Source organism: Klebsiella sp. 2-CIP_Kleb., assembly GCF_050378715.1.
GTDB lineage: Bacteria > Pseudomonadota > Gammaproteobacteria > Enterobacterales > Enterobacteriaceae > Klebsiella > Klebsiella quasipneumoniae.
Genome location: NZ_JBNRLG010000001.1, coordinates 724,958 through 837,576, shown reverse-complemented (window position 1 = coordinate 837,576; position 112,619 = coordinate 724,958). Strand labels below are relative to the sequence as shown.

The window sequence follows — 112,619 nt, the reverse complement described above, 5'->3', positions numbered from 1 at the left end:
GATGGCGTGACGCTGCGTCTCTATGAAGGCGAGACCCTCGGCGTGGTGGGGGAGTCAGGCTGCGGTAAATCGACTTTCGCCCGCGCCATCATTGGCCTGGTGAAGGCCACCGATGGCAAAGTGGCCTGGTTGGGTAAAGATCTGCTGGGCATGAAGCAGGAAGAGTGGCGCGACGTGCGCAGCGATATCCAGATGATCTTCCAGGATCCGCTGGCCTCGCTGAACCCGCGTATGACCATCGGAGAAATCATCGCTGAACCGCTGCGTACCTATCATCCGAAGATGCCGCGTCAGGAAGTGCGCGATCGCGTGAAGGCGATGATGATGAAAGTCGGGCTGTTGCCTAACCTGATCAACCGCTATCCGCACGAGTTCTCTGGCGGTCAGTGTCAGCGCATCGGCATCGCGCGGGCGCTGATCCTCGAGCCGAAGCTGATTATCTGCGATGAGCCGGTGTCCGCACTTGACGTGTCCATCCAGGCCCAGGTGGTCAACCTGCTGCAGCAGCTGCAGCGTGAAATGGGACTGTCGCTGATATTTATCGCCCACGATCTGGCGGTAGTTAAGCACATCTCCGATCGCGTACTGGTGATGTATCTGGGCCACGCGGTGGAGCTGGGAACCTACGATGAGGTGTACCATAATCCGCTGCATCCCTATACCAAAGCGCTGATGTCGGCGGTGCCGATCCCCGATCCGGACCTCGAAAAAACGAAAACCATCCAACTGCTGGAGGGCGAATTACCCTCGCCGATTAATCCGCCTTCGGGCTGTGTCTTCCGCACCCGCTGTCCGCTCGCCGGACCGGAGTGCGCCAAAACCCGTCCGGTGCTGGAAGGCAGCTTCCGCCATGCGGTTTCCTGCCTTAAGGTAGACCCGTTATAATCTCAGGGGCTGACGCAGGTCAGCCCTTTTTTTATGCGAGGTTAACGAAGTGGGTATGCTTTCTGCCGCTCGTCTGCGGCTTTATCATTTACTTTTCGATCAGAACCGACGTTCCGGCCGCCGCTTTGAAGGTCTGTGCGGACTTTTCGCATTGCTCAGCGTGGTGGTGATATTTGTCGAGTCGGGGCTGGGCACGCAATATCATCTGACATTAGATGAATGGCATATTTTCGTCTGGCTGGAGCTGCTGGTGACCGCGGTCTTTACCCTGGAGTATCTGCTGCGTATTGCGACATGGCCCAATCCGCTCCACTACATTTTCAGCTTCTGGGGATTTATTGACTTAGCGACCATCCTGCCGCTGTACGTGATGTGGCTATGGCCGGAAATTAGCCTCAATTATGTCTTTGCCTGGCGGGCAATGAGGGCGATCCGCGCGTTGCGTATTCTCAAACTGTTGCGCTTTATGCCTTCGCTCAATGTGTTCTGGCGGGCGATTGTCAGCGCGCGCCATCAGCTGATCCTGTTCTATTCGTTTATCGCCATTGTGATGGTGATTTTCGGCTCGTTAATGTACCTGATAGAAGGGCCAGAGTATGGTTTTACCACGCTCAACGCTTCGGTCTATTGGGCCATTGTAACCATCACTACCGTCGGCTACGGGGATATCACGCCGCATACACCGCTGGGCCGCATCCTGGCCTCCATTCTCATCCTGATCGGATACTCCATTATTGCCATTCCGACCGGGCTTATCACCACCCATATGACCAGCGCCCTGAACCGGCGGCGTCAGCAGCGGGTATGCCCGCAGTGCCAGCAGGGCCACCATGACGATAACGCCCGGTTTTGTCACGCCTGTGGCCATGCGTTACCGCAGTAAACCCTCGGCATAAAAAAAGCCTGCCGGGAGGAACGCGGCAGGCTTTTCACTGGCTAGTCAGCGTTATTCACGCCACAGAATATGACACAGCTTATGATCTTTCTCGCGGCACAGCAGTACGCGGGCGAAGATATCATTGATTTCCCCGCCGTCGGTATCCGCCAGGCCAATCACCACTTCGGCGAAGAAATCCGGGTTCAGATCGTAATCCACATGCTCTTCCCAGTCTGCAGACGGGTCGAACAGCTCGGCGCCGCCGCGCTCCTCAAACTGCAGGTTAAACAGAATGATGTCCGCCGGGTCGAGGTTATCGGCCGCCAGTTCGAGGAAGATGTCGTATGCCTGCTCAAGCGTTTCGTCTTCGGTCAGACGGTTGTTTAAATCCATATCCATGATTGCTACTCATTCGGTATCTGATGGGCACGTTTTACAGCAACGGGCTGAAGAAGTAAAACAGTCGCTCGGCGATCCGCTGCCACAGCGGACGTTTTAACCAGCGACGGGCGTCCAGCAGGCGCGAGCGCGAGATATAGTCATCCTGGACCGCCGCCAGATCGCTGCCGAAGCCGGCGTCATCGATGACCAGCGTGATTTCAAAATTGAGCCACAGGCTGCGCATATCCAGATTCACGGTACCCACCAGACTCAGTTCGCCATCGACCAGCACGCTCTTGGTATGCAACAGGCCGCCTTCGAACTGGTAAATCTTCACCCCTGCTGCCAGCAGCTCGGTGAAAAAGGCCCGGCTGGCCCAGCCCACCAGCAGCGAATCGTTCTTGCGCGGTAAAATAATACTCACGTCCACGCCGCGCTGGGCAGCGGTACAGATCGCGTGCAGCAGGTCGTCGCTGGGTACGAAGTAGGGTGTGGTCATGATCAAATGCTCTTTCGCCGCATAGGCGGCGGTGAGGAGAGCCTGATGAATCAGATCTTCCGGAAAGCCCGGTCCGGAGGCGATCGTGTGGATGGTATGTCCACTGGCCTCTTCAAACGGCATGATATTGACGTCCGGCGGCGGTGGCAGAATACGCTTTCCGGTCTCGATCTCCCAGTCACAGGAGTAGACGATGCCCATCGAAGTCGCCACCGGGCCTTCCATGCGCGCCATCAGGTCAATCCACTGTCCGACCCCTGAGTCCTGTTTAAAGTAGCGGGGATCAACCATATTCATGCTGCCGGTGTAGGCGATATAGTTATCGATCATCACCATTTTGCGATGCTGACGCAGGTCCATCCGGCGCAGAAACACACGCATCAGATTGACCTTGAGAGCCTCGACCACTTCAATGCCGGCGTTACGCATCATTGCCGCCCATGGGCTGCGGAAAAAAGCCACACTGCCCGCGGAGTCGAGCATCAACCGGCAGTGAACCCCGCGACGGGCGGCGGCCATCAGCGATTCGGCGACGCTGTCGGCCATGCCGCCTGGCTGCCAGATATAGAAGACCATTTCAATATTATGGCGAGCCAGTTGAATATCGCGGATCAGGGCCTGCATGACGTCGTCAGATTCCGTCAGCAGCTGCAGCTGGTTGCCTTTTACGCCGCCAATGCCCTGGCGCCGTTCGCACAGCTTGAACAGGGACTCGGCCACCGGGCTGTTATCTTCCGCGAAGATATGTTTGCAGGCTTTGAGGTCGTTTAACCATTTGGCCGTGGAAGGCCACATCGCCCTCGCGCGTTCTGCCCGCCGCTTGCCAAGATGCAGCTCGCCAAAGGAGAGATAGGCGATGATCCCCACCAGCGGCAGAATATAAATGATCAATAACCATGCCATCGCGGACGGCACAGCGCGGCGTTTCATTAGAATTCGTAATGTTACACCGGCGATCAACAGCCAGTACCCCAGAATGACCAGCCAGTTCACCACCGTGTAAAAGGTTGTCATAGATGTAAAATCCTTTTGAATGACGTTATGTGATGAGTTTACGCATCAGTATTTTTCTGGCAAATAAAAACGCAGCGAAAGCGGTGGTCAGCCGCAGGCAGAGGTTTATAATGGGGGCTGTTTTCACTCGTAGAGTCGTTGCAATGAAGCGTAGTAGAACGGAAGTAGGGCGCTGGCGCATGCTGAGACAGGTGAATCGCCGTAAAGCGCGCTGGCTGGAAGCCCAATCACGCCGCAATATGCGGATCCTCGCCATCAGGAAGGGGCTGGTGAAACGGCAGCGTCATGCACTGCTGTTTATTTTCCCCGACTGTTAAGCGAGCAGGCTAACGGCACCGTGCGCGGTGCCGTTGTCGTTTTCTCAGCCCTGCGCCGAACTCCCTTTTAACATCGCCAGGTGGCCTAATGAAATATCTATGCGATGTCTGTCAGGGTATGACGGGGAATTACCGACAGAACTCCTTATTCTGCGACAGACATTAACCGCCCTGCAGAAGCCTGAACAGGGCGCGGGGTTGTCGATCGTTTTTCAATTTCATGCTAACTATCGGGGTGACCACTCTGATTAAAATGCACCGCTTTTGTGGGTGTAAATTTATTTGGCATAGGCTTCCGTAGATAACGTGATGGTCACGTTATCACTCACCGCCGGAACATATTTATCAAGCTTGAAGTCTGAACGTTTTATTACCCCAGTGGCATCAAAACCAATGGCCTCCTTTTTCACCATCGGATGCATGTCCTGCTTGTTCAGGGTGGCATGCAATACTACCGGTTTGGTGATGCCTTTAATGGTCAGGTTACCTTCAACATCATATTTATTGCCGCCTTTACTTTCCACCCGGGTGCTCTGAAAGGTTGCCTCAGGATACGTTTTGACATCGAAGTACTCTTTGCCTAAAAACTCATCCGTTAACGCTTTGACATGCGTATCAATGGTTTTGACTGGCAGCGTGACGTGCACAGAGGATTTCTCTGGGTTGTCTTTGTCAAAAGAGAGTTTACCTGAAACATCAGAGATATAGGCGGTAGGGTTAGAGAAACCAAAATGGTTCCAGGCAATAACAACCGAAGTATGCTGTGGATCCAGACTATATTTTGTGGCAGCGGCCTGTGATACAGGAATATATAAGGCAAGCAGAGAAAATAATGCGGTTTTTTTCAGGGTGTTCATACAAAAATCCTCATAAGCGTCAGGTGCATAAATGGTAGCCCAAAAAAATGCAGGGCTTATTGAAAACATTTGTTATTCCCGTTCAAATATTTTAACCAACCAATAATAACCCTACAATCACTCCGCGTGAATTTTACCTAACGAAATTAATAGGCATTAAAAAATCCTCTGCAACGTAAATCTGGTCACGTGATCTTTATACGTTCATCCCTATGGGATGTGCCTGGATCAGCGCATTTTATTTATTTCTGGTTGCTTTCCAGACACCGCGATCCTGAATGCAGCAAGATAGGCGATATTTGGTCCTATGCCAGCTGAACCGGATATACATGCTTATTTACTCCAGGCGTTAATATCTGTTGCTGAGAATCCTTCTCTCTTTATCGAGCTTCTTTCAACTGTATTTAAGATTTACCGGGCGATGTCGGGATGCGCTGGCATGCAAAGCAAGCGATAGATCCATGCAAGATCTCTGTCACAGACTTATTCAATATATTAGCCATTCAATATCATGCCCGGCGTCGACGTTTGGTCGGCATTTTCTGTTGCCGCAAAAGGCGAGGTGATGGTCGATGATGTCCTCGCTGGGGAAGAGATGTGCTCATCTTCCAGGCATCTCAGGCGGATAACAGCCAGCGCTTTCGTGCGGTTAAAAAGGGCGGCATTTTAATGTTGTGTAGCAAAATGCGCCCTTTCATCTGATGGCCTGGTGTGTTTTTGCGGTTAACCAGAAAAATAGCAGGGGATTTTTTTCAAAATACTTTTTTGTACGGCTTAACAGAGACCTGGCGGTAGACGCCAGCTGCAATGTACGGATCGTCATTGGCCCAGGCCTGAGCCGCTTCCAGCGATTCAAACTCAGCGATTACCGTTGAGCCGCTGAATCCAGCTGCGCCCGGTTCGTTGCTGTCAACGGCCGGCATTGGTCCGGCGGTAAGCAACCGACCTTCATCATGTAAAAGTTGTAGACGCGCAAGATGCGCGGGGCGAACCGAGAGCCGCTTTTCCAGAGAGTCGGCGATATCTTCAGCGTAGATAACGTAAAGCACGGCAAAGCTCCTTATCAATAAACAGGCGAATTACGTTAAGTTAAACGACGATGGACTGCAATGCAAAGATGCGCCCCGGCGCCGAATGCCCTGCCGACGCGGCTTTTTTCCGCAAATGCTGGCAAAAATTGACTCAGGTTAAGACGGCTTATTGAATATGATTGCTATTTGCATTTAAAATCGGAGCATCATTTTTCAACAGAAACGACTATGAGCGCAATGACCCTTGATTTACCTCGCCGCTTCCCGTGGCCAACGCTGCTGTCCGTGGCTATCCACGGTGCCGTTGTGGCGGGGCTGCTTTATACCTCGGTACATCAGGTTATTGAACAGCCTTCCCCGACGCAGCCGATAGAGATCACCATGGTGGCGCCGGCCGATCTTGAGCCGCCCCCGGCGGCGCAACCCGTCGTGCAGCCCGTTGTTGAACCCGAACCAGAGCCGGAACCTGAGGTGGTCCCTGAGCCGCCGAAAGAGGCGCCGGTGGTGATCCATAAACCAGAACCTAAGCCGAAGCCCAAACCTAAACCGAAGCCCAAGCCGGAGAAAAAGGTTGAGCAGCCTAAGCGGGACGTCAAGCCGGCAGCGGAGCCGCGTCCGGCTTCACCGTTTGAAAACAACAATACGACGCCAGCGCGCACCGCGCCGAGCACCTCCACCGCAGCGGCCAAACCCACCGTCACTGCCCCGAGCGGCCCGCGGGCCATCAGCCGTGTCCAGCCGACCTATCCGGCGCGCGCTCAGGCGCTGCGCATTGAAGGGACGGTGCGGGTGAAGTTTGACGTTACGCCAGATGGCCGAATTGATAATTTGCAGATCCTCTCCGCCCAGCCGGCGAATATGTTCGAGCGCGAGGTGAAAAGCGCGATGCGCAGATGGCGTTACGAGCAGGCAAGACCGGGAACCGGCGTGACGATGACCATTAAATTCCGCCTCAACGGCGTCGAGATTAACTGATAATGCAGGGCGGCGGACCGGTGAGGTCCGCCGTAAACCTTGTCTAACGCGTTTTTTCCATCAGGACATCGTCCAGCGCCTGCTGGACTGTCACCAGGTGCTGGCCACCGAACAATATCGCCCGGTTCAGCAGGGTATAAAGCTGGTAAATCGGCTGACGCTCGAGAAAACCAGCCGGTAGCGGCGAGACGGACTGATAGCCGTCATAGATCTGCGGGGGTTGTTCCGGGTGCATCGGCAGCATTGCTAAATCACACTCGCGGTCGCCCCAGTAGCAGGCCGGGTCGAAGATGTAGGGGCCATCCGGCCCTAAGGCGCAGTTGCCGGACCACAGGTCCCCGTGCAGCAGCGAAGGTTGCGGCTGATGGTTGGCCAGCCGCTGCTGTACCACATCGACTAAGGTATCGATATCGCCAAAGTGCAACCCTTTCTCCGCCGCCAGCTCCAGCTGCCAGCCGATACGCTGCTCGGCAAAAAACACCGACCAGCGACGCTGCCAGGCGTTGGGCTGCGGCGTGGTGGAAAGATCGTTATCAAAATCCAGACCGAACTGCGGCTGATCGCTCCACCGATGCAGGTGGGCTAACTGCTGGCCAAGCAGGAAAGCGTTATGCGCATCCAGCGGACGGGGAGGGAGGTATTCCATGACCACGAAGCTGTAGTCGCGATCGCTGCCGACGGCAAAGACCTGCGGTACGCGAACGGTTTTGCTTCGCGACAGCAGCTCCAGCTGATCGGCCTCGGCGGTGAAGATAGGCAGGAGTTCCCGTTCGTCGCATTTCACGAAGTAATCTTTGCCGCCGAAGCGCAAATGCCAGGCGGAATGGATCTCTCCGCCGGGCAGCTCGGTTTTCAGTTCGATTTCAGCGTCTTCGGTATGCCAATCGCGTAAAAGAGTACTGATTGCTTGCCACATGCTGTCTCTCCCCATGTTTTCCACCATATCATAAGGTTAGCGCATTACTACCGGGTAAACCTGGAACTGACGCACAACTGACGCTTTCCGTTGCGCTAAACGCATTTATTGAGCTTTTAACCACTCGGCGAATGTGCTGACGGCGATTTCTGCCGGACGGCCAAGGGCCGATTCCGCCAGGCCGGCGCTGAGAGCTTTCACTTCCTCGGCTGTTTGGGCGCTCAGCAGGCCAAAGGTATTGGTGCCCAGCTCATGGGGCGTGCCCTCTTCATCATTGAGCGTTAGTACAAACCCGGCACGGGTAAAATGGTTGCTGACCTCATTGATCTCCGTCAGCACCTGCTCATGGAAGGTTACGCTGACGACCCAGGCGGTAATTTCATTGCTCATCTCGACACCCCGTTGTTATGTATGGCCTTTCCAGCATAGACCATCCTGCAAATCTCGCGGCTCCCCTCCGCCGGCGCGGAGGGGCAGGGGAAATCAACGTCCGCAGAGATAATCGTAGATTTTTTGCGTATTGGCCTGCGAACAGAGGCGGGTACCCTGGTTGATGGTCGCGGCACTACCGGCGGCGACGCCAAAGCGTACCATGTCTTCGAGGCTGGCGTTTTCCGCCAGACGCAAGGTCATGGCGCCCACCATGCTGTCGCCGGCGCCGACGGTGCTCTGGCTTTTCATTGGCGGCGGCACCACCTGAACGCTGCCGCTGGCGTCAACCCCTAACGCCCCCTGCGGACCGAGGGAGACCACCACCCGGCGCACTTTACCGGACTGGATCAACGACTGAGCGGCAAGGCGGACGTCATCAGGCTGGCTCAGATCGCGCTGCACGAGGGCGCTGAGCTCTTTCTGGTTTGGCTTCACTAATTCAATATTGCCGACGTCCAGCGCGGCGGCCAGCGCATCGCCGGAGCTGTCGATAATGCAACGCAGGCCTTGCTGTTGCGCATTTTTAACCAGCTGCATCAGATTTTCGACGCTGATACCTGGCGGCAGGCTGCCGCTGATCACCAGCAGTGAGCCGGGGTCGATGGTCAGGACTTTTTCTTCCAGGCGGCGGAATTCATCGTCTGTCAGCGCGGCGCCGGGCATCACAAAGCGATACTGTTCGCCGCTGGCGGCCACGTGAACGTGCAGGTTCTGTCGCGTCCAGTCGCGGGTTTCGACGGTCTCGATCGGCACCTGCTCATCGGCCAGCAGGGCGGCAAGGTGCTCGCCGGTGGCGCCGCCAATCGGGAAAATGGCGGTGGCTTTGCCGCCGAGAAAGGTCACGGCGCGGGCGACGTTGATCCCGCCGCCGCCGGGTTCAAATACCGGCGCGCTGCAGCGGAGTTTCCCTTCCGGGTAGATCTGCGGGGTCTGGGTGGCGCTATCCAGCGAGGGGGCCAGCGTGAGCGTATAAATTTTGGTCATTCCTTCTCCTCCTTAATACGGCGACTGTGCTTTATTTAAGCATGGCACGATGATTCAGGGAGGGAAAGTGCTGTCCCTGAGGGATTTGCAAAGAAGCCTGTATTTTCATTATGAAATAAAGATTGTTTCCGGAGCTGTCTTATTCAAAAAACGAAAGAGTAAGTGATTGCTATGTTATTCGTGCTTTTTTATAATTTGCTACCTTTCTTAGGACCTGCACTCCGCGATCCTCGCGAAAGTTTCCGGGACCCACAGGTCTCTTTTATGTTGTACGGACGCTAAATTCAATGAGCCGGCATGGTTAGGCCTGTTCATCATTTGTACTGTCCTAAAAAAATGTATTTTAGAGAGTTATAATGAAGCTTTTAAAGACAGTACCCGCAGCGGTCATGCTGGCGGGGGGGCTTTTTGCGTCTGTTGGCGCAATGGCCGATGATTCTGTATTTACCGTCATGGATGACCCTTCCGCTGCCAAAAAACCGTTCGAAGGGGTGGTCAACGCAGGTTACCTGGCGCAGTCCGGCAACACCAAGAACTCCTCAATGACGGCTGATTCCACCCTGACCTGGTATGGCAACACCACCGCCTGGTCCCTGTGGGGCAACGCCAGCAACACCTCGTCCAACGATGAGCGCTCCTCAGAGAAATATGCAGTCGGTGGTCGTAGTCGCTATAACCTGACCGATATGAACTACGTCTTTGGGCAGGGCAGTTGGCTAACCGACCGTTATAACGGCTATCAGCAGCGCGATGTCCTGACGGCGGGCTATGGTCGTCAAATCCTCAACGGACCGGTGCACAGCCTGCGGTTTGAATTTGGTCCTGGCGTCCGCTATGACGAATACACCGACGGGGATACCGACACTCAACCGCTGGGCTACGCCTCCGGAACCTGGGCCTGGCAGATGACCGATAACGCCAAATTTACCCAAGGGGTATCGGTATTTGGCGCCGAGGACACCACGGTCAACTCAGAGAGTGCGTTAAACGTGGCGATTAACGCCCACTTTGCGTTGAAAGTGGCGTACAACGTCACCTGGAACTCGGAGCCGCCGGCGTCTGCGCCGGAGCATACCGATCGCCGGACCTCGCTCTCCCTCGGGTATAAAATGTAATATTTTCAGGCCGGGTTTCCCGGCCTGATCGTTTTAGATTTAGCAATAAGTGACATTATTTTTTCTGGCAATTCGTTTTAGTTTTTATAAAAAGAAACTGGCCTCCATTTTTTCTCCATTATTCTCCATTTGCTGACAAATATTCATTCTATTTGACACGAAAAGCTAAATATTCGACGGACAAATATGTGATCTGGATCTATACTAACAGCCACTGACCGAATGGAGACATTGTTCGGTCCGTCTTCCGTAATAAGAGAATAAACATCATGAAAAAAAGCCAATTTACCATCGCAGCCCTGGCGCTGTGCGTGCTTTCCTTTGGCGCATCGGCCGCCACGCCAGTTCCGCCGTCGGGTAACCAGGACCATACGCAGGTAGGTATCGCCAAAGCTACCGACGTTGAGGCCGGATCGAATATTGCCCCCGGTTCCCGTAGCACCGGACAATCCATGAGCGATGCCTTTAATGTGCATACGCTGGTGGCAGGCGAGTGGTCTTAATATCGCAGGCTACTGCTTCACGGGCAGTCTATTAAGCCGGGTAAAGTGGTACCGGTTTAACGACCCGCGCTAAACATCACGCAGGCAATATCAACGCGTCTCTTTTAGTTTGTCCGCATAATATCGTCCGGCTTCGCTGGTGATTATTATCGCCCCTTCCTGGCGGATATTCTGCTTTTATCCGCGCCGCTCTTGTTTTCTCCGCATTCCGCCATCATTTATGCTATTGCGGCTTTAATCACGTACCAATGATGTGTAAACTACTCCCCGGTGTTATCAGCAGGCGGCAGCAGGCGGGAACGATCGCTCCGGTCGTGCTCCTCTTTTCGCAGAGTGAAGCGGGAACTGCGCCTTAACCTGGTGATAATTATGATTATATTGTTTTGTATGTGCTCTTTCGTGTGGGGCACCACTGCAAATAAGGACATAAAATGCCTGTAATTACGCTTCCTGATGGCAGCCAACGCCATTTTGATCACGCCGTCAGCCCGATGGACGTCGCGCTGGATATCGGCCCAGGCCTGGCGAAAGCCACCATCGCCGGGCGGGTAAACGGTGAACTGGTAGACGCCTGCGACCCGATCGAAACCGATTCCACCCTCTCTATTATCACGGCTAAAGATGAAGAAGGGCTGGAGATCATTCGTCACTCCTGCGCGCACCTGTTAGGCCATGCTATCAAACAGCTGTGGCCCAACACCAAAATGGCTATCGGTCCGGTTGTTGATAATGGCTTCTACTATGACGTAGACCTCGACCACACCCTGACTCAGGAAGATATCGACGCGCTCGAAAAACGTATGCATGAGCTCGCCGAGAAAAACTACGATGTCATCAAGAAGAAAGTGAGCTGGCACGAAGCGCGTGAAACCTTCGTGAAGCGCGGCGAAAGCTATAAAGTTTCTATTCTTGACGAAAACATTGCTCATGATGACAAGCCTGGCCTGTATCATCATGAAGAATATATCGATATGTGCCGCGGTCCGCACGTGCCGAACATGCGCTTCTGCCATCACTTCAAGCTGATGAAAACCGCCGGTGCCTACTGGCGCGGCGACAGCAACAACAAGATGCTGCAGCGTATCTACGGTACCGCGTGGGCCGATAAAAAAGCGCTGAATGCTTATCTGCAGCGTCTGGAAGAAGCCGCGAAGCGCGACCACCGTAAAATCGGTAAGCAGCTCGACCTGTATCACATGCAGGAAGAAGCGCCGGGCATGGTCTTCTGGCACAACGACGGCTGGACTATCTTCCGTGAACTGGAAACCTTTGTCCGTTCGAAACTGAAAGAGTATCAGTACCAGGAAGTCAAAGGGCCGTTCATGATGGACCGCGTGCTGTGGGAAAAAACCGGCCACTGGGACAACTACAAAGATGCGATGTTCACCACCTCTTCTGAGAACCGTGAATACTGCATTAAGCCGATGAACTGTCCGGGCCACGTGCAGATCTTCAACCAGGGGCTGAAATCCTACCGTGACCTGCCGCTGCGTATGGCGGAGTTCGGTAGCTGCCACCGCAACGAGCCGTCAGGTGCCCTGCACGGTCTGATGCGCGTTCGTGGCTTTACCCAGGATGATGCGCATATCTTCTGTACTGAAGATCAGGTTCGCGATGAAGTGAACGCCTGTATTCGTATGGTCTACGATATGTACAGCACCTTTGGCTTCGAGAAGATCGTTGTCAAACTGTCGACTCGCCCGGAAAAACGTATCGGCAGCGACGAGACCTGGGATCGCGCGGAAGCGGATCTGGCGGTGGCGCTGGAAGAAAATAATATCCCATTTGAATATCAACTGGGTGAAGGGGCGTTCTACGGCCCGAAAATTGAATTTACCCTGTATGACTGCCTCGATCGTGCATGGCAGTGCGGTACGGTACAGCTGGACTTCTCTCTGCCGCAGCGTTTAAGCGCCTCCTATGTGGGCGAAAACAACGAGCGTCAGGTGCCGGTCATGATCCACCGTGCGATTCTCGGTTCTCTGGAGCGCTTCATTGGCATCCTGACCGAAGAGTTCGCTGGCTTCTTCCCAACCTGGATTGCGCCAGTGCAGGTGGTGGTCATGAATATCACCGATTCTCAGGCTGAATACGTTAACGAATTGACGCGTAAACTACAAAATGCGGGCATTCGTGTAAAAGCAGACTTGAGAAATGAGAAGATTGGCTTTAAAATCCGCGAGCACACTTTACGTCGTGTCCCGTATATGTTGGTCTGTGGCGACAAAGAAGTCGAAGCCGGCAAAGTGGCCGTGCGCACCCGTCGCGGGAAAGACCTCGGCAGCATGGACGTAAATGAAGTGATCGAGAAGCTGCAACAAGAGATTCGCAGCCGCAGTCTTCAACAACTGGAGGAATAAGGTATTAAAGGCGGAAAACGAGTTCAAACGGCACGTCCGAATCGTATCAATGGCGAGATTCGCGCCCAGGAAGTTCGCTTAACAGGTCTGGAAGGTGAGCAGCTGGGTATTGTGAGTCTGAGAGAAGCTATCGAAAAGGCTGAAGAGGCTGGAGTAGATTTAGTTGAAATCAGCCCTAACGCCGAGCCGCCAGTTTGTCGTATCATGGACTACGGCAAGTTCCTTTATGAAAAGAGTAAGTCTTCTAAGGAACAGAAGAAGAAGCAGAAAGTTATCCAGGTTAAGGAAATTAAATTCCGCCCTGGTACTGATGAAGGTGACTATCAGGTAAAACTCCGCAGCCTGATTCGCTTTCTCGAAGATGGCGATAAGGCCAAGATCACGCTGCGTTTCCGCGGTCGTGAGATGGCCCACCAGCAGATCGGTATGGAAGTGCTTAACCGCGTGAAAGACGATCTGGTTGAACTGGCAGTAGTCGAATCCTTCCCAACGAAGATCGAAGGCCGCCAGATGATCATGGTGCTCGCTCCTAAGAAGAAACAGTAAGGCCATCAAGAAACATTTCCGGTGGGCTTCGGCTCACTGGTTTTGTTCGCCTTTGTTTCGTTTATTAACAATGCGAAGTGGAAGTTATTAAAATGCCAAAAATTAAGACCGTACGCGGTGCTGCTAAGCGCTTCAAAAAAACCGGTAAAGGTGGTTTTAAGCACAAGCACGCTAACCTGCGTCACATTCTGACTAAAAAAGCTACCAAGCGTAAACGTCACCTGCGTCCGAAAGCCATGGTTTCCAAAGGCGATCTGGGCCTGGTTATCGCGTGCCTGCCGTACGCATAAGTCGTTAACGTTTAACTTTTTTAACTTAGAATAGATACAGGAGAGCACACATGGCTCGCGTAAAACGTGGTGTAATTGCACGTGCACGTCACAAGAAAATTTTGAAACAAGCTAAAGGCTACTACGGTGCGCGTTCTCGCGTATACCGCGTTGCCTTCCAGGCTGTTATCAAAGCTGGTCAGTACGCTTACCGTGACCGTCGTCAACGTAAACGTCAGTTCCGTCAACTGTGGATTGCACGTATCAACGCAGCAGCACGTCAGAACGGTATTTCTTACAGCAAATTCATCAATGGCCTGAAAAAAGCCTCTGTTGAAATCGACCGTAAGATCCTGGCTGACATCGCCGTATTCGACAAAGTAGCGTTCACCGCTCTGGTCGAAAAAGCGAAAGCAGCTCTGGCATAAGCCAGTTGAAAGAGGGAGCTTGTCTCCCTCTTTTCGTTTCAACACCATCAATACATTGACTTTTATCGGCGCAGGCTTTTCAATACAGGTCTGACGTTTCTTACCAGACAAGGTAATGCAAGCATGAATGCTGCTATTTTCCGCTTCTTTTTTTACTTTAGCACCTGAACTCAGGAGGCTAGCGCGTGAAAGAAGAAACGGAAAACAGCGCCAGAAAGCCTCCCCTGTGGAGGCTTTTTTCGTATATGGATTCGGAATATTAATTTCACTATAACCGGTGTCTGCACCGACATAATGAGGAAAACCATGTCACATCTCGCAGAGCTGGTTGCCAGTGCCAAGGCAGCCATTAACGAGGCATCAGATGTTGCTGCGCTGGACAACGTCCGCGTGGAATACCTGGGTAAGAAAGGGCATCTGACCCTGCAAATGACCACCCTGCGTGAGTTGCCGCCGGAAGAGCGTCCGGCAGCCGGTGCGGTCATCAACGAAGCGAAAGAGCAGGTACAGCAGGCGCTGAATGCGCGCAAAGCCGAACTGGAAGGGGCGGCGCTGAATGCTCGTCTGGCTGCAGAGACCATCGACGTCTCGCTGCCGGGTCGCCGCATTGAAAATGGCGGCTTGCATCCGGTCACCCGCACCATCGACCGTATTGAAAGTTTCTTCGGTGAGCTCGGCTTTACCGTGGCGACGGGCCCGGAAATCGAAGACGATTACCACAACTTCGATGCGCTGAATATCCCGGGTCACCATCCGGCGCGCGCTGACCACGACACTTTCTGGTTCGATGCCACTCGCCTGCTGCGCACCCAGACCTCCGGCGTGCAGATCCGCACCATGGAAAACCAGCAGCCGCCGATCCGTATTATCGCGCCGGGACGTGTCTATCGTAACGACTACGATCAGACCCACACCCCGATGTTCCACCAGATGGAAGGTCTGATCGTTGATAAAAACATCAGCTTCACCAACCTGAAAGGAACCCTGCACGATTTCCTGAACAACTTCTTTGAAGAAGATCTGCAGGTACGCTTCCGTCCGTCTTACTTCCCCTTCACCGAACCGTCCGCGGAAGTCGACGTGATGGGTAAAAACGGCAAATGGCTGGAAGTGCTGGGCTGCGGGATGGTGCACCCGAACGTGCTGCGCAACGTGGGTATCGATCCGGAAGTGTATTCCGGCTTCGCCTTTGGCATGGGCATGGAGCGTCTGACCATGCTGCGCTATGGCGTCACCGATCTGCGCGCGTTCTTCGAAAACGATCTGCGTTTCCTCAAACAGTTTAAATAAGGGCAGGACAGAACAATGAAATTCAGTGAACTGTGGTTACGCGAGTGGGTTAACCCGGCGATCGACAGCGAAGCGCTTTCCGATCAGATCACCATGGCGGGCCTTGAAGTGGACGGCGTTGAGCCGGTTGCCGGCAGCTTCAACGGCGTCGTTGTTGGTGAAGTCGTGGAGTGCGGTCAGCACCCGAACGCTGACAAACTGCGCGTCACTAAAGTCAACGTCGGCGGCGAACGCCTACTGGACATCGTCTGCGGCGCGCCAAACTGCCGTCAGGGGCTGAAAGTCGCCGTGGCGACCATCGGCGCCGTGCTGCCGGGCGATTTTAAAATCAAGGCTGCGAAGCTGCGCGGCGAACCGTCAGAGGGGATGCTGTGCTCCTTCTCCGAGCTGGGCATTTCCGACGATCATAGCGGAATTATCGAGCTGCCGGCGGATGCGCCGATCGGTACCGATATTCGCGAATACCTTAAGCTAGACGATAACACCATCGAGATCAGCGTCACCCCGAACCGCGCCGACTGCCTGGGCATCATCGGCGTCGCGCGCGACGTGGCCGTGCTGAACAAGGCGCCGCTGAACGCGCCGGAAATCACCCCGGTTGCCGCCACCATTGACGATGTGCTGCCGATTCAGGTTGACGCCCCGCAGGCGTGCCCGCGCTATCTGGGCCGCGTGGTGAAAGGCATCAACGTCAAAGCGCCGACGCCGCTGTGGATGAAAGAGAAACTGCGCCGCTGCGGGATCCGCTCCATCGACGCGGTGGTTGACGTGACCAACTATGTGCTGCTTGAGCTGGGCCAGCCGATGCACGCCTTTGACCGCGACCGTATCGAAGGCGGGATCGTGGTGCGTATGGCGAAAGAGGGCGAAACCCTGGTCCTGCTTGATGGCTCCGAAGCGAAGCTCGACAGCGATACCCTGGTCATTGCTGACCACAACAAAGCGCTGGCAATGGGCGGGATCTTCGGCGGGGAGCACTCCGGCGTTAACGACGAAACCCAGAACGTGCTGCTGGAGTGTGCCTTCTTCAGCCCGCTGTCTATCACCGGCCGCGCGCGCCGTCACGGCCTGCACACCGATGCCTCTCATCGCTATGAGCGCGGCGTCGATCCGGCCCTGCAGTATAAAGCGCTGGAGCGCGCCACGCGTCTGCTGATCGACCTCTGCGGCGGCGAAGCCGGCCCGGTGATCGACGTGACCAACGAAGAGACTCTGCCAAAACGCGCCACCATCACTCTGCGTCGTAGCAAACTGGATCGCCTGATTGGCCACCATATCGACGACGCGCAGGTCACCGACATTCTGCAGCGCCTCGGCTGCGAAGTGACGGTGGGCGAAGGCGAATGGCAGGCGGTGGCCCCGAGCTGGCGTTTCGACATGGAGATCGAAGAGGATCTGGTCGAGGAAGTGGCTCGCGTTTATGGCTACAACAACATTCCTGATGAGCCGGTGCAGGCGGGTCTGATCATGGGTACCCACCGTGAAGCCGATCTGTCGCTGAAGCGCGTGAAAACGCTGCTGAATGACAAAGGCTATCAGGAAGTGATCACCTACAGCTTCGTCGACCCGAAAGTCCAGCAGCTGATCCACGCGGGTGAAGAGGCGCTGATTCTGCCAAGCCCGATCTCCAGCGAAATGTCGGCGATGCGCCTGTCGCTGTGGACTGGCCTGCTGGGGACCGTGGTCTACAACCAGAACCGTCAGCAGAGCCGGGTACGCATCTTTGAGAGTGGTCTGCGCTTTGTGCCGGACACCAATGCGCCGCTGGGCATTCGTCAGGATGTGATGCTGGCCGGGGCCATCTGCGGCAACCGCTACGAAGAGCACTGGACACTGGCGAAAGAGACGGTCGATTTCTATGATCTGAAAGGCGATCTGGAAGCCGTTCTGGATTTAACCGGAAAATTAGCGGATATCGAATTCCGTGCTGAAGCGACCACCGCGCTGCATCCGGGGCAATCCGCAGCGATTTATCTTAAAGGTGAACGCATTGGTTTCATTGGGGTTGTTCATCCTGAGCTGGAACGTAAACTGGATCTGAACGGTCGCACTCTGGTGTTTGAACTGGAGTGGAACAAGCTCGCAGACCGCGTGGTGCCTCAGGCGCGCGATATTTCCCGCTTCCCGGCGAACCGTCGCGACATCGCGGTGCTGGTCGCGGAAAACGTGGCTGCCGCCGATGTTTTAGCCGAATGTAAGAAAGTTGGCGTAAATCAGGTAGTTGGCGTAAACTTATTTGACGTGTACCGTGGTAAAGGTGTGGCGGAAGGGTATAAGAGCCTTGCGATTAGCCTGATCCTGCAGGATACCAGCCGTACACTCGAAGAAGAGGAGATTGCCGCTACCGTTGCCAGATGTGTAGAGGCATTAAAAGAGCGATTCCAGGCATCATTGAGGGATTGAACCTATGGCGCTTACAAAAGCTGAAATGTCAGAATATCTGTTTGATAAGCTTGGGCTTAGCAAGCGGGATGCCAAAGAACTGGTCGAGTTGTTTTTCGAAGAGATCCGTCGTGCTCTGGAAAACGGAGAACAGGTCAAACTCTCCGGGTTCGGCAACTTCGATTTGCGGGATAAAAACCAACGCCCGGGACGTAACCCGAAGACGGGGGAGGATATTCCCATTACAGCCCGGCGCGTGGTGACCTTCAGACCCGGTCAGAAGCTGAAAAGCCGTGTCGAAAACGCGTCGCCTAAAGACAAATAATCTGAACTAATTAAAAAGGCCGCATCGCGGCCTTTTTCTTTTCTGTCGAAACTTACGCTTTAACGGCAGTGAGCATGATCTCCACCAGGATTTCTGGTCGCGCCATCTCCGCCTGCACGGCCGCTCGCGCCGGGCTATGGCCGTCCGGCATCCACTCCACCCACGCCTCATTGAACGCAGCAAAGTCACGTTCGATATTTTTCAGCCAGATCTGCGCGGAGAGAATGTGCCGCTTATCGCTCCCGGACTCCGCCAGCAGGGCGTCGATCTTCTCCAGCACTTCGCGGGTCTGCAAGGTGATCTCCTCCTCGTTGCTTTTCGGCGTCTGTCCGGAGAGGAACAGCAGATTGCCATACTCAACGCTGGCGGAAAGACGAGGTTGTGGATGATTGCGAATAATTGTCATGCGGTTTGTTTCCATGTGAGACCTTCTAAAGAAATGTCTGGCATCTGATTGTCGATTAACGCGCCCAGCACCACCGCGCTGCCGGCGGCGAGGGTAAAGCCGAGGCTTCCCTGGCCGAGGTTCATCCACAGGTTGGGGTAGCCGGCGCGTCCCAGCAGCGGTGGGCCGGCTGGCGTTGAGGGGCGCATGCCGGTCCAGGCTTCGGCCTTGTCCAACCCCTCGAGTTCGGGAAAGCTACGGGCGACGATGCTCTTCAGCGCCTGAATGCGGCTTTCGCGCAGTTCGTCGCCGTCGTAGCCGATGTCCACCATCGCTGCGATGCGCAACTGCTGGCCAAGGCGGGCATAGACAATTTTGTGCCCATAGTCGGTAACGCTGATGTCCGGCGCAATGCCCGTCTGTTGGGGATAGGGAAGGGTCAGGCTATACCCCTTCAGGGCGCAGAGCGGCACGCGAACGCCCAGATGTCCCAGCAGCGGGCCGCTGCCGTTTCCGGCGGCGACGACATACTCATCGCCGGTGATGCTCCCGCGGCTGGTCTCCAGGGCGCTGACGCGTCCGCCGCGCTTAGTGAGCCGCAGCACCTCACAGTGGGTCAGCAGGCTGAAGCGGCTGCTGGCGGTGAGCTTGTCGAGCAGCGCAAGGCAAAACTGATGGCAATCCGCCGTTTCATCCCCCGGCGAATAAATGCCGCCCTGTAGCGAAGGGCTGATATGTTTTAGCGCCGGCTCCAGCCGCAGGCAGGCTTCAGCATTCAGCACCTGCTGATATTGAGGATCTATCCCTTTTGCCGCTTTAGTAAAATCGTATTCCCGGCGATGGATAATTAATTTTCCGCTGCGTCGCCAGTGAAAATCGGCAAGCCTATCCTCTTCCCGCCACGACTGCATAACCTGCCGGCTGAGCAGCGACAGACGCAATATATGGTCGCCGTTTATTTTATTGGTCTGGCTATTACAGGCGCGCAGGAACTGCAGCAGCCAGCGCCACTGCTGAAAAGAGATATTGAGACGCATATTGAGCGGCGAATCGGCTTTACCCATCCATTTCATCCCCTGCAGGGGAACGCCGCTGTCGGCAAGGGGAGCGACGTAGCGGTAACTTAATTGTCCGCCGTTGGCAAAACTGGTGGCGCTGGCCGGTTCGCCATTGCGCTCCAGTAATTGCACCTGATGGCCGCGCTTAATCAGTTCCCAGGCCGTGGCCAGACCGACCACGCCGCCGCCGATAATGACAATGCGTTTGTTCATAACCCGATATATCCACCGCTGATCAATTTATCGGGTTATGTCAAAGCATTTACCCCAGCGGCGCAATTGACTTTTTATGGTCAGGGTATAACCGCAGGTTAATCTCCTTGAGCTGCTGGCGCAGGCGCTGGCAGAGAAAATCGACGAACTTTTGCGCCATCGGGCTCAGGGAAACGTCGGCCCGCCGTAACAGGCAGAGGTTAATCGCGATCGGCGGCGTAATGGGATGGATCATCTCGGGAGAAAGGTTGTGCTGGGCGGAAAAGATATCGGTAATGCTGCAGCCCATGCCGCGCTTCACGAACTCGGTGGCCATATAGTAGGTCTGGACGTTTAGCCGGGTAGTGGAAAAGTCGCGACGGGTGGCGATGGCGGCGGAGAGCGAGTGCGGCCCCGGCGAGATCCACCGCTGCTGGTCGATCTCGCTGATGTCCACCGCACCCTGACGATAATGACGGTCGATATATACCAGCGGCACTTCGGCAATCAGGGTGGTAAGGATCTCTCCCTGCTGCACCGGCTGCAGCGTCAGCGCTAAATCTATCTCGCGTAAATCCAGTTTTCTAACCAGCGTCTCGGTGTGTTCTGTGGTGAGCGTCATTACCAGGTTGCTGTTTTGTTGATAAAAATCGGTCACCAGCTCCGGTACCAGGCTTAACCCCAGGCTCGGCAGGCAGCCTAAGGTGATTTTGGCACGCGGATCGCGGGCCAGGTTATCGGCCAGCAGGCGCAGGTTATCGAGGTCCTGATAAATAGTCTGCGCTTTTTCGAAAAGTGTGATCGCCTCGCTGGTCGGCAGCAGCTTGCCGCGCACCCGCTGAAAGAGGGTAAAGCCCAGCTTCAGCTCGGCGCTTTTTAACGCTTTGCTGGCCGCTGGCTGGGAGATATTGAGCGATTCCGCCGCCCGCGACAGAGAGCCGCAGGTCATGACGGCATAGAAGATTTCCAGATGACGCAGTTTCATGAACAGTTAACTCAGGGTTATAGCCTACCGATAAAAAGTCATTTTCTACTAACACTAAGTTAACATAAATTTAATCACCAATCAGCGCATTGGTTACATATTGTGCTGCTGGCCCCGCCTGATGGCGGAATAAAACGCTCTCAGAATCGTTTCCTTTGTACCCCACCAGACCCTCAGGCCGCGGCCAATAATGAAAAAGAGGGAGGATATTTTCTGAGCAGGCCCCAATACACCACCTGACCTTTACGGTCGGATTGATTGGCATTAAGGAGTGTTATGAGTGACTCAACGCTCGCAGGCAATACGCCTGTCAGACGAAATATCACGCGAAAAAACGTTATTACCGGTCTGTTATTGCTGCTGTTCGTGTTGATTGCGCTGTGGTGCCACGGTCGACCGGGCAGCGAGCTTGGCCTGCTGGGATTTACGCCGCTGGTGGCGTTAGCGATATTATCGCTGATCGGCGTCGATATTGTGCTGGCGGTCATCTCCTCGATTATTATCGCCATGATCATGACCTCAACCGGTCTGCCGGAAATGGGCGTGATGTTGGCGAAATCCACCGGGTCATTTATTGCCACCGTCGGGCTTATCATTATGCTCGGCGCCGGCGTGGGGGAGGTAGCCACCCGCACCGGCGCGGCGGTTGAGCTGGTGAAATTCGTGGTCCACCGTATTGGGCTGTCGAGCCAGACGCGGGTCAAGTTCGGCATTGTGGTGTCATCGATTTTAATTTGCGGTTCGCTGGGCACCATGGCCGGCGGCAACGCGATTATTGTCGCAGTGATTATCCCCGTAGCGGCGGCGGTACGCTTAACGCCGCCGACGGTGGCCGCGCTGTTGATGACCGCCGGTTCCGTTGGACTCTTTACCGGGCCCTTCACCCCCAGCACCGTGACGATCCTCAGCCTTGGCGGACTGAGCTATCCGGATTATCTGCTGTATGTCGGCCTGCCGATGAGCGCCGTCACCCTGTTAGCCGGCTGGATCATGGCGGGACGGATCCAGAAGATGACCGAAGGCAAACTGCGCTATGAGGTCGATCTCTCGGAAAAGCCGCAAGAGGAACTTAACGCCGCGCAGCAGCGCCGGCGTAAATTAAGCGCGCTGGCTTTCGCCGCGACCATCATCGTGATGGCGGTGGTTGGAGTGGTGATTAAAGCTGGCTTTAGCTTTGCAATTATCGTCATGCTGCTGGTGGCGCTGATGACCGGGCTGGTGGGCGGCCTGCGGCCGACGCAGATCCTGCAGGCGCTCTATCACGGCTGCGGTCGTCTGGTGTGGATGTTTATTCTCTACTGGCTGTACAACCCGATCCTTGAGCTGATGGATGGCCTGCACGCCTATCAGGGGCTGCTGGAGTATACCCAGCCGTTGCTGGAGGGGATCTCCCCGGCCTGGCTGTGCTTTAGCATCTTCGCGTTCAATATTATCGGCCATGTGCCTGGCGCGGCGGTGGCCCAGATGACCTTTACTCATAAAATCTTTGGCCCAATGCTGATGGCCGCCGGCGTGCCGCCGCAGGGGACCACCGCGGTGCTGCTGGCCTCGTCTCAGGTGGACTGGTTCGGGCCGTTCCCCTCATCTGACATGTTCGGCCAGATGGGGCTGGCACAGTCTACTCATCTGAAATACATGCTCTATAACGGCTGGGCAATCGTGGTGGCGAACATCATTCTCTTCGCGCTGCTGTTTCAGATCCTGGTGTAAAGCGGGATGGTCGACGCGGGGGAGCCTCCTCCGCGTCGACGTTTGGCTGTGAGGTTTTCCTTTTCTCACCGCTACAGCCACCGTAAAATCAGCCTCTTGTTCCCAGTGCGTAATGGAATCTATGCTGACTCTCGCCCATCTCCAACAGCGCCGCAGCCGGCGTTGGCTCTTTGGTTTAACGCTGTTGCTGCTGGTCACCCTGCTGATCAGTCTGTGCGCGGGGGATCAATGGATCCCGCCCGGCGAGTGGTTCAGCGCCAAGGGGCATCTGTTTATCTGGCAGATCCGCCTGCCGCGGACCCTGGCGGTGCTGCTGGTGGGGGCGGCGCTGGCGCTCTCCGGGGCGATAATGCAGGCGCTGTTTGAAAATCCGCTGGCGGAACCGGGTCTGCTGGGCGTCTCCAACGGCGCGGGCGTCGGGCTGATTGCCGCCGTCCTGTTGGGCAAAGGCCTGTTACCAGGCTGGGCGCTTGGGCTGTGCGCGATCCTCGGCGCGCTGCTGATCACCTTTATTCTGCTGCGTTTCGCCCGCCGCCATCTTTCCACCAGCCGTCTGCTGCTGGCGGGGGTGGCGCTGGGCATCATCTGCAGCGCCCTGATGACCTGGGCGGTGTACTTCTCCACCTCTTTTGACCTGCGGCAGCTGATGTACTGGATGATGGGCGGGTTTGGCGGCGTCGACTGGCAGCAGCTGTGGCTGATGATAGCCCTCCTGCCGGTGCTCTGCTGGGTCTGTCTGCAGTCACAACCCCTGAATTTACTGGCGCTGGGCGAAGTCTCCGCCCGTCAGCTCGGGCTGCCGCTGTGGCTGTGGCGCAAGCTGCTGGTGGTGGCGACCGGCTGGATGGTCGGCGTGAGCGTGGCGCTGGCGGGGGCGATTGGCTTTATCGGCCTGGTGATCCCGCACATTCTGCGGCTGTGCGGCTTGAGCGATCACCGGGTGTTGCTCCCGGCCTGCATGCTGGCGGGGGCAAGCGCTTTGCTGGGGGCGGATATTATCGCCCGGCTGGCGCTTTCCGCCGCTGAGCTGCCGATTGGCGTGGTGACGGCGACGCTGGGCGCGCCGGTCTTTATCTGGTTGCTGCTGCGCTCGCGGTGACGGGGATAGCGCGACGCCGTCTGCAGGGACGGCGCCGGCTCGGGCTTACCAGCCTTTGATCGCGTCGCCTTTGTAGACTTCCTTCGCTTTTTCCGCGACTTCACTGGTCTGGAAGGCGGCTTTCAGTTCCTGAATTTTCTTGCTGTCCTTGTTATCCTCGCGGGCGACGATCGCATTCACGTAAGGGGAATCCGGTCCCTCCATGAACAGGCCGTCGCGGGCGGCCGACAGGCCAGCCTGGGCGGAGAAGTTGGTGTTAATGATTGACAGGCTGACGTTCGGGTCATCCAGAGTACGAGTCAGCTGCGGGGTATCCACCTCCACAATTTTCAGCTGTTTTGGGTTGTCGATGATATCCAGCGTGGTGGGTAAATAGCCGACGCCCGGTTTCAGCTTGAGCAGTCCCTGCGCCTGCAGCAGCAGCAGGCTGCGGCCCAGGGTGGTGGTTTCATTAGAGATGGTCACTGTCGCCCCCTCAGGGAGCTCGCTGATATTTTTGATGCGATGTGAATAGGCGGCGATAGGGAAGACAAAGGTTTTACCCACCACCGCGAATTTATAGCCGCGCTCCTTCGACTGCGCCTCAAGGTAAGGCAGGGTCTGGAAGGCGTTGGCATCCACATCTTTGTTGTTCAGCGCTTCGTTAGGCAGCACGTAATCATTGAAGGAGACCACTTCGACGTCGAGGTGATATTTATCCTTCGCTACCTGCTCCACTACTTTCCAGATGGCTTCGTCCGGCCCGGTATTGATAGCGACTTTCACTTTATTATCTTCATCCGGAGAGCAGGCGCTCAGCAGGGCGACAGAGGCGGCGATTAACGCCAGGCTAAACAACTTCTTCATCAATAAAACTCTCTTAAATTAACAAGTAACAAAACCATATTACATTCATGGAACACTGTACACGGAAATGGTTGCCTGCCCAATTGAGAGGATTTCATGTTGCCGACGGGCAGCGAAGCGCTGTTACATCATGCGACAACTCGCGGGGATTGGCAGTAGAATGGCGGGCGCTGAATCCGCTACAGTAGATAGGGATCACCTTCACCGGAAACCGGTTTATCCATTGAGGACAGGCTATGCAACATGACATTCTGAATACCGAAGTGACGACCATTGATGGCGAGAAAACCACCCTGGCATCCTTTGCCGGCAAGGTGCTGCTGATCGTCAATGTGGCCTCCAAATGCGGCCTGACGCCGCAGTACGAGCAACTGGAGGACCTGCAAAAGCAGTTTGCCGGCGAGGGCTTCAGCGTCCTGGGCTTCCCCTGCAACCAGTTCCTCGGCCAGGAGCCGGGCAGTGAAGAAGAGATTAAGACCTTCTGCAGCACCACCTACGGCGTCACCTTCCCGCTGTTCAGCAAGATTGACGTCAACGGCGAACATCGCGCGCCGCTCTATCAAAAGCTGGTTGCCGCCGCGCCGAAGGCGGTGGCCCCGGAAGGCAGCGGTTTTTATGAGCGGATGGCCAGCAAGGGCCGGGCGCCGCTGTACGTGGACGACATTCTGTGGAATTTCGAAAAATTCCTCGTCGATCGCCAGGGCAACGTCATTCAGCGCTTCTCTCCGGACATGACGCCGGACGATCCGCAGCTGGTGGCGGCGATTAAAGGAGCGCTGGCGAAATAATGTCGTTTCTGATGCAGCTACAGGATGTAGAAGCGGCGGGGCGTTTGGCCCCGTTTTCTGCGGCCTTTCGCGCCGGGGAGATCGTCCACCTGGTGGGGCCTAACGGCGCAGGGAAGAGCACGCTGCTGGCCCGCATGGCGGGACTGTCCGACGGCCCCGGTACGATTCATTTTAACGGACGACGGCTTGACGAGTGGCCGGCGACGGAGCTGGCGCGCCGTCGCGGATATCTGTGTCAACACCAGACCCCGCCGTTCGCCATGCCGGTGTGGCACTACCTGGCGCTGCATATGCAGCAGCAGGGTGATAGCGCCCGTCTGAGCGATATCGCGGCCCGGCTTGGTCTGGACAATAAGCTGGGCCGTCCGGTCAATCAGCTGTCGGGCGGCGAGTGGCAGCGCGTGCGGCTGGCGGCAGTGATCCTGCAGATCGATCCCTTAAGCAATCCCATGGGTCAACTGCTGCTGCTGGATGAGCCGATGAACAGTCTGGATGTGGCCCAGCAGGCGGCGCTGGATCGGCTGTTACGCGAGCTAAGCGCGGCGGGAATTGCGGTGGTGATGAGCAGTCACGATCTCAACCACACTTTGCGCCATGCCGGACAGAGCTGGCTGCTCTGCCAGGGGGAAGCCATCGCCTGCGGGGAGACCGCCGAGGTGCTGAATGAGGAAAATTTAACCGCCGCCTATGCGATCCCGTTCCAGCGCGTGGAGGTGGCCGGTCATATTATGCTCATCGCGTCACAGTAGCACGCAGTTATCTTGTCACTATATTGATAAACAAGCTAAATTATTGCGATAAAGAGACTAGGGACAGAGGGATCATCTGAAATGCGCTTCTGGTTCATGTTGGCGGCGGCGTTAATTTTAGCCGGCTGCAGCAGCCATCGGGCACCGCCGCCGAATCCTCGGCTGGCTGACTCCATTACGGTGGTGGCGAATCTGAACGAGCAGCTGCGCAGCTGGCGCGGCGCACCGTATCGCTACGGCGGCATGACGCCGCGCGGCGTCGACTGCTCCGGCTTTGTGGTGCGCACGTTTCGCGATAAATTTGCCCTCCAGCTGCCGCGCGAAACCCGCGAGCAGGCGGAAATCGGTACCCGGATTGATAAGCGCGATCTGCTGCCTGGCGATCTGGTGTTCTTCAAAACCGGCTCAGGCGAAAGCGGCCTGCACGTCGGCATCTACGATACCGATAACCAGTTTATACATGCCTCCACCAGTCAGGGCGTCACCCGTTCCTCGCTGGATAACGTCTACTGGAACAAAAAGTTCTGGCAGGCGCGGCGTATCTGACGTCATTCAGCGGCCTGAGGGAAGCGAGCGCTTCCCTTTTTTATGCCGATAACCCTGCACTCCGCCCGTGTTAATCCGCTGTTCCAGGCACTACACTGGAGAGAGGAGGAACCATGACCCTTTCTTTTACCACCCACTGGCGGGATGAACTGCCGGACTTTTACACTTCCCTGTCGCCAACGCCGCTGGATAACGCCCGACTTATCTGGCGCAACGCCCCGCTGGCGCAACAGCTGGGCGTCCCTGACGCGCTGTTTGCGCCTGAAAGCGGGGCCGGCGTCTGGGGCGGGGAAGCGCTGCTCCCGGGCATGTCCCCGCTGGCGCAGGTATACAGCGGCCATCAGTTTGGCGCCTGGGCCGGCCAGCTGGGCGACGGCCGTGGGATCCTGCTCGGCGAGCAGCAGCTGGCGGATGGCCGTCGTTACGACTGGCATCTGAAAGGCGCCGGCCTGACCCCCTATTCGCGGATGGGAGACGGCCGCGCCGTGCTGCGCTCGACGATCCGGGAAAGTCTGGCGTCAGAGGCGATGCACGCCCTGGGGATCCCGACGACGCGCGCCCTGGCGATGGTGACCAGCGATACGCCGGTCTACCGCGAGCGCGTGGAGCCTGGCGCGATGCTGATGCGCGTGGCCGAGAGCCATGTCCGCTTTGGCCATTTCGAACATTTTTACTATCGTCGCGAGCCGCAGAAGGTCCAGCAGCTGGCCGACTATGTCATTCGCCACCACTGGCCGCAACTGCAGGATGAGGCGGACAAGTACCTGTTATGGTTCCGTGACGTTGTCACGCGTACCGCGCAGACCATCGCCAGCTGGCAAACCGTGGGCTTTGCCCATGGGGTGATGAATACCGACAACATGTCGATTCTCGGTTTGACCATCGACTACGGCCCGTATGGCTTCCTTGACGATTTTCAGCCGGACTTCATCTGCAACCACTCCGACTATCAGGGGCGCTACAGTTTTGAAAACCAGCCGGCGGTGGGGCTGTGGAATCTGCAGCGTCTGGCCCAGTCGCTGTCGCCGTTTATCAGCGCCGAAGCGCTGAATGCGACGCTGGATGAGTATCAGCACGCCTTGCTGACCGCCTATGGCCAGCGGATGCGCGACAAGCTTGGCCTGTTCAGCCAGCAGAAAGGGGATAACGACCTGCTCGACGGTCTGTTTGCCCTGATGATCCGCGAAAGAAGCGACTATACCCGAACGTTCCGCCTGCTGAGCCACAGCGAACAGCTCAGCGCCGCCTCGCCGCTGCGCGACGAGTTTATCGACCGTGCGGCTTTCGACAGCTGGTTCGCCGGATATCGCGCGCGGCTGCGTGATGAACAGGTGGGGGATGCCCAGCGCCAGCAGCGGATGCAGGGCGTCAACCCGGCGCTGGTATTACGTAACTGGCTGGCGCAGCGGGCGATCGAGCAGGCTGAGGCTGGCGATATGGGGGAGCTGGAGCGTCTGCATGCCGCGCTGGCCGATCCCTTCACCGATCGCGAGGACGACTACGTCCGCCGGCCGCCGGACTGGGGGAAACGTCTGGAAGTCAGCTGCTCGAGCTAACTCGCCTCGCCCCGCGCACCGCGGGGCGACTATTTGGTCAGGATCAACTTCCCGGCGTGGGTCTGGCGCAGCAGATAGCGCTGGCCGCCATGCTCAATGACTACCCGTCCTTCGCTGCCTAACAGAACCCGACTGCTGATCTGTCTGTCCGTCGCCACGGGATAGGGGGCATTGTCTTTTGGTTTTTCAGCTGTGGCAGTGTTATCCATACGCGTCATAGCTCTCAAAATAAAAATCAAAGCAACAATGATAATCATTATCAATAATGTTGTTTTTGACGGCAAGCGTTATTTATCGTGTTACCGAATTTGGTAGGGAATGTCAGAAGGGGTTCGCCCACCGCATGCGCGGCGGGCGGAGCGGTCACAGACGGGTGGCCGTGGCGGCCGCCAGCTCACTCAATAAACGTTCGCTGTCTTCCCAGCTCAGGCAGGGATCGGTGATCGACTGGCCCCAGGCCAGCGGCTGGCCGGGAACCACTTTCTGGGTCCCTTCCTGCAGGAAGCTCTCCGCCATAATGCCGGCGATGGCGGTAGAGCCCGCGCGAATTTGCTGACAGATATCGGCGCACACCTCCAGCTGACGGCGATGCTGCTTCTGGCAGTTGCCATGGCTGAAGTCGACCACCAGCTGCTCCGGCAGATCGAATTCCCGCAGCGCCTCGCCGGCGGCGGCGATGTCCTCGGCGTGATAGTTCGGCCGTTTGCCGCCGCGCATAATGATATGCCCGAACGGGTTGCCGCTGGTCTGGTAAATCGTCATCTGCCCCTGCTTGTCCGGGGAGAGGAACATATGGCTGGCGCGGGAGGCGCGGATGGCGTCCACGGCGATGCGCGTATTGCCGTCGGTGCCGTTTTTAAACCCGACCGGGCAGGAGAGCGCCGAAGCCATTTCACGGTGAATCTGACTTTCAGTGGTGCGCGCCCCGATGGCTCCCCAGCTGATGAGATCGGCGATAAACTGACCGGTCACCATATCGAGAAACTCGGTGGCCGTCGGCACCCCCAGCTCATTGACCTGCAGCAGCAGGCGCCGTGCCAGCTCAATCCCGTGGTTGACCCGGTAGCTGCCGTTGAGGTCCGGATCGGAGATTAAGCCTTTCCAGCCCACCACAGTACGGGGTTTTTCAAAGTAGGTGCGCATCACGATCTCCAGCTGCGGCTGGTAGCGCTCGCGCATGGTCTGCAGGCGGCGGGCATACTCCATCGCCGCGTCGGTGTCGTGAATGGAGCAGGGGCCGATAATCACCAGCAGGCGGCGGTCTTCGCCGTTGAGGATTTTTTCAATTCGGCGACGGGAGGCCGAGACGTGGGCGGCCACGTCGGCCGTAACGGGATGGCGCTGGGCCAGCTCCGCGGGCGTTACCAGGCTTTCAATGCGCGCGGTACGCAATTCGTCTGTTTTATTCATTGGGGTCTCAAAAATCTGTTTCTTCGCCAGCGAAAATGCCGGGAAGTGATGCGCATCACGATAAACCAATCCCTGCTTATTGCAAGAGCAGGGCATGATCCTGTATAGGCCACGGGTGATAGCATAAACAAATTTTTAATAATGTACTAGTGTATTAGTACATCCTGCGATTCAGCCCCATGATGTCCATGATTTTTGTCGCTATTTCCTCAACGGAATAGTTGGTGCTGTTCAGGCAGGGGATTTTATTCTTGCGATACAGCGCCTCCACTTCGGTCACTTCCATCCGACACTGGCGCAGCGAGGCGTAGCGGCTGTTCTCCCGGCGCTCCTCGCGGATCGCCGCCAGACGTTCCGGATTGATGGTCAGGCCGAACATCTTATGCTGCAGGGGTTTCAGCGAGGCCGGCAGAACCAGATTGTCCATATCGTCGGCGATAAACGGATAGTTGGCGGCGCGAATGCCGTACTGCATGGCGAGGTACAGACTGGTGGGCGTCTTGCCGCAGCGCGACACGCCGAGGAGGATCACCTGCGCCTGGTCAAGGTTGCGCAGCGAGATGCCATCGTCATGGGCGAGGGTGTAATCGATGGCGGCGATACGCGCATCGTATTTGATCAGGTTCCCGGGGTTCAGGCCGTGGGTGCGGTGCGCCACCGGGGTCGGGTCGAGGTTGAGCTCCTGCTGCAGCGGGGCCACCAGCGCCTGAACGATATCCTGACAAAAGCCCTCGCTTTGCAGAATGATATCGCGGATCTCCGGAATGACGATGGAATAGAACACCAGCGGGCGGATGCCCGTTTGCTGATAAATGGCGTCGATCTGCTCTTTCACCGCCCGCGCGCGGCTGATATTTTCCACAAACGGCAGGGTCACGCTGCTGATGGCGACCGGGAATTGCGACATGACGGCATGCCCCAGCACCTCCGCCGTAATGGCGGTACCGTCAGAAATATAAAATACGTGGCGATCTACAGCACTTTCCATTTTGACCATCCGGTATAATGAGTTTAATTGCCTGAAAGCGGATATTAAATTTAAGCATATCCCTGTTTGATTTGTCTCTTGTTAAAATTGAAACACTATTTTTGTTTTTTATGAAAAGGGTGGTTCATTTTCTTTTTTTTGCCGTTATTTCCAGCGTTTCTCGTCATACTTCCTAAAAATCATCAAGTTATCTATATCAGAGGAACAGTCCGAAAAAAGAAAAAATAATTTGCTTGAACGATTCACCGTTTTTTTCAGCACCATAAATATGTCAGGATAATCTTGCAGTCGATCGTGAAATTTTTTTCACTGGTATTAAATCACAAAAGGATTGTCTCGATGTCCAACAATGGCTCGTCACCGCTGGTGCTTTGGTATAACCAACTCGGCATGAATGATGTAGACAGAGTTGGGGGCAAAAATGCCTCCCTTGGTGAAATGATTACGAATCTGTCCGGTATGGGTGTTTCCGTACCTAACGGGTTTGCCACCACCGCTGATGCTTTCAACCAGTTCCTGGACCAAAGCGGTGTTAACCAGCGCATCTATGCGCTGCTGGATGAAACCGACATTGACGACGTTTCCGCATTAGCGAAAGCGGGCGCGCAGATCCGACAGTGGATCATCGATACCCCCTTCCAGAGCGAACTGGAAAACGCGATTCGCGATGCTTATGACCTGCTGTCCGCCGATGACGCCGAGGCCTCATTCGCCGTGCGCTCTTCCGCCACCGCGGAAGATATGCCGGACGCCTCCTTCGCCGGGCAGCAAGAGACATTCCTCAACGTGCAGGGCTTTGACGCCGTGCTCGTTGCCGTGAAGCACGTATTTGCTTCACTGTTTAACGATCGCGCGATCTCCTATCGCGTGCATCAGGGTTACGATCATCGCGGCGTGGCGCTCTCCGCCGGGGTGCAGAGGATGGTCCGCTCCGATCTGGCCTCCTCCGGCGTCATGTTCTCCATCGATACCGAATCCGGCTTTGACCAGGTGGTGTTTATCACCTCGGCGTGGGGTCTGGGCGAGATGGTGGTGCAGGGCGCGGTGAACCCGGACGAATTCTACGTCCACAAACCGACGCTGGCCGCTGGCCGCCCGGCGATCGTGCGCCGCACCATGGGCTCGAAAAAGATCCGCATGGTTTACGCGCCGACCCAGGAGCACGGCAAGCAGGTGCGTATCGAAGATGTGCCGCAGGCGCAGCGCGATATCTTCTCGTTAACCAACGAGGAGGTGCAGGAGCTGGCGAAGCAGGCGGTGCAGATCGAGAAGCACTACGACCGTCCGATGGATATCGAGTGGGCGAAAGATGGCCACACCGGTAAGCTGTTTATCGTCCAGGCGCGTCCGGAAACCGTGCGTTCCCGCGGCCAGGTGATGGAGCGTTATACCCTCCACGCTCAGGGGCAGATCATCGCCGAAGGGCGCGCCATCGGCCATCGCATTGGCGCCGGTCCGGTGAAGGTGATCCACGATATCAGCGAGATGAACCGCATTGAGCCGGGCGACGTGCTGGTTACCGATATGACCGACCCGGACTGGGAACCGATCATGAAGAAAGCCTCGGCGATCGTCACCAACCGCGGCGGCCGTACCTGTCACGCGGCGATCATCGCCCGTGAGCTGGGTATTCCGGCGGTGGTCGGCTGCGGCGATGCCACCGATCGCATTCAGGAAAACCAGAACGTGACCGTCTCCTGCGCCGAAGGCGATACCGGCTATGTCTACGCCGAGCTGCTCGACTTCAGCGTCAAGAGCTCCAGCGTCGGCGACATGCCGGATCTGCCGCTGAAGGTGATGATGAACGTCGGCAACCCGGATCGCGCCTTCGACTTCGCCTGCCTGCCGAACGAAGGCGTGGGTCTGGCGCGGCTGGAGTTTATCATCAACCGCATGATTGGCGTGCACCCGCGCGCGCTGCTGGAGTTTGACGATCAGGAGCCGGGCCTGCAGAACGAAATCCGCGAGCTGATGAAAGGCTACGATTCGCCGAGAGAGTTCTACGTTGGCCGCCTGACCGAAGGGATCGCCACCCTCGGTGCCGCTTTCTATCCGAAACGGGTGATCGTGCGTCTGTCGGACTTCAAGTCGAACGAATACGCTAACCTGGTAGGCGGCGAGCGCTATGAGCCGGAAGAAGAGAACCCGATGCTCGGCTTCCGCGGTGCCGGACGCTACGTTTCCGAAAGCTTCCGCGACTGCTTCGCGCTGGAATGTGAAGCCATGAAGCGCGTGCGTAACGACATGGGGCTGACCAACGTTGAAGTGATGGTGCCGTTCGTCCGTACCGTTGCCCAGGCGAAAGCGGTGGTCGAAGAGCTGGAGCGTCAGGGGCTGAAGCGCGGCGAGAACGGGCTGAAGATCATCATGATGTGCGAGATCCCGTCGAACGCATTGCTGGCGGAGCAGTTCCTCGAATACTTCGACGGCTTCTCCATCGGCTCGAACGACATGACCCAGCTGGCGCTCGGTCTGGACCGCGACTCCGGCGTGGTCTCTGAGCTGTTTGATGAACGCAACGACGCGGTGAAAGCCCTGCTGTCGATGGCGATCCGCGCCGCGAAGCAGCAGGGTAAATACGTCGGCATCTGCGGCCAGGGGCCGTCTGACCATGAAGATTTTGCCGCCTGGCTGATGGAGGAGGGGATCGATAGCCTGTCCCTCAACCCGGACACCGTGGTGCAAACCTGGTTAGGTCTGGCGGAACTGAATAAATAAGTTCGCCCTGACAACACCGATCCCCGGCAGCGATGCCGGGGATTTTTTTTGCCTGTGTCAGAGCGCCAGGCGACGTGAGCGCAGGACAAAAAAAAGCCCATCGTGGGAGATGGGCAAAGACTACACACAGCAATTCGTTGTTTCACTCAGGGGATTTCCATGCTTATAAATCAAGGTGTTGATTTATAACCGTGAGCTAATAGTAGGCAGCGGGGCCTTTGCCGTCGATCAGATTCCTCTCAATAGTTAAATTGTTGTGAAGGTCCGGAAGGTGAAACGCGGGTGAGGGGCCTACAAGTCTGGCGTTGAGCCGGCGATCAATAAATTTTGCTTAACAATTGTGCAGGCGGGGAAACAGGCGGGTCTCCCCGCCTGACAATGCATTACTTGCGCCCGGCCTCCAGCTCGCTGAGCTCTTCGAGCACGACGTCGGGATCTTTCGGCGGCGGCGGCACTTCGTGCACCCAGGCGTCATACAGGCGCCAGGAGACGGCCAGCAGCACCGGACCGATAAACAGACCGATCATGCCGAAGGCGATCAGGCCGCCAATGACGCCGGTAAGAATGAGGATCATCGGCAGGTCGGCGCCCATGCGGATAAGCACCGGGCGGATAACGTTGTCCATGGTGCCGACCACGCAGCTCCACACCAGCAGCACGGTGCCCCAGGTGGTGTCCCCGCTCCAGTAAAGCCAGATAATCGACGGCACCAGAACCAGCAAAGGCCCGAGCTGGACCAGACAGGTAAAGATCATCACCACGGTCAGCAGAGCGGCGTAGGGCACGCCGGAGATGGCAAGGCCGATACCGCCCAGCACCGCCTGGGTGAGGGCTGTCACCACCACGCCCAGCGCCACGGCGCGCACGGCCTGGCCGGCCAGCAGCACGGCGGCGTCACCGCGTTTAGCCGCCAGGCGCGTGGCGAAATAGCGGAAACCGTAGGCCACCTGCTCACCGCGCCAGTAGAGCAACGCGCTGAACAGCAGCATCAAACCGCAGTAGACCAGAAGCTTGCCGATGTGCGCCGCCTGACCGACAAACCAGCTGGTAGTGGTGCCAATATAGGGGCGAACCTTGGCCATAATCGCCGAGCCGCCCATATCCAGCAGGCCATGCCAGGCGGAGTAGAGCTTATCGCCCACCAGCGGCACGCTGTTGAGCCAGGCGAAATCCGGCAGCGTCACATTTCCGCTGCTGATGAGTTTGATCAGCGGAACGCTGTTATCCACCAGGCTGTTGACCAGCAGAGCGATAGGAATAACGAATAGCAAAAACAGCAGCAGGGTCATCGCCAGCACCGCCAGCATCCGTTTGCCGAACAGCACACGCTGCAGACGCAGCAGCACCGGCCAGGTGGCGATCACCACGGTGCCGGCCCAGGCGAAGGACAGAATAAACGGCTGCACAACCCACAGGCAGGATATGATAATCAGGGCCAGGAACAGCACCGACAGCAGTATTTGCGGTATGTCCCGAGGCTGATGGGGGTTAATCATAGATAAATTTTACCTTTCCAGTCGCGCCAAAAAGCTGGCGCCGCGTAAATCCATGTACTGATAATAATATCAATAATTTTGCCGGGCTGATTTTGCACAGAAAACACGTGGGCGCATATGAAAAAAATGTGATAAAAAGTTGAATGCGCTACGCAAACGTTTAGTTAGCACCAACACAATATTTTCAAACACAACATAGTCAGGCAGGGTCAAGTGTGATGATCCCACAAATTTCTCAGGCGCCAGGGGTAGTTCAGCTGGTGCTGAATTTTTTGCAGGTACTGGAGCAACAGGGTTTTACCGGCGATACCGCCACCAGCTATGCCGACAGGCTGACGATGGCCACCGACAACAGCGTCTATCAGCTGCTGCCGGATGCGGTCCTTTTTCCACGTTCCACGGCAGACGTCGCGCTACTGGCGCGCGTCGCCGCCGAACCACGCTTTAAATCGCTGATCTTCACCCCGCGCGGCGGCGGCACCGGCACTAACGGCCAGGCGCTGAACGGCGGAATTATCGTCGATATGTCCCGCTATATGAACCGCATTATCGAAATCAACCCCGAAGAGGGTTGGGTGCGCGTTGAAGCCGGAGTCATCAAAGATCAGCTGAATCAGTTTCTCAAGCCCTATGGCTATTTCTTTTCCCCGGAGCTCTCCACCAGCAACCGCGCTACCCTGGGCGGGATGATTAACACCGACGCGTCCGGACAGGGATCGCTGGTGTACGGTAAGACGTCGGATCACGTGCTTGGCCTGCGGGCGGTGCTGATGGGCGGTGATATCCTCGATACCCAGGCGGTGCCGGTGGCGCTGGCGGAGACGCTGGGCAATACGCCCTCGACGATCGGCCGGATCTACAACACGGTCTACCAGCGCTGCAAGGCGCAGCGCGAGCTGATCATGGATAAGTTTCCCAAACTCAACCGCTTCCTCACCGGATACGATCTGCGCCACGTCTTTAACGATGAGATGAGCGAGTTCGACCTGACCCGGATTTTAACCGGTTCGGAAGGGACGCTGGCGTTTATCACCGAAGCGCGGCTGGATATTACCCGCCTGCCGAAGGTGCGCCGGCTGGTCAACGTCAAATATGACTCCTTTGACTCTGCGCTGCGTAATGCACCCTTTATGGTGGAAGCCAAGGCCCTGTCGGTGGAGACCGTCGACTCTAAAGTCCTCAATCTGGCGCGCGAGGATATCGTCTGGCACTCGGTGAACGAACTGATCACCGACGTACCTGATAAAGAGATGCTCGGGCTGAATATCGTCGAATTCGCCGGGGATGACGCGGCGCTGATTGACCAGCAGGTCACCACCCTGTGCCAGCGGCTGGACGAGCTGATGGCCCGCAGCGAGGCGGGAGTCATCGGCTGGCAGGTTTGTCACGATCTTGATGGCGTGGAGCGCATCTATGCCATGCGCAAGAAGGCGGTAGGCCTGTTGGGTAATGCCAAAGGTGCCGCCAAGCCGATCCCCTTTGCCGAGGATACCTGCGTCCCGCCCGAACACCTGGCGGATTATATCGTCGAGTTCCGCGCGCTGCTCGACAGCCACGGCCTGAGCTACGGCATGTTTGGCCACGTCGACGCCGGGGTGCTGCATGTGCGCCCGGCGCTGGACATGTGCGATCCGCAGCAGGAGGTGCTGATGAAGCAGATCTCCGACGATGTGGTGGCGCTGACGGCGAAGTATGGCGGCCTGCTGTGGGGGGAACATGGCAAAGGCTTTCGCGCGGAGTACAGCCCGGCCTTCTTTGGCGAGGCGCTGTACGGCGAACTTAGGAAGATCAAAGCGGTCTTCGATCCCGATAACCGCCTGAACCCAGGGAAAATCTGCCCTCCGGAAGGGGTCGACGCGCCGATGATGAAAGTCGACGCGGTGAAGCGTGGCACCTGGGATCGGCAGATCCCCATCGCGGTGCGCAGCAGCTGGCGCGGGGCGATGGAGTGTAATGGCAACGGGTTGTGCTTCAACTTTGACGTAAAAAGTCCGATGTGTCCGTCGATGAAAGTCAGCAACCAGCGCATCCACTCGCCGAAAGGGCGGGCGACGCTGGTCCGCGAATGGCTGCGTCTGCTGGCGGATCGCGGCGTCGATCCCAATCAGCTGGAGAAGGCGCTGCCGGAGCAGGGCGTTAGCCTGCGCTCGCTGGTGGCGCGCACCCGTAACAGCTGGCATGCGCGCAAAGGGGAATATGACTTCTCGCACGAGGTCAAAGAGGCGATGTCCGGCTGTCTGGCCTGCAAAGCCTGTTCGACCCAGTGCCCGATCAAAATCGATGTCCCGGAGTTCCGCTCGCGCTTCCTGCAGCTGTATCACAGCCGCTATCTGCGTCCGGTGCGGGATCATCTGGTGGCGTCGGTGGAGTCCTATGCGCCGCTGATGGCCCAGGCGCCGAAGACCTTTAACTTCTTCATTAACCAGCCGTGGCTGAAAAAGCTGTCGGAGAAGCATATCGGGATGGTCGATCTGCCGCTGCTCTCGGCGCCGTCGCTGAAGCAGCAGATGGCCGGCCACCGCTCCGCCAATATGACCCTTGAGCAGCTCGAAGCGCTGAGCGACGAGCAGAAGGCGAAGATGGTGCTGGTGGTGCAGGATCCCTTCACCAGCTATTACGACGCTCAGGTGGTGGCTGACTTTATCCGTCTGGTCGAGGCCTTAGGCTATCAGCCGGTGCTCCTGCCGTTCTCGCCGAACGGCAAGGCGCAGCATATTAAAGGATTCCTGACCCGCTTCGCGCGCACCGCGCAGAAAACGGCAGACTTCCTTAACCGCGTGGCGCAGCTGGGTATGCCGCTGGTCGGCGTCGATCCGGCGCTGGTGCTTTGCTACCGCGATGAATATAAGCAAACGCTCGGCGACAAGCGCGGCGATTTCCAGGTCATGCTGGTGCATGAGTGGTTGCCGAAGGCCCTGCCGACCGACGCCCGTCCCGATCTCGGCGGCGAGCCCTGGTACCTGTTCGGTCATTGTACGGAAGTGACCGCGCTGCCGGCGGCGACAAAGCAGTGGGCAGAGATTTTTGCCCACTTCGGCGCGAAGCTGGAAAACGTCAGCGTTGGGTGCTGCGGGATGGCAGGCACCTATGGTCATGAAGTGAAAAACCATGCCAACTCGCTGGCCATTTACGCGCTCTCCTGGCAGCAGGCGATGCAGCGGCTGCCGCGTAACCGCTGTCTGGTGACGGGCTACTCCTGCCGCAGCCAGGTGAAGCGCATTGAAGGCAGCGGCGTTCGCCACCCGCTGCAGGCGTTACTGGAGATAATCGGATGATTTGGAAACGTCAGACCACGCTGGAGCAGCTCAACCGGCTCGGTGAGGGAAACATGGTAGGGCTGTTGGATATTCGCTTTGAGACGTTTACCGACGATACGCTGGAGGCCACCATGCCGGTGGATGGCCGCACCCAGCAGCCGTTTGGTCTGCTGCACGGCGGGGCGTCGGTGGTGCTGGCGGAGACGCTGGGGTCGGTAGCGGGTTATCTGTGCAGCGAAGGCGAACAGAAGGTGGTGGGGCTGGAGGTTAACGCCAACCACATCCGTTCAGCGCGTGGGGGCCGGGTGCGGGGCGTGTGCAAAGCGCTGCACGTCGGGACTCGCCATCAGGTCTGGCAAATTGAAATCTTCGACGAACAGTCGCGATTGTGCTGTTCATCGCGGCTAACCACCGCGGTAATATAAACCGTAAGGGGGAGGCGAATAGCCTCCCTTTTTTCAAGGTAATAAGCGGCAAAGGGCCTGGCAGCGCGAGAGATGGCGTGAGAACACTACCGCGCAGCGGCAAGAAATTATCTAATAAATAGATTATTACCGATCCAATCTCGTTATATATGCTACTCTTTTCAATACGAAATGCATAAAGGTAACAAGAGGACGGTTAACCATGGGTATTCTTTCCTGGATCATTTTTGGACTTATTGCCGGTATTTTAGCCAAGTGGATTATGCCGGGGAAAGACGGCGGCGGGTTTATTGTAACCATTATTCTGGGGATCATCGGCGCCGTGGTCGGCGGCTGGATCAGTACCTTCTTTGGTTTTGGCAAAGTCGACGGGTTTAATTTCGGCAGCTTCGTGGTGGCGGTAATCGGTGCGCTGGTTGTGCTGTTTATCTACCGTAAAGTGCGCAGCTAATTCTCTGCATTCTGTTTTATTCAAGTTAACAAAAGCTGCCGCTTATCGCGGCAGCTTTTTTATTATCGCAGGACTCAGGCAGCGTGCCCACGCCAGGGCTATTGCCCGTCGGCATCCTCCGCAACCGGCACCACCTCCACGTGAACTTCGTAGTGCTTCGCCTGACCGGTCGGGATCAGGGCGGTTAGTTTGTTAATGGTTTCCGCCGGCGTATCGGTCGCGACCGTTGCTGAAAACAGCACCGGCTTGTGCGGCGGAAACGGTGGCGGGAACGGCGGCAGGGGACCATGACCCATCTCCAGCGGAGGACGGCCGCCGTTGTCGACAGCGGGCGTCGGAGCGTCGGTTTTATCAGCCGCAAAAGCGCTGGCGGCGGCCACGGCAGCAATAGCGAACAGCGCAAAGAGAGCTTTTTTCATCTGGTTATCCTCGATAAGCAAGTGCATAAAGAGTAGAGGGCGGCGGCAGGCGGGACAATGCCGTGCGGCGCGAATCCTCTGAATCTCCTTTATTCCTCGCGAATGTGAAGGTCAGATGAGAGCGGGTGTCATTGTGTTCGGGAGCCTCTTAATTCAGCAGTACGCTCATAATCAGCAGCACGGCCATGCACATCGACATAATACTGATATCAACAATCATTCTTTACGACAAAAGCTCCAGCAAACGGGTACGGCGGCCAGGTCACAGCACGTATTATAGTGGTTAAAGATTGTACCCTGCATGCATTCCCTGGACAAACGATTATTAGCCTGGCGTTGCCTGAACTGCCGCCCCTGACCATGGCGTCATGATGATACCCCGAACCGCACCTTGCGCTTAGCGGAGCAACATGAGGATAGCTCATGTTGCAATGAATTTAAGTCGCTTTCCCTCCATCACCGACTCTGGCAAAAATAGACCCATTAACGAATCAACAACATTTACCGGTTGAAGCGCGCCAGGTCTGACTCTGCGTCGCCAGTGGAGAGTACTCCGCTTATTCCGCTTTATGCCCGACACCAGGATGGACAATCGCCATGAATAACGAATTTACCTATACGATTAAGCGCAGCCGGTTTGATGAAAATTATAACCCTGCGGAAAATACGCGTATTACCACCAATTTTGCCAATTTGGCGAGAGGGGAGAGCCGTCAGGACAATCTGCGCAATACGTTAATCATGATGAATAACCGGTTTAATACCCTGGCGCACTGGGATAATCCCTACAACGATCGCTATGCGGTGGAACTGGATATTATTTCTGTCGAGATGAATATTGCTGATGCCGCCAGTTTTCCGGTGATAGAGATCCTGCAAACGCATATTGTCGATAAAAAAACCGGTGAGCGCCATGCCGGTATCGTCGGCAATAACTTCTCTTCGTGGGTACGGGATTATGATTTTAGCGTGCTGCTGCTGGAGCATAATAAAGACCAGAGCCGCTTCAGCGTGCCCGAAAACTTTGGCGAGCTGCACGGCAATATCTTTAAGGATTTCGTGCAATCCAGCGCCTATAAGACCAGTTTCAGCAAGGCGCCGGTGATTTGTCTGAGCGTATCCAGCAAAGATGTTTATCGTCGCACCGGTAACGAACATCCGGTTCTCGGTATTGAATATGCCCAGGAAGGCGTCTCGCTGACCGAGCGCTATTTCAGCAAAATGGGGCTGCAGGTGCGCTATTTTATGCCGAAACACAGCGTCGCGCCGTTGGCCTTCTATTTTTCCGGCGATCTGCTCAGCGATTACACCAGCCTGGAGCTGATCGCGACCATCAGCACGATGGAGACGTTTCAAAAAATATATCGCCCGGAGATTTACAACGCGAATTCCGCGGCGGGGCAATACTATCAGCCCAATCTCAATCACCTGGATCATTCTGTCACCAAAATTGTGTATGACCGGGAAGAGCGCAGCCTGTTGGCGATAGAGCAGGGTAAATTTACACAACAACATTTTATCGACCCGCACAAGACGTTGCTTGAGCAATGGTCTGCTAACTTCGCGCGTTGCTAAACCAATATAAAAGGCTACTTATTATGAAAACATGGCTTCCGACCTCCACCGCTGGCAGTTTACCGAAACCTTCCTGGCTGGCGCAGCCAGAGACCTTGTGGTCGCCCTGGAAACTGTCCAGCGAAGAATTACTGGCCGGCAAGCGCGACGCCCTGCGTTTGTCCCTCGACGACCAGCTGCGGGCCGGGATCGATATTGTCAGCGACGGCGAGCAAACGCGGCAGCACTTTGTCACCACCTTTATTGAACACCTCAGCGGCGTTGATTTTGCCAAACGCGAGATCGTGAAAATTCGTAACCGCTATGAGGCCAGTGTTCCAACCGTGGTGGGCGCCGTAGAGCGCCAGAAACCGGTCTTCGTTGAGGACGCGCGCTATCTGCGTCAGCTCACCAGTCAGCCGATAAAATGGGCGCTGCCGGGCCCCATGACCATGATCGACACACTGTATGACAACCACTATAAAAGCCGGGAAAAGCTGGCCTGGGAGTTCGCCAAAATCCTCAATCAGGAAGCGAAAGAGTTAGAGGCCGCCGGGGTCGATATTATTCAGTTCGATGAGCCGGCCTTCAACGTCTTCTTCGATGAGGTGAACGACTGGGGGATCGCCGCGCTGGAACGAGCTACTGAAGGGCTGAAGTGCGAGACGGCGGTGCATATCTGCTACGGCTACGGCATCAAGGCCAATACCGACTGGAAAAAAACGCTGGGCTCAGAGTGGCGTCAGTATGAGGAGGCCTTCCCGCAGCTGCAGAAATCGTCCCTCGATATTATCTCTCTCGAGTGCCACAACTCGCGGGTGCCGATGGATCTGCTGGAATTGATCCGCGGTAAAAAGGTGATGGTCGGGGCGATCGATGTCGCCAGCCATGCGATTGAAACTCCGGAAGAGGTGGCTGATACCCTGCGCAAGGCGCTGGCGTTCGTCGATGCCGACAAGCTCTACCCCTCCACCAACTGCGGTATGGCGCCGCTGCCGCGCCAGGTCGCGACCGGCAAACTGCACGCCTTAAGCGCCGGTGCCGAGATCGTTCGCCGCGAGCTGGCGGTAAAATAAGGCGGACTGGCTTTCGTGCGCTTCTCCCGGTTAACCTCCTGAGCGGGCCGTTACCCGCTCAGCGTCAGGTTGCCGCCAGCGGGCGGCAGATCGCCCGCAGGGCGACGGCACTGGACAACGGAAACAGCGCCAGCAGAAGCCAGGGATAGACCGCCTGCGGCGAGGGGGTGAGCGCCTGGTCAAGCAAATGGCCGAGCAGCAAATTCCCGGCTAACACCGCGCACCCACCCGCAGTGGCGAGCGCCCCGTAGTGGGCGCCCAGCGTCGACTCCTCGGCAAACAGCGGGATCAGATCCTTGGCTGAGGGCACCAGCAGCATCTGGCCGAGGGTGAGCAGTGTGACAAAGCAGGCCGACGGCAAAAATCGCAGCCAGCCGGCGGCGGGCTGCGAGGCGGCGAATAACGCCACGCTGACGAAGGAAGCCGACAGCAGCAGAAAGCCCACCGGCAGAATGCGCACGGCGCCAATACGACGGGCGAAGCGGGCGAGAGGAAGCTGTAGGGTAATAATCAACAGCGAGGCCAGCATAAAAAGCGGCGCCAGATCCTGCTCACGGCCGCCTGCGCGTTGGATCTCCACCGGCAGGGCGAGATACAGCTGGTTGTAGCTCAACAGCCATGAACTGTAAGCAATAATAAACGCGACAAAGCGCGGCTGGCGCAAAGGGGTCCACCACGGAACCCGGCTGCGCGTTTGGGGCCTCTGCCCGTCGGCGGGCAGACAGAAAAAGAGCACCAGCAGCGCCAGAAGAAATATCCCCGCGCCGGCGAGGGCGATATGCCGAAAGCCGATCCCGCTCAGTAACCCTCCGGCCACCGGGCCGATAACCGCCCCCAGCTCACCGCACACCGCAAACAGCGCAAACCACTCTGCGCGGCTGCGTTTTCCGTTGGCCTGGCTGTGGGTCCCGGTTCGCGCCAGCAGGGCCTCGATCGACGGGGAAAACAGCGCCCCGCCGACGCCCGTCAGGCAGGCGCCGAGGATAATCGGCTCCAGCGTTGTGCCGCACGCCAGCAGCAGATAGCCGGCAACGCGGACCACGCAGCCGGCGAGGATGATCGCCTTAGCGCCGTAGCGGTCGGCCAGCGTCCCGCCGATGATAAACATGCCCTGCTGAGAGAAGGTGCGCAGCCCGAGGATCAGGCCGATAAGCCCGCCGGAAAGCAGCATCTCGTCGCGCAGGAAGAGGGCAAGGAAAGGGACGACCGCATAAAAGCCAATATTAAAAACGAACTGGCTTCCCAGTAAAACGGGAGGCCAGAGGGTCGCGGCAGGGCGCAGGGGGAAGAGAGGCATACTCGCCCAACCTAAACGATGAAATGAATGTGCTTTTTACCGTGGTACGGGGAGATCTCGATTTTGGTTTTCACCCGGAAAACGTCCCACAGCAGCGCTTCGGACAAAATCTCCTCCGGCGTCCCGTTGGCGAGGATCTGCCCCTGCTGCATCACGATCAGCGAATCGCAGAACATCGCGGCATGGTTAAGATCGTGAATGGCCACAATGCTGGTCACCGGCAGCTCGCTGATCAACTGCATCAGCTGCATCTGATGGTGAATATCCAGATGGTTGGTAGGTTCATCCAGCAGGATCTCACTCGGGTTCTGCGCCAGCGCGCGGGCGATATGCACCCGCTGCCGCTCGCCGCCGGAGAGGCTCAGCCACCCCTGGTCGCTTTTCTCCAGCATCGCCACCCGCTGCAGCGCGGCGGTGACCGCCTCGTCATCCTGAACGCTCCAGTTGGAGAACGGCGAGTGGTGCGGAATACGTCCCAGCCGCACGACGTCGCGCACCCGCATATTGGCCTCGGTCATGCCGTGTTGCTCGACGAACGCCACCCGGCGGGCGAGCTGCTTTTTCGCCATCCGGGCGATGTCGTGGCCGTCGAGGGTGACGCGACCCGCATCCGGGCGGCGCAGGCCCGCCAGAACCCGCAGCAGCGAGGATTTGCCGCAGCCGTTGGGGCCCAGCAGACCCACCGTTTCGCCGCGCGAGACCCGCAGCGAGACATTATTGACGATGATCTTTTTGCCTGCCTTCCAGGTGATATTTTCAGCGCAAATACTCATCACTTATTCCTTGAGCGGTAGATAATCACGGCAAAGAAAGGCACCCCAACCAGGGCGGTCACCACTCCGACCGGCAGACTCTGCGGGGCAATCAGCAGGCGCGAGGCAATGTCCGCCAGCACCATCAGGATCGCCCCCGCCAGCGCGCTGGCGATCAGCAACGTCCGGTGCAGCGGGCCAAAGAAGAAGCGCATCACGTGCGGCACCACCAGGCCGACAAAGCCGATCGAGCCGGCCATGCTGACGATGGTGGCAGTGATCACCGCCGCGGTGGTGAAGAGGATCAGGCGCACGCGCGGCACGGCAATGCCCAGCGAAGCGGCGGCATCGTCGCCGAAGGTGAACGCGTCCAGCGCCCGGGCATACCACAGGCAGACCGCCAGGCCCGCGAGGACCACCACCAGAACCAGCTGGAATTCGGGCCAGCGGACGCCGCTGAAGCTGCCCAGCAGCCAGAACATCACATCGCGCGCCTGCTGCGCGCTGGCGGAGGTGCTGATGGTGTAGGCCGTGAGGGCGTTAAATAATTGCGAGGCGGCGACGCCCGCCAGGATGGTGCGCTCATTGCCGCCGCGCGCGCCGTTGGTCAGAAAGGCAACAAAGGCGAAGGCGGCGAAGGCTCCGGCAAACGCCCCGGCGGAGAGGGAGATCGCTCCGGCGCCAAGGCCCAGCACCACAATCGATACCGCGCCGGTGGAGGCCCCGGCGGAGACGCCGAGGACGTAAGGTTCCGCGAGGGCGTTCTTGAGCAGGCTTTGCAGCACGGCGCCGCAGATAGCGAGGCCGGCGCCGCAGCAGGCGGCGACCAGCGCGCGGCTGAGGCGGAAATCCCAGATAACGCTCTCGGAGATACGATTGAGAGGCACCGCGGTTAAGCCGGTTTTATTGCTGATAGCGTAAAAGACGTTCTGCAGCGGGATGGGCAGTTCGCCGACGCTGACGCCCACCGCAATCACCAGCGCCAGCACGCACACGGCGACGACACACCAGCCGGTGAGCAGCATGCTGCGGCGCGTCTGCAATACGGCGGCGCTCATCAGTTAAGCCCCATTTTTCTCAGCTGTTCGCCCACCTGCTCCGCGCCGTAAAGGGTGCGGATGGTCGGATTCATCGCCTGGCCGTCCATCACCACGATATGGCCTTTTTTCACCGCCTCCAGCTGGCTGACGGCGGGATCGCTTTTGAGGAATTTAATCTTCTCCTCGGCCTTATCCAGCGCCCAGCGGTTACGATCCAGGCTCGAGACCACGATCACATCCGGGTTGGCGGCAATGATGCTCTCCCAGCTCACCGTGGGCCACTCGGTCTCGGAGGTTATCGCATTATGACCGCCCAGCACGTTGGCGATAAAGCCGGAGGCGCTGTTTTTACCGCCGACATAGGCATCGGCCGATGGCGAGGCGCTGGAGAACCAGAAGACGAAGGAGAGATCTTTTTTGCTTTTACCGAACTCCTGACGCAGGTCGGCTTCACGTTTTTTGAAATCGGCGATCAGCGCCTGGCCACGATCTTCAACGTTGAAAATGCGGGCGAAATCGCTAATTTCCTGATACAGCCAGGTCATGTCCCACAGCTTCTGCCGGCTGCCGTACATATCGCCGGTAGCCTTTTTGGTGGCGCACATCCCCGGCGACACGTAGCTGTTCACGCCAACGGTGGCAAGATCTTCACGCCTGGCGACTTTGCTTTCCGGCCCCAGCAGCAGCGGCAACTGGGCGGGAACGAAATCGGGATTTTGCGCCAGCACGGATTCCAGACTCGGGATTTCCACCGTCAGGGTTTTAATCTTCGCGTTTTGCTCAGCCAGCTGCGGTAATACCGTAGTCGGCCAGAAGGCGCTGGCCACCACCTGCTTTTGCAGCCCAAGCAGCAGCAGGATTTCGACCGTATTTTGCCCCAGCGCGACCACGCGCTCCGGCGGCCGGGTAAAGGTCTCCTGATAGCCACAGTTTTTAATCGTCAGGGGGTAGGTTGTTGCCAGCCCGGAACTGACGGCGGTGAACATCAAGCCTAACGCGCAGAGGACCTTCTTCATTAAACGCTATCCTTGTAAACAGGCGAGTAAATGACCAGCAAATGGGAGGAATGCAAATGAAACTCATTATTGGGGCGGGGTTTTATACAATGCCGTATTTACAGTGTCAATGAGTGACTATTTCAGCAGGGAAGGGATTACCCGCGAGGCGGGTGGGTCAGCGCGCCAGAGGGCCGCGAATATACGTCTGCAACCCCTCGGCGAGGAAATTAAATACCCGCTTACAGGCGGGGCTATGGCGCAGGTCCTCATGCATCACCAGCCAGGTATCGAGATACAGAGAAAAGTCTGCCGCCAGCACTCGCTGCAGGGGAATAATGCCGTCGGCGAGGGGCGCCTGGCAGATGCCGATCCCTGCCCCGGCGCGGATCAGGTTCAGCTGGGCGAGGTCGCTATCGGTGCGCATCGCGAAGGCCTCGCGCTGAAAACGGGGATAGCGCTCAAGAGCCCGGCGAACGAGGGGCGTGGCGCTGTCGAAACCAATCAGCGCGTGGCCGTCAAGCTCCTCAGGCGTAGCGGGCCGACCCTGGCGGGTCAGATAGGCATCGGTAGCATGCAGCCCAAGCTCGATCCTGCCGAGACGCCGCGCGATAAGCTGCTCCTGCTGCGGAGCGACCATCCGCACCGCGATATCCGCCTCCCGGTGAAGCAGATCCTGAAACCGATTGGAGAGCATCAGTTCGATGACGATACTCGGGCACGCTTGCCTGAGCCGGGCAATCAGCGGCGGCAGCACCTCGGCGCCGACCACCTCGCTGGCGGCCACCCGCACCACGCCACGCAGATCGGTGCTGTCGCGACTAAAGTTAGCCGCCGTGCGTTCCAGCGCCCGGGCGGTGTTGGCCATTGTCTCGGCGTGCGCCTGCAGCGCCAGCGCCGCGTCGGTCGCCAGCAGGCCGGTTTGCGAGCGGGTAAATAAGGCCTGGCCGAGGGCGGCCTCCAGGCCGGCGATATGGCGTCCCGCCGTCGGCTGAGTGATGTTCAGGGTGCGCGATGCGCCCGATAAAGAGCCTTCCTGCAGGACGGCGAGAAAGGTTCGGTACCACTCCCAGGGAATAGAGGTGTTCATACAAAAATGTATAGCCGCTCGATGATGGTATGCAATTTCATTTGATATGAGCCGCAGGTAGGCTGTCAAGCATCCATTAGCGAACGGGGAAAGACGATGAACAGCAGCGGCAAAGTCCTGATTTTGGGAGCAAGCGGGGGCATAGGCGGGGAAGTGGCGCGTCGGCTGGCGGCGGACAACTGGCAGGTTCGGGCGCTGAAGCGCGGCGTTCAGCTTCGTGCGCCCGAAGAGGGCATGCAGTGGATTGCCGGGGACGCGCTGGATGCCGGGCAGGTGGCGGCGGCGGCTGCCGGTTGCGACGTGATCGTCCATGCGGTCAATCCGCCGGGCTACCGTCACTGGCGGCAGCAGGTATTACCTATGCTGCGCAACACCCTGCAGGCCGCCGCCCAGCAGCGGGCATTAGTTGTCCTGCCCGGCACGGTCTACAACTATGGACCGGATGCCTTTCCGCTGATTGACGAAGCGGCCGCGCAACGGCCGGTGACCCGCAAAGGCGCCATCCGGGTGGAAATGGAGCAGGCGCTGGAGGATTACGTGCAGCGCGGCGGCAGGGCGTTGATTGTCCGGGCGGGCGATTATTTTGGTCCGCGCGCCGGAAATAACTGGTTTTCCCAGGGGCTGGTCAAGCCAGGTCAGCTTCCCCGGACTATCAGCCTACCAGGGGCGATCGGCGTGGGGCATCAGTGGGCCTGGCTGCCCGACGTTGCCGCCACCATCGCCGCGCTGCTGGCCCGCAGGCATGAGCTTGAGCCGTTTGCCCGCTTTCATATGCAGGGTCACTGGGACCCGGACGGCAGCGAAATGAGCCAGGCGATCCAGCGGGTGGTCGCCCGCTATGGCGGCAGGGCGGTAGTGAAGTCCTTTCCCTGGTGGCTGGTGAAGCTGGCGGCGCCCTTCAACGCCACCCTGCGCGAAATGGTCGAGATGCACTATCTCTGGCGTCTACCGGTACGCCTGCGCAACGATAAGCTGGTGGCTTTTTTAGGCGCGGAGCCGCATACCCCGCTCGATCGTGCCGTGCATCTGACGCTGCAAGGCCTGGGCTGTCTGCCCGCCGGCGCGATTAACCATGAGGCGCGTGAGGCATAACGCGGCGAGAGAGGTGAGCAGGGTGGGGCGTTATTGTGACCAAATCATAATAACGTCACTCGTTGTCAAACGATAGCGATCGCATTAAGCTAAATGGATGACGAAAAATACCCCCACCCCAGCAAGCCGTGGCCCCGTTGACCACAGCGTTCGGGACCAGATTCTTGACGCGGCCATGGCGCACTTCAGTCGCTATGGCTATGAAAAGACCACGGTCACCGATCTCGCCAAAGCAATAGGCTTTTCCAAAGCCTATATCTACAAGTTTTTTGACTCCAAGCAGGCGATTGGCGAGGCAATCTGCGCCAGCCGGCTGGAGAAGATCATGGTGGCCGTCAGCGAGGCCATCGCCGATGCACCCTCCGCCAGCGAGAAGCTGCGCCGCCTGTTCCGGGCGCTGACCGAGGCCGGCAGTGAACTGTTTTTCGAGGATCGCAAACTGTACGATATCGCCGCCGTCGCGGCGCGCGATAAATGGCCCTCAACGGAGCAGTATGCCGGTCATCTGCAGCAGCTGATTGGTCAAATCCTGGTCGAAGGCCGCCAGGCGGGTGAGTTCGAGCGCAAAACCCCGCTGGATGAGGCGACCCTGGCGGTCTATATGGTGATGTGTCCTTTCATCAACCCGGTGCAGCTGCAATACAATCTCGACACCGCGCCCACCGCGGCGGTGCTGCTTGCCTCCCTGATCCTGAGAAGTCTCTCCCCCTGATTTGTGACCATTGACTTTATTGGTCACTAGTCTGAGAATGCAGTCACCAACCGGTCTTTTCATTAAGGTGACCCATGCTCAGGCCCAACGCCGTCCATCTTGCCGTCTGCCTCCTGCCGCTGGCCCTCGCGGGCTGCGGCGAACCTGCCGATCATGACGATCCCCGCACCCGGCCGCCGCTGGTGCGGGTGGCGACCGTCGAGCGCGCGGAGGCCAGCTCGCGGGCCTTTACCGGCGTGGTGGTCGCTCGTACCCAAAGCGATCTCGGCTTCCGGGTATCGGGAAAAATCCTTGCCCGGCTGGTTGAGACCGGGCAGAGCGTCCGGCGCGGTCAACTGCTGCTGCGCCTGGATCCGGCTGATCTAACCTTGCAGGCGCAGTCCCAACAGCGGGCGGTCGACGCCGCGCGGGCGCGAGCCAAAAAAGCGGCCAACGATCTGGCCCGCTATCGCGGCCTGGTGGCCAGCGGCGCCGTCTCGGCGGCGGAGTTCGACCAGATCAACGCGACGGCAGAGGCGGCGAGAGCCGACCTCAGCGCGGCCAAGGCGCAGGCAAACGTGGCGCAAAACGCCACCAACTATGCCGGACTGCTGGCGGATGCCGACGGCGTGGTGGTGGAAACGCTCGCCGAGCCGGGACAGGTGGTCAGCGCCGGGCAGGTGGTGATCCGCCTGGCGCGGGCAGGGCAGCGCGAAGCGCGGGTGCAGCTTCCGGAGACGCTGCGCCCAGCGGTCGGCAGCGAGGCGCTGGCGACACGCTATGGCAGCGAATCTCAGCCGGTCACCGCGACCCTGCGGCTGCTTTCGGACGCGGCTGACGCCGCCACCCGCACCTTTGAAGCGCGCTATGTGCTGAACGGCGCGCTGGCGAATGCGCCGCTGGGGTCAACCGTGACCCTGCGTATCAGCAGCGACCAGGGGCCAGGCGAGGTGCTGGAGGTGCCCCTGGCGTCGGTCTACGATCCGGGCAACGGCCCTGGCGTCTGGCGCATTGCATCGCGCCTGGCCACCGTCTCCTGGCAACCGGTGACGGTGATCGGCCTGAATGATGAAACGGCGCGGGTGACCGGCCCGCTGAAGCCCGGGGAGCCCATCGTCGCCCTGGGCGCCCATCTTCTGCACCAGGGCGAGACGGTGCGGCTGGCGGAACGACGCGAGCATGATGCCGACGGGAGTCAGCCATGAGCGGCGGGCGTTTTAATCTCTCCGCGCTGGCCGTCCGCGAGCGGTCGGTAACCCTGTTTTTAATTATCCTTATCTCGGTCGCCGGTCTGGTGGCCTTCTTCGGGCTCGGGCGGGCGGAAGATCCGCCCTTCACGGTCAAGCAAATGACGGTCATCACCGTCTGGCCGGGCGCCACCGCGCAGGAGATGCAGGATCAGGTCGCCGAGCCGCTGGAAAAACGGCTCCAGGAGCTGAAGTGGTACGATCGCACCGAGACCTATACCCGTCCCGGGATGGCGTTAATCACCTTATCGCTGCAGGATCAGACGCCGCCTTCCGAGGTGCCGGAGCAGTTTTATCAGGCGCGCAAAAAGCTCGGGGATGAGGCGAATAACCTGCCTGCCGGCGTCTCCGGCCCGATGATGAATGACGAATTCGCCGATGTCACCTTTGCCCTCTTTGCCCTGAAAGCGCGGGGAGAGCCGCCGCGGCAGCTGGTGCGTGACGCTGAAGCCCTGCGCCAGCAGCTGCTGCATGTACCCGGGGTGAAAAAAGTGAATATTCTCGGCGAACAGGCGGAGCGCATTTATCTCTCCTTTTCTCATGACCGTCTCGCTACCCTGGGGCTCTCGCCGGAGGCGATTTTTGCCGCGCTGAACAATCAGAATGTGCTGACCGCCGCCGGGGCCATTGAGACCCGTGGCGGGCAGATCTTTATCCGCCTCGACGGGGCGTTCGACCGCCTGCAGCAGATCCGCGACACGCCGATTATTGCCGGGGGCAGAACGCTGAAACTCGCCGATGTCGCTACGGTTGAGCGGGGGTATGAAGATCCTGCTACCTTCCTGATCCGCAATCAGGGCGAACCGGCGCTGCTGCTGGGGGTGGTGATGCGCGAGGGCTGGAATGGTCTGGCGCTGGGGAAAGCGCTGGACGCCGAAACGGACAGCATCAATCAGAGCCTGCCGCTCGGCATGTCGTTGGCCAAAGTGACCGATCAGTCGGTGAATATCAGCGCGGCGGTCGATGAGTTCATGATCAAATTTTTTGTCGCTCTGTTGGTGGTGATGGCGGTGTGCTTTGTCAGCATGGGCTGGCGCGTGGGGGTGGTGGTCGCGGCGGCGGTGCCGCTCACCCTGGCCGTGGTGTTTGTGGTGATGGCCGCCACCGGCAAAAACTTCGACCGCATCACCCTCGGCTCGCTGATCCTCGCCCTGGGGCTGCTGGTGGATGATGCCATTATCGCCATCGAAATGATGGTGGTCAAAATGGAGGAGGGGTATGACCGCCTCAAAGCCTCCGCCTATGCCTGGAGCCACACCGCGGCGCCCATGCTGGCCGGTACCCTGGTGACGGCCGTGGGCTTTATGCCCAACGGGTTTGCGCAATCCACCGCCGGGGAGTATGCCAGCAACGTGTTCTGGATCGTCGGTATCGCGCTGATTGCCTCCTGGATCGTGGCGGTGATTTTTACCCCCTGGCTGGGCGTACACCTGTTACCGGAGAGGAAGTCCGCGGCGGCAGGCCACGCCGCGCTGTATGACACTCCGCGCTATCAGCGCTTCCGCCGGCTGCTGACCCGGGTTATCGCCGGCAAATGGCGCGTGACCGCCGGGGTGGTGGTGCTGTTTATGGCGGCGTTACTGGGAATGAGCGTGGTGAAAAAGCAGTTTTTCCCCACCTCCGATCGCCCGGAAGTGCTGGTTGAGGTGCAGATGCCTTACGGGTCGTCGATTATTCAGACCAGCGCCGCGACGGCGAATATTGAGCGCTGGCTGCAGCAGCAGCCGGAGGCGAAGATTGTCACCAGCTATATCGGCCAGGGCGCGCCGCGCTTTTACCTGGCGATGGCTCCGGAATTGCCCGATCCCTCATTTGCCAAGCTGGTGGTATTGACCGACGGTCCGGCCTCGCGCGAGGCGCTTAAGCTGCGGCTGCGGGAGGCGGTGGCCAATGGCCTTGCGCCGCAGGCGCGGGTGCGCGTCACGCAGTTGGTCTTTGGCCCTTATTCGCCTTATCCAGTCGCCTGGCGGGTGATGGGGCCCGATCCGCACACCCTGCGCGACATCGCCGATCGGGTGAAAGCGGTGCTGCAGGCCAGTCCGCTGATGCGCACCGTCAATAGCGACTGGGGGTCGCGGGTACCGGTGATGCATTTCAGCCTCAATCAGGACCGGCTGCAGGCGAGTGGGCTCAGCTCCCAGGCCGTCGCCCAGCAGCTGCAGTTCCTGCTGTCAGGGATCCCCATTACCACCGTCCGGGAGGATATTCGCGCGGTGCAGGTCATCGGCCGCGCGGCGGGCGATATCCGTCTGGACCCGGCGAAAATCGCCGACTTCACTCTCGTAGGCAGCGGCGGGCAGCGGGTTCCTTTGTCGCAGATCGGTGAAGTCGACGTCAGAATGGAAGAACCCCTGCTCCGTCGTCGCGACCGCACGCCGACCATTACCGTCCGGGGAGATGTCGCAGATAACCTGCAGCCGCCGGATGTCTCCAGCGCGCTGATGAAGCCGCTGCAGCCCATTATCGACTCCCTGCCGCCGGGGTATCGCATCGAGACGGCGGGGTCGATCGAGGAGTCAGGCAAAGCCACCCGGGCAATGGTGCCGTTATTTCCGATCATGATCGCCCTCACGCTGCTGATCATTATCCTACAGGTACGTTCCCTGTCGGCGATGGTCATGGTTTTCCTGACCGCGCCGCTGGGGCTGATTGGCGTGGTGCCGACGCTGCTGTTGTTCAATCAGCCGTTTGGCATCAATGCCCTTGTGGGCCTGATCGCCCTGTCAGGGATCCTGATGCGAAATACGCTGATCCTGATTGGTCAAATCCACCATAACCAGCAGGCGGGGCTCGATCCGTTCCACGCGGTGGTGGAGGCGACGGTGCAGCGAGCCCGTCCGGTTCTGCTGACCGCGCTGGCGGCGATCCTGGCGTTCATTCCGCTGACGCATTCGGTTTTCTGGGGGACGCTCGCCTATACGCTGATTGGCGGGACGCTGGGGGGAACCATCATGACCCTTATCTTCCTGCCGGCCATGTATGCGATCGGGTTCCGCATCCGCCCCGAGCGACCGGCTGACGCAGCGCAACGTCCGGCGCTGGACCCTCAGGGGTAATTCCCCCTTGCCGGACCGGGCCAGGACACGCGGTCAGGCCCGGCCCCGGGCTGCGTCAGGCAGATAAGGATACCGGGACCGCACGGCTGCGCTGTTGATCTTTTTCCAGCCGGTCGAGGCAATCGAGGCTGATGGCGGAGGGCGAGGTGGCGCCGGTGAGGGTCATGGTGACCTTCATATCCTCGGCAAATAAGCGCAGCAGGTGCGCCACCCCCGCTTCGCCTGCGGCGGCGAGGGCATAAATATAGGCCCGACCAAGCAGGACTCCCTTCGCGCCGAGGGCGAGCAGGCGAATAACGTCCACGCCGGATCGCACTCCGGAGTCGGCAAGGACCGTCAGATCGTCGCCGACCGCATCCGCCACCCGCGGCAGCGCCCGGGCGGTGGGGATGGCGCCATCGAGCTGTCTGCCGCCGTGATTGGAGACCACAATGCCATCGGCGCCCAGCCGCACGGCATTGCGCGCATCGTCGGCATCGAGGATCCCTTTGATGATCAGCTTTCCTGGCCAGCTGTCGCGGATCCACTCCAGATCGTGCCAGGCGATGGACGGGTCGAAGTTGTTGCTGATGAACCCCATATAGTCATCCATGGTCATTTTGTGGCCGGTATAAGCTTCGATGTTACCGAACGACAGGGGTCTGCCCGCCAGGCCGACGTTCATTGCCCAGCGCGGGTGGGTGCAGGCCTGAAGATACTGTCGCAAGGTGGCGTGCGGCCCGGACATTCCTGAACGGTTATCGCGATACCGTGAGCCGGGGATCGGCATATCGACAGTGAATACCAGGGTTTTCATGCCGGCAGCCCAGGCGCGTTCCAGGGCATTACGCATATAGCCGCGATCTTTCAGTACGTACAGCTGGGACCAGAGCGCGCCGCTGGCGTGGCTCGCTACCTCCTCAATGGAGCAGACCGACACGGTGGACAGAGTGTAAGGGATCCCGGCGCGGGAGGCGGCGCGGGCCGCCTGGACTTCGCCGCGGCGGGCGTACATTCCGGTGGCCCCGACCGGCCCCAGCGCCACGGGCATCGCCCATGGGGCATCAAGGATGGTGGTGGCCAGCGTCGGCTCACCCGCTCCGCACAGCACGCGCTGGCGAAGGGCTACCGAGGCGAGCTCGGCGGCATTAGCGTTCATGGTATTTTCCGCCACCGCGCCACCGTCAATATAGTCAAAAAGGAAACGTGGCAGACGGCGACGAGCGGCTTCGCGATAATCGCTGGGGGCTGAAACAATCATGATTATATCCTTATGTCTTTTAACCTAAGTGGATGTTCTGCAGGCAAAAAAACTATAGGCTTCTAAAAGGCGGTGGGGAAATGAAATATTAGCATCCAAGCCATTCCCTAACGGAATAAACTGGATTTGTCGCTTAAATGGTTATTTCTTTTTTTTGCCTTGGGCACGCGCGTTATTTTTATTTATTTCCGCGAAGCGTGAATTCGGGCCAAATAAAAGACCCGATGTGGTGCGACAGCGTTTTGCGCTATCGCCATAGCAAGGAAGCGTGGTCAGCTCGGCGCCTGCGTTTTCCGGGAGGTGTAAAGATGGTGATTTTGAAATTGAGCAGATGCTATCTTTTGCTAGCCTTTCTGAGGAGGACAGACGGAGCGACACCATGAAAGATAAAGATGAACAAACGGCATTGATTGGCATGGCTATCGGCGCGGCGGTCATTAGCTTAGTGGCGACCCAAAAGCAGATTAATCAGGGGAGTATCGTGGATGAGCTGGTGCGGCTGGGCAGACAGAAGGGGGATGGGGTGGAGGATGAAGTTTTTGTCCAGGCCGCCCGCCTGGTGAGAAAAGGAACTTAGCCAACCGATAGCCTTCCTGGCTACCCGCTTTATCGCGGTTTATCTCCCCCGATCGCGGCCACGTCCCCCGCCAGGCCGCGACCGCCCCTGCCGAAAGCGTTGCGCCTTGACGCTTTCTGTTTACGCTTTCTCATTCCGCAGGCCAGCGCCTGTTCAGCGCGCATGGCTGCTCAGTGACGCCGTCACTTTTTTGGTTTCTACGACAAGGTTAATCAGGAAGGTGGTCTGCTGCTATCGCATAAATCGGTATTTTCGATACATCTTTGCCATTGCGTGCGGTGATAGAACGATATCAGAATTAAATATTATAAATCATATGATTAGGTTCAACTTGCGCACCCTGATAATCCCCGGGCAAGGGTCTATGCTTATAAAAAGCGCTAATTGGGGCAATACCCCTGCTGGAGAAGGGTTGAAGTGATAATCATTATCACTAACATGGCGGTATGCCTTGATGGCGCCAACCTGGAGGTCTATCGATGGAAGTACAAGCAGGAACCTTTAATCCCGCCGATTTCAGCTGGCAGGGACTGACCATGACGCCGGCCGCTGCCGCGCATATTCGCGATCTGATGCGCAAGCAACCGGATAAAAAGGGGCTACGGCTGGGTATTAAAACCAGCGGCTGCGCCGGTTTTGGCTATGTGCTCGAAATGATTGCCGAGCCGGCGCCCGACGATCTGCTCTTTGAATCTGAAGGGGCGAAGCTGTACGCGCCGCTGCAGGCGATGCCGTTCATTGATGGTACGGAGCTGGATTACGTCCGGGAAGGATTAAATGAAATCTTTAAATTTCATAACCCGAAAGCGCAGCACGAATGCGGCTGCGGCGAAAGTTTTGGGGTGCAGGCGGAGTAACTATGTCGCGTAATACTGAAGCAACAGACGATGTCAAAACCTGGACCGGCGGCCCGCTCAATTATAAAGAGGGCTTTTTCACTCGCCTGCAGACCGATGAGCTGGCCAAAGGCATTAATGAAGAAGTGGTTCGCGCCATCTCCGCCCGCCGCAATGAGCCGCAGTGGATGCTGGAGTTCCGGCTCAATGCCTACCGGGCGTGGCTGGAGATGGAAGAGCCGCACTGGCTGAAGGCGCATTACGATAAGCTGAATTATCAGGATTACAGCTACTATTCCGCCCCCTCCTGCGGCAACTGCGATGAGACCTGCGCCTCCGAGCCCGGCGCGGTGCAGCAGACCGGGGCCAACACCTTTCTGACCAGCGAGGTGGAAGAAGCCTTTAACCAGCTGGGCGTACCGGTGCGCGAAGGGCGCGAGGTGGCGGTGGACGCGATATTCGACTCGGTGTCGGTGGCGACCACCTACCGTGAAAAGCTGGCGGAGCAGGGGATCATCTTCTGCTCTTTCGGCGAGGCGATCCACGACCATCCGGAACTGGTGAAAAAGTATCTGGGGACCGTGGTGCCGGGCAATGACAACTTCTTTGCCGCGCTGAACGCCGCGGTGGCTTCGGATGGCACCTTTATCTATGTGCCGAAGGGCGTCCGCTGTCCGATGGAGCTATCGACCTATTTCCGCATCAACGCCGAAAAGACCGGCCAGTTTGAACGCACCATTCTGGTGGCCGATGAAGGCAGCTACGTCAGCTACATCGAGGGCTGCTCGGCGCCAGTGCGCGACAGCTATCAACTGCACGCCGCGGTGGTGGAGGTCATCATCCATAAAGACGCGGAAGTGAAATACTCCACGGTGCAGAACTGGTTCCCGGGGGACAACAACACCGGAGGGATCCTCAACTTTGTCACCAAGCGCGCCCTGTGCGAAGGGGAGAACAGCAAAATGTCATGGACCCAGTCGGAAACCGGCTCGGCCATCACCTGGAAATACCCCAGCTGCATCCTGCGCGGCGATAACTCGATCGGCGAATTCTTTTCGGTGGCGCTGACCAGCGGCCATCAGCAGGCGGACACCGGCACGAAAATGATCCATATCGGCAAGAACACCCGCTCGACCATCATCTCGAAAGGGATCTCCGCCGGACACAGCCAGAATAGCTATCGCGGGCTGGTCAAAATCATGCCGACCGCCACCAATGCCCGCAACTATACCCAGTGCGATTCAATGCTGATCGGCCCGGACTGTGGGGCGCATACCTTCCCCTATGTCGAATGTCGCAACAACAGCGCTCAGCTGGAACACGAAGCGACCACCTCGCGGATCGGTGAGGACCAGCTGTTCTACTGCCTGCAGCGCGGGATCAGCGAAGACGATGCCATCTCGATGATCGTCAACGGCTTCTGTAAAGACGTCTTCTCCGAACTGCCGCTGGAGTTCGCCGTAGAGGCGCAAAAATTGCTGGCCATTAGCCTTGAGCATAGCGTCGGCTGATAATTAAGGAAAAAAGATGTTAAGTATTCAAGATTTACATGTCGCCGTCGAAGATAAAGCGATCCTGCGCGGGCTGAACCTTGAGGTGCGTCCGGGGGAGGTCCACGCCATTATGGGGCCAAACGGCTCGGGGAAAAGTACGCTTTCGGCCACTCTGGCCGGGCGCGAAGATTACGAGGTCACCGGCGGCAGCGTCGAATTTAAGGGCAAAAACCTGCTGGAGCTCGCCCCGGAAGATCGCGCCGGGGAAGGCATCTTTATGGCCTTCCAGTATCCGGTGGAGATCCCCGGCGTCAGCAACCAGTTCTTCCTGCAGACTGCGCTGAATGCCGTACGCAGCTATCGCGGCCAGGAGCCGCTGGATCGCTTCGATTTCCAGGACCTGATGGAAGAGAAAATTAAGCTGCTGCAGATGCCGGAAGATCTGCTGACCCGTTCGGTGAACGTGGGTTTCTCCGGCGGCGAGAAAAAGCGCAACGACATTCTGCAGATGGCGGTGCTTGAGCCGGAGCTGTGCATTCTCGATGAATCGGATTCCGGGCTGGACATCGATGCTCTGAAAATCGTCTCCCAGGGCGTGAACGCGCTGCGCGACGGCAAACGCGCCTTCATCATCGTCACCCACTATCAGCGCATCCTTGACTATATCAAGCCGGACTATGTCCATGTGCTCTATCAGGGGCGGATTGTGAAGTCGGGGGATTTCACCCTCGTCAAACAGCTGGAGGAGCAGGGCTATGGCTGGCTTACCGAACAGCAGTAACGCGCTGCAGCAGTGGCACCATCTGTTTGAAGCGCAGGGCGACCAGCGTACGCCGGAGGCCAGCCAGCATCTGCAGCAGTTGTTGCGCCTGGGGCTGCCGACGCGCAAGCAGGAGGACTGGAAATACACCCCGCTGGACGCGCTACTTAACGGCCGCTTCGTCGCCGAGGAGGGGGCGTCGCTCAGCGCCGAACAGCGTGACGCGCTGGCGCTGCCGCTGGACGCCTGGCGTCTGGTGTTTATCGACGGCCGCTATCATCCTGAGCTGAGCGACGATCTCGCCGCCAGCGGCGTGGAGGTTAGCGTTGATAACCAGCGCCAGCATCTGCCGGATGCCCTGCAGCCGGAAGTGTTTCTCCATCTGACCGAAAGCCTGGCGCAGTCGGTGACCCGCCTTCGCGTGCCGCGCAACCGTCGCCTGGATAAGCCGCTGCTGCTGATGCATATCACCCGCGGCCTGGCCGGCGATGCGCTGAATACCGCCCACTATCGTCACCATCTGACGCTGGAGAGCGGGGCGGAGGCGACGATTGTCGAGCATTACCTCAGTTTCGATGAGCAACCGCACTTCACCGGCGGGCGGCTGACCATGACGGTGGCGGACAACGCACGCCTGCAGCACATCAAGCTGGCGTTCGAGAACGCGCATAGCTACCACTTCGCCCATAACGACCTGCAGCTGGGCCGCGACGCCTCGGCCTTCAGCAGCAGTTTCCTGCTCGGCGGCCAGGTGCTGCGTCACCACACCAGCACGCGTCTGGGCGGCGAAAATAGCGACCTGCGCCTTAATTCGCTGGCGATGCCGGTAAAAAATGAGGTCTGCGACAGCCGCACCTGGCTGGATCACCAGGTGGGGTACTGCACCAGCCGCCAGCTGCACAAAACCATCGTCAGCGATAAGGGCCGGGCGGTGTTTAACGGGCTGATCAACGTCGCGCCGCACGCGCTGAAAACCGACGGCCAGATGACCAACAACAATCTGCTGCTCGGGCGGCTGGCGGAAGTCGACACCAAACCGCAGCTGGAGATTTACGCCGATGACGTGAAATGCAGCCACGGGGCGACGGTCGGGCGCATAGACGAAGAACAGCTGTTCTATCTGCGCTCGCGCGGGATTGAACAGCAGGCGGCGCAGCAGATGATCCTCTACGCCTTCGCCGCCGAGCTTACCGAAGCTATCCGCAGCGACGCGCTCAGAGAGCAGGTGCTGGCGCGAATTGGAGAGCGTTTGCCGGGAGGCACAGCATGACATTTTCAGTAGAACGGGTTCGCGCCGATTTTCCGGTACTGAGCCGGGAGGTCAACGGCCAGCCGCTGGTCTATCTTGACAGCGCCGCCAGCGCCCAGAAACCGGAGGCGGTGATCGGCGCCGAAGCGGAATTCTATCGTCACGGCTACGCGGCGGTGCATCGTGGGATCCATACCCTCAGCGCGGAAGCCACCGCGCGGATGGAAGCGGTGCGCCAGCAGGCGGCCACTTTCCTTAACGCCGGATCGGCGGAGGAGCTGGTATTCGTGCGCGGCACCACCGAGGGCATCAACCTGGTGGCCAACAGCTGGGGAAATGCCAACGTCGGCGCCGGGGATAACATCATCATCAGCGAGATGGAGCACCACGCCAACATCGTACCGTGGCAGATGCTCTGCGCCAGGGTGGGGGCAGAGCTGCGGGTGATCCCCCTCAACCCGGACGGCACCCTGCAGCTGGACGTGGTTCCCGGGCTGTTTGACCAGCGTACCCGCCTGCTGGCGATCACCGAAGTCTCCAACGTGCTGGGCACCGAAAACCCGCTGTCGGCGCTGATTGCCCTTGCGCATCAGCATGGCGCGAAAGTACTGGTGGACGGCGCTCAGGCGGTGATGCACCACCCGGTGGACGTTCAGGCGCTGGGTTGTGATTTTTATGTCTTCTCCGCCCACAAATTGTATGGTCCGACCGGGATCGGCGTGCTCTACGCCCGGGCCGAGCTGCTGCAGACCATGGCGCCTTGGGAAGGGGGCGGGTCGATGATCGCCACCGTCAGCCTGACGGAGGGCACCACCTGGAACCAGGCGCCGTGGCGCTTTGAGGCCGGCACGCCGAATACCGGCGGGATCATTGGCTTCGGCGCCGCGCTGAGCTACGTCAGCCAACTGGGACTGACGCAGATCGCCGAATACGAACAGACGCTGATGCGCTACGCGCTGGAGGCCCTGCGCGCGGTGCCGGACCTGATCCTCTACGGTCCGGCGCAGCGCAAAGGGGTGATTGCCTTTAACCTCGGCCAGCATCACGCCTATGACGTCGGCAGCTTCCTCGATAACTACGGGATCGCCGTGCGGACCGGGCACCACTGCGCCATGCCGTTGATGGCCCGCTATCAGGTACCGGCCATGTGTCGGGCGTCGCTGGCCATGTACAATACCACGGAAGAGGTGGACCGCCTGGTGGCCGGCCTCCAGCGGATCCACAAACTATTAGGGTAAAGGACGTGACGATGACGGCATTACCGGACAAAGATAAACTGTTGCGCAATTTTAGCCGTTGCGCCAACTGGGAAGAGAAGTATCTCTATATTATTGAGCTGGGCCAGCGGCTGGCGCCGCTGAGCGACGCGGAGCACAGCCCGCAGAATATTATTCAGGGCTGTCAAAGCCAGGTATGGATCGTGATGGCGCAGGATCCTTCCGGCGTTGTCACCCTGCGCGGCGACAGCGATGCGGCGATTGTCAAAGGGCTGATTGCGGTGGTGTTTATCCTTTATGACCGGATGACCGCCCAGGACATCGTCGAGTTCGACGTCCGCCCGTGGTTTGAAAAAATGGCTCTCACCCAGCATCTTACCCCCTCCCGCTCGCAGGGCCTCGAAGCCATGATCCGCGCGATACGCGCGAAAGCCGCAAATATTAGCTAGAATAAACAGGTAGATTTCATTCTGTTACGTCCGGCAGGGCGCTGACCCTGCCGCCGTTCAGTCTCCTGGCGTTTTATCAGCGAAAGAAGGAATCTCAGTATGAAACGCAAAACGATGATCACCTTAGCCCTTCTCAGCGCCCTTGGCGCCTCCCCGGCCGCCTGGGCCGTCGACTACCCGCTGCCTCCGGCTAACAGCCGGCTGATTGGCCAGAACCAGTACTGGACGGTTCAGGAGAGCGATCGCAACCTGCAGGCGATTGCCCGCCATTTCGATACCGCGGCGATGCTGATCCTCGAAGCCAACGATACCATTGCGCCGGTGCAGCCGAAGCCCGGGACCCAGGTGCTGATCCCTTCGCAGATGCTGCTGCCTGACGCGCCGCGGGAGGGGATTGTCGTCAACCTCGCGGAGCTGCGGCTGTACTACTTCCCGCCGGGAGAGAATCAGGTCCAGGTTTATCCCCTGGGCATCGGCCAGTTAGGACTGGAAACCCCGGAGATGACCACCCGCGTCGGGCAGAAGATCCCTAACCCGACCTGGACACCCACCGCCGGCATCCGTGCGCGCTCGCTGGAGAAAGGGGTGACGCTGCCGGCGGTGGTGCCGGCCGGGCCGAATAACCCGCTGGGTCGCTATGCGCTGCGTCTGGCCTACGGTAACGGCGAATATCTCATCCACGGGACTAACGCCCCGGACAGCGTTGGGCTGCGCGTCAGCTCGGGCTGTATGCGGATGAACGCTGATGACATCAAGGCGCTGTTCAGTCAGGTGAAAACCGGGACGCCAGTGCGGATCATCAATCAGCCGGTGAAGTTTGCCGTCGAACCGGATGGTAAACGCTACGTAGAGGTCCACAGGCCGCTGTCGCAGACGGAAGGGGAAAACACCCGGACCATCGCTTACACGCTGCCAGCGGCGTTTCACGCCTTCGCAGAGGATAAAGCGGTGGATGACCAGCAGTTGAAAAAAGCGATGTCGAGAAGGGCGGGCTATCCGGTGGTGGTATCGACGGGGGCGGGGAGCGCGGCGACGTCGCTGTCGGCGCAGAACAGTTCGTCTGATAACGGCCTGCTCACCCAGTAGCCCTCAGCGCGAGGGCAAAAAAAATGGCGCACTGAGTGCGCCATTTTTATTACCAGAACTCTTACTTACGGTAAGAGTGAGCCTGGTTGTCCAGACGCTGGTTAGCGCGAGCTGCGTCGTCTTTAGCAGCCTGAACGTCGGAACGCATTGCGTTCACGTCGTTGCTCAGCTGGTCAACTTTAGCGTTCAGAGTCTGAACGTCAGAAGACAGCTGATCGATTTTAGCATTGCTGGAGCAACCAGCCAGCAGAGTAGAACCCAGGATTACCGCGCCCAGTACCAGTTTAGTACGATTCATTATTAATACCCTCTAGATTGAGTTAATCTCCATGTAGCGTTACAAGTATTACACAAACTTTTTTGGGATGAGAATATTTTTTTTACCTGAACGCACTTATTTTTGATCGTTCGCTCAAAGAAGCATCGAATTGGTCAAAATCGCTGAAAAAGGCGAGTGAAAACAGCGCGCTTCCATCGGATTCATCTTAGATAATCTCTTATTAAATAGTAAATTCCGATTTGCATTTTTAATAGGAAGAGCTAGCCGATGAATAAAAAAAAAGCGCCCCGAGAGGCGCTTTATTAAAAAAAACCAATTAACCTGTAAATTATTACAGCACGTGCACGGAAGCGGTATTAGTGGTGCCGCTCGGGACTAATGCGCCAGAGACCATCACCACCACGTCGCCTTTGCGCGCGAGGCCGCTCTTCAGCGCCAGATCTTTGCCCAGGTGATAGAAGTCATCAGTAGAGGCAATCTCTGTCACCAGCTGCGGCACAACGCCTTTGCTCAGCACCAGCTGGCGAGCGGTGGTTTCGTTGGTGGTCAGCGCCAGGATGGTGGCATCCGGGAAGTATTTGCGCACAGCGCGTGCGGATTTACCGCCCTGGGTGGCGACGACGATCAGCGGCGCTTCCAGTTTCTCAGCGGTTTCTACCGCGCCGCGGCACACCGCTTCGGTGATGCGCAGTTTACGGTTGTCGTTGTTGAAATCCAGACGGCTGGTCATGACGCGGTCGGTACGTTCGCAGATAGTCGCCATGATGGTGACCGCTTCCAGCGGGTATTTACCTTTCGCGGATTCGCCGGACAGCATCACCGCATCGGTGCCGTCGAGGATGGCGTTGGCCACATCGCCGGCTTCAGCACGGGTCGGACGCGGGTTCTTGATCATGGAGTCCAGCATCTGGGTGGCGGTGATAACCACTTTGCGCGCGCGGATACATTTTTCGATGATCATTTTCTGCGCGAAGATAACTTCTTCAACCGGGATCTCAACGCCCATGTCGCCACGAGCAACCATGATGCCGTCAGAGGCTTCGAGGATTTCGTCGAAGTTGTTCAGGCCTTCCTGGTTTTCGATTTTGGAGATGATCTGGATGTTTTCGCCGCCGTGGGCTTTCAGGTGCTCACGGATCTCGACGACGTCGGAACGCTTACGGATGAAGGAGGCCGCGACGAAGTCCACGCCCTGTTCGCAACCGAAGATCAGATCCTGTTTGTCTTTTTCCGCCAGCGCCGGCAGGGCGATAGAGACGCCCGGCAGGTTCACGCCTTTGTTCTCGCCAAGGTCGCCGTTGTTCAGCACTTTACAGATAACTTTGTTGCCTTCGATAGCGGTCACTTCCATGCCGATCAGGCCATCGTCCACCAGAACGGTGTTGCCGACGCTCAGGTCAGAGGTGAAGCCTTCATAGGTTACCGCTACGATTTCGCTGTTGCCGATAACGGATTTATCGGTGGTGAAGGTGAAAGTCTGGCCCGCTTTCAGGGAGACGTCGTTGCCGCCTTCCAGCTTGATGGTACGAATTTCCGGTCCTTTGGTGTCCAGCAGAATAGCGGCTTTCTTACCGGTTTTGCTCATCACATTGCGCAGGTTCTGGATGCGCTGACCGTGTTCCGCATAGTCACCGTGAGAGAAGTTCAGACGCATCACGTTCATGCCGGCTTCCAGCATTTTGGTCAGCATCTCTTCAGATTCGGTTTTCGGACCGATGGTGCAAACAATTTTGGTCTTTTTCATGACAGTTTTAGTCTTTAAGTTGTGAAGGATATGGAATTCTCGCTCCGCGGGCGCACTGCCGGGGAGCCAAACCTGTATTACGAAAGTTGCTAAGCCACGCCCTAAGGATAGGTGACAACCCTGAAGCGTGCAGAAGAATGTGTGCTGGCGGTTCAGCCCATGAAATGTGGCAAGGTGTTATGCGTTTTATCATGCAGTCCAATGCGCTGAAACCATTCAAGAAAGAATCGAAGCGCATTATACGCTGCCGAAATCAAAAAGGAAAATAAAAACCTCGTTTCAAATTATGGACAAAACGCGTAACAAAACCGGCACGTTATGCATAAAACTACGCAACACAATATTTCATCAGGCGGCATGAAAAGGGGTGTAAGAAAGGGATTTTACTGACATCATGAGGCGCTAAAATACCCCATTGAGCCGTTAACGGTGGGATGATTTGCGTTGCCGGAAAAATCTATCAATAATGATTTGATTGATAATGAGAAAATGCGAGCCAGACTCAATGGGAAATAAAGCGAAAGACGACGAGCTGTACCAGGAAATGTGCCGCGTGGTGGGCAAAGTGGTGCTGGAGATGCGTGACCTTGGTCAGGAGCCAAAACACATTGTCATCGCCGGCGTGTTGCGCACCTCGCTGGCGAACAGCAAAATCCAGCGTTCACCGCTCACCGAGGAGGCGATGGCGAAGGTCATTCACGCCCTCTCCGGACACTGACGCCTTTCGCCGGCGGGTCAGGAAATCACAAAGCGGACCACCGCCCGGACGGCAATGTCGCAGTGGTGGGCCACCATCGCTTCATCGTCAATGGCGGGCAGCGGATCGTCAAGGTACAGACTGCTGAAGGTGTAGAAATTCGACACCTGATAAAAGCTGAAGCTGCTGATCAACCGGTGGACATCGCGCGCTTCCAGCCCCGCCTGAAAGACGCCCTGCTGTTGGCCGCGTTGCAAAATGTCTTCCAGAATCGACAGGGCGGTTCGATTCAGCGGCTTCAGATCCCCTGAGGCCTTCAGCCACTTGCCGCGCTGCATGTTCTCCATGCAAATCACCCGCATATAGTCCGCATGGGTGGCGTGATAGCGCACGCTCCAGCGCACCAGCCGCACCAGCGCCTCTACCGGCGGCACATTCTCCAGCCCCAACTGCTGCTCGGTTTCGCGGATCCGCGCATACACATGCTGCAGCACCTCCTGATAGAGCTGCTCTTTGCTTTTGAAGTAGTAGACCACCATGCGCTTGGTGGTCTGCGCCTCGGTGGCGATCTGCTCCATGCGGGCGCCTGACAGCCCGTGTTCGGCAAAGACGGCGATAGCGGCGCTGAAGATCCGCTCCTTCAGAGATTGTGCTTCATCATGAGCAACGACGGTCATGGCAACTCCTTTTTCTTGGGTGACAAAAAATACACATAATGATCACAATTTAGCAACCTGGTATGGCGCAAATGAACCAAATGATACATATTCAAGACTCACGTCAGCTATTGACCCGAGGACCTTATGCTGCGCTCTATCGCCACCGTTTCGATTTCCGGCACCCTGCCAGAGAAGCTGCACGCTATTGCGGCGGCGGGCTATCAGGGTGTGGAAATTTTCGAGAACGATCTGCTCTATTATACGGGGACGCCGGCGGAAATCCGCCAGCTGGCCGCCGATTTAGGGTTAAAAATCACGCTTTTTCAACCCTTTCGCGATTTTGAAGGCGCCAGCCGGGCGCAGTTTGCGGCCAATATGACCCGCGCCAGACGCAAATTTGCGCTGATGCGGGAGCTGGGCTGCGACACGCTGCTGTTGTGCAGCAATGTGCAGCCGGACTGCTCGGCGGATAGCGAACTGCAGGTGGCGGACCTGCGGGCGCTGGCCACGTTGGCGGAAGAGGAGGGGATCGTAATCGGCTATGAGGCGCTGGCCTGGGGAACCCATGTGAACCGCTGGCATCAGGCCTGGGAGCGGGTGCAGCAGGTGGACAGCCCGGCGCTGGGCCTGGTGCTCGACAGCTTCCATATCCTGGCCCGGGGCGACACCCTCGACGCGCTGCCATCGGTGCCGGTGGAGAAAATCACCTTCGTTCAGCTCGCCGATGCGCCGTATATGAAAATGGATCTCCTGGAGTGGAGTCGCCATTTCCGCTGCTTCCCCGGGCAGGGGGAGCTGCCGCTGGAGGCGTTTGCCGAGCAGATCACCCGCTGCGGCTATCGCGGTCCCTGGTCGCTGGAGATTTTTAATGACGGTTTTCGCGCCTCGCCAAACGGCGCGACGGCCAAAGATGGTTATCGTTCGCTGCTGTGGCTGGAGGAGCAGACTCGACGCCGGCTCCCGGCGTGCGATGCCGATCTGTTTTCACCGCCGCCGTTGCCGAACTATCACGGGCTGGAGTTTATTGAATTCGCCGCCAGCGTCGCCGAGGCGCAGCGCCTGGGGCAGCATCTGCAGGCTTTGGGTTTTCAGCACGAGGGAAGCCACCGCTCCAAACAGGTCACGCTGTGGCGCAACGGCGGGGCGCGGATCGTGATTAACCATCAGCCCCACAGCTGGGCCGATCACTTTTATCAACGCCATGGGGTATCGCTCTGTGCGATGGCGCTGCGGGTCGACAGCAGTGCGCCGATTGTCGCTCGCGCCCGCGCGCTGGGGTATGCCACCTGGCAGGGCGACGCCGGGCCGAACGAGACGCCTATCCCGGCGATCTGCGCCCCTGACGGCAGCCTGGTCTATCTGATCGACGCCGGAGAGGCGATCTACGAGCGCGATTTTCTCCTGCGCGACGGTTTGACGGTGCGCGAAGATTACCTCGGTATCGACCATCTGGCGCTGGGCATGGAGGCAGACAGCCGCGACAACTGGGTGATGTTCTTCCGCACGGTGTTTGGCTTTACCCTTGAACATGAGCAGACGCTGCCGGACCCCTATGGACTGGTGCGCAGTCTGGCGGTGCGCAGCCCGCAGGGCGATATCCGCCTGGCGCTGAATATCTCCCAGAGCCGGGCGACGCAGATCGCCCGATCGGTCGCCTGCTACCAGGGGGCGGGGCTGCAGCATGCCGCCTTTGCCTGCCGCGATCTGCCGGCCACCTGCGACCAGCTCGCCGCGGTTGCCGGCCATGCGCTGCCGATCCCGGCCAATTACTATGACGATCTGCTGGCGCGTTTTGGCGGCGAGTTGGACGTCGGGCAGCTCCAGCGGCGGCAGCTTCTCTACGACCGCGATCCGCAGGGCGGGGCGTTCCTGCACCTGTATACCCGGCCCTTCACCGCCGGGCGCTTCTTCTTTGAATTAACCGAACGACGGGCAGGCTACGCGCTCTATGGCGCGACGAATGCGGCCGTCCGCCTGGCGGCGATGCAGTATTGTTAGCCTGAATCAAATGGTTCATTATGCCTGAAACACAATAACAACACCCTCTGTACCCGAGACAGGAACTGACTATGAGCTCATATAGCCCTAACCCGACGGCTGCCGCCCAGCCGGCCGTCACCGCGCGCCGCTCCCGGCGGCGCATCGGCATTCTTGCGCTGCTGGCCATCGGCACCATGATCAACTACCTCGACCGCACCGTGCTGGGGATCGCCGCCCCAAAGCTCACCGCTGAGCTGGGGATCGATCCAGCGATCATGGGGATACTTTTCTCCGCTTTCGCCTGGACCTACGCCCTGGCGCAAATCCCCGGCGGGCTGTTTCTTGACCGCTTTGGCAACAAAGTCACCTATTTTCTGTCGCTGACCCTGTGGTCGCTGTTTACCCTGTTCCACGGCATGGCGGTGGGGCTGAAAACGCTGCTGCTGTGCCGTTTCGGGCTTGGCGTCAGCGAAGCGCCGTGCTTTCCGGTCAATAGCCGGGTGGTCAGCGCCTGGTTCCCGCAGCAGGAGCGCGCGAAGGCCACGGCGGTGTACACCGTGGGGGAGTATCTTGGGCTGGCCTGCTTTGCCCCGCTGCTGTTCTGGATCATGGATGGCTTCGGCTGGCGGGTGCTGTTCGTCAGCGTCGGCGCGGTTGGCATTCTGTTTGCCCTGGTGTGGTGGCGCTGCTACCGCGAACCGCATGAAGATCCTCGTCTCAGCCAGCAGGAGCGTGAGCATATCGAAAACGGCGGCGGCCTGAGCGCCCCGACGGACCAGCAGGTGGCGTTCAGCTGGCCGCTGGTCCGCCAGCTGCTGAGCAAACGCCAGATCATCGGCGCCAGCATCGGTCAGTTTGCCGGCAATACCGTGCTGGTGTTCTTTCTCACCTGGTTCCCGACCTGGCTGGCCACCGAACGCCATATGCCGTGGCTGAAGGTTGGTTTCTTTTCCATCCTGCCGTTTGTCGCCGCCGCCGGTGGGGTGATGTTTGGCGGCTGGATCTCCGACAAGCTGCTCAAAGCCACCGGGTCGGCCAACCTGGGGCGTAAGCTGCCGATCGTCGCTGGCCTGCTGATGGCCAGCTGTATCATCTCCGCCAACTGGCTGCAGAGTGACCTGGCGGTGATCCTGGTGATGTCGTTTGCCTTTTTTGGCCAGGGGATGGTGGGCCTCGGCTGGACGCTGATCTCCGACATCGCCCCGAAGGGGCTGGGCGGACTTACCGGTGGCCTGTTCAACTTTTGCGCCAACCTCGCGGGGATCCTCACCCCGCTGGTGATCGGCTTTATCGTCGCCGGGTTCGGCAATTTCTTCTACGCGTTGATCTACATCGGCGGCGCCGCGCTGCTGGGTGTGGTGGCCTATCTGTTTATCCTCGGCGACGTCAAACGTATCGAGTTATCGCAGTAAACAAAGGAGCAAGGCATGGTGATTAGTGGGAATACGCGGCTGATAGCGCATCTTGGCTATCCGACCGCCAGTTTTAAGGCGCCGATGATCTACAACCCGTGGTTTGTCGACCAGCAGGTGGACGTGAAGGTGGTGCCGATGGGGGTCAAACCGGAGGACTATGCCGCGTTTATTCCGCCGCTGTTTACGATGACCAATATCATCGGCGCGCTGGTGACGATGCCGCATAAAATCGCCACCTGCGAGCTGGTGCAGCGCCTGAGCCCGACGGCGGCTATCGCCGGCGCCTGTAACGCCATCCGTCGCGAGGCGGACGGCAGCCTCTCCGGGGACATGTTCGATGGCGACGGCTTTGTGCTGGGCCTGCGCCGCAAAGGATTTCATCCTGAGGGGACGCGGGCGCTGGTGGTCGGCAACGGCGGAGTGGGGTCGGCTATCGCCGCCTCTCTCGCGGCGGCAGGGGTTAGCGCTCTGACCCTGTACGATACCCGACCGGAGGTGGCGCACGCTCTCGCCGGACGGCTGCATCAGCACTATCCGCAGCTCGATATCACCCTGATGCAGCGCGATCCGGCCGGACACGAGCTGGTGGTTAACGCCACGCCGCTGGGGATGAAGGTCAGCGATCCGCTGCCGCTGGACGTGGACCGTCTGGCGCCTGGCACCTGGGTGGGGGAGGTGGTGATGACCCAGGAGTATACCCCGCTGCTGAGGGCCGCCCAGGCGCGACAGTGCCCCATCCAGCGCGGGACCGACATGCTGTTTGAAATGATCCCCGCCTATCTGCGCTTTTTCGACCTGCCGGTAGCCACCCCTGAACAGCTCCGGGCGCTGGCGGAAATTCGCTACTGACGTGGCGGCAAACCGGGTAATATAGCGCTATATTATCCGGTTTATAGCGACGATCTATAATGTCCACTCCTCTCACGCTGCTGGCGGCGGGAAGCCTGAAAAGCGCTTTTCTGCCGCTGGTGGCGTACTTTCAGCAGCAGACTGGCCTGGCGGTCGATGCGCAGTTTGGCCCTGCCGGCCTGCTGCGCGAGCGGATCGAGGCCGGGACCCCGTGCGCGGTTTTTGCTTCCGCCAACGCGGCGCACCCGCAGGCGCTGCTCCAGGCGGGTCTGGCGCAGGAATGCCAGGGATTTGCCGGCAATCAGCTGATGCTGACCGCCAGGCGGTCGCGAGACAACGATGGCCTGGACTGGCTGGCGCTGCTCAGCACGCCCCGCCTGCGGCTGGCGACCTCCACGCCGGGATGCGATCCGTCAGGAGATTACACCTGGCAACTGTTTGCCCGAATCGAGGCGCGCTGTCCAGGGTTGGGCAACGCGATGGCCGGGCGGGCGCAGCCGCTGGTCGGCGGCAGAGACTCACTGAGCGTGCCGCCGGGAGAGATAGCCGGCGCGTGGCTCATTCGCCAGAATCTGGCGGATCTGTTTATCGGCTACGCGCACTATGCCCCCGCGCTGGCCGCCTGCGACGATCTGCGTACCCTGACCATCCCGGCAGCGTGGAATATTCGCTGCGATTACCAGTTGGCGCGCCTCAGTGCCGATCCCGCCGCGCTGGCCCTGTATCGCTTTATCCTCGGCGACGTTGGCCAGGGGTATCTCCGGCAGGCGGGTTTTATGCCGTTCAGCGACGCAGAGTAAACCCCGGCGCCAGCAGAGGGGACGCGGACGCGGGATGGTAGATCAGACGTACCGGCAGGCCGTACGCTTGCCGGAGGTGCGTTTCGCTCAGCACTTCGGCAGTCTCGCCCGCCAGCCACTGGCCCTCCGGCAGAAGCAGCAGCGTATGGCTGGCCACCTGTAGCGCATGATTCGGATCATGAGTGGTGAACAGGACGGTGCGCGTCTGGCGGTGAGCGAGGTCGTCGATCAGCTGGAGCACCACCTGCTGGTTACCGAGATCCAGCGCCGAGCAGGGCTCATCCAGCAGGATATTCTGACTGGCGCTGACCAGCGCGCGGGCAATCAGCACCAGCTGCTGCTGGCCGCCGGAGAGCGCGTCGAAGTCATCCCCGGCCAGGGCGGCAATCCCCAGCTGCGCCAGCGCCTGCTCAACCCGCCGGGCATCCTCCTCGTCCGGCTGGGCAAAGAGATCCACGTGCCGGGCGCGGCCCATCAGCACCACATCGCTCACTCGCCAGCGGAAAGCGGGACGAAACGACTGCGGAACCAGGGCGACGCCGCCCTCGCACTGCGCCCGGCCGCTCAGCGGTGGCAGCACGCCGGTCAGGGTATCCAGCAGAGTACTTTTTCCCCGGCCATTGGCGCCCAGCACCGCCCAGATCTCGCCGGGACGGCAGGCCAGCGTGAGCGGGGCGAAGAGCGGCTGACGGTGGCCGTAACGTAGCGCTTCCAGCGACAATGAGCGGTTCATTGGAGCGTATTCCTGCGTCGGGATTGCACCAGCAACAAGGTAAACAGCGGCGCGCCGAGCAGGGCTGTGATGATCCCGATCGGGATCTCCGCCTGCGTCAGCGTGCGCGCCATATCGTCCACCACCAGCATCAGGGCGGCGCCGAGCCAGAAGGCGGCGGGCAGCAGGCGACGATGGTCGGCGCCCACCAGCAGACGGGCGAGGTGCGGGACCACCAGTCCCATCCAGGCGATGCTGCCGCTGACCGCCACTTGCGCTGCCACCAGCACCGCGCAGCAGACCAGCACGGCGCGACGCAGCGCGGCCACCGGAACGCCAAGACTGCGGGCATCGCGCTCCTCCAGCGCCAACAGATTGATTCGCCAGCGCAGCTTCCACAACACCCCGGCGGCCAACGCCATGGGCAGGATCATGAGCAGTACCTTATGCCAGCTGGCGGTTGCGAAGCTGCCGAGCAGCCAGAAGACAATGTTCGGTAACGTCTCTTCGCTGTCGGCGAGGTACTGCATCAGGCTGACCAGCGCGGCGAAGAAGCCGCTGAGGATGATCCCGGACAGAATCAGCCCCAGCGTGCTGTCCCGCCCCTGCAGGGCGGCGAGGGCGTAAATCAGCCCCAGCGCGACGAGGCCAAAGAAAAAGGTCGAGGCCATCATCAGCAGGCCGCCGACGCCCAACAGGATCGCCAGCGTGCCGCCGAAGGCGGAGCCAGAGGTCACTCCGATGATGTGCGGGTCGACCAGCGGGTTCTGGAACACGCCCTGTAAGGTAGCGCCGCACAGCCCCAGCGCGCCCCCGGCCAGCAAAGCTATGACCACGCGCGGCAGGCGAACCGACCAGACGATCTGTCCGATCACCCCTTCGCCTGGTGGGAGATGGATCAGGGTGTGGCCAACGGCGCTCAGGCTTAACGGGAACTGGCCGAAACAGAGCGAGGCGACTGCGATCGCCAGCGTCGCCAGCGCCAGGCTGCCCTGCAACAGCCAGGGACGGTGGTTAGCGGGCATCTGGCGTCCACGCTACGCGGTAAAAGCGTTGATAGTAATCCCTGGCTTTACTGTCCACATCGATGTTCTGGTAACGCGAAGGGTAGAGTTTTTTCGCCATCCACAGCTCGCCCAGCGCCAGGGCCTCCGGCATCGGGTAACCCCAGGCTTTGGCGTACTCCGGCATCAGCCATACGCGGTGATGTTTCACCGCATCGATCGCCTGCCACTGCGGGTCGTTCTCTATCTGTTTGACCACCTGCGGATAACGGTCCTGGACGAAGATCACCTGCGGGTTCCACGCCAGCACCTGCTCCAGCGACACCTGACGGGCGCCTGTTACGCTGGCGGCCGCCACGTTCAGCGCCCCGGCGTGCGCCATCATCAGACCGGTGTATTTGCCGGCGCCGTAGGTATTCAGATCGGGGTTGGCCATATACACCCGCACCCGCTGGTTCTGGGGAATATCGGCCACCGGCGCATTGGCTTGCTTACGCGCCTCAAAGGTGTAGTGAATCAGCGCCTCGGCCTCGGGCTGGCGTTCGACGACCTCGCCGATAAGGCGGATCCCCTCTACCAGTCCGGCGTTATAGGCCTGCTCCTCGTCAGCCATGGTGGGGTTCATTTTACTTTTTTCCCCAGCGGCATCCTGGCGCAGCGAAATGGCCACCACCGGGATCCCGGCCTGTTGGATCTGCGCGATCATCGCCGGCGGCGCATAGTTGGCGACGAAAACCACCTGCGGACGCAGCGCCAGCAGGCTTTCAATATTGACCTGAGTGAGATCGCCCGGGGTCGCCAGTTGCCCGATCTCGGGCATAAAGCGGGCGAACTGCGGCCCGAGCTGTTTCTTCCAGCTGCTTAAGACGCCGACGATATCCTCAGCGGCATGCAGTTGCACCAGCAGGTTGAGCGTCTGATGCTGCAGAACCACGACGCGGGTGACGTGGTTGGGGAGGGTGACCTGGCGACCCAGCTGGTCGGTGACAGTGCGGTCGGCGAAGGCCTGACCGGTGAACAGGCTGGCGCTGAGCAGCGTCAGGCCCAGCAGTAAGGGGTGTTTTGGCATGATCTGGCCCGAATGGCGTGAAAAATTCGTTGTGTATTAAATTATATAACGACGCCGGGCGCAATGGTTGATCGCGTTTACCCTCACTACGATCAAGGCATTTCGTACCACACTTCTTGATCCTCCATGCGCGCCTCTATCTGGCCCGCCACCCTCTGCAGCGTAGAGAGATGCTTTTGCGCCGCCTGCTCAATGGTCATGGCGCTGGCGATATAGACCAGGTTGAGGCAGCCGATGACCCGCTGCTGGCTGCAGACCGGCACGGCGATAGAGGCGATTTTCTCCTCCTGCCGCCAGCCGCGGAAGTTTTCTCCATAGCCGTTCTGGCGGGTGCGGGCGAGGATCGCCGCCAACCGCTCCGGCTCACGGGCCAGCTGATACTCCGCTTCCGGACGGGCTGCCAGCATGCTGAGAATGGCGTCGCGCTCCGCGTCGGGAGCAAAGGCCAGCCACGTCAGACCGGAGGCGGTGAGCAGCAGCGGCAGTCGCCGTCCGACCATCGCCCGGTGAAACGACAGCCGACTGAAACGGTGGGTGGTTTCGCGCACCACCATGGCGTCGACGTCGAGGGTGGTGATGTCCGTCGGCCACTGTACTTCGCGCAGCAGCTCGCCGAGCAGCGGCGTGGCGAGGGCAGAAATCCAATGTTCGTCACGAAATCCGTCGCTCAGCTGGCGGACGTTAATGGTCAGACGAAAGCTGTCATCGGAGCGGCTGCGGCGGACAAAACCCTCCTCCTGTAGCGTCTCCAGCAGCCGGCGCACGGTGGTGCGATGCAGGCCGCTAAACTCCGCCAGCAGGCCCGGCGTCGCGCCGCCGTCGAATTTATTTAACAATTTTAATAACAATAAACCCCGGCTTAATCCGCGCACCGTTTTGTACGCTGTGGACCCATCGTCATGCATCAAACCCTCCTGAAAACGCTTTATAAACAGCGCTGTGCACCTGGTGCACATTCGATGATGTTTTCATTGTAGCCGAAAACCCCCGCCCTATACTCAGCCCATTATAAAAATACGTTTACACATGATTAACAAATGGCCTGCCGGTCTGGCCGTTTCCGAGTCGTGAGGTCGCTGAGAATGACAACATCTACACCCGATATTCAACCCGCCGTGCAGCATACCGCCCAGGTCGCCATCGCCGGCGCCGGTCCGGTAGGCCTGATGATGGCCAACTACCTTGGCCAGATGGGCATCAGCGTGCTGCTGGTGGAAAAACTCGACAAACTGATCGATTACCCGCGGGCCATCGGTATTGACGATGAATCGCTGCGGGCGATGCAGGCGGTGGGGCTGGTGGATGACGTGCTGCCGCACACCACGCCGTGGCACGCCATGCGCTTTCTGACCCCGAAGGGCCGCTGCTTTGCCGACATCCAGCCGATGACCGATGAGTTTGGCTGGTCGCGGCGCAACGCCTTTATCCAGCCGCAGGTGGATGCGGTGATGTATCACGGCCTGCAGCGTTTCCCACAGGTCCGTTGCCTCTTCTCCCGCGAGGTGGAAGCCTTTAGTCAGAGCAGTGACAGTGTCACGTTAAATATCAAAGGGCCGGACGGCGAGCGGGAGACGGTGCGCGCGGACTGGCTGGTGGCCTGCGACGGCGGCGCCAGCTTTATTCGCCGTACGCTGAACGTCCCCTTTGAAGGCAAGACCGCGCCGAATCAGTGGATCGTCATCGATATTGCCAACGACCCGCTGGCCACCCCGCACGTCTATCTGTGCTGCGACCCGGTGCGGCCCTATGTTTCCGCTGCGCTGCCACACGGCGTGCGCCGCTTTGAATTTATGGTGATGCCCGGGGAAACCGAAGCCCAGCTCAGCGAGCCGCACAATATGCGCCGCCTGCTGAGCAAAGTGCTACCGGACCCGGATCGCGTCGAACTGATCCGCCAGCGGGTCTACACCCATAACGCGCGCCTTGCCGAGCGCTTTCGCATTGACCGGGTGCTGCTGGCCGGCGACGCCGCGCACATCATGCCGGTCTGGCAGGGCCAGGGATACAACAGCGGCATGCGCGACGCCTTCAACCTGGCGTGGAAGCTGGCGCTGGTGGTCAACGGCAAAGCGGGAGAGGCGCTGCTTGACAGCTACCAGCAGGAGCGTCGCGACCACGCGAAGGCGATGATTGACCTGTCGGTGACCGCCGGCCACGTGCTGGCGCCGCCGAAGCGCTGGCAGGGGGCCGTGCGCGATGGCCTCTCGTGGCTGCTGAACTACCTGCCGCCGGTGAAACGTTACTTCCTCGAAATGCGCTTTAAGCCGATGCCGCAGTATCGCGAGGGGGCGCTGCTGACCGATGGCGCAGATAAATCCTCGCCGGTGGGCAAAATGTTTATTCAACCGCAGGTGACGCTGGAGAATGGCGAGAGCCTCCTGCTCGACGAGGTTATCGGGGCGAATTTCGCCATTATCGGCTGGGGCTGCAACCCGCAGTGGGGGCTCGACGCCGGGCAGATCGCTCGCTGGCGCGCGATAGGGGTGCGCTTTATTCAGGTGGTGCCGGAGGTGCAGATCCACCGCGAGCAGGATAACGCTCCGGGCACGCTGCGGGTGGGGGATAAGCAAAACCGACTGAAGAGCTGGTTTGCGCAACATCACACCGCCATCGCTGTGGTCAGGCCGGACCGCTTTGTCGCCGCCCTCGCTATCCCGCAAACCCTCGGCGCGCAGCTGACCGCCCTGGCGGAAAAAATGACCCTCGCAGCCGGGGATACCGCCCACGCTGAAGAGAAGGTGGCCTGATATGCATGCCTATCTGCACTGTCTGTCGCACACCCCGCTGGTGGGATTCGTTGACCCTGAACAGGCGGTCCTTGATGAGGTCAACGGGGTGATTGCCGACGCCCGGCGGCGGATCGCTGAATTCGATCCCGAACTGGTGGTGCTCTTCGCCCCCGATCACTACAACGGTTTTTTCTATGACGTGATGCCGCCGTTCTGCCTCGGCGTCGGCGCCACCGCCATCGGCGACTTCGCCAGCGCCGCCGGCGACCTGCCGGTGCCCACCGAGCTGGCGGAAGCCTGCGCTCACGCCGTGCTCAACAGCGGTATCGACCTGGCGGTGTCGTACAACATGCAGGTGGACCATGGCTTCGCCCAGCCGCTGGAGTTTTTGCTGGGTGGGCTGGATCGCCTGCCGGTGCTGCCGGTGTTTATTAACGGCGTCGCCGCGCCGCTACCGGGTTTTCAACGCACCCGGCAGCTTGGCGAGGCGATGGGCCGCTTCCTCAACACCCTCAATAAGCGGGTGCTGATCCTCGGCTCTGGCGGGCTGTCGCACCAGCCGCCTGTGCCGGAGCTGGCGAAGGCCGACGCCCATCTGCGCGACCGCCTGCTCGGCAGCGGCAAACAGCTGCCGCCGGACGAACGCGAGCTGCGCCAGCAGCGGGTGATCAGCGCCGCCCGCCGGTTTACCGAGGACCCGCGCTCGCTCCATCCCCTTAATCCGGTGTGGGACAACCGCTTTATGAGCCTGCTGGAGCAGGGGCGGCTGAGCGAACTGGACGCGATCGGCAACGACGAGCTGTCGGCGATGGCCGGCAAATCGACGCACGAAATTAAGACCTGGGTGGCCGCCTTTGCCGCGCTATCCGCTTTTGGCCGCTGGCGTAGCGAAGGCCGCTATTACCGGCCGATCCCCGAGTGGATCGCCGGATTCGGCTCGCTGAGCGCCACCACCGAGATTTGATTAACCGGGAGACTAACATGAGCTATCAACCGCAAACCGAAGCCGCCACCAGCCGATTCCTCAACGTCGACGAAGGGGGCCGCACGCTGCGTATCCATATCAATGACTGCGGCGACGGGAAAGAGACCGTGGTGATGCTCCACGGCTCCGGGCCGGGGGCTACCGGCTGGGCCAACTTCAGCCGCAATATTGACCCGCTGGTCGAGGCGGGCTATCGCGTGCTGCTCCTCGACTGTCCGGGGTGGGGGAAGAGCGATTCGATCATCAACAGCGGCTCGCGTTCGGATCTCAACGCCCGCATTTTGAAAAGCGTGGTCGATCAGCTGGGGATCGATAAAGTCCATCTGCTGGGCAACTCGATGGGCGGCCACAGCGCAGTGGCCTTCACCCTGAGCTGGCCGGAGCGGGTGGATAAGCTGGTGCTGATGGGCGGGGGGACCGGCGGCATGAGCCTGTTCACGCCGATGCCGACGGAGGGCATCAAGCTGCTGAACGCCCTGTACCGCGAGCCGACCATTGAAAACCTGAAGAAGATGATGAGCATTTTCGTCTTTGACACCCGCGACCTCACTGACGCGCTGTTCGAGGCGCGGCTGAACAATATGCTGTCGCGCCGCGACCATCTGGACAACCTCGTCAAGAGCCTCGAAGCCAACCCGAAGCAGTTCCCTGACTTTGGCCCGCGGCTCGGCGAGATCGCTGCGCCAACTCTGATCGTCTGGGGACGCAACGACCGCTTCGTGCCGATGGACGCCGGGCTGCGCCTGCTCGCCGGGATCGCCGGCTCTGAGCTGCATATTTACCGCGACTGCGGCCACTGGGCGCAGTGGGAACATGCCGACAGTTTTAATCAGCTGGTGCTCAATTTCCTCGCACGGGCCTAAGGAGTGATGATGACTTTTTCTCTTGACGCGCTGGCGCAGCAGCTGCGCGACGCCGAACGGACCGGCCAGGCGATCGCCCCGCTGCGCAATATCCTCGGCGTCGACAACGCCGACGCCGCCTACGCCATCCAGCGCCTGAACGTTCAGCACCACGTGGCCCATGGCCGGCGGGTAGTGGGCCGCAAGGTGGGCCTGACCCATCCCAAAGTGCAGCAGCAACTGGGGGTCAACCAGCCGGATTTCGGCACCCTGTTTGCCGACATGTGCTACGGCGACAACGCCGACGTGCCGTTTGGCCGCGTGCTGCAGCCGAAGGTGGAGGCCGAGATCGCCCTGGTGCTGAAACATGATCTGCCCCATGCCGATACCACTTTTGATGAACTGTATCACGCCATCGAATGGGTGCTGCCGGCGCTGGAGGTGGTGGGCAGCCGGATTCGCGACTGGTCAATCGGCTTTGTCGACACTGTCGCCGATAACGCCTCCTGCGGCCTGTACGTCATCGGCGGCCCGGCGCAGCGCCCGGCGGGGCTGGATCTGAAGCAGTGCGCCATGCGGATGACCCGCAATCAGGAGCTGGTCTCCAGCGGCCGGGGCAGCGAGTGCCTGGGGCATCCGCTGAACGCCGCGGTCTGGCTGGCGCGCAAGATGGCCAGCCTCGGCGAACCGCTGCGGGCGGGGGATATCGTGCTCACCGGGGCGCTAGGCCCGATGGTGGCGATTAACGAGGGGGACAGCTTTGTCGCCCATATTGAAGGTATTGGCTCAGTCGCGGCACGCTTCGTCGCCGCCGGAGAAGGACATCGTGATGCGTAAACGTAAAGTCGCCATTATCGGCTCCGGGAATATCGGCACCGATTTAATGATTAAAATCCTGCGCCACGGCCAGCATCTGGAGATGGCGGTGATGGTCGGCATCGACCCGCAGTCGGATGGCCTGGCCCGCGCCCGGCGCATGGGCGTCGCGACCACCCACGAAGGGGTGGGCGGCCTGATGCAGATGGCGGAGTTTGCCGATATCGACTTCGTCTTCGACGCCACCAGCGCCGGGGCGCACGTCAAAAACGATGCCGCGCTGCGCGAAGCGAAGCCGGGGATCCGCGTCATCGACCTGACGCCGGCGGCGATTGGCCCATACTGCGTGCCGGTGGTCAACCTCGCGGCCAACCTCCACCAGGGCAACGTCAATATGGTGACCTGCGGCGGCCAGGCGACCATCCCGATGGTCGCCGCGGTTTCGCGGGTGGCGAAAGTGCATTATGCAGAGATCGTGGCCTCCATCGCCAGCCAATCCGCCGGGCCGGGCACGCGGGCGAATATCGACGAATTCACCGAAACCACCTCGCAGGCGATTGAAAAAGTCGGCGGCGCGGGCAAGGGCAAGGCGATTATCGTGCTCAACCCGGCGGAGCCGCCGCTGATGATGCGCGATACCGTGTATGTGCTGAGCGAGATGGCGTCCCAGGAGGCGATTGCCGCCTCGATCGCCGAGATGGCGGCGGCGGTGCAGGCTTACGTGCCTGGCTACCGGCTGAAGCAGCAGGTGCAGTTTGAGGTTATCCCCGAGGATAATCCGGTCAACCTCCCCGGCGTGGGCCGTTTTTCCGGCCTGAAAACCGCGGTTTACCTCGAAGTGGAAGGGGCGGCGCACTATCTGCCGGCGTACGCCGGCAACCTCGATATTATGACCTCGGCGGCGCTGGCGACGGCGGAGCAAATGGCCGGGGCAATGAACAGCGCGGCGGGAGCGACAGTATGAACGGTAAAAAACTTTATATCTCGGACGTGACGCTGCGCGATGGCATGCACGCCATTCGTCACCAGTATTCCCTGGCGCAGGTGCAGCAGATCGCCGGCGCGCTGGATAAGGCGGGGGTCGACTCCATCGAAGTGGCCCACGGCGATGGGCTACAGGGATCCAGCTTCAACTACGGCTTTGGCGCCCACAGTGATATCGCCTGGATTGAAGCGGCGGCGGCGGTGGTCAGCCAGGCGAAAATCGCCACCTTGCTGCTGCCGGGCATCGGCACGCTGCACGACCTGAAAGCCGCGTATCAGGCCGGGGCGCGGGTGGTGCGGGTCGCCACCCACTGCAGCGAAGCGGACGTCGCGGCGCAGCATATTGCCTTTGCCCGCGAGCTGGGGATGGACACCGTCGGTTTTCTGATGATGAGCCATATGATCTCCCCGCAGGCGCTGGCGCAGCAGGCGCTGAAGATGGAATCCTATGGGGCGACCTGCATCTACGTGGTGGATTCCGGCGGGGCGATGAACATGAACGACATTCGCGACCGCTTCCGCGCGCTGAAGGCGGTGCTGAAGCCGGAGACCGCCACCGGGATGCATGCCCACCATAACCTGAGCCTCGGGGTGGCCAACTCTATCGCCGCGGTGGAAGAGGGCTGCGATCGCATAGACGCCAGCCTGGCCGGGATGGGGGCGGGGGCGGGCAATGCGCCGCTGGAGGTGTTTATTGCCGCCGCCGACAAGCTCGGCTGGCAACATGGCACCGATCTCTATGCGCTGATGAACGCCGCCGACGAGCTGGTGCGGCCGCTGCAGGACCGCCCGGTGCGCGTCGACCGCGAAACGCTGGCGCTGGGCTACGCCGGGGTCTACTCCAGCTTCCTGCGCCACAGCGAAGCGGCGGCGGCGCGCTATGGCCTCAGCGCGGTGGATATTCTCGTCGAGCTGGGCAAACGGCGGATGGTCGGCGGCCAGGAGGATATGATCGTCGACGTCGCGCTGGATCTGCTTAACCGCCAAAAATAACAACGCGCGGCTGACCACGCATCAGCCGCCCATCACCTGATCCGCTTGTCCGGCTATCGCCAAGGTACCCTATGACCAAGATAACGACCGCAAACTCCTCGCGCCTGATGGTCACCATCGGGCTCTGTTTTATGGTGGCCCTGATGGAGGGGCTGGATCTGCAGGCGGCGGGGATCGCCGCCGTCGGCATGGCGCAGGCCTTTGCGCTGGATAAAATGCAGATGGGCTGGATCTTCAGCGCCGGGATCCTCGGCTTGCTGCCCGGCGCGCTGGTGGGCGGCATGCTGGCGGACCGCCACGGGCGCAAACGCATCCTGCTGAGCTCGGTGCTGTTGTTTGGCCTGTTCTCGCTGGCCACCGCGGTGGCCTGGAGCTTCCCGACGCTGCTGCTGGCGCGCCTGCTCACCGGCGTCGGGCTGGGGGCGGCATTGCCGAACCTGATTGCCTTAACCTCGGAAGCCGCTGGCCCACGCTTTCGCGGCCGGGCGGTGAGCCTGATGTACTGCGGCGTGCCCATTGGCGCCGCGCTGGCGGCGGCGCTGGGGTTCTCTGGCCTCGCCGCGGCCTGGCAGACCATCTTCTGGATTGGCGGCGTGGTCCCGCTGCTGCTGATCCCGCTGTTGATGCGCTGGCTGCCGGAGTCGCAGGCGTTTCAGCGCGTGGAGACCAGCGTACCGCTGCGCACCCTGTTTGCCCCGGGACATGCTGCCGCCACGCTGCTGCTGTGGCTGGGCTATTTCTTCACCCTGCTGGTGGTCTATATGCTCATCAACTGGCTGCCGATGCTGCTGGTGGGCCAGGGGTTCAGCGCCAGCCAGGCAGCGGGGGTGATGTTCTCTCTGCAGATCGGCGCCGCCTGCGGTACTTTGCTTCTGGGCGCGCTGATGGATAAGCTTACTCCGCTGCGCATGTCGCTGCTGATATACAGCGGCATTCTGGCATCGCTGCTGGCGCTGGGCAGTGCGTCGACGCTGAGCGGGATGCTGCTGGCGGGGTTTGTGGCCGGGCTGTTCGCCACCGGCGGCCAGTGCGTGCTCTACGCGCTGGCGCCGCTCTTCTATCCCGCGGCGATCCGCGCCACCGGGGTCGGCACCGCCGTGGCGGTGGGCCGCCTCGGGGCGATGAGCGGCCCTTTGCTGGCCGGCAAGATGCTGGCCCTCGGCACCGGCACCGTCGGGGTGATGGCAGCCTCAGCGCCGGGCATCGTGCTGGCCGGCGTGGCGGTGTTCTGGCTGATGCATCGCCAGCAGCGCGCGGCCATGGTCTGATGCTGTCCGGCGGTCTGGCGGAAAAATGCCGGGCCGCCGCCTTGCCTCTCCGCGTGTCCTGGCCTAAGGTAAGACATCATTCCCTGTCGTTTATTGTCTCTATGGCTTACCGCTCCCGCTTGCTCGACGCTATCCCTGGCATCCGCCACGCGTTTCTCGATGTCCACGAAACCGCCGCTTTTCCCTATGCCGAATTGGCCCCGGTGAAGCTGGTCCATGGCAATGAGGTGCATCACTATCAGCAGCCGCTGCCGACGCGGCCGCACGCCGACGCGGTGTTTACCGCCGTGGCCGGGCAAAAGGTGGGGGTGGTGACCGCCGACTGCCTGCCGATACTGATCGCCTCGCGCGACGGTCGCTTCGTCTGCAGCGTCCATGCCGGCTGGCAGGGGCTGGCCAGCGGCATTGTCGACAACAGTCTGGCGACTTTTCGCCAGCGGGGGGTGGCGCTGACCGATCTGGTCATCGCCGTGGGGCCGCATATTCACCCTTGCTGTTACGAAGTCTCCGCCGGATTTTATCAGCAACTGCTGGACCAGCCCGGCGGTGATCGGGTGGCCCGGCACCGCCAGCGGCTGTTCCATTCCCGTTCGGGCCCGGTCAGCGATCCGCTTAAAGCCGCAGCGCGCGGCAGCGATAATCTGTGGTTTGATCTGCGCGCTTTCGCTGAAGCGATCTTCGCAGAGGCGGGGGTGGCGCCGGCGAACGTTGAATGGCTGGGGAGCTGCACCTATTGCACGCCGCAATCGCTGGGCTCCTACCGGCGCCGGACCCATTTTCCGGCGCCGAAGAGCTTTCAGTACTCGTGGATCATGCGTCAGGCCTGAGGCGCGCTGGCGTTAGATAACCCGAAAACCGTGGGTGCCGTCGCGGGCCAGCTGATCCACCAGGCCGTACTCCCACTCCAGATAGGCCTGCATGGCCTCTGCGGAATTATCGGTCCCTTCATAGGGACGGCGATAGCGGTCCCGGCGCTCGACGGCGAGGCCGTCGTCGCCATGGGCCAGCGGCAGACCGGCGGCGATCCACGCCAGCGTCCCGCCGCGCAATACCTGTACCGGCTTACCGGTTAAGGCCGCCACCTCGGGCACCGCGTAGCGGGCCAGCAGGCTGCTGCCGCAGGTCACCACGTAACGTTGCGCGGGAGGGATCGCTTCCAGGGCCTGGTGCAGCTGCGAGCGCGTCAGCCACCACGCGCCGGGGATATGGCGGGCGACAAAGTTGGCGCTGGTGGTAAAATCGAGCACCACCGTACCGGGCTCCTCCAGCTGTTGCGCCAGCTGCGCCGGGCTTATCTCCTCCGCCGGCGGGGCGGGGGGCACTTCGGCGGCCGGCACCCCGCGCTCGCTCAGCTGGCTGGCCGACAGCGCGCTCAGCCGCGCCGTCTCCCAGCCCATCTGCGCCAGCCACGAGCCGGTCATCGCCGCCCGGACGCCATCGTCATCCAGTAACACTATCCGCGCTCCCCGCACGCTGGCGAAGTGATCGGTCTCCTGCACCAGCTGGCCGCCTGGCGCGCTCAGGCTGCCAGGATAGTGGCCCGCCGCGTACTCCTCGGGGCTGCGGACATCAAACAGGAAGGTGGTGCGGTCGCTCTGCTGCCGCCAGCGTTGTAGCGTCGCTTCATCGATGACTGCCACCCCGGCCCGTTCGGCGAGATGCGCCGCCTCGGCGGCCCGGACGCCAGAGGCGCGGGCGGAGGGGTCGTATTGCCGCTGCTGCTGGTGCGCCAGCGTCTGACCAGCCAGCGTCCAGCCGATAGTACCATTGCGCAGGGCATGGACCGGGTTCGGCACCCCGGCGTTGATCAGCGACTGGGTGCCGATGATGCTGCGGGTGCGTCCGGCGCAGTTGACGATGATCGGCGTCTGCGGGGAGGGCGTCAGGCTCTCCACCCGCAGGACCAGCTCGCCGCCGGGCACGCTGATGCTGCCGGGGATGCTCATGGTCTGGTACTCATCGAAGCGCCGGGCGTCGACGATCACCACCTCCTGTCGTCTGTCGATGAGCGCCTGAACCTCCTGGGCGCTGAGCGACGGCGTGTGACGCACGCTTTCCACCAGCTCGCCAAAAGCTTTACTAGCAGAGTTGACGTCCTGAAACAGCTCGCCGCCGCTGCGGCGCCAGCCGGCGAGACCCTCGGCCAGCAGGGCCACATCCTGATAGCCCCAGGTCCGCAGCCGTTCGACGGCGATCTCCGCCAGCCCTTCGCCGTTGTCGTAGACGGTGATCGGGGTGGTGAAGTGCGGTATCCGCCGGCGGACCTCCAGCTCCAGTTTGCTGAGCGGCAGATTGACGGCAAACAGTGGATGAGCGGTGGCGAAATCGGCCTCTTCACGGACGTCGATCAGCGCCAGTTCACGACGGTCGAGCAGCGCCTGACGGATCCCGGCGGCCTGGCGATAAGCGTAAGTGGACATAATGGTTATCCTTGGTGTTCGCGGGAGGAATCCCAGATATTGGGTAAATGGCGGTTGGAGTAGCCGGATATAAACGGTTTTTGCTGGCCTTCCGGGGTATACACTGCGCGCTTCACCGCGCCGATGTTGCCGCCGTAAACATGTATGCTGATGGAGACGCGATCCGCCAGCGCATTGCTGACGCGATGAATGTCGCCATCGTCAGCGGAGACTTTCTCCACCTGACCTGCCTGCAGAAGCGTGGCGGCGCCCAGCGCGCGCGGTATGCCATCGGCATCCAGCTGGTAGCGTTGATTTTCCTCCGCGCCGCGCAGCATCCCAATGGCCCCCCACACCCGGTGGTCATGGATCGGCGTCGCCTGTCCCGGCCCCCAGACGAAGCTGACGATCGAGAAGTGCTCGCCGGAGTCGGCATGCAGCAGATACTGCTGGTAATGGTGTGGGTGCGGCAGGGTGTACTCTTCCGGCAGCCAGTCGTCGTGACGCACCAGCGCCGCCAGCCGCTGCGCCACGGCGTCAAGCAGCGGCGCGGTCGAGTGGTGTTCCCGGTGCAGACGGTCAACCTCATGAATAAAATGGCGTAATTTTTCCAGTCGTGGTGCAGTCATGTGCGCTTCCTGTCAGAGGGACTGGTCAAAACGCTAACAGAGGCGTTAATATTATTTAAATGCAATTTACGCATATATTAATATGCAAATTTCACATAAGGATCCTATGCGCATCGACGATATTGACGCTCTGCTGGCCACAGTGCAGTTTTCTTCCCTCAATCAGGCGGCGGACTATCTGGGGATCACCCAGTCGGCGATCACCCGGCGCCTGCAGCGTCTGGAGCAGGAGCTGAACGTCACGCTGTTAGCGCGTCAGACCCGCCCGCTGACCCTGACCGCCGCCGGTCAGCGGGTGTACGAGCAGTGCCTGAGCATTAAGCGCGAGACGAAAAAGCTCTACAGCCTGTTGGATCCGCAAGGCGAGCCGCGCGGCGCGCTGCGTCTCGGCGTACCGCAGAGTATCAGCGAGATCGCGCTGCCGGCGGCGCTGGCGGCGCTGAGCCAGCAGTTTTCCGCACTGTCCCCGCAGGTCACCTGCGGCTGGAGCGGAGAGCTGCAGCGCCGGCTGGAAAACGGCGAACTGGACGGGATGCTGGCGATGGGCCCCGCCCAGCAGACCCTCGCCGAGGGCTACAGCGGGCGTCTGCTGTGCCCCCTGGAGGTGGTGCCGATTGCCGCCCGGCGGCTGAATCTGCGGGCGTCGTCGCTGCGGGAGTGCGTCGAACAGGGCTGGATCCTTAACCCCGATGGCTGTGGCCTGCGCGCCGGGCTCATCCGCGAGCTGCAAAGCCAGGGCCTGCGCCTGAAGCTTAACGTCGAGAGCGCGGGCGCCCAGCTGCAGATGGCGCTGGTGGCGCAGGGACTGGGGCTGGGTCTGGTGCCGCGGGCGGCGCTGGCGGCCAGCCCGTGGCGGGACGAGATCGAGGTCGTCAACCTCAGCGATTTTCAGCCTGCGGTGTCGCTGTGGCTGATCCACGCTCAGTATCTGGCCAACCTGCAGTCGCCGCTGATCTTTTTCGCCAGCAAAGTGGTGCAGCAGCTGACAGTATCCGACTGAAAAAACTATTCATTTTCTATTAATGCAAGCCTTGCATATTAAGATATGCTAAAAATGCATTTTGTTCATTAACACACTCTGTATAGGGTAATGACCAGCGCCGCCGTCGCGGCCACTCCATTACCCTGACGCAAGGAGTTGTTCATGAGCATTCAGTTTCTTGGCATGATTGGCCACCGCCTTTCTTCCGAAACGATTGCCCCGGTGGGGCCGATCTTTGACCGCGACTATATTGTTCGCTTCGCGCAAACCCATGAAGCCGCCGGGTTCGATCGCCTGCTGGTGGGTCACTGGTCCGATCAACCCGACGGCTTTCTGGTAACCGCCCTGGCCGGACTGTCGACGCAGAAAATTCAGTACCTGCTGGCCCATCGCCCCGGTTTTGTATCGCCGACCCTCGCCGCGCGCAAATTCGCCACCCTTGAGCATCTGCTGGGGGGCCGGCTGGCAGTGCATATCATCAGCGGCGGCAATGACGCCGAGCAGCGCCGGGACGGCGATTACCTCGACCACGACCAGCGCTATGCCCGCACCGACGCCTTCCTCGACGTGGTGCGCCAGGTGTGGACCAGCGAGCAGCCTGTCGATATTCACAACGAGTTTTATCAGGCCGAACAGGCCTGGTCAGCTATTCATCCGCTGCAAAAGCCGCATCTTCCCATCTACTTCGGCGGTTCGTCGGCAGCGGCCATCGCCGTCGCCGGCAAACACGCCGACGTCTTCGCCCTGTGGGGCGAGTCGCTGGCGCAAACCGGCGAGACCATCCAGCGCGTGCGCGCCGAAGCGGCGAAACACCAGCGTGACATCGGTTTCAGCGTCTCGTTCCGGCCGATTATCGCCGACAGCGAAGCCGAGGCCTGGGAGAAAGCTGAGCATATCCTGCATGTCGCCACCGAGCAGGCGGCGCAGCGCGGGGGCGGTTTCAAGGCCAAACCGGACAGCATCGGCGCCCAGCGGCTGCGGGCCACCGCCGCGCAGGGCAGAGTGGTGGACAAACGCCTGTGGACCGGCATCGCCCAGCTGGTGGGCGGCGGGCATAACTCAACCGCCCTGGTGGGTACTCCGGAGCAGGTGGCCGATGCGCTGCTCGATTACTACGACCTCGGGGTGCGCAACTTCCTGATCCGCGGATTCGACCCGCTGAACGATGCGGCAGACTACGGCCGGGCGCTGTTGCCGATCGCTCGGGAAAAAGCCGCGCGGCGTGCGGTGGCGGAGCGCGCATCGTGATCCATCCTGAGCGCGACGACTGGGCGCAGCAGCTGACGGCGGTACGCCAACAGATGGCGGAGCAGGCGGCCAGCCTCGACGCCAGCGGCGACTTTCCCTGGCGCAATATCGACCACCTGCGCGCGGGGGGCTGGTTAAGCCTCGCCGTGCCGCGTGCTTACGGCGGCGCGGGCGCCAGCCTGGCCCAGCTGCAGCAGGCCATCGCCGCCATCGCCTGGGGTGAGCCGGCGACGGCGCTGATCGTCTGCATGCAGTATCTGCACCATTTGCGGCTGGCGGAAAACGACGCCTGGCACGCGCCGCTGCGCCAGCAGGTTTTTCACGACGCCGTCGAACGCGGTGGCCTGATCAACAGCCTGCGCGTTGAGCCGGAGCTGGGTTCCCCGGCGCGCGGCGGCCTGCCGGACACCGTGGCGAGCCGCTGCGCGGACGGCTGGGACATCAACGGTCATAAAATCTATACCACCGGCATTGAAGGGCTACGCTGGCTGGCGGTATGGGCGAGAAGCGATGATAACCCGCCGCGGGTGGGCACCTGGCTGGTGCCTGGCGACAGCGCCGGGATTAGCGTGGTGAAAAGCTGGGATCACGCCGGGATGCGGGCCACCGGCAGCCATGAGGTGATTTTTCGCCACGTGCGGGTGGCGGCAGAGAACGCGGTGGATGTCTGGCCGGTCGATGCGCCACCCGCTGCCCAGGCGGAACCGTTGCGCCTGTTCGCCAACCGGCAGACGGCGCTGCTGGCGGCGATCTATGACGGCATCGCCCGCGCCGCTCACCACTGGCTGGTGAGGTGGCTGACGGGGCGGGTGCCTGCGGGCCTCGGCCATCCGCTTTCCCGCCTGCCGCGGGTGCAGGAGAAGGTCGGACAGATCGCCGGGCTGCTGCTGGTGAACCGCAGCCTGCTGGAGCAGGCCGCCGCGCTGCGCTTTTCCGCCATCGAGGCCAATCTGGCGAAAGTCACCATTACCGACAACGCCATTCAGGCGGTGAATATCGCGCTCGAGTTGACCGGTAATCATGGCCTCAGCCGACAGAACCCGCTGGAACGCCACTACCGTAATGTGCTCTGCGGCCGGGTGCATACCCCGCAGAGCGACAGCGCCTGGCTGGCAGCCGGCCACTTCGTCTTTCAATCACAAGGATAATCACGATGCGTCTATCATTCTCAGGCCGGGTGGCGGCAGCGCTGATGCTGCTGGCGCTGGGCGGTTACGCGACGGCGCAGGAGCGGCTTACCCTGCGCATCGCCGATCAAAAAGGCGGCATGCGTTCGCAGCTGGAGGCGGCCAACGCCCTGCAAAATCTCCCTTACGACATTAAGTGGGCCGAGTTCCCGGCCGCCGCACCGCTGGCGGAAGCCCTTAACGCGGGCGCGGTGGACGCGGGGATCATCGGCGATGCGCCGCTGCTCTTCGCCCTGGCTAACGGCGCGCCGGTGAAAGCGATTGCCGTGGACAAAAGCAACCCGGCGGGGACCGCAGTGCTGGTTTCCCCCGGCAGCGCGATAAAAACCGCCGCCGGGTTAAAAGGCAAGCGCATTGCCACCGGCAAAGGGTCGATTGGTCATTTCGTGGCGCTGAAAGCGCTCGAGCAGGCGGGCATCTCGCCGAAGGAGGTGCAGTGGGTGTTCCTCGGCCCGGTGGACGCCAAAGTGGCGCTGCTTAACGGTTCGGTGGACGCCTGGGCGACCTGGGAGCCCTACACCACCCAGATGGTGAAGACCAACGAGGGGCAGATCCTGGTGAGCGGCAAAGGGCTGCTGCCGGGGAATACCTTCCTTGCGGCAACGGATTCCGCGCTTAACGATCCGCAAAAGCGCGCCGCGCTGCAGGATTATCTCCAGCGCCTGGCCGGCGCCGAGCGCTGGGCCTACGCCAATCTCGACAGCTACGGCAAAACGCTGGGGGAGATCATCCGCTTCCCGGCGGAGATCGCCCGCGCACAGTTTGCCAACCGCCAGTCGCAGTGGCAGCCGCTGGCAGAGGAAACCGTGACCCAGCAGCAGGCGACGGCGGACTTTTATCTCGCCAACGGCCTGATCCGCACCCGGCTGGACGTGAAGCCGACCTTTGACCCCAGCTTTAGCGTGCCCGCCGCGCCGGCCCACGCGGAGGTGACGCCATGAGCCGATCCGCTTTTTCCCGCCGCCGTTTTTTACAGCTTAGCGGCGGCCTGGCGCTGGCCGGGGTTTCTCTGCCGCTGTGGGCTCACGATATGGCGGAGATGGCCAGCGGCGATGCCCATCCGGCGCTGCGCCTGCCAGAGCCGTACAAGATCAAGCTGGCGATCAATAAAAGCGCGGTATGCCTCGCGCCGGTCGCCGTCGCCGAGCAGCAGAAGATTTTCAGTAAATATAACCTCGACGTTGAGTTTGTTAACTTCGGTAACTCCACCGATGTGCTGCTGGAGGCGATCGCCACCGGCAAGGCCGACGCCGGGGTGGGGATGGCGCTGCGCTGGCTGAAGGCGCTGGAGCAGGGTTTTGACGTCAAGCTCACCGCCGGGACCCACGGCGGCTGTCTGAACCTGCTGACGGCCAAAGACTCGCCGTTCGGCGGCCTCGAGAGCCTGAAGGGACAAACCATCGGCGTCACCGACATGGCCGGGCCGGATAAAAACTTCTTCGCCATTCTGCTTAAGCGCCACGGTATCGACCCGATCAGCGACGTGCAGTGGAAAGTCTACCCGGCGGATCTGCTCAGCGTGGCGCTGGACAAGCGCGAAATCGCCGCCATCAGCGGCAGCGAGCCGTTCAGCTATCGGCTGCTGGAGACCGGCAAGTATCAGCTTGTCGCCAGCAATATGACCGGAGATTATGCCAACCTCAGCTGCTGCGTGCTGGGGGTGAGCGGGAGCCTGGCGCGGGACCATAAACCGGCCGCCGCGGCGCTCACTCAGGCGATCCTTGAAGCGCACAGCTATGCCGCAGAACACCCGGAAAGCGTGGCGCAATCCTTCCTTGCCCATGCGCTCAATACCAATGAAGCGGAGGTGAGCGGCATTCTGCACGGGCAGGGGCACGGCCACCACGCGGTGGGTGAGGCGTTCGTGAAAGAGCTGACGCAGTACGCGGTCGACCTGCAGCGGGTGCAGGTGATCAAACCGGGCACCGATCCCCATCAGTTTGCGGAGAGTATCTATGCCAACGTCTTCGCTTGAGCAGGCTCTGGCGCGCCCCACCGGCCGCGCGCCGCTGTGGGGAGAAGGGCTGCTGGCCGCCGCGCTGTGGCTGCTGGGCGGTCTGTTTACTCTGACCTGGCCCGATGCCGGGCGGCGCTGGCCGTTTAGCGAGGGCTGGGCGCTGGCGCAGTTCACCTTCGGCGGCGGCTTGCTGCTGCTGGCGCTGAGCTATCGCTACTGGCGAGCGCGCGGCGCGCGCGTGCGGCATGCCGGCAAGTGGCTGGCGCTGCTGCCGGTGCTGTTCGCTGCCTGGGAAGGGCTGACCGCCAAGAGCGGCGTGCTGCCGGTGCCGTTTTTCGCGCCGCCGCAGGCGCTGATCGAGGTGCTGCATGATGACTGGCCGCGTCTGCTCGACAGCCTGTTGCACTCCCTGGGGCTGCTGGGGCTCGGCGTGCTGCTCGGCACCAGCAGCGGGTTCATCACCGGTCTGGCCATTGGCTGGTCGCAACGGATTGGCTACTGGGTCCATCCGGTGTTACGCCTGCTGGGGCCGGTGCCGTCTACCGCGCTGCTGCCGCTGTGCCTGTTTATTTTTCCGTCAAGCTTCGGCGCCAGTGTGTTTTTGATTGCGCTGAGCACCTGGTTCCCGGTCACGGTGCTGACCTGGTCCGGGGTCATTGGCATTGACAAGGCATGGTACGACGTGGCGCGGACCCTCGGCGCCAGCCAGCGTTTCCTGATCCTGCGGGTGGCGATCCCCGCCGCGCTGCCGAACGTCTTTGTCGGCCTGTTTATGGGGCTTGGCGCGTCGTTTTCGGTGCTGATTGTGGCTGAAATGGTCGGGGTGAAGTCGGGGATCGGCTTTTACCTCCAGTGGGCCCAGGGCTGGGCGGCCTATCCCAATATGTACGCCGCGCTGCTGGTGATGGCCTTGCTGTGCTCCGGCCTGATTAGCGGATTATTTATGCTGCGCGATAAGCTGCTGAGCTGGCAGCGGGGAGGGATGCAATGGTAACCGCGACGTCAGGTTCGCAGACGATAGCGCGCGGCGCGGCGGTATCGATAAGCCATCTTCATCACGCGTTTACGCTCGGCAAACAGGCGGTGCCGGTGCTGGAGAATATCAGCCTGCAGCTGCGGCCGGGGGAAAGCGTGGCGCTGCTGGGTCCTTCCGGCTGCGGTAAATCCACCCTGCTGCGGCTGCTGGCCGGGCTGGAAGCGCCGCAGAGCGGACAGATGCAGTTCGACGGCGCGCCGCTCGGCGCTCCGGGGCCGGAACGCATACTGGTGTTTCAGGATCCGACGCTCTATCCGTGGCTGACGGTGCGGCAGAACGTACTGCTGGGCCCGCAGGCGCAGGGCAAAAGGGGGCTGGAAGCCAAGGCCGACGCGCTGATTGACCGCATCGGGCTGCAGGCCTTCAGCGAGGCGTGGCCGCGGCAGCTGTCAGGGGGGATGGCGCAGCGCGCCGCGCTGGCGCGCGCGTTGTTGAACGAGCCGCGCCTGCTGCTGCTCGACGAACCGCTGGGCAAGCTGGACTCGCTGACCCGCATCAGTATGCAGCGGGAGCTGATCGCCCTCTGGCAGCAGCAGGGTTATACCAGCCTGCTGGTGACCCACGATATCGAAGAGGCGCTGCTGCTGTGCGAGCGGGTGCTGGTGATGTCGCCGCGTCCGGGGCGGATTATCGCCGAGTTCGCCTTGCCGCTGGCCTTTCCCCGCCATCGCGATAACCCGCAGCTGCTGCAGCATCGTCAGGATATATTGCGCATCCTCGGCCAGGAGGAGGACTGGTAAGGTGAACGCATTGCCCGGTGGCGGCTGCGCCTTACCGGGCCTACGAACTCGAGGGGAAGGACCGTAGGCCGGTGCAAGCGCAGCGCCGCCCGGCAATCGACATCCGTTGCCAGGGTAAGGGTTAAAAATCCATCTTCACCGTGAACTGCACCTCACGTGGATCGCCAATCTGGTTACCGAGGTTATTGGTGCCGATGGAAGAGGTGTAATAGGTCTTATCAAACAGGTTCTTCACGTTCACCTGCAGCGTCACCGGATACTGCAGCTTCATCTTATAGGCGGCGAACACATCCGCCACCGCATAGCCCTGCAGATAATAATCCGCGCCGTTGGTGCCGGAGCGCTTGCTGACCGCATGACCGCCGCCGCCGACGGTCAGGGTATTGCTGTTATAGACGTTATGAATGTCATAGGTCAGGAACAGCGAGCCGGTATGTTTCGGTACGTTTGGCAGCGGTTTCCCGGCGTAATCCGGATCTTCCAGCACTTTGGCGTCGGTGTAGCCGTAGCTGGCGATCACGCTGAGGTTATCGGTGATGGACCCGGCCAGGTCCACTTCCACGCCCTGGGAACGCACCTTGCCCGCGGTTTTCGCCACCGTCTCATCACCAATACTCTCGGTGTACAGCACGTTGCGCTTATGGATATCAAACAGCGCGATATTGGCGGTAATGCCCTCCAGCAGGTCGAATTTGGCGCCCACTTCGTAGGCGGTGGACTCTTCCGGCGGCAGCTCGCCGATATAGCTGGCGATCGACGACTGCGGCATAAACGACTGGGCGACGTTGGCGAACAGCGACACGTTCGGCGTCACTTTGTAGACCAGGCCGGCTTTCGGCGTCCATTTCTCATCGCGGCTGTCGGTATTGACGTTAAACGGTCGGCCTTTACCGGCGTACTGGGTGTAATACTGGTAGCGCACGCCGGCGACGGCGATCCAGTTGTCGGTGAGGTACAGCGCGTCCTGCACGTAAGCGGCATAGCTCTCCTGCTGGATCCGCTGATCGCTGTCGGACGCGGAGACGGTATTGCAGGTGTCCAGGGTGCCGTAGACCGGATGATAGATGTTAAAGCCTTTCACGTTCTTGCAGCGCAGCATATCGGTGCGCAGCAGATCGTAATTCTCATAGGCGACGCCGGTCAGCAGTTCGTTATAAAAGCCACCCACCACCACGTTGCCCTGCAGGTCGGCGCGGGTCGAGTGCATCTTCTGCGTGGAGCCATGGGTACCGTCAACCCGGCGGGTGAGGTTGCCGGTCGCCGAATCATAGGCCACCACTCGCGCCTGGTTATCGTTGTAGTGATCCTGGCTGTAGCTGTAATCGAAGCGCGCGGTCCAGGCGTCGTTAAGGCGATACTCGGCGTTGAGCTGGGCGAGGTCGGAATAGCCATCGGTAATATTAAAGGCTTCATCGAAGCGGGTTTTGCGATCGACGTTCACCGCATGCCCGGTATTGAGATCGAAGATAGTGCCGCGGTCGAAGGGGGCGCTGTAGTCGCGGTGCGAATAGGACGCGGTCACCGTCGCCCGGTCGCCAAACCAGGTCAGGGAAGGGGCGATAAAGCGGCTTTTGTTTTTACCAAAGTTGCGCCAGTAATCCTCATTCTGATATTCGCCGATCAGCCGGTACGCCAGATTCGTGCCTTCGATGGGGCCGGTGACGTCGACGCTGCCGGTGCCGCCGCCAAAGCTGGTGGACGTCGCGGAAACCGAACCAGAGAACTGCCGCTCAGGCCGATTGGTGATGACGTTGATCAGCCCGCCGGGGTCGAGGATACCGTACAGCGTCGAAGCTGGCCCCTTCAGGACTTCCACCCGTTCGGTGGCGGCGTTAAAACTGCGCGGCAGCACGGTGCGCAGACCGTTGGTCATGATCGAGCCGTCGCGGTTGGCGCCGAAGCCGCGGCGGGTAAAGGCGTCCTGGGTGCCGCCAAGGGTGTTGGTCTGCACCACGTTGGCCACGTTATACAGCGCCTCATCGAGCGAGGTGGCGTGCTGATCTTCGAGAACCCGATCGCTGACGGTATTCACCACCTGCGGAATATCCAGCAGCGGCATTGAGGTCAACGTCGCGGTAGAGGAGCTGAGCGGTTGATAGCCGCTGGTGGCGCTCTGCCGGGCGTCGTTGGCCACCACGGTGATGGTCTCTTCCGCATCGTTGTTATCTTTCGCCGCGTGATTTTCTGCGGCCATTAATCCCGGTGAGGCCAAAAAAAGAAGCGAAAAAAGCGCCCGCCCTTGCAACGAGGTGAAGGCGACATGGGGTTGAGTCATTATCTTTTTCTCGTGAACGAATCTGCCTTTGCGGTCAGATAAAGCCAATAAAATCATTGCCCTGAATAATAAAAACACGTGGTTTAGCGTCTGAACGCGCCTTTATATGTGTAATTGAGAATCATTCAACCATGAAGGAATGTAGTAGTAAACGTTATGCAAGATAAAATTTCAGCGGCGAGGAACAGGACGTTTTAAACGCCTCCAGTAGGGAGCATTATGTAGTTATCTATTTGATATTATTTTATTTAAATTATTTTGCGTTGGCGCAGCCTCGCTGTAGTCAGCGTCCCCGCAGGAAGACGATGGCGACTATTGACTACTACATTCATCCCCGTCATGATCAAAAGAGAATGAGATTTATTTTGATTTGACTGCAGAATGTCCAGCCATCGCCTGGAACGCTGCGGCGCAGGAGCGAGTTATGCCACAGCGGGTGACACCTGCAGAGCAGGGGATCGTACTGGATGCCCTGTCAGCCGGCTACGGCCAGACCCTGATCGTTGACGACATCAACCTGACCATCCCCAGCGGCAAAATGACGGTGCTGGCAGGGGCGAACGGCTCCGGCAAATCCACGCTGTTGTCGACTATCGCCAGGATGCTGAAGCCGCTCGGCGGCTGCGTGCGTCTGGACGGGCAAGCCATTCATCAGATGCCGACGAAGGCCGTCTCGCGCCAGCTCGGCATCCTGCCGCAATCGCCGCTGACCCCGGAAGGGTTAACGGTTTTCGAGCTGGTCTCGCGTGGGCGCTATCCGTGGCAGGGTCTGATGCGCCAGTGGTCAGACGCCGATGAGCTGGCGGTGGAGGAGGCGCTGCGCTTAACGGGCACGCGCGAGTTCGCTCATCTGCCGGTGGACAGCCTCTCCGGCGGCCAGCGTCAGCGCTGCTGGATCGCCATGGCGCTGGCCCAGCAAACGGCCACCATTCTGCTCGATGAGCCGACCACCTGGCTCGACCTGCGCTATCAGGTCGATATTCTCGAGCTGCTCCAGACCCTGACCCGCGAACATGGCCGCACGGTGGTGACGGTGCTCCATGACCTCAACTTTGCCGTGAACTACGCCGATCTGCTGGTGTTTCTCAAACAGGGGCGCATCGCCGGTACGATTAGCGACAACGAAGCCTGTAGCCCTGAGCTGATTAAACGCGTGTTTGACGTTGACGTGCAGATGTCGATTAACCCGCAAACCGGCAAACCCTTCTTTATGCCGTTTCGCGCCCGCCAGGCGGCGGCGCAATGAGCGTGACTATCCTGCTTTCCGCGCGGCGGCGCGCCCGTCCCCGACTGGCGCTGCTCCTGCTTACGCTGCTGCTTATCGCCGGTTCGCTGGTGCATCTTGGCCTGGGCGCCCGCTGGATCGCCCCGCAGACGGTGCTGCAGGCGCTGCTGGAGTACAATCCGCGCAATTTCGAGCAGCGGATTATCGTCGAACTGCGCCTGGTGCGGCTGGCGGCGGCGCTGCTGACCGGCGCGGTGCTCGGCGTCGCCGGGCTGCTGCTACAGACGGTGATCCGCAACCCGCTGGGCGAGCCGCATATCCTCGGCCTTAACGCCGGCGCGTCGCTGGCAGTGGTGGCGACCTCCGCGCTGGGGCTCTCTCTCGGCGCTTTCCCCGCCGCGCGGCCGCTGACCGCCGCCTGCGGCGCGGCACTGCTGTTCGGCGGGGTGATGGTGCTGGCCTCTGCCGGTCGCGGCGGAGCGACGCCGCTGCGCATCACGCTGTGCGGGGTAGCGCTGTCGGCGTTTGCGTCGGCGGTGACGGCGGCGATATTAATTCTCGATGAACAAACGCTGCTGGCGATGCGCACCTGGCTGGCGGGCGATCTGGCCGGGCTGAACTGGAGCACGCTGTGGACGGCGCTGGTCCCGGCGCTGATCGGCCTTGGCGTCGCGCTGTTCCTTGCCCCGCGCCTTAACGTGCTGGCTCTGGGGGATAAGGTGGCGCTGGGCCTCGGCGTGAACCTCGTCCAGACGCGGCTGCTGGGCCTGCTGGCGATTGCGCTGCTCTGCGGCGCGGCGGTGGCGGTGGCCGGACCGATCGGCTTCGTCGGGCTGGTGGTGCCGCACGTGGTGCGCCGTCTGGTGACGGAAGATATCCGCCTGGCGCTGCCCCTGGCGGCGCCGGTAGGGGCGCTGGTGCTGCTCCTGGCAGATATCGCCGCCCGGACGCTGGTCGCGCCGCAGGAGCTGGCCACCGGGGCGATGACCGCCCTGGTGGGCGCACCGCTGTTTATCTTTATCGCCGCGAGGTTTTTTAAATGACGCGCGCCGTTCACCGGGCCGGTTTTCGGCCGCTGCTTTTCGCTTCCCGCCAGCTGCTGCTGCGCCCGGCGGCGCTGAAAATTGCCGCCTTCATGCTGCTGATGCTGCTGGCGCTCGGGCTGTACAGCCTCAGCCGCGGCAGCTATCCGCTGCCCGCATCGACGCTGGCGCAGGCCCTGCTGGCGCCACAGGAGATGGGCGAGCAGCCGCGCTTTATTCTGTTTGATATCCGCCTGCCGCGGATCCTGATGGCGCTACTGTGCGGGGCCATGCTGGGGCTGGCCGGCGCGGCGATGCAGAGTATCACCCGCAACGGGCTGGCCGACCCGGGGCTGATCGGCGTTAAAGAGGGGGCCAGCATCGTGGTCCTGGCGCTGGTGCTGTTTTTCCCGGCGGTAGGCCTGGTCTGGCGGCCGCTGGCGGGGATGGTCGGTGGCGTGGCGGTGGCCCTGCTGGTCCTGACGCTGGCCCGCGACTGCTCGCGGCCGCGCTTTATTTTAATTGGCATCGGCGTCTCCTGGACCCTGGCGGCGGCGGTCGGCATCTTTATGACCACCGCCGACGTACGCGACGTGCAGACGGCGATGATCTGGCTGGCGGGCAGCCTGCAGGCCGCCACCTGGCCGCTGCTGGCGGTGGCCTTTTGCTGGGCGCTGCCCGGGGCCATCATCCTGTTCTGTACCGCCCGGGCGGCGGACGCGGCGCTGCTGGGCGACCGAACCGCCATCGGCCTCGGGGTGCGTCTGCAGCAGTTGACTCTGCTGCGCTTTTTCGCCCCGGTGCTGCTGACCTCGGCCAGCGTCTCCTGCGTCGGCAGCCTGGGCTTTGTGGGCCTGATGGCGCCGCATATGGCGCGTTTCGTGCTGCGCGGCGGCCAGGTCTCGCTGCTGAGCGGCAGCGCCCTGATTGGCGCCTTGCTGGTGCTGGCGACCGATACCCTTGGCCGGTTGGCGTTTGCGCCGCTGCAGATCCCGGCGGGGATTGTGATTGCCCTGGTGGGCTGCCCGTTCTTTGTTGTCTTGCTCTGGCGTCGCCGTGATGCCCTTTAATCAGGAAGGTATTATGCGTTGGTTCGTCTCATTGCTGCTGTTGCTGACGGGGGCCGTCAGCGCCGCCGACCCACATACTCAAACTTTTACCGATGATTTAGGCCGCACGGTCACCGTCCCGCTGCATCCGCAGCGCATTGTTTCGATGCACGATCTCGATATTACTATTCCGCTGATTGAGCTCGGGGTACCACCGATCGCCAGCCACGGCCGCACGCGCCCGGACGGCAGCCACTATCTGCGCTCCAGCGCCCAGCTCACCGGTGTCGATTTCGATAACAGCGATATCCGCTTTATTGGCACCGCCGATATCGATCTGGAAGCGGTGGCTGCCGTCAGGCCGGATCTGATCATCACCGAGCCCAGTCGCCACGTGTCGGTGGAGCAGCTGGAGAAGATTGCCCCGACGGTGAGTATCGACCATCTGCAGGGCAGCGCCCCGGATATTTACCGCAAGCTGGCCCAGCTGACCAGCACCCAGCCGCGGCTGGCGATCCTTGAGCGCCGTTATCAGGAACAAATCAAGCAGCTGAAAGCGATGGTCAACCCTTCTCAGTACACCGTCTCGGTGATCCAGGCGAACAATGGCAAGGTCACGGTGCATCATTCGTATCATGCCCTGGGCCGGGTGCTGCGCGACGCCGGGTTCCGCTTTCCGCCGCTGATTGAGCGGATCCCCGATGGCCAGCGTATTGACGTCAGCGCGGAACAGCTGCCGGAGCTGGACGCCGATTTTGTCTTCGCCACCTGGCGGTCGGATACCGGCGGCAAGCCACAGGATGAGCTGCAGGCGATGGAAGCGGTGATGCCCGGCTGGTGCGATTTTATGCGCGCCTGCCGCACCGGGCACTATATTTTACTGCCGCGGGAGGAGGTGATCTCCAACTCCTACGCCGCGCTCTCCCTGATGGTGGCCCAGGTGCAGTCGCATATTGCCGGCAGGCCGCTCCCGGCGGAGGCCAAATGAAAAGCGCGATAAAAAAAGAGAAGGGCAAAGTCGACCTGTTCGGCGAACGCTATCGCGCCCGGGCGCACCAGCTTTCCCCCCGGCTACGGGCCGTGGTCAGCTATATCAACGACAACCGCGAGGTGGTGCTGGAGCAGACGGCAATGGAGATCGCCGCTGCGACCCAGACCTCCGACGCCACGGTGGTGCGCGCCATCCAGGCGCTGGGCTTCGCCGGGCTGCGCGAGCTTAAGCAGACCATGGAGCGCTGGTTCGGCACCTCGGTCACCTCGGCGGAAAAGATGCGCTCCACGGTCACCGCGCTCTCCAGCGACGTCAATTCCAGTATTGATTTTGTGCTGGAAGGCCATCAACGGGTTTGCGAGGTCCTGTCGCGGGCTGACAACCGCGCGGCGGTGGCTCAGGCGGTGGCATTGCTCAGCGACGCACGCCAGGTGGGGATCTTCGGTATCGGCGCCTCGGGGATCCTCGCCGAGTACACCGCCCGGCTGTTCAGCCGCATTGGCCTGCCGGCGTATGTGATGAACCGCACGGGTTTCAGCCTCGCCGAGCAGCTCATCGGCCTGCAGCGCGGCGATGTGCTGATCATGATGGGGCAAAAATCGCCCCATCGTGAGGGGATGACCACCCTGCGCGAGGCGAAGCGCTTGGGTATTCCGACCATCCTGCTGACCCAGGCGGTGGACTCGCGCTTCAGCCAGGAGGCGCAGGTGGTGATTGACGTCCCGCGCGGCGGGGACAGTAGCCGGATGCCGCTGCACGGCACGGTGCTGGTCTGTCTGGAGATGATTGTTCTGTCGGTGGCCTCCACCACGCCACAAAAAACGGTGAAATCCCTGAAGCGAATCAACGACCTGCACCGGGCCATTGGTAAATCCGGCGGTAAACGCGGCAGTTGATAAGATAATTCACCAGCGGGAAGGTTTCCGGTTGCATATAAAAGTCAGTGTGTGTATTTTTATGCAAAATAAATGCATAAAAAGGAAATCTCATGGTCAAGAATTTGCTCAAAGCGTGTTTCATGATGGCCGCGCTGACGGCAGCCGGACAGGCGGCTGCGGAAACCTATACCGTCGGCTCCGGCGGCACCTACCGGCCGTTTGAATTTGAAAACAGCCAGAAACAGCTGGAAGGTTTTGACATCGACATCATCAAGGCCATCGCCAAAGCCGAAGGCTTTGACGTCAAGCTGGTCAATACCCCCTGGGAAGGCATCTTCGCCACGCTGAACACCGGCGACCGCGACATCATCATCTCCGGGATCACCATCACCGATAAACGCAAACAGATGGTCGATTTCTCCGCGCCGTACTTCCCGGCTGAGCAGTCTATCGTCGTCGCCCAGGACTCGAAGGTGGATTCGCTGGCGGCCCTGAAAAACGAGAAGGTCGGGGTGGTGAACTCCAGCACCGGCGATATCGTGGTTTCTGAGGTGCTGGGCAAGAACAGCACGGCGATCAAGCGCTTCGACAATACCCCGCTGATGCTCCAGGAACTGTTCGAGGACGGCGTCAGCGCCGCGGTGGGTGACGTCGGGGTGGTGAAGTACTACATCAAACAGCACCCGGAGAAGCAGTTCAAGCTGGTGCCGGATGCCAAATTCGAACGTCAGTATTTCGGTATCGCGGTGGCGAAAGGCAACAGCGAACTGCTGGGCAAAATCAACGCCGGTCTGCAGAAGATCGTTGCCGACGGGACTTACGCCAAAATCTATAAAACCTGGTTCGACGACAACGTGCCGACGCTGCCAGCGCAATAAGCCACCTTTTTCTGTGACCACGGCTATCGCCCAGGCGATAGCCGTATTTTTTAGGGAAGGACTATGACGGGATTCCGTTGGGAGATCATCGAGGAGTACGGCCCGCTGTTTGTGGACGGCGCCCTGATGACGATTAAATGTACCATTATCTGCGTGATCCTCGGGACGCTGTGGGGGTTAACCCTCGGTCTCGGACGGATGGCGAAGGCCGAGCACGGGCCGTGGAAATATATTCTCCGCTACCTGGTGCAGTTTCCGGTGCGCTTTTACGTTAGCGCCTTCCGCGGTACGCCGCTGTTCGTGCAGATCATGGTGGTGCACTTTGCGCTGGTGCCGCTATTTATCAACCCGCGCGACGGCCTGCTGGTGACCAGCGGCCTGATGAGCGCCGACTTTGCCCGCGAGCTGCGCGCCAGCTACGGGGCGTTCCTCTCCTGCATCGTGGCGATCACCCTTAACGCCGGGGCCTATGTGTCGGAGATTTTCCGCGCCGGCATCCAGTCGATCGACAAAGGGCAGATGGAGGCCTCCCGCGCGCTGGGCATGCCGTGGTGGAAAACCATGCGCAAGGTTATCCTGCCCCAGGCGTTTCGCCGCATTCTGCCGCCGCTGGGCAACAACGCCATCGCCATTGTTAAGGACTCGTCGCTGGCCTCGGCGATTGGCCTGGCCGATCTGGCCTACGCCGCGCGCACCGTCTCCGGCGCCTACGCCACCTACTGGGAACCCTACCTGACCATCTCCCTGGTCTACTGGGTGATCACCTTCCTGCTGGCGCAGCTGGTTAACCGTCTGGAAAAGAGGTTTGGCAAAAGTGATTCACATTAATAATTTACATAAGCGCTTCGGCGACAGCCACGTGCTGCGCGGCATCAGCTGCGATATTAAACCGCAGGAAGTGGTGTGCATCATCGGCCCGTCCGGCTCGGGGAAAAGTACCTTCCTGCGCTGTATGAACGCCCTGGAGACGGTCAGCGAAGGCGAGGTGGTGGTCAACGGCTTTGCCGCTCACGACCGCACTACCGACCTCAACAAGATGCGCGAAAGCGTTGGCATGGTGTTCCAGCGCTTTAACCTGTTCCCGCATATGACGGTGCTGGAAAACCTGATTATGGCGCCGATGAATCTGCGCAATATGCCGCGCCAGCAGGCGGTCGACCTGGCGGAAGCCTTGCTGGCGAAGGTGGGCTTAAGCGATAAGCGCGACGCCTGGCCCTCGAGCCTGTCCGGCGGCCAGCAGCAGCGGGTAGCCATCGCCCGCGCGCTGGCGATGAAGCCGTCGATTATGCTGTTTGATGAGCCCACTTCGGCGCTGGATCCGGAGCTGGTGGGCGACGTGCTGGAGGTAATGAAAAACCTCGCCAGCGAGGGGATGACCATGGTGATCGTGACACACGAAATGGGCTTTGCCCGCGAAGTGGCCGACCGGGTGATCTTCATCGACCAGGGCGTGATTCAGGAAGAGGGCAAGCCGGGGCAGATCTTTAGCGCGCCGAGCAACCCACGCACCGCCGCGTTTCTCAGCAAGGTGCTGTAAACCGAGCGGGCTGGCGCGATGCCAGCCCGCTGAGCATTCCGGGTGTATTGACGAAGCTTTTAATCATCCACGCAAACATTGACAGGGCTCATATATCCCGCGATAACCCCTTTGTTAATCTCAGGGTGTCGATTAGGACTTCTCCAGGAAAATAACGTTGGAAATCTTTTTTTAACCCACTGAAAAATAGCGATTAACTATTTTTCATACGCCAAAAATCATGGTCCGTTAATCACGGACTCGGTTTCGTATGGGTTAAAAAAGGTACGTTATGACAGTTACATGGACGGTCACGCCCGTGGGGTATCAGCACATTGCCAAACGCTGCCCCGCCTGCAATGTAAAACGCGACTTCGCACCTTCCGGCGCCATCCGGGTGAATTCGCAAAAAAAGCTGCTGAATATCTGGAGCATCTATAAATGCACGCACTGCGATTACACGTGGAATATCGCCCTGTTTTCCAGGCTGCATGTCAGCAAGATAAACCGTAAACTGCTTCAGCGCTTGATGCAGAACGATGCAGCTATGGTCCACTATTACGCCGCTGACCTCGCGACCCTGAAGCGCAACGGCGCCGAGCCGTCGGGGCATCGCGGATTTCGTATTCATGAGCAATGGTCGGTGACGCTGATGGCGTGCCCGCGGATAACGGTGCGCGTCAGAGTCAGTCAGCCGTTTCGCATCAGCCTGCTATCAATACTGAAAAAACAGCTCAAGCTGAGTACGGCTGAAATCCGGTGGTTGGTCGCGACAGGGCATATCGAGGGTATTCCATTCAAACATTTCAAGACGAAAAAGCTGAAGGCGATGGAATATCATTTTCAACTGGCGGCGGAAACGCTGTATGCGCGACGCCGGATTACGTTATCACTTCGCGGTAGATAACTCGTCGGGGAGAGAAGTCGTAGCGCTTTAACCGCGGTTTTTCGTTATTCTCAATGAAATCAGGACGGCGAAGTCGGCCGTCCTGAATGACGCATTACTGCCTGAAAAAGGCACTTCCGCTGCAGCCATTCAAACTGCAGACGCATAATAAACAAACGCCAGCTTATTGCCGTCGGGATCGCGGACGTAGGCGCTGTGAAAGCCGTTGCCATATTGTGGGCGGTGACCGGGAGCGCCTTCGTCACGTCCGCCGAGTTGCAGGGCGAGGGCATGCAGTTCCGCAATATGTTCGACGGAGCGGGCGTTAAGCGCCACCATCGTTCCATTACCCACCCCGGCAGGCTGCTGGTCAAAAGGAACGCCCACGCACAGCCCACAGGTGTGGTTGCCATTGAAGGTGCCCCATGATGCTCCCTGTTCGTTACGGCCGGCTTTGGGGTGCCCCAGCAATGCCATTAACGGGTCATAGAACTCGATGGCGCGTGGTAGATCGTTCGTTCCCAGCATCATGTATGAAAACATAGTGTTCTCCTGTTGTGGGCAAAAAGGCGTAAACCTTCAGGCTGGCTGAAGGAGATGTTGTTGACGGAGTTTTAACAAGCGCGAGACCAGCATGATGACGACGATTCCCGCTATCAGCGCCAGGCAGTGAAAAGCTATTCTGCCGCCAGCCTGGAAGTAAACCCAGCGCGCTACTTCCACCGAGGCTGCCATAAAACTGAGCGCCACAATGTTGATGGTGGCTGAAACCGTCCCTTTCGGCAGGGAGTGCGAAAAAAGCGCAAAACGGAATAATACGGGGAACAACAGGCCTGTTCCGAGGGCATAGAGACTTGTCCCTGAAACGGACCACCACCAGGTATGGGGCCACGCAATATTTCCCACCAGTAATACCAACAACCCGGTCAGCTGTATCGGGATAGTGCGCCAGATAAAGCGGGGAGAAGTCGGATCCTTGATAAAACGGGCCACGATGATACTGGCAATAATAACGCCGCTAAAGACAGGCACCTGGGTCCAGGCATAGGCGCCGCGCGACATCCCGCCGTCATCGATCAGGATCACCGGAGAGAGTGCTACCCAGGTGATTATCGGCAGGTTACTGAATGACAACGCCAGCGCGCCAGTCAGCACTACCGGCTGTTTAAAGGCGCGGACAAAATCGGAAAATACCTCTTCCGGACGAAACCCCCGGCCCTGAGGGGTGACCGTCTCTGGCATGTTAAAAATCAGTAACGCCCAGGCCAGTAAGCTCATTGCGCCGATGATCGCAAACAATAACTTCCAGTGCAGGAAATTCATCAGGCCAGCGCCCGCCAGGGGCCCGATTACCGGCGCCAGCAAAACGATGGATGTCAGCGCCGCCATAATGCGGATAGACTCTTTTTCATCAAAAGCCTCCTGGATGGAGACATAGCCGACTGTCGAAATGAAGCAGATACTGGTTCCCTGGATAAAGCGGGCGATAAGATATTGATCAATCGAAGTGACAAAGATCATGCTGAAGCAGGCCAAAGCAAAGATGATGGCTCCGGTCAGTAGTACGGGGCGGCGACCGATGCGGTCGGAGAGCGGCCCCAGCAGCCACTGTAATGCCAGCCCCCCGGCTAAATAGAGACTGACAGAAGCCGGGGCTAACGCAACATCAGCCTCAAATTCCCGGATGATGTGGATAATACCAGGTTGAATGAGATCGGTAGTCAGATAAGCAGAAAAATCATAGATAACCATCGCCAGCGGAAACAACAAGATTCTGCTAAAACGGATATGCGGTTCCAACGCTAATTTCATACGCGAAGACTCCCTGGTCGGTGACGGTTTCCCTGGTATCGGGGCCTGGTTGATGTGGATCCCTTGCGGCTGTCGTCACAGGCTGGCCGGGGAATGACAAACCGAAAGATAAAATTCGCCTGGCGACGGTCATTGGGTACGGCAACGCAACGGCATGCAGAGGGAGTGATCGAGCATGGCAGAGGGATAACGCACCGGGTGAACTGGCTGGGGGTGACGTTTCTTATGCGAGGGAGGGGGCTCGCTGCCATCGCGTGGATGTGGAGCGTTTGTCCGCAGGGGACGAGAATGAATAAAGTCGCTTGCTCCTGAGGGAAAACATTCATACCGGGAAACCTGTATCATCATGGGCAAAATAGGCGAACATTCGCCAGTGTCCGCATTCGATTTCAGCGCAGTGATAATCAGTCCGGCCAGTCATGGTCGGAAGTCTGATTATCAGATGATTAGGTTTTCCAGCATCGACGCCTCAGCTATGGGTATGAATTATTCATTAAGGAAATGATAACACCCACATTTATTATGGGAATCGCGTAGGTAAGAAAATGTGACTTTCGCCCGCTTACTGCGTGAAGCTGATCGCAACAGACCCGGCGCTGCGCTCAGCCTCGCCATGGTAGACCGCCTCAATATTATTCCCCTGCGGATCCAGCACAAAAGCGGCATAGTAACCAGGATGATAGTGTCGTTCGCCAGGCGCGCCGTTATCGCGGCCGCCATGGGTCAGCGCCGCATGGTAAAAAGCGTCCACCCTGTCACGATCTCTGGCCTGGAACGCCAGGTGGTGGCGTCCTGTCAGTTTCCCGGCAGCCTCCGGGCTGTGGCGTGAGGCCACCACCAGTTCGTCGGCCAGCAAGTAGTCATTAGCAGTGGTAATAACCGGGATCTCCAGCGCCGACAGTACGGCAGTATAGAAGTCTTTGCTTGCCTCAAAGTCTTCGACAACCAGCAGGATATGATCGATCAATCTGCCACGATGTAACGTCATGCTTTCCATGGAATTTCCTCTCGGCAGGGGGCCGGCAATGGTTATAGCAGTGAGCCAGCAAGAACAGGATTCCCTCAGGTAAGGGCCATAAAAAAAGGGCTGGCGCCAGGCCAGCCCGTCAGGACTACTGCGCGGACTCCGTCGCTTCGTCCATGTCGTCTTCCTGCTCGCTGGCGAGCAGGATTTTCTCGTTTTTGCACAGACACTGAATCAGCAGGAACAGCACGCCGCTGGCCACCAGGGTGGCGATCAGGCCATCGTAGCCGGTGATGCCGATCAGCATGCCGCTGACTACCGGCCCGGCGACGCTGCCGGCGGACCAGAAAAAGCCGAACAGGGCGTTAATCATAATCAGCTTCTGTCCGCTGAAGGTTTTCCCCGCCCGCACCAGCGACAGGGTATAAAGCGCCCCCGCCGCGGCGCCCAGCAGCAGGCAAATGGCCATCAGCTGAATGCGCGAACCGAGCATCAGCGGCAGGGCCAGCAGCGACAGGCTGAAAACCACCGCGCAGGCCAGATGCACGCGGCGAATGCCGACCCGGTCGGCCAGCCAGCCGAGCGGGGTCTGGAACATCGCATCCCCGGTAAGCACCACGGTCACCAGCAGCACCGCCATTCCTTCATTAAGCCCTTTATCCATACCGTACAGCGGCAGCAGGGCGAGGATGCTGGCGTCGAAGAAGGCGAAGCAGAAGACCCCGGAGGCCAGTACCGGCAGGAAGGCGCCGAGGCTGCGCCAGCTGGCGCGCTCCCCAAGGCTTTCGCGGGTGCCGGTGGGCAGATGGCGCAGCATCAGCAGGCAGACGGCGGTGACCGCGACGATCGCCATCAGCGCCGAGGCCTGCCAGGCAGGGCCGACGGAGATCAGCAGCGGCCCGGCCAGCTGGCAGCCGGTAAAGGCCGAGGCGTAGATACCGGTGAGGGTGGCGCGCTGGTTGCCTGCCGCGCCGCCGGTGATCCAGCTTTCACCGAGGACGATAATGACCCCGGAGGCCAGGCCGGTCAGCAGGCGCGGCAGCAGAAGCAGCGTCATATCGGTGGTCATGCATGAGGCGATGGTCGCCAGCGCCAGCAGGATCAAACTGCCGCTCAGCAGCACGCCCATCTCAACGCGCCGGCACAGCGCAGGAGAGAGGAAAGAGGAGATCATCATGCCGGCGGGCGGCAGGGCGGCCAGCAGGCCGACATACAGCGGCGCGATCTGCTGCTGCGCCAGCTCAAGACTGATTAACGGCACCGTATAGCCGGTGATAAATCCCACGAGCGACGCGGCCATGATCATCGCCAGCGTGGGAGCAAGACGATTCTGGTCTGGGTTAAACATTTTATTTCCGATGACGGAGAGGTCAGTAGTGGATCCTTCGGCAAATTGCCGTCCTGAGCTGCATAATAATTAATCGCCTGGCCGTTGTCACCGTTGAAATCACTACCAAAAAAGGGCCGCCGGGCGACGGCAGGCCTGTACGCCGCGCCGCCGCCGCATTTCGTGACGTTGTCAGCGTGTTAGCGACAGGATATAACGGAGGGAGCGGCAGCGACCCGACGCCGGTGAGCGACGGGTAAAAACGCAACGCATGACCAAATTATTCAGCATTACGCTATGCAGGAAAGGAGTAATACATGGCCGTATCGCCGTCACTGATCGCCGAAGCCACAGGCTGGCGACGTGAGTTTCACGCCGCGCCTGAGCTCGGATATCAGGAGCAGGAGACCTCGCGCCGCGTCGCCGAGCTGCTGGCCTCGTTTGGCCTGCAGGTTCATCGCGGGCTGGCCGGCACCGGCGTCGTGGCGACGCTGGAAAACGGCCCCGGGCCGGTCATCGGCCTGCGCGCCGATATGGACGCCCTGCCGATCACCGAGCTGGGGAGCGTCAGCTACCGTTCGCGCCGCGCCGGGGTCATGCACGCCTGCGGCCACGATGGCCACACCGCGATGCTGCTGGCGGCCGCCGCCCATCTGGCGCAGACCCGTCAGTTCAGCGGCACCGTCCACTTTGTTTTCCAGCCAGCGGAAGAGAACCTCGGCGGCGCGCGCAAAATGGTGGAGGAGGGATTATTCGAACGCTTCCCGATGGATGCGATTTACGCGCTACATAACTGGCCGGGGATCCCGCTTGGCGAAGTGGCGCTCAGCGATGGCGCGATGATGGCCTCCCTCGACGCCTTCGAGATCACCCTGCGCGGCAAAAGCTGCCATGCGGCGATGCCGGAGAGCGGGGCCGATCCCATCGTCGCTGCGGCGCAGCTGATTATGGCGCTGCAGACCATTCCCTCCCGCCGCCTGTCGCCACAGGATTCGGCGGTGGTCAGCATCACCCAGATAAACGGCGGCGAGGCGATCAACGTCCTGCCGGATACCGTGGTGCTGCGCGGCACCTTCCGCTGCCTGAGCAATCGCGTTCGCGCCCGCGTGCGGGAGCTTATCGAAAGCTATGTGGCGACCCAGCCGCAGGTGTCCGATGTGCAGGGCGAGATTAGCTGGTTTCCGGGGTATCCGGTGACCAAAAACCATGCGCCGCAGGCGCAGCTGCTGCGCGAGGTGGCGGTCGCCACCCTTGGCGCGGAGGCGGTGCGCTGGAACCAGGCGCCGTCGATGGCCTCTGAGGATTTTGCCTGCATGCTGGAGGCCTGTCCGGGGGCCTATTTCTGGATCGGCACCGATGGCGAAACGCCGTCGAAGCCGCTGCATAACGCTAGCTATGACTTTAACGATGCGCTGATTAGCCACGGGGTGGCGATGTGGGTGGCGCTGGTGGAGAAACAGCTGCCGGCGGCGTAACCCACCGGCAGCGGCAGCAGGGAGCGCGCGCGCTCCCTGAGGTCAGACGTCGGCGGCGGCTTTCAGTCGCGCCTTCATGTCGCTGTAGGCCGTCCAGGCATAGCGCTCCGCCCACTGCTGGTCGGCTATCGCTTCCACTTTCACCGCACAGTATTTGGTTTCCGGCGTTTTGGAGATCGGATCGAGGTTATCCTGGGTCAGCTCATTGCAGGCGCCCACCCACCACTGATAGGTCATATAGACCGCGCCCGGGTTGATGCGATCGCTGAGGTCGGCGCGGGTGATGACTTTCCCGCGTCGGGAGCTGACCCACACCAGCTGTTTGTCAGCGATCCCCAGCCGTTGCGCATCCACCGGATTCATCTGCACCCGTCCCGGCTCGTCGGCCAGCGACTGCAGCGCGGCGCAGTTGCCGGTCATCGAGCGGCAGGAGTAGTGCCCCACCTCCCGCACCGTGCAGAGCACCAGCGGCCATTCATCATCCGGACGCTCCGCCGGCGCGCGCCAGGCGGTGGCGAACAGCTGCCCTTTACCCGATGGGGTGTCGAAGCGGTTGTCTTTATACAGCCACGGCGTGCCGGGGTGGTCGAGGGTCGGGCACGGCCACTGAACATGGCCCATATCGCCCATTTTCTCCCAGGTCACGCCGTAGAAAAGCGGGCAGAGCTCGCGCATCTCGTCCCAGATCTGCTGGTTGTTCTCATAGTGCATCGGATAGCCCATTTCGCTGGCCAGCAGACTGATGATCTCCCAGTCGCGCTTCACATTCCCCGCCGGAGGGATTGCCTGTTCAAACCGCTGAAACCCGCGATCGGCGCAGGTGAAGACGCCGCCGTGCTCGCCCCAGGAGGTGGCCGGCAGCAGGACATCGGCAATCTCCGCCGTTTTGGTCATGAAGATGTCCTGCACCACCACGAAGTCCAGCGCCTCGATGCCTTTGCGCACCAGGCCGAGGTCGGCTTCGGTCTGCAGCGGATCTTCGCCCATGATGTAGTAGGCTTTGATCTCGCCGGTCAGCGCTTTATGCGGCACTTCGGTGATGCGGGTGCCGACCTGGTCATCCATCTGCGTCGGGTCGATCCCCCAGGCGGCGGCGAATTTGGCCCGCACGGCGGGGTCGGTGACCTCCTGATAGCCGGGGAACAGGTTCGGCAGCACGCCCATATCGCAGGCGCCCTGCACATTGTTTTGTCCACGAACCGGGCCCACGCCGACGTTCGCCCGCCCCAGGTTGCCGGTGAGCAGCGCCAGGCTTGCCAGGCCGCGCACCACGTCCACCGCCTGGCCAAACTGGGTGACGCCCATGCCCCACATAATAGTGGCGGAAGGGGCGGCGGCGAAGATGCGCATCGCCTCACGGATCGCCTGCGCGCTGACCCCGACAATCGCTTCCACCGCTTCCGGGGCGTAATCCTTCACCGCCTCGCGGTAGGCGTCCAGCCCTTCGGTGTAGCGTTCGACATAGGCTTTGTTGTACAGCTCCTCCTCCAGCAGCACATAGCCGAAGGCGTTCACCAGCGCCATATTGCTGCCGTTGTTGAGCTGCAGATGACGGTCGGCTATGCGTGCGGTTTCAATGCGTCGCGGATCGCAGACGATGATCTTAGCGCCGTTTTCCCGGGCTTTGATCACCCGGCGGGCGACGATGGGATGGGAGTCGGCGCAGTTGTAGCCAAAGACCAGCAGGCACTTCGAGTTTTCGATGTCGCTTATCGAGTTGCTCATCGCCCCGTTGCCCAGCGCCTGCTGTAGCCCGGCGACGGAAGGGCCGTGGCAGACGCGGGCGCAGCAGTCGACGTTATTGGTGTTCAGCACCGCGCGAGCGAACTTTTGCATCACATAGTTGGTTTCGTTGCCGGTGCCGCGCGAGGAGCCGGTGGTCATGATGGCGCGCGGGCCATGCTTCTCTTTGATCTCCCTGAGCTTGCTGGCGGTATAGCGAATCGCCTCCTGCCAGCTGACCGGCGTAAAGGCGCCGCCTTTCTGGTAGCGGATCATTGGTTGTTTAAGACGGGGCGTCAGGAGCTGCGTGTCGTTCAGAAAATCCCAGCCGTAATAGCCTTTCAGGCACAGCTGGTTCTGGTTGGTGACGCCGTCGGCGGCTTCCGCGCGAATGATTTTATTGTTGTCGACAACCAGTTTAAGTTTGCAACCCGCCCCGCAGTAGGGGCACACGCTCGTGATTTTTTTCATCAGTAACAGACCTGTTAACAGTGAACAGAGGATCGCTGTCGCGCCGGGCCCGACGGGCAACGATCGCGGTATCGCCTGGTGGTGATGCGGACGCAGGCCCGCTGCGCTATGCAGGTCTCGTGCCAGATTTTAATGTGTTGATTTATAATGAAAAACTTCAGATGGATGATGACGGGAGCGTGACCTCGTCACTAATGACGATGACGCAGAGCGCCGACGTCAGACGCTCTGCGGGGGAAAACGCCGCTACGCGAGAGGGCGGCAGCGGGTGATATGCGACTCGCTCAGGCCGACGTCGCGTGCGGCGGCGCAGATTGCCTGCCAGCTGCCCGCATCCAGCGGGATCCCCTCGGCCAGGCGCGCTTCGCGGTTGGCGGCTTCCCATTCGCCGGGGGCCAGCACCGGGGCATCGGGATCGTGCGGCGACTGTTTACACCATGCGATAAAGGCCTCCGTCTGCGCCTGGCTGTCCGGGGCATCGAACGCGTCCGGGCGCAGGATCACGGTGGTCATGCAGTTAAAGATGGCGTCGACGCTGGTCTGCAGGCTTTCCTGATGGGTGGTTTGCCCCCCGGAGAGCGCGCCGCCGAGCACTTCGCACAGCGTCGCCAGGGCATAGCCTTTGTGCTGGGCGAAGGTGAGCAGGGCGCCCAGCGGCGAGGTTTGCATCACCGCCGGATCGGTGGTGGGCAACCCCTCGGCGTCGATCAGGCAGCCGGGGGCCACGGCTTCCCCTTTGTGCCAGGCGACGCGGGTTTTTCCAAAGGCGATGGCGCTGGTGGCGTAGTCCAGCAGCAGCGGCGGATGGCCCTCTCGCGGAAACACCACGCACAGGGGGTTGGTGCCGAAGCGACTGTCTTTTCCGCGGAACGGAGCGACCATCGGGTCGCCGATTACGCTGACGAAGTGAATGGAGATCAGTCCGGCGGCGGCGCACTGCTCGGCCCAGTAGCCGATGCGCCCGACGTGATGCGCATTGCGCAGGGCGATAGCCGCCATGCCGTGCTGCTTCGCCTTTTCGATACCTAACTGCATCGCTTCGTGGGCGACTACCTGGCCGAAGCCGGCGTTGCCGTCGAGGGTGACCACGGCGCCGGCATCTTTGGTGACCGTGGCGTGGCGGTTGAGCTGCAGAAAACCGCCGGCATGGGATTTTACATAGCTTGGGATCATCCCGACGCCATGGGAGTCATGCCCGGCCAGGTTGGCGGCGATCAGGTGGTCGGCGACCAGCGTCGCTTCTTCTGAGCGGCTGCCGAGATGGGTAAACAGTGAGACGACAAACTGATGCAGATCCGTCGCCAGAAAGCGGTGTCCTGTTGGCACTGATTCTCTCCTGTAGTCTGTTGTTATTTTGTTATGTTTGCCGTTTTATGCTGCGCCGCCCGGCGCAGAAGGTCAAGGGCGGGGGCTCCGGGCGTCACGCCACTGCGCCAGCGTCTGCGTTATACGCCAGACGATAAAAAACCGGTCCGCGATCGCGTTTTAATTAACGTCATAAACACCACATTTTTAAATTCTGCCACTGTCACAAAAGCCAGAAAAAAGCCAGCCCCGGCGTTGCAAGGGCAGCTGATACCACTATATGTTAAATTTGTGTTTATTAATTGATGATTAAAGGTTGGTATCATGTATAAGAAAATAAGTGGTTTAGTGGTTTCACTGACGGCCGTTTTCGCCTGTGCCGCCTGGGCGGAGGTGCCTGCGGGCTATCCGGCGGATTATCAAAAAACGGTTGATGCCGCCGTCAAAGAGGGCAAGGTGGTGATCTATTCCACAACCGATACCAAAGCCGCCGGGCCGTTAATTAAAGGATTCGAAGCGCAATATCCGGGCGTCAAAGTCGAATATAACGACATGAAC

At 60.0% G+C, this 112,619-nt stretch carries 108 protein-coding genes, 1 other RNA gene, 3 pseudogenes and 1 other annotated feature (2 of these 113 running past the window's edge); of the genes and pseudogenes, 70 read left to right on the top strand and 42 right to left on the bottom strand.

Annotated features, from left to right (window positions below):
- Together oppF and ACQUTP_RS04195 are read left to right on the top strand one after the other, a co-directional pair.
- A protein-coding gene (gene oppF, locus ACQUTP_RS04200; RefSeq protein ID WP_002910083.1) for a murein tripeptide/oligopeptide ABC transporter ATP-binding protein OppF crosses the window boundary here: on the top strand, positions 1–885 show its 3' portion. It extends 120 nt beyond the left edge of the window; the window shows 885 of its 1,005 coding nt (coding positions 121–1,005); the start codon falls outside the window, past its left edge; it ends in the stop codon at positions 883–885.
- Between the two features lie 55 nt (positions 886–940).
- Positions 941–1,768 (top strand): ion transporter, encoded by an 828-nt coding sequence (locus ACQUTP_RS04195; protein ID WP_004203160.1) that lies wholly within the window; start codon positions 941–943, stop codon positions 1,766–1,768.
- Between the two features lie 63 nt (positions 1,769–1,831).
- On the opposite strand, the gene ACQUTP_RS04190 is transcribed toward ACQUTP_RS04195, so the two are convergent.
- Together ACQUTP_RS04190 and cls are read right to left on the bottom strand one after the other, a co-directional pair.
- The gene (locus tag ACQUTP_RS04190; protein ID WP_002910079.1) at positions 1,832–2,161 is read right to left on the bottom strand and encodes an HI1450 family dsDNA-mimic protein; all 330 of its coding nucleotides are present in this window, start codon (positions 2,159–2,161) and stop codon (positions 1,832–1,834) included.
- Between the two features lie 34 nt (positions 2,162–2,195).
- Positions 2,196–3,656: a cardiolipin synthase gene (gene cls / locus ACQUTP_RS04185; RefSeq protein WP_004203158.1), complete on the bottom strand. Its 1,461-nt coding sequence runs from the start codon at positions 3,654–3,656 to the stop codon at positions 2,196–2,198.
- A 143-nt stretch (positions 3,657–3,799) separates the two neighbouring features.
- Here cls and ACQUTP_RS04180 point away from each other — a divergent pair, with 143 nt between their 5' ends.
- On the top strand, positions 3,800–3,973 hold the full coding sequence (locus tag ACQUTP_RS04180) for a YciY family protein (protein ID WP_023290120.1): 174 nt from the start codon (positions 3,800–3,802) through the stop codon (positions 3,971–3,973).
- A gap of 278 nt (positions 3,974–4,251) precedes the next feature.
- On the opposite strand, the gene ACQUTP_RS04175 is transcribed toward ACQUTP_RS04180, so the two are convergent.
- The gene (locus ACQUTP_RS04175; RefSeq protein ID WP_177344342.1) at positions 4,252–4,899 is read right to left on the bottom strand and encodes a YceI family protein; all 648 of its coding nucleotides are present in this window, start codon (positions 4,897–4,899) and stop codon (positions 4,252–4,254) included.
- Between the two features lie 683 nt (positions 4,900–5,582).
- Entirely contained in the window at positions 5,583–5,879 is a 297-nt protein-coding gene (locus ACQUTP_RS04170; RefSeq protein ID WP_002910042.1) for a YciI family protein, read from the bottom strand.
- Between the two features lie 210 nt (positions 5,880–6,089).
- Here ACQUTP_RS04170 and tonB point away from each other — a divergent pair, with 210 nt between their 5' ends.
- Entirely contained in the window at positions 6,090–6,836 is a 747-nt protein-coding gene (tonB, locus tag ACQUTP_RS04165; RefSeq protein ID WP_004203153.1) for a TonB system transport protein TonB, read from the top strand.
- A gap of 43 nt (positions 6,837–6,879) precedes the next feature.
- On the opposite strand, the gene ACQUTP_RS04160 is transcribed toward tonB, so the two are convergent.
- The 3 genes from ACQUTP_RS04160 to pfkB form a co-directional block, all read right to left on the bottom strand.
- Complete coding sequence (locus tag ACQUTP_RS04160) at positions 6,880–7,752, bottom strand: fructosamine kinase family protein (RefSeq protein ID WP_004203150.1); 873 nt, start codon at positions 7,750–7,752, stop codon at positions 6,880–6,882.
- A 105-nt stretch (positions 7,753–7,857) separates the two neighbouring features.
- Entirely contained in the window at positions 7,858–8,142 is a 285-nt protein-coding gene (ghoS, locus tag ACQUTP_RS04155; protein WP_004203147.1) for a type V toxin-antitoxin system endoribonuclease antitoxin GhoS, read from the bottom strand.
- A 93-nt stretch (positions 8,143–8,235) separates the two neighbouring features.
- Positions 8,236–9,168, bottom strand: a complete 933-nt coding sequence (gene pfkB / locus ACQUTP_RS04150) for a 6-phosphofructokinase II (protein ID WP_004203145.1) — start codon at positions 9,166–9,168, stop codon at positions 8,236–8,238.
- 356 nt (positions 9,169–9,524) lie between these two features.
- Between pfkB and ACQUTP_RS04145 the strand changes: the two genes are divergently transcribed.
- The 10 genes from ACQUTP_RS04145 (at position 9,525) to ihfA (ending at position 18,386) form a co-directional block, all read left to right on the top strand.
- Positions 9,525–10,283: a DUF481 domain-containing protein gene (locus tag ACQUTP_RS04145; protein WP_004203142.1), complete on the top strand. Its 759-nt coding sequence runs from the start codon at positions 9,525–9,527 to the stop codon at positions 10,281–10,283.
- A gap of 269 nt (positions 10,284–10,552) precedes the next feature.
- The gene (locus ACQUTP_RS04140; RefSeq protein ID WP_004203141.1) at positions 10,553–10,786 is read left to right on the top strand and encodes a hypothetical protein; all 234 of its coding nucleotides are present in this window, start codon (positions 10,553–10,555) and stop codon (positions 10,784–10,786) included.
- Positions 10,787–11,217: 431 nt separating this feature from the next.
- Positions 11,218–13,146, top strand: a complete 1,929-nt coding sequence (thrS, locus tag ACQUTP_RS04135; RefSeq protein ID WP_017900777.1) for a threonine--tRNA ligase — start codon at positions 11,218–11,220, stop codon at positions 13,144–13,146.
- Positions 13,147–13,149: 3 nt separating this feature from the next.
- Positions 13,150–13,692, top strand: a complete 543-nt coding sequence (gene infC, locus ACQUTP_RS04130; RefSeq protein WP_004189469.1) for a translation initiation factor IF-3 — start codon at positions 13,150–13,152, stop codon at positions 13,690–13,692.
- Between the two features lie 92 nt (positions 13,693–13,784).
- Positions 13,785–13,982 (top strand): 50S ribosomal protein L35, encoded by a 198-nt coding sequence (gene rpmI / locus ACQUTP_RS04125; protein ID WP_001124225.1) that lies wholly within the window; start codon positions 13,785–13,787, stop codon positions 13,980–13,982.
- A 50-nt stretch (positions 13,983–14,032) separates the two neighbouring features.
- Positions 14,033–14,389, top strand: a complete 357-nt coding sequence (rplT, locus tag ACQUTP_RS04120; RefSeq protein ID WP_000124850.1) for a 50S ribosomal protein L20 — start codon at positions 14,033–14,035, stop codon at positions 14,387–14,389.
- 118 nt (positions 14,390–14,507) lie between these two features.
- Positions 14,508–14,632: a sequence feature (Phe leader region), on the top strand.
- Positions 14,513–14,557, top strand: a complete 45-nt coding sequence (gene pheM / locus ACQUTP_RS04115) for a pheST operon leader peptide PheM (protein ID WP_001386830.1) — start codon at positions 14,513–14,515, stop codon at positions 14,555–14,557. It overlaps the preceding feature by 45 nt.
- Before the next feature lie 63 nt (positions 14,633–14,695).
- Positions 14,696–15,679, top strand: coding sequence for a phenylalanine--tRNA ligase subunit alpha (gene pheS / locus ACQUTP_RS04110; RefSeq protein WP_002909105.1), 984 nt, complete (start codon positions 14,696–14,698; stop codon positions 15,677–15,679).
- A gap of 15 nt (positions 15,680–15,694) precedes the next feature.
- Positions 15,695–18,082, top strand: coding sequence for a phenylalanine--tRNA ligase subunit beta (pheT, locus tag ACQUTP_RS04105; RefSeq protein ID WP_017900778.1), 2,388 nt, complete (start codon positions 15,695–15,697; stop codon positions 18,080–18,082).
- Positions 18,083–18,086: 4 nt separating this feature from the next.
- A complete protein-coding gene (ihfA, locus tag ACQUTP_RS04100) occupies positions 18,087–18,386 on the top strand; it encodes an integration host factor subunit alpha (RefSeq protein ID WP_002909098.1) in 300 nt (99 codons plus the stop codon).
- A 52-nt stretch (positions 18,387–18,438) separates the two neighbouring features.
- Here the strand turns inward: ihfA and ACQUTP_RS04095 are convergent, their stop codons facing one another.
- The 3 genes from ACQUTP_RS04095 to ACQUTP_RS04085 are packed head-to-tail and all read right to left on the bottom strand — an operon-like array spanning position 18,439 to position 21,006.
- A complete protein-coding gene (locus tag ACQUTP_RS04095; RefSeq protein ID WP_004203134.1) occupies positions 18,439–18,792 on the bottom strand; it encodes a RidA family protein in 354 nt (117 codons plus the stop codon).
- The gene (locus ACQUTP_RS04090; RefSeq protein ID WP_323106884.1) at positions 18,789–20,054 is read right to left on the bottom strand and encodes a D-amino acid dehydrogenase; all 1,266 of its coding nucleotides are present in this window, start codon (positions 20,052–20,054) and stop codon (positions 18,789–18,791) included. The genes ACQUTP_RS04095 and ACQUTP_RS04090 overlap by 4 nt, the downstream gene beginning before the upstream one ends.
- Positions 20,055–20,091: 37 nt before the next feature.
- On the bottom strand, positions 20,092–21,006 hold the full coding sequence (locus tag ACQUTP_RS04085; protein WP_004203130.1) for a LysR family transcriptional regulator: 915 nt from the start codon (positions 21,004–21,006) through the stop codon (positions 20,092–20,094).
- Between the two features lie 276 nt (positions 21,007–21,282).
- Here ACQUTP_RS04085 and ACQUTP_RS04080 point away from each other — a divergent pair, with 276 nt between their 5' ends.
- Complete coding sequence (locus tag ACQUTP_RS04080; RefSeq protein ID WP_285754957.1) at positions 21,283–22,716, top strand: gluconate:proton symporter; 1,434 nt, start codon at positions 21,283–21,285, stop codon at positions 22,714–22,716.
- Between the two features lie 121 nt (positions 22,717–22,837).
- Positions 22,838–23,815, top strand: coding sequence for a vitamin B12 ABC transporter permease BtuC (gene btuC / locus ACQUTP_RS04075; RefSeq protein WP_032456262.1), 978 nt, complete (start codon positions 22,838–22,840; stop codon positions 23,813–23,815).
- A gap of 45 nt (positions 23,816–23,860) precedes the next feature.
- Here the strand turns inward: btuC and ACQUTP_RS04070 are convergent, their stop codons facing one another.
- Positions 23,861–24,661, bottom strand: coding sequence for a MetQ/NlpA family ABC transporter substrate-binding protein (locus ACQUTP_RS04070; protein ID WP_004203125.1), 801 nt, complete (start codon positions 24,659–24,661; stop codon positions 23,861–23,863).
- 236 nt (positions 24,662–24,897) lie between these two features.
- On the opposite strand from ACQUTP_RS04070, the gene ACQUTP_RS04065 reads away from it, so the two are divergent.
- The 4 genes from ACQUTP_RS04065 (at position 24,898) to selO (ending at position 28,300) form a co-directional block, all read left to right on the top strand.
- Positions 24,898–25,449: a glutathione peroxidase gene (locus tag ACQUTP_RS04065; RefSeq protein WP_004203124.1), complete on the top strand. Its 552-nt coding sequence runs from the start codon at positions 24,898–24,900 to the stop codon at positions 25,447–25,449.
- Positions 25,449–26,198, top strand: coding sequence for a vitamin B12 ABC transporter ATP-binding protein BtuD (btuD, locus tag ACQUTP_RS04060; RefSeq protein ID WP_043519798.1), 750 nt, complete (start codon positions 25,449–25,451; stop codon positions 26,196–26,198). The genes ACQUTP_RS04065 and btuD overlap by 1 nt, the downstream gene beginning before the upstream one ends.
- A gap of 81 nt (positions 26,199–26,279) precedes the next feature.
- A complete protein-coding gene (locus ACQUTP_RS04055; RefSeq protein WP_002909082.1) occupies positions 26,280–26,744 on the top strand; it encodes an NlpC/P60 family protein in 465 nt (154 codons plus the stop codon).
- Positions 26,745–26,857: 113 nt separating this feature from the next.
- Positions 26,858–28,300 carry a protein adenylyltransferase SelO gene (gene selO / locus ACQUTP_RS04050; RefSeq protein WP_043519800.1) on the top strand — a complete coding sequence of 481 codons (1,443 nt, stop codon included), beginning with the start codon at positions 26,858–26,860 and terminating at the stop codon, positions 28,298–28,300.
- 29 nt (positions 28,301–28,329) lie between these two features.
- Here selO and hemP read toward each other — a convergent pair whose 3' ends face one another.
- The 4 genes from hemP to ACQUTP_RS04030 form a co-directional block, all read right to left on the bottom strand.
- Positions 28,330–28,509: a hemin uptake protein HemP gene (gene hemP / locus ACQUTP_RS04045; RefSeq protein WP_023290103.1), complete on the bottom strand. Its 180-nt coding sequence runs from the start codon at positions 28,507–28,509 to the stop codon at positions 28,330–28,332.
- A 154-nt stretch (positions 28,510–28,663) separates the two neighbouring features.
- Complete coding sequence (gene aroH, locus ACQUTP_RS04040; protein WP_004203118.1) at positions 28,664–29,710, bottom strand: 3-deoxy-7-phosphoheptulonate synthase AroH; 1,047 nt, start codon at positions 29,708–29,710, stop codon at positions 28,664–28,666.
- 154 nt (positions 29,711–29,864) lie between these two features.
- Complete coding sequence (gene ppsR / locus ACQUTP_RS04035) at positions 29,865–30,698, bottom strand: posphoenolpyruvate synthetase regulatory kinase/phosphorylase PpsR (RefSeq protein WP_002909061.1); 834 nt, start codon at positions 30,696–30,698, stop codon at positions 29,865–29,867.
- 144 nt (positions 30,699–30,842) lie between these two features.
- Positions 30,843–30,962, bottom strand: coding sequence for a hypothetical protein (locus tag ACQUTP_RS04030; protein ID WP_100098307.1), 120 nt, complete (start codon positions 30,960–30,962; stop codon positions 30,843–30,845).
- 75 nt (positions 30,963–31,037) lie between these two features.
- Here ACQUTP_RS04030 and ppsA point away from each other — a divergent pair, with 75 nt between their 5' ends.
- Positions 31,038–33,416 carry a phosphoenolpyruvate synthase gene (gene ppsA / locus ACQUTP_RS04025; protein ID WP_065877468.1) on the top strand — a complete coding sequence of 793 codons (2,379 nt, stop codon included), beginning with the start codon at positions 31,038–31,040 and terminating at the stop codon, positions 33,414–33,416.
- Positions 33,417–33,501: 85 nt separating this feature from the next.
- Here ppsA and rprA read toward each other — a convergent pair.
- Positions 33,502–33,609: antisense sRNA RprA (gene rprA, locus ACQUTP_RS04020), an RNA gene on the bottom strand.
- A gap of 190 nt (positions 33,610–33,799) precedes the next feature.
- On the bottom strand, positions 33,800–34,912 hold the full coding sequence (gene ydiK / locus ACQUTP_RS04015; RefSeq protein ID WP_004203114.1) for an AI-2E family transporter YdiK: 1,113 nt from the start codon (positions 34,910–34,912) through the stop codon (positions 33,800–33,802).
- A gap of 218 nt (positions 34,913–35,130) precedes the next feature.
- Here ydiK and ydiJ point away from each other — a divergent pair, with 218 nt between their 5' ends.
- The 3 genes from ydiJ to ACQUTP_RS04000 all read left to right on the top strand — a co-directional run bounded on the left by ydiJ (position 35,131) and on the right by ACQUTP_RS04000 (position 39,045).
- Positions 35,131–38,187, top strand: coding sequence for a D-2-hydroxyglutarate dehydrogenase YdiJ (gene ydiJ / locus ACQUTP_RS04010; RefSeq protein ID WP_032456259.1), 3,057 nt, complete (start codon positions 35,131–35,133; stop codon positions 38,185–38,187).
- A complete protein-coding gene (gene menI / locus ACQUTP_RS04005; protein WP_004203111.1) occupies positions 38,184–38,594 on the top strand; it encodes a 1,4-dihydroxy-2-naphthoyl-CoA hydrolase in 411 nt (136 codons plus the stop codon). Before ydiJ ends, menI begins: the two co-directional genes overlap by 4 nt.
- A 202-nt stretch (positions 38,595–38,796) precedes the next feature.
- Positions 38,797–39,045, top strand: coding sequence for a GlsB/YeaQ/YmgE family stress response membrane protein (locus ACQUTP_RS04000; protein WP_004203110.1), 249 nt, complete (start codon positions 38,797–38,799; stop codon positions 39,043–39,045).
- Between the two features lie 98 nt (positions 39,046–39,143).
- Here the strand turns inward: ACQUTP_RS04000 and ACQUTP_RS03995 are convergent, their stop codons facing one another.
- Entirely contained in the window at positions 39,144–39,464 is a 321-nt protein-coding gene (locus tag ACQUTP_RS03995; RefSeq protein WP_285754954.1) for a hypothetical protein, read from the bottom strand.
- A gap of 597 nt (positions 39,465–40,061) precedes the next feature.
- Between ACQUTP_RS03995 and ACQUTP_RS03990 the strand changes: the two genes are divergently transcribed.
- Together ACQUTP_RS03990 and ACQUTP_RS03985 are read left to right on the top strand one after the other, a co-directional pair.
- Positions 40,062–41,039, top strand: coding sequence for a DUF1852 domain-containing protein (locus ACQUTP_RS03990; protein ID WP_004203107.1), 978 nt, complete (start codon positions 40,062–40,064; stop codon positions 41,037–41,039).
- Positions 41,040–41,062: 23 nt separating this feature from the next.
- Positions 41,063–42,094 carry a methionine synthase gene (locus ACQUTP_RS03985; RefSeq protein WP_048324734.1) on the top strand — a complete coding sequence of 344 codons (1,032 nt, stop codon included), beginning with the start codon at positions 41,063–41,065 and terminating at the stop codon, positions 42,092–42,094.
- Between the two features lie 64 nt (positions 42,095–42,158).
- On the opposite strand, the gene ACQUTP_RS03980 is transcribed toward ACQUTP_RS03985, so the two are convergent.
- The 5 genes from ACQUTP_RS03980 to ACQUTP_RS03960 all read right to left on the bottom strand — a co-directional run bounded on the left by ACQUTP_RS03980 (position 42,159) and on the right by ACQUTP_RS03960 (position 47,268).
- The gene (locus tag ACQUTP_RS03980) at positions 42,159–43,391 is read right to left on the bottom strand and encodes an MFS transporter (RefSeq protein ID WP_285754953.1); all 1,233 of its coding nucleotides are present in this window, start codon (positions 43,389–43,391) and stop codon (positions 42,159–42,161) included.
- A gap of 11 nt (positions 43,392–43,402) precedes the next feature.
- Complete coding sequence (locus ACQUTP_RS03975; RefSeq protein WP_080846889.1) at positions 43,403–44,164, bottom strand: ABC transporter ATP-binding protein; 762 nt, start codon at positions 44,162–44,164, stop codon at positions 43,403–43,405.
- Entirely contained in the window at positions 44,164–45,201 is a 1,038-nt protein-coding gene (locus tag ACQUTP_RS03970; protein ID WP_004203101.1) for a FecCD family ABC transporter permease, read from the bottom strand. Before ACQUTP_RS03970 ends, ACQUTP_RS03975 begins: the two co-directional genes overlap by 1 nt.
- Positions 45,201–46,199 carry an ABC transporter substrate-binding protein gene (locus ACQUTP_RS03965; RefSeq protein ID WP_064189427.1) on the bottom strand — a complete coding sequence of 333 codons (999 nt, stop codon included), beginning with the start codon at positions 46,197–46,199 and terminating at the stop codon, positions 45,201–45,203. Before ACQUTP_RS03965 ends, ACQUTP_RS03970 begins: the two co-directional genes overlap by 1 nt.
- Positions 46,200–46,356: 157 nt before the next feature.
- Positions 46,357–47,268, bottom strand: coding sequence for a LysR family transcriptional regulator (locus ACQUTP_RS03960; RefSeq protein WP_004203099.1), 912 nt, complete (start codon positions 47,266–47,268; stop codon positions 46,357–46,359).
- 96 nt (positions 47,269–47,364) lie between these two features.
- On the opposite strand from ACQUTP_RS03960, the gene ACQUTP_RS03955 reads away from it, so the two are divergent.
- The 4 genes from ACQUTP_RS03955 to ACQUTP_RS03940 all read left to right on the top strand — a co-directional run bounded on the left by ACQUTP_RS03955 (position 47,365) and on the right by ACQUTP_RS03940 (position 53,354).
- Positions 47,365–48,360, top strand: coding sequence for an NAD-dependent epimerase/dehydratase family protein (locus ACQUTP_RS03955; RefSeq protein WP_080846887.1), 996 nt, complete (start codon positions 47,365–47,367; stop codon positions 48,358–48,360).
- A gap of 97 nt (positions 48,361–48,457) precedes the next feature.
- Positions 48,458–49,072: a TetR/AcrR family transcriptional regulator gene (locus tag ACQUTP_RS03950; protein ID WP_004203096.1), complete on the top strand. Its 615-nt coding sequence runs from the start codon at positions 48,458–48,460 to the stop codon at positions 49,070–49,072.
- A gap of 74 nt (positions 49,073–49,146) precedes the next feature.
- A complete protein-coding gene (locus ACQUTP_RS03945; protein ID WP_080846885.1) occupies positions 49,147–50,256 on the top strand; it encodes an efflux RND transporter periplasmic adaptor subunit in 1,110 nt (369 codons plus the stop codon).
- Complete coding sequence (locus ACQUTP_RS03940; protein WP_080846884.1) at positions 50,253–53,354, top strand: efflux RND transporter permease subunit; 3,102 nt, start codon at positions 50,253–50,255, stop codon at positions 53,352–53,354. Before ACQUTP_RS03945 ends, ACQUTP_RS03940 begins: the two co-directional genes overlap by 4 nt.
- 55 nt (positions 53,355–53,409) lie before the next feature.
- On the opposite strand, the gene lldD is transcribed toward ACQUTP_RS03940, so the two are convergent.
- Together lldD and ACQUTP_RS03930 are read right to left on the bottom strand one after the other, a co-directional pair.
- Positions 53,410–54,594, bottom strand: coding sequence for an FMN-dependent L-lactate dehydrogenase LldD (lldD, locus tag ACQUTP_RS03935; RefSeq protein WP_017900850.1), 1,185 nt, complete (start codon positions 54,592–54,594; stop codon positions 53,410–53,412).
- Between the two features lie 288 nt (positions 54,595–54,882).
- Positions 54,883–54,975: pseudogene (locus tag ACQUTP_RS03930) on the bottom strand (hypothetical protein); the annotation flags it as partial.
- Between ACQUTP_RS03930 and ACQUTP_RS03925 the strand changes: the two are divergent.
- The 8 genes from ACQUTP_RS03925 (at position 54,974) to ldtE (ending at position 62,261) form a co-directional block, all read left to right on the top strand.
- Positions 54,974–55,171 carry a hypothetical protein gene (locus tag ACQUTP_RS03925; protein WP_004203090.1) on the top strand — a complete coding sequence of 66 codons (198 nt, stop codon included), beginning with the start codon at positions 54,974–54,976 and terminating at the stop codon, positions 55,169–55,171. The pseudogene ACQUTP_RS03930 and the gene ACQUTP_RS03925 overlap by 2 nt on opposite strands.
- Positions 55,172–55,650: 479 nt before the next feature.
- Complete coding sequence (gene sufA / locus ACQUTP_RS03920; RefSeq protein WP_004203089.1) at positions 55,651–56,028, top strand: Fe-S cluster assembly scaffold SufA; 378 nt, start codon at positions 55,651–55,653, stop codon at positions 56,026–56,028.
- A gap of 2 nt (positions 56,029–56,030) precedes the next feature.
- Entirely contained in the window at positions 56,031–57,518 is a 1,488-nt protein-coding gene (sufB, locus tag ACQUTP_RS03915; RefSeq protein ID WP_002908877.1) for a Fe-S cluster assembly protein SufB, read from the top strand.
- A 16-nt stretch (positions 57,519–57,534) separates the two neighbouring features.
- A complete protein-coding gene (sufC, locus tag ACQUTP_RS03910) occupies positions 57,535–58,281 on the top strand; it encodes a Fe-S cluster assembly ATPase SufC (RefSeq protein ID WP_004203085.1) in 747 nt (248 codons plus the stop codon).
- Complete coding sequence (sufD, locus tag ACQUTP_RS03905; protein WP_048295038.1) at positions 58,256–59,530, top strand: Fe-S cluster assembly protein SufD; 1,275 nt, start codon at positions 58,256–58,258, stop codon at positions 59,528–59,530. Before sufC ends, sufD begins: the two co-directional genes overlap by 26 nt.
- Positions 59,527–60,747: a cysteine desulfurase SufS gene (gene sufS, locus ACQUTP_RS03900; protein WP_094334570.1), complete on the top strand. Its 1,221-nt coding sequence runs from the start codon at positions 59,527–59,529 to the stop codon at positions 60,745–60,747. Before sufD ends, sufS begins: the two co-directional genes overlap by 4 nt.
- A gap of 11 nt (positions 60,748–60,758) precedes the next feature.
- Positions 60,759–61,175, top strand: coding sequence for a cysteine desulfuration protein SufE (gene sufE / locus ACQUTP_RS03895; RefSeq protein WP_004203081.1), 417 nt, complete (start codon positions 60,759–60,761; stop codon positions 61,173–61,175).
- 99 nt (positions 61,176–61,274) lie between these two features.
- The gene (gene ldtE / locus ACQUTP_RS03890; protein WP_004203079.1) at positions 61,275–62,261 is read left to right on the top strand and encodes a L,D-transpeptidase LdtE; all 987 of its coding nucleotides are present in this window, start codon (positions 61,275–61,277) and stop codon (positions 62,259–62,261) included.
- A 61-nt stretch (positions 62,262–62,322) separates the two neighbouring features.
- On the opposite strand, the gene ACQUTP_RS03885 is transcribed toward ldtE, so the two are convergent.
- From ACQUTP_RS03885 to ACQUTP_RS03875, 3 genes are all read right to left on the bottom strand, one after another.
- On the bottom strand, positions 62,323–62,559 hold the full coding sequence (locus ACQUTP_RS03885) for a major outer membrane lipoprotein (RefSeq protein WP_002908860.1): 237 nt from the start codon (positions 62,557–62,559) through the stop codon (positions 62,323–62,325).
- A gap of 313 nt (positions 62,560–62,872) precedes the next feature.
- Positions 62,873–64,285: a pyruvate kinase PykF gene (gene pykF / locus ACQUTP_RS03880; RefSeq protein WP_004203076.1), complete on the bottom strand. Its 1,413-nt coding sequence runs from the start codon at positions 64,283–64,285 to the stop codon at positions 62,873–62,875.
- 7 nt (positions 64,286–64,292) lie between these two features.
- Positions 64,293–64,478 (bottom strand): hypothetical protein, encoded by a 186-nt coding sequence (locus ACQUTP_RS03875; protein ID WP_418133804.1) that lies wholly within the window; start codon positions 64,476–64,478, stop codon positions 64,293–64,295.
- Here ACQUTP_RS03875 and ACQUTP_RS03870 point away from each other — a divergent pair.
- Positions 64,423–64,554 (top strand): hypothetical protein, encoded by a 132-nt coding sequence (locus tag ACQUTP_RS03870; protein WP_004217210.1) that lies wholly within the window; start codon positions 64,423–64,425, stop codon positions 64,552–64,554. The two genes, ACQUTP_RS03875 and ACQUTP_RS03870, sit on opposite strands and share 56 nt — an antisense overlap.
- A 236-nt stretch (positions 64,555–64,790) precedes the next feature.
- Positions 64,791–65,003, top strand: coding sequence for a fumarate hydratase FumD (gene fumD, locus ACQUTP_RS03865; RefSeq protein ID WP_004203074.1), 213 nt, complete (start codon positions 64,791–64,793; stop codon positions 65,001–65,003).
- Between the two features lie 17 nt (positions 65,004–65,020).
- On the opposite strand, the gene ACQUTP_RS03860 is transcribed toward fumD, so the two are convergent.
- On the bottom strand, positions 65,021–65,659 hold the full coding sequence (locus tag ACQUTP_RS03860) for a TetR/AcrR family transcriptional regulator (protein WP_048324593.1): 639 nt from the start codon (positions 65,657–65,659) through the stop codon (positions 65,021–65,023).
- A gap of 126 nt (positions 65,660–65,785) precedes the next feature.
- On the opposite strand from ACQUTP_RS03860, the gene ACQUTP_RS03855 reads away from it, so the two are divergent.
- The 4 genes from ACQUTP_RS03855 to ACQUTP_RS03840 all read left to right on the top strand — a co-directional run bounded on the left by ACQUTP_RS03855 (position 65,786) and on the right by ACQUTP_RS03840 (position 70,685).
- Complete coding sequence (locus tag ACQUTP_RS03855; RefSeq protein WP_285754947.1) at positions 65,786–67,639, top strand: bifunctional sugar phosphate isomerase/epimerase/4-hydroxyphenylpyruvate dioxygenase family protein; 1,854 nt, start codon at positions 65,786–65,788, stop codon at positions 67,637–67,639.
- 71 nt (positions 67,640–67,710) lie between these two features.
- The gene (locus ACQUTP_RS03850; RefSeq protein WP_004203068.1) at positions 67,711–69,033 is read left to right on the top strand and encodes an MFS transporter; all 1,323 of its coding nucleotides are present in this window, start codon (positions 67,711–67,713) and stop codon (positions 69,031–69,033) included.
- A 15-nt stretch (positions 69,034–69,048) separates the two neighbouring features.
- Entirely contained in the window at positions 69,049–69,885 is an 837-nt protein-coding gene (locus ACQUTP_RS03845) for a shikimate dehydrogenase family protein (RefSeq protein WP_032456243.1), read from the top strand.
- A 56-nt stretch (positions 69,886–69,941) separates the two neighbouring features.
- Positions 69,942–70,685 (top strand): substrate-binding domain-containing protein, encoded by a 744-nt coding sequence (locus tag ACQUTP_RS03840; RefSeq protein ID WP_043519822.1) that lies wholly within the window; start codon positions 69,942–69,944, stop codon positions 70,683–70,685.
- Here ACQUTP_RS03840 and ACQUTP_RS03835 read toward each other — a convergent pair.
- From ACQUTP_RS03835 to ACQUTP_RS03820, 4 genes are all read right to left on the bottom strand, one after another.
- On the bottom strand, positions 70,669–71,418 hold the full coding sequence (locus ACQUTP_RS03835) for an ABC transporter ATP-binding protein (protein ID WP_032456241.1): 750 nt from the start codon (positions 71,416–71,418) through the stop codon (positions 70,669–70,671). The genes ACQUTP_RS03840 and ACQUTP_RS03835 overlap by 17 nt on opposite strands.
- Entirely contained in the window at positions 71,415–72,422 is a 1,008-nt protein-coding gene (locus tag ACQUTP_RS03830; protein ID WP_285754944.1) for a FecCD family ABC transporter permease, read from the bottom strand. The genes ACQUTP_RS03835 and ACQUTP_RS03830 overlap by 4 nt, the downstream gene beginning before the upstream one ends.
- Complete coding sequence (locus ACQUTP_RS03825; RefSeq protein WP_049003488.1) at positions 72,412–73,470, bottom strand: ABC transporter substrate-binding protein; 1,059 nt, start codon at positions 73,468–73,470, stop codon at positions 72,412–72,414. The genes ACQUTP_RS03830 and ACQUTP_RS03825 overlap by 11 nt, the downstream gene beginning before the upstream one ends.
- Before the next feature lie 92 nt (positions 73,471–73,562).
- Entirely contained in the window at positions 73,563–74,375 is an 813-nt protein-coding gene (locus ACQUTP_RS03820; protein ID WP_023318526.1) for a DNA-binding transcriptional regulator, read from the bottom strand.
- Positions 74,376–74,552: 177 nt separating this feature from the next.
- On the opposite strand from ACQUTP_RS03820, the gene ACQUTP_RS03815 reads away from it, so the two are divergent.
- The 8 genes from ACQUTP_RS03815 (at position 74,553) to ACQUTP_RS03780 (ending at position 82,914) form a co-directional block, all read left to right on the top strand.
- Positions 74,553–76,217: a bifunctional 3-(3-hydroxy-phenyl)propionate/3-hydroxycinnamic acid hydroxylase gene (locus ACQUTP_RS03815; protein ID WP_057215847.1), complete on the top strand. Its 1,665-nt coding sequence runs from the start codon at positions 74,553–74,555 to the stop codon at positions 76,215–76,217.
- 1 nt (position 76,218) lies between these two features.
- Positions 76,219–77,163: a 2,3-dihydroxyphenylpropionate/2,3-dihydroxicinnamic acid 1,2-dioxygenase gene (gene mhpB / locus ACQUTP_RS03810; protein ID WP_023318525.1), complete on the top strand. Its 945-nt coding sequence runs from the start codon at positions 76,219–76,221 to the stop codon at positions 77,161–77,163.
- 17 nt (positions 77,164–77,180) lie between these two features.
- Positions 77,181–78,047, top strand: coding sequence for a 2-hydroxy-6-oxonona-2,4-dienedioate hydrolase (gene mhpC, locus ACQUTP_RS03805; RefSeq protein WP_285754941.1), 867 nt, complete (start codon positions 77,181–77,183; stop codon positions 78,045–78,047).
- A 9-nt stretch (positions 78,048–78,056) separates the two neighbouring features.
- Positions 78,057–78,863, top strand: a complete 807-nt coding sequence (mhpD, locus tag ACQUTP_RS03800; RefSeq protein WP_032425897.1) for a 2-keto-4-pentenoate hydratase — start codon at positions 78,057–78,059, stop codon at positions 78,861–78,863.
- The gene (gene mhpF / locus ACQUTP_RS03795) at positions 78,856–79,806 is read left to right on the top strand and encodes an acetaldehyde dehydrogenase (RefSeq protein ID WP_285754938.1); all 951 of its coding nucleotides are present in this window, start codon (positions 78,856–78,858) and stop codon (positions 79,804–79,806) included. Before mhpD ends, mhpF begins: the two co-directional genes overlap by 8 nt.
- Positions 79,803–80,819 (top strand): 4-hydroxy-2-oxovalerate aldolase, encoded by a 1,017-nt coding sequence (gene mhpE, locus ACQUTP_RS03790; protein WP_023318522.1) that lies wholly within the window; start codon positions 79,803–79,805, stop codon positions 80,817–80,819. Before mhpF ends, mhpE begins: the two co-directional genes overlap by 4 nt.
- Before the next feature lie 71 nt (positions 80,820–80,890).
- Positions 80,891–82,087, top strand: a complete 1,197-nt coding sequence (gene mhpT / locus ACQUTP_RS03785) for a 3-(3-hydroxy-phenyl)propionate transporter MhpT (protein WP_285754936.1) — start codon at positions 80,891–80,893, stop codon at positions 82,085–82,087.
- Positions 82,088–82,188: 101 nt separating this feature from the next.
- The gene (locus ACQUTP_RS03780) at positions 82,189–82,914 is read left to right on the top strand and encodes a polyphenol oxidase family protein (RefSeq protein ID WP_285754935.1); all 726 of its coding nucleotides are present in this window, start codon (positions 82,189–82,191) and stop codon (positions 82,912–82,914) included.
- Positions 82,915–82,926: 12 nt separating this feature from the next.
- On the opposite strand, the gene ACQUTP_RS03775 is transcribed toward ACQUTP_RS03780, so the two are convergent.
- Both ACQUTP_RS03775 and ACQUTP_RS03770 read right to left on the bottom strand, forming a co-directional pair.
- Positions 82,927–84,507, bottom strand: coding sequence for a rhodanese homology domain-containing protein (locus ACQUTP_RS03775; RefSeq protein WP_285754933.1), 1,581 nt, complete (start codon positions 84,505–84,507; stop codon positions 82,927–82,929).
- 5 nt (positions 84,508–84,512) lie between these two features.
- Positions 84,513–85,115 carry a cysteine dioxygenase gene (locus ACQUTP_RS03770; RefSeq protein WP_285754931.1) on the bottom strand — a complete coding sequence of 201 codons (603 nt, stop codon included), beginning with the start codon at positions 85,113–85,115 and terminating at the stop codon, positions 84,513–84,515.
- A gap of 106 nt (positions 85,116–85,221) precedes the next feature.
- Here ACQUTP_RS03770 and ACQUTP_RS03765 point away from each other — a divergent pair, with 106 nt between their 5' ends.
- From ACQUTP_RS03765 to ACQUTP_RS03735, 7 genes and pseudogenes are all read left to right on the top strand, one after another.
- Entirely contained in the window at positions 85,222–86,115 is an 894-nt protein-coding gene (locus tag ACQUTP_RS03765; protein WP_017901276.1) for a LysR family transcriptional regulator, read from the top strand.
- 144 nt (positions 86,116–86,259) lie between these two features.
- Positions 86,260–87,355 (top strand): annotated as a pseudogene (locus tag ACQUTP_RS03760) (LLM class flavin-dependent oxidoreductase).
- Positions 87,342–88,493, top strand: coding sequence for an acyl-CoA dehydrogenase family protein (locus tag ACQUTP_RS03755; protein ID WP_004203043.1), 1,152 nt, complete (start codon positions 87,342–87,344; stop codon positions 88,491–88,493). The pseudogene ACQUTP_RS03760 and the gene ACQUTP_RS03755 overlap by 14 nt, the downstream one beginning before the upstream one ends.
- A 5-nt stretch (positions 88,494–88,498) precedes the next feature.
- The gene (locus ACQUTP_RS03750) at positions 88,499–89,473 is read left to right on the top strand and encodes an ABC transporter substrate-binding protein (protein ID WP_004203042.1); all 975 of its coding nucleotides are present in this window, start codon (positions 88,499–88,501) and stop codon (positions 89,471–89,473) included.
- Positions 89,470–90,507 carry an ABC transporter substrate-binding protein gene (locus tag ACQUTP_RS03745; protein WP_032456230.1) on the top strand — a complete coding sequence of 346 codons (1,038 nt, stop codon included), beginning with the start codon at positions 89,470–89,472 and terminating at the stop codon, positions 90,505–90,507. The genes ACQUTP_RS03750 and ACQUTP_RS03745 overlap by 4 nt, the downstream gene beginning before the upstream one ends.
- Entirely contained in the window at positions 90,488–91,483 is a 996-nt protein-coding gene (locus ACQUTP_RS03740) for an ABC transporter permease (protein ID WP_017901272.1), read from the top strand. Before ACQUTP_RS03745 ends, ACQUTP_RS03740 begins: the two co-directional genes overlap by 20 nt.
- Positions 91,477–92,265 (top strand): ABC transporter ATP-binding protein, encoded by a 789-nt coding sequence (locus tag ACQUTP_RS03735; RefSeq protein WP_017901271.1) that lies wholly within the window; start codon positions 91,477–91,479, stop codon positions 92,263–92,265. The genes ACQUTP_RS03740 and ACQUTP_RS03735 overlap by 7 nt, the downstream gene beginning before the upstream one ends.
- A 121-nt stretch (positions 92,266–92,386) precedes the next feature.
- Here the strand turns inward: ACQUTP_RS03735 and ACQUTP_RS03730 are convergent, their stop codons facing one another.
- The gene (locus ACQUTP_RS03730) at positions 92,387–94,459 is read right to left on the bottom strand and encodes a TonB-dependent siderophore receptor (protein ID WP_285754928.1); all 2,073 of its coding nucleotides are present in this window, start codon (positions 94,457–94,459) and stop codon (positions 92,387–92,389) included.
- Positions 94,460–94,964: 505 nt separating this feature from the next.
- Between ACQUTP_RS03730 and ACQUTP_RS03725 the strand changes: the two genes are divergently transcribed.
- The 9 genes and pseudogenes from ACQUTP_RS03725 (at position 94,965) to ACQUTP_RS03685 (ending at position 103,006) form a co-directional block, all read left to right on the top strand.
- Positions 94,965–95,786 carry an ABC transporter ATP-binding protein gene (locus ACQUTP_RS03725; protein WP_023318512.1) on the top strand — a complete coding sequence of 274 codons (822 nt, stop codon included), beginning with the start codon at positions 94,965–94,967 and terminating at the stop codon, positions 95,784–95,786.
- Positions 95,783–96,808, top strand: a complete 1,026-nt coding sequence (locus ACQUTP_RS03720) for a FecCD family ABC transporter permease (protein WP_285754925.1) — start codon at positions 95,783–95,785, stop codon at positions 96,806–96,808. The genes ACQUTP_RS03725 and ACQUTP_RS03720 overlap by 4 nt, the downstream gene beginning before the upstream one ends.
- Positions 96,805–97,857, top strand: a complete 1,053-nt coding sequence (locus ACQUTP_RS03715) for a FecCD family ABC transporter permease (protein WP_060655985.1) — start codon at positions 96,805–96,807, stop codon at positions 97,855–97,857. The genes ACQUTP_RS03720 and ACQUTP_RS03715 overlap by 4 nt, the downstream gene beginning before the upstream one ends.
- Entirely contained in the window at positions 97,847–98,824 is a 978-nt protein-coding gene (locus tag ACQUTP_RS03710) for an ABC transporter substrate-binding protein (protein WP_074194065.1), read from the top strand. The genes ACQUTP_RS03715 and ACQUTP_RS03710 overlap by 11 nt, the downstream gene beginning before the upstream one ends.
- Positions 98,790–99,723 (top strand): annotated as a pseudogene (locus ACQUTP_RS03705) (MurR/RpiR family transcriptional regulator). The gene ACQUTP_RS03710 and the pseudogene ACQUTP_RS03705 overlap by 35 nt, the downstream one beginning before the upstream one ends.
- 92 nt (positions 99,724–99,815) lie before the next feature.
- On the top strand, positions 99,816–100,583 hold the full coding sequence (locus ACQUTP_RS03700) for a basic amino acid ABC transporter substrate-binding protein (protein ID WP_004203029.1): 768 nt from the start codon (positions 99,816–99,818) through the stop codon (positions 100,581–100,583).
- 63 nt (positions 100,584–100,646) lie between these two features.
- Positions 100,647–101,411, top strand: a complete 765-nt coding sequence (locus ACQUTP_RS03695; protein WP_004151161.1) for an amino acid ABC transporter permease — start codon at positions 100,647–100,649, stop codon at positions 101,409–101,411.
- Positions 101,398–102,120 carry an amino acid ABC transporter ATP-binding protein gene (locus ACQUTP_RS03690; RefSeq protein ID WP_002908374.1) on the top strand — a complete coding sequence of 241 codons (723 nt, stop codon included), beginning with the start codon at positions 101,398–101,400 and terminating at the stop codon, positions 102,118–102,120. Before ACQUTP_RS03695 ends, ACQUTP_RS03690 begins: the two co-directional genes overlap by 14 nt.
- 298 nt (positions 102,121–102,418) lie before the next feature.
- The gene (locus ACQUTP_RS03685; protein ID WP_428902366.1) at positions 102,419–103,006 is read left to right on the top strand and encodes a DUF1062 domain-containing protein; all 588 of its coding nucleotides are present in this window, start codon (positions 102,419–102,421) and stop codon (positions 103,004–103,006) included.
- A gap of 129 nt (positions 103,007–103,135) precedes the next feature.
- On the opposite strand, the gene ACQUTP_RS03680 is transcribed toward ACQUTP_RS03685, so the two are convergent.
- From ACQUTP_RS03680 to ACQUTP_RS03665, 4 genes are all read right to left on the bottom strand, one after another.
- A complete protein-coding gene (locus tag ACQUTP_RS03680; protein WP_100051296.1) occupies positions 103,136–103,528 on the bottom strand; it encodes a VOC family protein in 393 nt (130 codons plus the stop codon).
- 36 nt (positions 103,529–103,564) lie between these two features.
- On the bottom strand, positions 103,565–104,797 hold the full coding sequence (locus ACQUTP_RS03675) for a multidrug efflux MFS transporter MdtM (protein ID WP_060655980.1): 1,233 nt from the start codon (positions 104,795–104,797) through the stop codon (positions 103,565–103,567).
- Between the two features lie 562 nt (positions 104,798–105,359).
- A complete protein-coding gene (locus ACQUTP_RS03670) occupies positions 105,360–105,794 on the bottom strand; it encodes a VOC family protein (RefSeq protein ID WP_017899595.1) in 435 nt (144 codons plus the stop codon).
- A 115-nt stretch (positions 105,795–105,909) separates the two neighbouring features.
- A complete protein-coding gene (locus ACQUTP_RS03665; RefSeq protein ID WP_048324548.1) occupies positions 105,910–107,109 on the bottom strand; it encodes an MFS transporter in 1,200 nt (399 codons plus the stop codon).
- A gap of 296 nt (positions 107,110–107,405) precedes the next feature.
- Between ACQUTP_RS03665 and ACQUTP_RS03660 the strand changes: the two genes are divergently transcribed.
- The gene (locus ACQUTP_RS03660) at positions 107,406–108,563 is read left to right on the top strand and encodes a M20 aminoacylase family protein (RefSeq protein ID WP_004203021.1); all 1,158 of its coding nucleotides are present in this window, start codon (positions 107,406–107,408) and stop codon (positions 108,561–108,563) included.
- A gap of 42 nt (positions 108,564–108,605) precedes the next feature.
- On the opposite strand, the gene fdhF is transcribed toward ACQUTP_RS03660, so the two are convergent.
- Positions 108,606–110,756 carry a formate dehydrogenase subunit alpha gene (gene fdhF, locus ACQUTP_RS03655; protein ID WP_285754921.1) on the bottom strand — a complete coding sequence of 717 codons (2,151 nt, stop codon included), beginning with the start codon at positions 110,754–110,756 and terminating at the stop codon, positions 108,606–108,608.
- 246 nt (positions 110,757–111,002) lie between these two features.
- The gene (locus ACQUTP_RS03650; protein ID WP_004203019.1) at positions 111,003–112,082 is read right to left on the bottom strand and encodes a malate/lactate/ureidoglycolate dehydrogenase; all 1,080 of its coding nucleotides are present in this window, start codon (positions 112,080–112,082) and stop codon (positions 111,003–111,005) included.
- A gap of 303 nt (positions 112,083–112,385) precedes the next feature.
- Between ACQUTP_RS03650 and ACQUTP_RS03645 the strand changes: the two genes are divergently transcribed.
- On the top strand, positions 112,386–112,619 hold the 5' end (the start) of the coding sequence (locus ACQUTP_RS03645; protein ID WP_004203017.1) for an ABC transporter substrate-binding protein. It continues 855 nt past the right edge of the window; 234 of the gene's 1,089 nt are visible here — the first part of the coding sequence; its start codon is at positions 112,386–112,388; its stop codon lies beyond the right edge, outside the window.

Bases quoted from the DNA above. Each gene is read 5' to 3' on its own strand.
- ACQUTP_RS03950 (WP_004203096.1), top strand. From the start codon at position 48,458: ATGACGAAAAATACCCCCACCCCAGCAAGCCGTGGCCCCGTTGACCAC.
- ACQUTP_RS04030 (WP_100098307.1), bottom strand. From the start codon at position 30,962: ATGGTGCTGAAAAAAACGGTGAATCGTTCAAGCAAATTATTTTTTCTT.
- btuC (WP_032456262.1), top strand. From the start codon at position 22,838: ATGCTGACTCTCGCCCATCTCCAACAGCGCCGCAGCCGGCGTTGGCTC.
- ACQUTP_RS04195 (WP_004203160.1), top strand. From the start codon at position 941: ATGCTTTCTGCCGCTCGTCTGCGGCTTTATCATTTACTTTTCGATCAG.
- ACQUTP_RS03700 (WP_004203029.1), top strand. From the start codon at position 99,816: ATGGTCAAGAATTTGCTCAAAGCGTGTTTCATGATGGCCGCGCTGACG.
- ACQUTP_RS03675 (WP_060655980.1), bottom strand. From the start codon at position 104,797: ATGAAATTAGCGTTGGAACCGCATATCCGTTTTAGCAGAATCTTGTTG.
- ACQUTP_RS04145 (WP_004203142.1), top strand. From the start codon at position 9,525: ATGAAGCTTTTAAAGACAGTACCCGCAGCGGTCATGCTGGCGGGGGGG.
- ACQUTP_RS03730 (WP_285754928.1), bottom strand. From the start codon at position 94,459: ATGGCCGCAGAAAATCACGCGGCGAAAGATAACAACGATGCGGAAGAG.
- ACQUTP_RS03845 (WP_032456243.1), top strand. From the start codon at position 69,049: ATGGTGATTAGTGGGAATACGCGGCTGATAGCGCATCTTGGCTATCCG.
- ACQUTP_RS03710 (WP_074194065.1), top strand. From the start codon at position 97,847: ATGCCCTTTAATCAGGAAGGTATTATGCGTTGGTTCGTCTCATTGCTG.
- ACQUTP_RS04190 (WP_002910079.1), bottom strand. From the start codon at position 2,161: ATGGATATGGATTTAAACAACCGTCTGACCGAAGACGAAACGCTTGAG.
- ppsA (WP_065877468.1), top strand. From the start codon at position 31,038: ATGTCCAACAATGGCTCGTCACCGCTGGTGCTTTGGTATAACCAACTC.
- menI (WP_004203111.1), top strand. From the start codon at position 38,184: ATGATTTGGAAACGTCAGACCACGCTGGAGCAGCTCAACCGGCTCGGT.
- fumD (WP_004203074.1), top strand. From the start codon at position 64,791: ATGGGAAATAAAGCGAAAGACGACGAGCTGTACCAGGAAATGTGCCGC.
- ACQUTP_RS04070 (WP_004203125.1), bottom strand. From the start codon at position 24,661: ATGAAGAAGTTGTTTAGCCTGGCGTTAATCGCCGCCTCTGTCGCCCTG.
- ACQUTP_RS04180 (WP_023290120.1), top strand. From the start codon at position 3,800: ATGAAGCGTAGTAGAACGGAAGTAGGGCGCTGGCGCATGCTGAGACAG.
- ldtE (WP_004203079.1), top strand. From the start codon at position 61,275: ATGAAACGCAAAACGATGATCACCTTAGCCCTTCTCAGCGCCCTTGGC.
- rplT (WP_000124850.1), top strand. From the start codon at position 14,033: ATGGCTCGCGTAAAACGTGGTGTAATTGCACGTGCACGTCACAAGAAA.
- ACQUTP_RS03940 (WP_080846884.1), top strand. From the start codon at position 50,253: ATGAGCGGCGGGCGTTTTAATCTCTCCGCGCTGGCCGTCCGCGAGCGG.
- ACQUTP_RS03750 (WP_004203042.1), top strand. From the start codon at position 88,499: ATGCGTCTATCATTCTCAGGCCGGGTGGCGGCAGCGCTGATGCTGCTG.
- ACQUTP_RS04160 (WP_004203150.1), bottom strand. From the start codon at position 7,752: ATGTGGCAAGCAATCAGTACTCTTTTACGCGATTGGCATACCGAAGAC.
- ACQUTP_RS03975 (WP_080846889.1), bottom strand. From the start codon at position 44,164: ATGAGTATTTGCGCTGAAAATATCACCTGGAAGGCAGGCAAAAAGATC.
- ACQUTP_RS03735 (WP_017901271.1), top strand. From the start codon at position 91,477: ATGGTAACCGCGACGTCAGGTTCGCAGACGATAGCGCGCGGCGCGGCG.
- rpmI (WP_001124225.1), top strand. From the start codon at position 13,785: ATGCCAAAAATTAAGACCGTACGCGGTGCTGCTAAGCGCTTCAAAAAA.
- ACQUTP_RS03820 (WP_023318526.1), bottom strand. From the start codon at position 74,375: ATGCATGACGATGGGTCCACAGCGTACAAAACGGTGCGCGGATTAAGC.
- ACQUTP_RS03825 (WP_049003488.1), bottom strand. From the start codon at position 73,470: ATGCCAAAACACCCCTTACTGCTGGGCCTGACGCTGCTCAGCGCCAGC.
- btuD (WP_043519798.1), top strand. From the start codon at position 25,449: ATGTCGTTTCTGATGCAGCTACAGGATGTAGAAGCGGCGGGGCGTTTG.
- ACQUTP_RS03850 (WP_004203068.1), top strand. From the start codon at position 67,711: ATGAGCTCATATAGCCCTAACCCGACGGCTGCCGCCCAGCCGGCCGTC.
- ACQUTP_RS03925 (WP_004203090.1), top strand. From the start codon at position 54,974: ATGAAAGATAAAGATGAACAAACGGCATTGATTGGCATGGCTATCGGC.
- ppsR (WP_002909061.1), bottom strand. From the start codon at position 30,698: ATGGAAAGTGCTGTAGATCGCCACGTATTTTATATTTCTGACGGTACC.
- ACQUTP_RS03780 (WP_285754935.1), top strand. From the start codon at position 82,189: ATGGCTTACCGCTCCCGCTTGCTCGACGCTATCCCTGGCATCCGCCAC.
- sufE (WP_004203081.1), top strand. From the start codon at position 60,759: ATGACGGCATTACCGGACAAAGATAAACTGTTGCGCAATTTTAGCCGT.
- ACQUTP_RS03765 (WP_017901276.1), top strand. From the start codon at position 85,222: ATGCGCATCGACGATATTGACGCTCTGCTGGCCACAGTGCAGTTTTCT.
- ACQUTP_RS03885 (WP_002908860.1), bottom strand. From the start codon at position 62,559: ATGAATCGTACTAAACTGGTACTGGGCGCGGTAATCCTGGGTTCTACT.
- ACQUTP_RS03670 (WP_017899595.1), bottom strand. From the start codon at position 105,794: ATGGAAAGCATGACGTTACATCGTGGCAGATTGATCGATCATATCCTG.
- ACQUTP_RS04065 (WP_004203124.1), top strand. From the start codon at position 24,898: ATGCAACATGACATTCTGAATACCGAAGTGACGACCATTGATGGCGAG.
- ACQUTP_RS03960 (WP_004203099.1), bottom strand. From the start codon at position 47,268: ATGAACACCTCTATTCCCTGGGAGTGGTACCGAACCTTTCTCGCCGTC.
- ACQUTP_RS03835 (WP_032456241.1), bottom strand. From the start codon at position 71,418: ATGAACCGCTCATTGTCGCTGGAAGCGCTACGTTACGGCCACCGTCAG.
- ACQUTP_RS04095 (WP_004203134.1), bottom strand. From the start codon at position 18,792: ATGACAATTATTCGCAATCATCCACAACCTCGTCTTTCCGCCAGCGTT.
- mhpD (WP_032425897.1), top strand. From the start codon at position 78,057: ATGACTTTTTCTCTTGACGCGCTGGCGCAGCAGCTGCGCGACGCCGAA.
- ACQUTP_RS03980 (WP_285754953.1), bottom strand. From the start codon at position 43,391: ATGCCTCTCTTCCCCCTGCGCCCTGCCGCGACCCTCTGGCCTCCCGTT.
- ACQUTP_RS03680 (WP_100051296.1), bottom strand. From the start codon at position 103,528: ATGTTTTCATACATGATGCTGGGAACGAACGATCTACCACGCGCCATC.
- ihfA (WP_002909098.1), top strand. From the start codon at position 18,087: ATGGCGCTTACAAAAGCTGAAATGTCAGAATATCTGTTTGATAAGCTT.
- ACQUTP_RS03875 (WP_418133804.1), bottom strand. From the start codon at position 64,478: ATGATAAAACGCATAACACCTTGCCACATTTCATGGGCTGAACCGCCA.
- sufC (WP_004203085.1), top strand. From the start codon at position 57,535: ATGTTAAGTATTCAAGATTTACATGTCGCCGTCGAAGATAAAGCGATC.
- ACQUTP_RS03870 (WP_004217210.1), top strand. From the start codon at position 64,423: ATGTGTGCTGGCGGTTCAGCCCATGAAATGTGGCAAGGTGTTATGCGT.
- ACQUTP_RS03720 (WP_285754925.1), top strand. From the start codon at position 95,783: ATGAGCGTGACTATCCTGCTTTCCGCGCGGCGGCGCGCCCGTCCCCGA.
- ACQUTP_RS03985 (WP_048324734.1), top strand. From the start codon at position 41,063: ATGAAAACATGGCTTCCGACCTCCACCGCTGGCAGTTTACCGAAACCT.
- mhpB (WP_023318525.1), top strand. From the start codon at position 76,219: ATGCATGCCTATCTGCACTGTCTGTCGCACACCCCGCTGGTGGGATTC.
- mhpC (WP_285754941.1), top strand. From the start codon at position 77,181: ATGAGCTATCAACCGCAAACCGAAGCCGCCACCAGCCGATTCCTCAAC.
- ACQUTP_RS03815 (WP_057215847.1), top strand. From the start codon at position 74,553: ATGACAACATCTACACCCGATATTCAACCCGCCGTGCAGCATACCGCC.
- ACQUTP_RS03860 (WP_048324593.1), bottom strand. From the start codon at position 65,659: ATGACCGTCGTTGCTCATGATGAAGCACAATCTCTGAAGGAGCGGATC.
- ACQUTP_RS03725 (WP_023318512.1), top strand. From the start codon at position 94,965: ATGCCACAGCGGGTGACACCTGCAGAGCAGGGGATCGTACTGGATGCC.
- aroH (WP_004203118.1), bottom strand. From the start codon at position 29,710: ATGAATAAAACAGACGAATTGCGTACCGCGCGCATTGAAAGCCTGGTA.
- ACQUTP_RS03955 (WP_080846887.1), top strand. From the start codon at position 47,365: ATGAACAGCAGCGGCAAAGTCCTGATTTTGGGAGCAAGCGGGGGCATA.
- ACQUTP_RS04080 (WP_285754957.1), top strand. From the start codon at position 21,283: ATGAGTGACTCAACGCTCGCAGGCAATACGCCTGTCAGACGAAATATC.
- ydiK (WP_004203114.1), bottom strand. From the start codon at position 34,912: ATGATTAACCCCCATCAGCCTCGGGACATACCGCAAATACTGCTGTCG.
- ACQUTP_RS04175 (WP_177344342.1), bottom strand. From the start codon at position 4,899: ATGTTTTCAATAAGCCCTGCATTTTTTTGGGCTACCATTTATGCACCT.
- ACQUTP_RS03715 (WP_060655985.1), top strand. From the start codon at position 96,805: ATGACGCGCGCCGTTCACCGGGCCGGTTTTCGGCCGCTGCTTTTCGCT.
- ACQUTP_RS04000 (WP_004203110.1), top strand. From the start codon at position 38,797: ATGGGTATTCTTTCCTGGATCATTTTTGGACTTATTGCCGGTATTTTA.
- hemP (WP_023290103.1), bottom strand. From the start codon at position 28,509: ATGGATAACACTGCCACAGCTGAAAAACCAAAAGACAATGCCCCCTAT.
- ghoS (WP_004203147.1), bottom strand. From the start codon at position 8,142: ATGAGCAATGAAATTACCGCCTGGGTCGTCAGCGTAACCTTCCATGAG.
- pheS (WP_002909105.1), top strand. From the start codon at position 14,696: ATGTCACATCTCGCAGAGCTGGTTGCCAGTGCCAAGGCAGCCATTAAC.
- ACQUTP_RS03745 (WP_032456230.1), top strand. From the start codon at position 89,470: ATGAGCCGATCCGCTTTTTCCCGCCGCCGTTTTTTACAGCTTAGCGGC.
- ACQUTP_RS03995 (WP_285754954.1), bottom strand. From the start codon at position 39,464: ATGAAAAAAGCTCTCTTTGCGCTGTTCGCTATTGCTGCCGTGGCCGCC.
- ACQUTP_RS03830 (WP_285754944.1), bottom strand. From the start codon at position 72,422: ATGCCCGCTAACCACCGTCCCTGGCTGTTGCAGGGCAGCCTGGCGCTG.
- sufS (WP_094334570.1), top strand. From the start codon at position 59,527: ATGACATTTTCAGTAGAACGGGTTCGCGCCGATTTTCCGGTACTGAGC.
- mhpE (WP_023318522.1), top strand. From the start codon at position 79,803: ATGAACGGTAAAAAACTTTATATCTCGGACGTGACGCTGCGCGATGGC.
- ACQUTP_RS03775 (WP_285754933.1), bottom strand. From the start codon at position 84,507: ATGTCCACTTACGCTTATCGCCAGGCCGCCGGGATCCGTCAGGCGCTG.
- ydiJ (WP_032456259.1), top strand. From the start codon at position 35,131: ATGATCCCACAAATTTCTCAGGCGCCAGGGGTAGTTCAGCTGGTGCTG.
- sufB (WP_002908877.1), top strand. From the start codon at position 56,031: ATGTCGCGTAATACTGAAGCAACAGACGATGTCAAAACCTGGACCGGC.
- sufA (WP_004203089.1), top strand. From the start codon at position 55,651: ATGGAAGTACAAGCAGGAACCTTTAATCCCGCCGATTTCAGCTGGCAG.
- fdhF (WP_285754921.1), bottom strand. From the start codon at position 110,756: ATGAAAAAAATCACGAGCGTGTGCCCCTACTGCGGGGCGGGTTGCAAA.
- ACQUTP_RS03945 (WP_080846885.1), top strand. From the start codon at position 49,147: ATGCTCAGGCCCAACGCCGTCCATCTTGCCGTCTGCCTCCTGCCGCTG.
- ACQUTP_RS03665 (WP_048324548.1), bottom strand. From the start codon at position 107,109: ATGTTTAACCCAGACCAGAATCGTCTTGCTCCCACGCTGGCGATGATC.
- ACQUTP_RS03855 (WP_285754947.1), top strand. From the start codon at position 65,786: ATGCTGCGCTCTATCGCCACCGTTTCGATTTCCGGCACCCTGCCAGAG.
- selO (WP_043519800.1), top strand. From the start codon at position 26,858: ATGACCCTTTCTTTTACCACCCACTGGCGGGATGAACTGCCGGACTTT.
- mhpF (WP_285754938.1), top strand. From the start codon at position 78,856: ATGCGTAAACGTAAAGTCGCCATTATCGGCTCCGGGAATATCGGCACC.
- cls (WP_004203158.1), bottom strand. From the start codon at position 3,656: ATGACAACCTTTTACACGGTGGTGAACTGGCTGGTCATTCTGGGGTAC.
- ACQUTP_RS03695 (WP_004151161.1), top strand. From the start codon at position 100,647: ATGACGGGATTCCGTTGGGAGATCATCGAGGAGTACGGCCCGCTGTTT.
- ACQUTP_RS03965 (WP_064189427.1), bottom strand. From the start codon at position 46,199: ATGAAGAAGGTCCTCTGCGCGTTAGGCTTGATGTTCACCGCCGTCAGT.
- ACQUTP_RS03970 (WP_004203101.1), bottom strand. From the start codon at position 45,201: ATGAGCGCCGCCGTATTGCAGACGCGCCGCAGCATGCTGCTCACCGGC.
- tonB (WP_004203153.1), top strand. From the start codon at position 6,090: ATGAGCGCAATGACCCTTGATTTACCTCGCCGCTTCCCGTGGCCAACG.
- ACQUTP_RS04055 (WP_002909082.1), top strand. From the start codon at position 26,280: ATGCGCTTCTGGTTCATGTTGGCGGCGGCGTTAATTTTAGCCGGCTGC.
- sufD (WP_048295038.1), top strand. From the start codon at position 58,256: ATGGCTGGCTTACCGAACAGCAGTAACGCGCTGCAGCAGTGGCACCAT.
- ACQUTP_RS03740 (WP_017901272.1), top strand. From the start codon at position 90,488: ATGCCAACGTCTTCGCTTGAGCAGGCTCTGGCGCGCCCCACCGGCCGC.
- pfkB (WP_004203145.1), bottom strand. From the start codon at position 9,168: ATGACCAAAATTTATACGCTCACGCTGGCCCCCTCGCTGGATAGCGCC.
- ACQUTP_RS04085 (WP_004203130.1), bottom strand. From the start codon at position 21,006: ATGAAACTGCGTCATCTGGAAATCTTCTATGCCGTCATGACCTGCGGC.
- ACQUTP_RS03660 (WP_004203021.1), top strand. From the start codon at position 107,406: ATGGCCGTATCGCCGTCACTGATCGCCGAAGCCACAGGCTGGCGACGT.
- pykF (WP_004203076.1), bottom strand. From the start codon at position 64,285: ATGAAAAAGACCAAAATTGTTTGCACCATCGGTCCGAAAACCGAATCT.
- ACQUTP_RS04140 (WP_004203141.1), top strand. From the start codon at position 10,553: ATGAAAAAAAGCCAATTTACCATCGCAGCCCTGGCGCTGTGCGTGCTT.
- ACQUTP_RS03990 (WP_004203107.1), top strand. From the start codon at position 40,062: ATGAATAACGAATTTACCTATACGATTAAGCGCAGCCGGTTTGATGAA.
- mhpT (WP_285754936.1), top strand. From the start codon at position 80,891: ATGACCAAGATAACGACCGCAAACTCCTCGCGCCTGATGGTCACCATC.
- lldD (WP_017900850.1), bottom strand. From the start codon at position 54,594: ATGATTGTTTCAGCCCCCAGCGATTATCGCGAAGCCGCTCGTCGCCGT.
- thrS (WP_017900777.1), top strand. From the start codon at position 11,218: ATGCCTGTAATTACGCTTCCTGATGGCAGCCAACGCCATTTTGATCAC.
- ACQUTP_RS03770 (WP_285754931.1), bottom strand. From the start codon at position 85,115: ATGACTGCACCACGACTGGAAAAATTACGCCATTTTATTCATGAGGTT.
- pheT (WP_017900778.1), top strand. From the start codon at position 15,695: ATGAAATTCAGTGAACTGTGGTTACGCGAGTGGGTTAACCCGGCGATC.